98 protein-coding genes, 3 tRNA genes, 5 pseudogenes and 1 riboswitch are annotated in these 114,191 nt (G+C 62.6%); of the genes and pseudogenes, 35 read left to right on the top strand and 71 right to left on the bottom strand.

What is annotated here, in order from left to right; translation table 11 throughout:
- Positions 1-130: 130 nt before the first annotated feature.
- On the bottom strand, positions 131-856 hold the full coding sequence (locus tag AC07YR_RS04945; RefSeq protein WP_494733249.1) for a GntR family transcriptional regulator: 726 nt from the start codon (positions 854-856) through the stop codon (positions 131-133).
- 387 nt (positions 857-1,243) lie between these two features.
- Here AC07YR_RS04945 and AC07YR_RS04940 point away from each other — a divergent pair, with 387 nt between their 5' ends.
- The gene (locus AC07YR_RS04940; protein WP_494733248.1) at positions 1,244-2,629 is read left to right on the top strand and encodes an FAD-binding oxidoreductase; all 1,386 of its coding nucleotides are present in this window, start codon (positions 1,244-1,246) and stop codon (positions 2,627-2,629) included.
- Between the two features lie 453 nt (positions 2,630-3,082).
- On the opposite strand, the gene AC07YR_RS04935 is transcribed toward AC07YR_RS04940, so the two are convergent.
- Positions 3,083-4,237: an RsbRD N-terminal domain-containing protein gene (locus AC07YR_RS04935; protein WP_494733247.1), complete on the bottom strand. Its 1,155-nt coding sequence runs from the start codon at positions 4,235-4,237 to the stop codon at positions 3,083-3,085.
- A 187-nt stretch (positions 4,238-4,424) separates the two neighbouring features.
- Here AC07YR_RS04935 and AC07YR_RS04930 point away from each other — a divergent pair, with 187 nt between their 5' ends.
- From AC07YR_RS04930 to AC07YR_RS04915, 4 genes are read left to right on the top strand one after another with little or no spacing between them, the layout of a single operon-like run.
- Positions 4,425-5,924: an amino acid permease gene (locus AC07YR_RS04930; RefSeq protein WP_494733246.1), complete on the top strand. Its 1,500-nt coding sequence runs from the start codon at positions 4,425-4,427 to the stop codon at positions 5,922-5,924.
- Positions 5,921-7,306, top strand: a complete 1,386-nt coding sequence (locus AC07YR_RS04925) for a M20 family metallo-hydrolase (RefSeq protein ID WP_494733245.1) — start codon at positions 5,921-5,923, stop codon at positions 7,304-7,306. Before AC07YR_RS04930 ends, AC07YR_RS04925 begins: the two co-directional genes overlap by 4 nt.
- A complete protein-coding gene (locus AC07YR_RS04920) occupies positions 7,303-8,133 on the top strand; it encodes a nitrilase-related carbon-nitrogen hydrolase (RefSeq protein ID WP_494733244.1) in 831 nt (276 codons plus the stop codon). The genes AC07YR_RS04925 and AC07YR_RS04920 overlap by 4 nt, the downstream gene beginning before the upstream one ends.
- A gap of 50 nt (positions 8,134-8,183) precedes the next feature.
- Positions 8,184-9,854, top strand: a complete 1,671-nt coding sequence (locus AC07YR_RS04915; RefSeq protein ID WP_494733387.1) for a flavin monoamine oxidase family protein — start codon at positions 8,184-8,186, stop codon at positions 9,852-9,854.
- Between the two features lie 481 nt (positions 9,855-10,335).
- Here AC07YR_RS04915 and AC07YR_RS04910 read toward each other — a convergent pair whose 3' ends face one another.
- Positions 10,336-11,661 carry an MFS transporter gene (locus AC07YR_RS04910; protein ID WP_494733243.1) on the bottom strand — a complete coding sequence of 442 codons (1,326 nt, stop codon included), beginning with the start codon at positions 11,659-11,661 and terminating at the stop codon, positions 10,336-10,338.
- A 416-nt stretch (positions 11,662-12,077) separates the two neighbouring features.
- Between AC07YR_RS04910 and AC07YR_RS04905 the strand changes: the two genes are divergently transcribed.
- Together AC07YR_RS04905 and AC07YR_RS04900 are read left to right on the top strand one after the other, a co-directional pair.
- Positions 12,078-12,872 carry an SDR family NAD(P)-dependent oxidoreductase gene (locus AC07YR_RS04905; RefSeq protein ID WP_494733242.1) on the top strand — a complete coding sequence of 265 codons (795 nt, stop codon included), beginning with the start codon at positions 12,078-12,080 and terminating at the stop codon, positions 12,870-12,872.
- 116 nt (positions 12,873-12,988) lie between these two features.
- A pseudogene (locus AC07YR_RS04900) lies at positions 12,989-13,333 on the top strand (FAD-dependent oxidoreductase); the annotation flags it as partial.
- Positions 13,334-13,471: 138 nt separating this feature from the next.
- On the opposite strand, the gene AC07YR_RS04895 reads toward AC07YR_RS04900, so the two are convergent.
- The 7 genes from AC07YR_RS04895 to AC07YR_RS04865 all read right to left on the bottom strand — a co-directional run bounded on the left by AC07YR_RS04895 (position 13,472) and on the right by AC07YR_RS04865 (position 21,519).
- Positions 13,472-13,948 carry a heme-degrading domain-containing protein gene (locus AC07YR_RS04895; RefSeq protein WP_494733241.1) on the bottom strand — a complete coding sequence of 159 codons (477 nt, stop codon included), beginning with the start codon at positions 13,946-13,948 and terminating at the stop codon, positions 13,472-13,474.
- Entirely contained in the window at positions 13,945-15,015 is a 1,071-nt protein-coding gene (locus AC07YR_RS04890) for an NAD-dependent epimerase/dehydratase family protein (RefSeq protein WP_494733240.1), read from the bottom strand. Before AC07YR_RS04890 ends, AC07YR_RS04895 begins: the two co-directional genes overlap by 4 nt.
- On the bottom strand, positions 15,012-16,055 hold the full coding sequence (locus tag AC07YR_RS04885; RefSeq protein WP_494733239.1) for a Gfo/Idh/MocA family protein: 1,044 nt from the start codon (positions 16,053-16,055) through the stop codon (positions 15,012-15,014). Before AC07YR_RS04885 ends, AC07YR_RS04890 begins: the two co-directional genes overlap by 4 nt.
- Positions 16,056-16,098: 43 nt before the next feature.
- Positions 16,099-18,072, bottom strand: a complete 1,974-nt coding sequence (locus tag AC07YR_RS04880) for a right-handed parallel beta-helix repeat-containing protein (protein ID WP_494733238.1) — start codon at positions 18,070-18,072, stop codon at positions 16,099-16,101.
- Positions 18,073-18,368: 296 nt separating this feature from the next.
- Positions 18,369-19,259 (bottom strand): carbohydrate ABC transporter permease, encoded by an 891-nt coding sequence (locus tag AC07YR_RS04875; RefSeq protein WP_494733237.1) that lies wholly within the window; start codon positions 19,257-19,259, stop codon positions 18,369-18,371.
- Positions 19,259-20,209 carry a carbohydrate ABC transporter permease gene (locus tag AC07YR_RS04870; protein WP_494733236.1) on the bottom strand — a complete coding sequence of 317 codons (951 nt, stop codon included), beginning with the start codon at positions 20,207-20,209 and terminating at the stop codon, positions 19,259-19,261. Before AC07YR_RS04870 ends, AC07YR_RS04875 begins: the two co-directional genes overlap by 1 nt.
- 17 nt (positions 20,210-20,226) lie before the next feature.
- Entirely contained in the window at positions 20,227-21,519 is a 1,293-nt protein-coding gene (locus tag AC07YR_RS04865; RefSeq protein WP_494733235.1) for an extracellular solute-binding protein, read from the bottom strand.
- A gap of 198 nt (positions 21,520-21,717) precedes the next feature.
- Between AC07YR_RS04865 and AC07YR_RS04860 the strand changes: the two genes are divergently transcribed.
- The 6 genes from AC07YR_RS04860 to AC07YR_RS04835 all read left to right on the top strand — a co-directional run bounded on the left by AC07YR_RS04860 (position 21,718) and on the right by AC07YR_RS04835 (position 28,727).
- Positions 21,718-22,776, top strand: coding sequence for a LacI family DNA-binding transcriptional regulator (locus tag AC07YR_RS04860; RefSeq protein WP_494733234.1), 1,059 nt, complete (start codon positions 21,718-21,720; stop codon positions 22,774-22,776).
- Positions 22,777-22,899: 123 nt separating this feature from the next.
- On the top strand, positions 22,900-23,919 hold the full coding sequence (locus AC07YR_RS04855) for a LacI family DNA-binding transcriptional regulator (RefSeq protein ID WP_494733233.1): 1,020 nt from the start codon (positions 22,900-22,902) through the stop codon (positions 23,917-23,919).
- Positions 23,920-24,726: 807 nt separating this feature from the next.
- Positions 24,727-25,914 (top strand): xylose isomerase, encoded by a 1,188-nt coding sequence (gene xylA / locus AC07YR_RS04850; RefSeq protein ID WP_494733232.1) that lies wholly within the window; start codon positions 24,727-24,729, stop codon positions 25,912-25,914.
- A gap of 86 nt (positions 25,915-26,000) precedes the next feature.
- On the top strand, positions 26,001-27,422 hold the full coding sequence (gene xylB / locus AC07YR_RS04845) for a xylulokinase (protein WP_494733231.1): 1,422 nt from the start codon (positions 26,001-26,003) through the stop codon (positions 27,420-27,422).
- A 2-nt stretch (positions 27,423-27,424) separates the two neighbouring features.
- Positions 27,425-28,321: an aldose 1-epimerase family protein gene (locus tag AC07YR_RS04840; RefSeq protein ID WP_494733230.1), complete on the top strand. Its 897-nt coding sequence runs from the start codon at positions 27,425-27,427 to the stop codon at positions 28,319-28,321.
- A 109-nt stretch (positions 28,322-28,430) separates the two neighbouring features.
- Positions 28,431-28,727, top strand: coding sequence for a Dabb family protein (locus AC07YR_RS04835; protein WP_494733229.1), 297 nt, complete (start codon positions 28,431-28,433; stop codon positions 28,725-28,727).
- 116 nt (positions 28,728-28,843) lie between these two features.
- Here AC07YR_RS04835 and AC07YR_RS04830 read toward each other — a convergent pair whose 3' ends face one another.
- From AC07YR_RS04830 to AC07YR_RS04815, 4 genes are all read right to left on the bottom strand, one after another.
- Positions 28,844-29,239 carry a nuclear transport factor 2 family protein gene (locus tag AC07YR_RS04830; RefSeq protein ID WP_494733228.1) on the bottom strand — a complete coding sequence of 132 codons (396 nt, stop codon included), beginning with the start codon at positions 29,237-29,239 and terminating at the stop codon, positions 28,844-28,846.
- A 299-nt stretch (positions 29,240-29,538) separates the two neighbouring features.
- Complete coding sequence (locus AC07YR_RS04825) at positions 29,539-29,955, bottom strand: DUF6069 family protein (RefSeq protein ID WP_494733227.1); 417 nt, start codon at positions 29,953-29,955, stop codon at positions 29,539-29,541.
- Between the two features lie 373 nt (positions 29,956-30,328).
- The gene (locus AC07YR_RS04820) at positions 30,329-31,225 is read right to left on the bottom strand and encodes an SDR family oxidoreductase (protein ID WP_494733226.1); all 897 of its coding nucleotides are present in this window, start codon (positions 31,223-31,225) and stop codon (positions 30,329-30,331) included.
- A gap of 337 nt (positions 31,226-31,562) precedes the next feature.
- Positions 31,563-32,633, bottom strand: a complete 1,071-nt coding sequence (locus tag AC07YR_RS04815) for an alkene reductase (RefSeq protein ID WP_494733225.1) — start codon at positions 32,631-32,633, stop codon at positions 31,563-31,565.
- 193 nt (positions 32,634-32,826) lie between these two features.
- Between AC07YR_RS04815 and AC07YR_RS04810 the strand changes: the two genes are divergently transcribed.
- From AC07YR_RS04810 to AC07YR_RS04800, 3 genes and pseudogenes are all read left to right on the top strand, one after another.
- Entirely contained in the window at positions 32,827-33,279 is a 453-nt protein-coding gene (locus tag AC07YR_RS04810; RefSeq protein ID WP_494733224.1) for a MarR family winged helix-turn-helix transcriptional regulator, read from the top strand.
- A gap of 66 nt (positions 33,280-33,345) precedes the next feature.
- Positions 33,346-34,626: a sensor histidine kinase gene (locus AC07YR_RS04805; protein ID WP_494733223.1), complete on the top strand. Its 1,281-nt coding sequence runs from the start codon at positions 33,346-33,348 to the stop codon at positions 34,624-34,626.
- Between the two features lie 437 nt (positions 34,627-35,063).
- Positions 35,064-35,323 (top strand): annotated as a pseudogene (locus tag AC07YR_RS04800) (AAA family ATPase); the annotation flags it as partial.
- A 784-nt stretch (positions 35,324-36,107) separates the two neighbouring features.
- On the opposite strand, the gene AC07YR_RS04795 reads toward AC07YR_RS04800, so the two are convergent.
- Complete coding sequence (locus tag AC07YR_RS04795) at positions 36,108-36,983, bottom strand: hypothetical protein (RefSeq protein ID WP_494733222.1); 876 nt, start codon at positions 36,981-36,983, stop codon at positions 36,108-36,110.
- Between the two features lie 1,543 nt (positions 36,984-38,526).
- On the opposite strand from AC07YR_RS04795, the gene AC07YR_RS04790 reads away from it, so the two are divergent.
- Complete coding sequence (locus tag AC07YR_RS04790) at positions 38,527-39,558, top strand: DUF4192 domain-containing protein (protein WP_494733221.1); 1,032 nt, start codon at positions 38,527-38,529, stop codon at positions 39,556-39,558.
- A gap of 8 nt (positions 39,559-39,566) precedes the next feature.
- Here AC07YR_RS04790 and AC07YR_RS04785 read toward each other — a convergent pair whose 3' ends face one another.
- The 5 genes from AC07YR_RS04785 to AC07YR_RS04765 all read right to left on the bottom strand — a co-directional run bounded on the left by AC07YR_RS04785 (position 39,567) and on the right by AC07YR_RS04765 (position 44,138).
- Positions 39,567-40,751: an alpha/beta hydrolase gene (locus AC07YR_RS04785; protein ID WP_494733220.1), complete on the bottom strand. Its 1,185-nt coding sequence runs from the start codon at positions 40,749-40,751 to the stop codon at positions 39,567-39,569.
- On the bottom strand, positions 40,744-41,193 hold the full coding sequence (locus AC07YR_RS04780; protein WP_494733219.1) for a hypothetical protein: 450 nt from the start codon (positions 41,191-41,193) through the stop codon (positions 40,744-40,746). Before AC07YR_RS04780 ends, AC07YR_RS04785 begins: the two co-directional genes overlap by 8 nt.
- Positions 41,190-42,215, bottom strand: coding sequence for a hypothetical protein (locus tag AC07YR_RS04775; protein WP_494733218.1), 1,026 nt, complete (start codon positions 42,213-42,215; stop codon positions 41,190-41,192). The genes AC07YR_RS04780 and AC07YR_RS04775 overlap by 4 nt, the downstream gene beginning before the upstream one ends.
- Positions 42,212-42,700, bottom strand: a complete 489-nt coding sequence (locus AC07YR_RS04770) for a hypothetical protein (RefSeq protein WP_494733217.1) — start codon at positions 42,698-42,700, stop codon at positions 42,212-42,214. Before AC07YR_RS04770 ends, AC07YR_RS04775 begins: the two co-directional genes overlap by 4 nt.
- Positions 42,701-43,010: 310 nt before the next feature.
- On the bottom strand, positions 43,011-44,138 hold the full coding sequence (locus AC07YR_RS04765; RefSeq protein ID WP_494733216.1) for a vanadium-dependent haloperoxidase: 1,128 nt from the start codon (positions 44,136-44,138) through the stop codon (positions 43,011-43,013).
- A gap of 37 nt (positions 44,139-44,175) precedes the next feature.
- Between AC07YR_RS04765 and AC07YR_RS04760 the strand changes: the two genes are divergently transcribed.
- Both AC07YR_RS04760 and AC07YR_RS04755 read left to right on the top strand, forming a co-directional pair.
- Positions 44,176-44,367, top strand: coding sequence for a hypothetical protein (locus tag AC07YR_RS04760; RefSeq protein WP_494733215.1), 192 nt, complete (start codon positions 44,176-44,178; stop codon positions 44,365-44,367).
- Entirely contained in the window at positions 44,367-45,011 is a 645-nt protein-coding gene (locus AC07YR_RS04755) for a recombinase family protein (protein ID WP_494733386.1), read from the top strand. Before AC07YR_RS04760 ends, AC07YR_RS04755 begins: the two co-directional genes overlap by 1 nt.
- A gap of 779 nt (positions 45,012-45,790) precedes the next feature.
- Here the strand turns inward: AC07YR_RS04755 and AC07YR_RS04750 are convergent.
- On the bottom strand, positions 45,791-45,967 hold the full coding sequence (locus AC07YR_RS04750; RefSeq protein WP_494733214.1) for a hypothetical protein: 177 nt from the start codon (positions 45,965-45,967) through the stop codon (positions 45,791-45,793).
- A 134-nt stretch (positions 45,968-46,101) separates the two neighbouring features.
- Here AC07YR_RS04750 and mobF point away from each other — a divergent pair, with 134 nt between their 5' ends.
- From mobF to AC07YR_RS04735, 3 genes are all read left to right on the top strand, one after another.
- Entirely contained in the window at positions 46,102-49,674 is a 3,573-nt protein-coding gene (mobF, locus tag AC07YR_RS04745; RefSeq protein WP_494733213.1) for a MobF family relaxase, read from the top strand.
- Positions 49,675-50,334: 660 nt separating this feature from the next.
- On the top strand, positions 50,335-50,928 hold the full coding sequence (locus AC07YR_RS04740; RefSeq protein ID WP_494733212.1) for a hypothetical protein: 594 nt from the start codon (positions 50,335-50,337) through the stop codon (positions 50,926-50,928).
- Between the two features lie 265 nt (positions 50,929-51,193).
- Positions 51,194-53,638, top strand: a complete 2,445-nt coding sequence (locus AC07YR_RS04735; protein ID WP_494733211.1) for an FAD-dependent oxidoreductase — start codon at positions 51,194-51,196, stop codon at positions 53,636-53,638.
- A gap of 208 nt (positions 53,639-53,846) precedes the next feature.
- On the opposite strand, the gene AC07YR_RS04730 is transcribed toward AC07YR_RS04735, so the two are convergent.
- Positions 53,847-54,077 carry a hypothetical protein gene (locus tag AC07YR_RS04730; protein WP_494733391.1) on the bottom strand — a complete coding sequence of 77 codons (231 nt, stop codon included), beginning with the start codon at positions 54,075-54,077 and terminating at the stop codon, positions 53,847-53,849.
- Here AC07YR_RS04730 and AC07YR_RS04725 point away from each other — a divergent pair.
- Positions 54,069-55,379, top strand: a complete 1,311-nt coding sequence (locus AC07YR_RS04725) for a hypothetical protein (RefSeq protein WP_494733385.1) — start codon at positions 54,069-54,071, stop codon at positions 55,377-55,379. The genes AC07YR_RS04730 and AC07YR_RS04725 overlap by 9 nt on opposite strands.
- A gap of 606 nt (positions 55,380-55,985) precedes the next feature.
- On the top strand, positions 55,986-57,839 hold the full coding sequence (locus AC07YR_RS04720; RefSeq protein WP_494733210.1) for a hypothetical protein: 1,854 nt from the start codon (positions 55,986-55,988) through the stop codon (positions 57,837-57,839).
- A gap of 417 nt (positions 57,840-58,256) precedes the next feature.
- Here the strand turns inward: AC07YR_RS04720 and AC07YR_RS04715 are convergent, their stop codons facing one another.
- Together AC07YR_RS04715 and AC07YR_RS04710 are read right to left on the bottom strand one after the other, a co-directional pair.
- Complete coding sequence (locus tag AC07YR_RS04715) at positions 58,257-58,769, bottom strand: single-stranded DNA-binding protein (protein ID WP_494733209.1); 513 nt, start codon at positions 58,767-58,769, stop codon at positions 58,257-58,259.
- 62 nt (positions 58,770-58,831) lie between these two features.
- A complete protein-coding gene (locus AC07YR_RS04710; RefSeq protein ID WP_494733208.1) occupies positions 58,832-59,995 on the bottom strand; it encodes an ArdC-like ssDNA-binding domain-containing protein in 1,164 nt (387 codons plus the stop codon).
- 524 nt (positions 59,996-60,519) lie between these two features.
- Here AC07YR_RS04710 and AC07YR_RS04705 point away from each other — a divergent pair.
- Positions 60,520-60,672: pseudogene (locus AC07YR_RS04705) on the top strand (recombinase family protein); the annotation flags it as partial.
- Between the two features lie 324 nt (positions 60,673-60,996).
- Positions 60,997-61,404, top strand: coding sequence for a hypothetical protein (locus AC07YR_RS04700; RefSeq protein WP_494733207.1), 408 nt, complete (start codon positions 60,997-60,999; stop codon positions 61,402-61,404).
- 67 nt (positions 61,405-61,471) lie between these two features.
- Here the strand turns inward: AC07YR_RS04700 and AC07YR_RS04695 are convergent, their stop codons facing one another.
- The 9 genes from AC07YR_RS04695 to AC07YR_RS04655 all read right to left on the bottom strand — a co-directional run bounded on the left by AC07YR_RS04695 (position 61,472) and on the right by AC07YR_RS04655 (position 71,204).
- Positions 61,472-62,107: a hypothetical protein gene (locus AC07YR_RS04695; RefSeq protein WP_494733206.1), complete on the bottom strand. Its 636-nt coding sequence runs from the start codon at positions 62,105-62,107 to the stop codon at positions 61,472-61,474.
- A gap of 20 nt (positions 62,108-62,127) precedes the next feature.
- Complete coding sequence (locus tag AC07YR_RS04690; protein WP_494733205.1) at positions 62,128-62,577, bottom strand: hypothetical protein; 450 nt, start codon at positions 62,575-62,577, stop codon at positions 62,128-62,130.
- The gene (locus AC07YR_RS04685) at positions 62,574-63,944 is read right to left on the bottom strand and encodes a hypothetical protein (protein ID WP_494733204.1); all 1,371 of its coding nucleotides are present in this window, start codon (positions 63,942-63,944) and stop codon (positions 62,574-62,576) included. The genes AC07YR_RS04690 and AC07YR_RS04685 overlap by 4 nt, the downstream gene beginning before the upstream one ends.
- 323 nt (positions 63,945-64,267) lie before the next feature.
- Positions 64,268-64,777, bottom strand: coding sequence for a hypothetical protein (locus AC07YR_RS04680; protein WP_494733203.1), 510 nt, complete (start codon positions 64,775-64,777; stop codon positions 64,268-64,270).
- Positions 64,764-66,575 (bottom strand): type IV secretory system conjugative DNA transfer family protein, encoded by a 1,812-nt coding sequence (locus tag AC07YR_RS04675; RefSeq protein ID WP_494733202.1) that lies wholly within the window; start codon positions 66,573-66,575, stop codon positions 64,764-64,766. The genes AC07YR_RS04680 and AC07YR_RS04675 overlap by 14 nt, the downstream gene beginning before the upstream one ends.
- A 9-nt stretch (positions 66,576-66,584) precedes the next feature.
- Positions 66,585-68,045 carry a putative type IV secretion/conjugal transfer ATPase gene (locus AC07YR_RS04670; protein ID WP_494733201.1) on the bottom strand — a complete coding sequence of 487 codons (1,461 nt, stop codon included), beginning with the start codon at positions 68,043-68,045 and terminating at the stop codon, positions 66,585-66,587.
- Positions 68,042-69,532, bottom strand: coding sequence for an SCO6880 family protein (locus AC07YR_RS04665; protein ID WP_494733200.1), 1,491 nt, complete (start codon positions 69,530-69,532; stop codon positions 68,042-68,044). Before AC07YR_RS04665 ends, AC07YR_RS04670 begins: the two co-directional genes overlap by 4 nt.
- On the bottom strand, positions 69,525-70,904 hold the full coding sequence (locus tag AC07YR_RS04660) for a type IV secretion system protein (protein WP_494733199.1): 1,380 nt from the start codon (positions 70,902-70,904) through the stop codon (positions 69,525-69,527). Before AC07YR_RS04660 ends, AC07YR_RS04665 begins: the two co-directional genes overlap by 8 nt.
- Positions 70,905-70,916: 12 nt before the next feature.
- Complete coding sequence (locus tag AC07YR_RS04655) at positions 70,917-71,204, bottom strand: hypothetical protein (RefSeq protein ID WP_043480665.1); 288 nt, start codon at positions 71,202-71,204, stop codon at positions 70,917-70,919.
- Positions 71,205-71,472: 268 nt separating this feature from the next.
- Here AC07YR_RS04655 and AC07YR_RS04650 point away from each other — a divergent pair, with 268 nt between their 5' ends.
- Together AC07YR_RS04650 and AC07YR_RS04645 are read left to right on the top strand one after the other, a co-directional pair.
- On the top strand, positions 71,473-71,775 hold the full coding sequence (locus AC07YR_RS04650) for a hypothetical protein (RefSeq protein ID WP_494733198.1): 303 nt from the start codon (positions 71,473-71,475) through the stop codon (positions 71,773-71,775).
- 179 nt (positions 71,776-71,954) lie between these two features.
- Positions 71,955-72,385 (top strand): annotated as a pseudogene (locus tag AC07YR_RS04645) (IS1380 family transposase); the annotation flags it as partial.
- 53 nt (positions 72,386-72,438) lie between these two features.
- On the opposite strand, the gene AC07YR_RS04640 reads toward AC07YR_RS04645, so the two are convergent.
- From AC07YR_RS04640 to AC07YR_RS04630, 3 genes are all read right to left on the bottom strand, one after another.
- Positions 72,439-72,567 carry a hypothetical protein gene (locus AC07YR_RS04640; RefSeq protein WP_494733197.1) on the bottom strand — a complete coding sequence of 43 codons (129 nt, stop codon included), beginning with the start codon at positions 72,565-72,567 and terminating at the stop codon, positions 72,439-72,441.
- Between the two features lie 316 nt (positions 72,568-72,883).
- Entirely contained in the window at positions 72,884-73,540 is a 657-nt protein-coding gene (locus tag AC07YR_RS04635) for a hypothetical protein (RefSeq protein ID WP_494733196.1), read from the bottom strand.
- A gap of 346 nt (positions 73,541-73,886) precedes the next feature.
- A complete protein-coding gene (locus AC07YR_RS04630) occupies positions 73,887-74,219 on the bottom strand; it encodes a PDDEXK nuclease domain-containing protein (RefSeq protein ID WP_494733195.1) in 333 nt (110 codons plus the stop codon).
- A gap of 50 nt (positions 74,220-74,269) precedes the next feature.
- Here AC07YR_RS04630 and AC07YR_RS04625 point away from each other — a divergent pair, with 50 nt between their 5' ends.
- On the top strand, positions 74,270-74,632 hold the full coding sequence (locus tag AC07YR_RS04625; protein ID WP_494733194.1) for a hypothetical protein: 363 nt from the start codon (positions 74,270-74,272) through the stop codon (positions 74,630-74,632).
- A gap of 472 nt (positions 74,633-75,104) precedes the next feature.
- Here the strand turns inward: AC07YR_RS04625 and AC07YR_RS04620 are convergent, their stop codons facing one another.
- From AC07YR_RS04620 to AC07YR_RS04590, 7 genes and pseudogenes are all read right to left on the bottom strand, one after another.
- Entirely contained in the window at positions 75,105-76,004 is a 900-nt protein-coding gene (locus AC07YR_RS04620) for a pentapeptide repeat-containing protein (RefSeq protein WP_494733193.1), read from the bottom strand.
- A gap of 203 nt (positions 76,005-76,207) precedes the next feature.
- Positions 76,208-76,432, bottom strand: a pseudogene (locus AC07YR_RS04615) (PDDEXK nuclease domain-containing protein); the annotation flags it as partial.
- Between the two features lie 141 nt (positions 76,433-76,573).
- Positions 76,574-78,976, bottom strand: coding sequence for an AAA family ATPase (locus AC07YR_RS04610; protein ID WP_494733192.1), 2,403 nt, complete (start codon positions 78,974-78,976; stop codon positions 76,574-76,576).
- Between the two features lie 102 nt (positions 78,977-79,078).
- Positions 79,079-79,471: a hypothetical protein gene (locus tag AC07YR_RS04605; protein WP_494733191.1), complete on the bottom strand. Its 393-nt coding sequence runs from the start codon at positions 79,469-79,471 to the stop codon at positions 79,079-79,081.
- A 190-nt stretch (positions 79,472-79,661) separates the two neighbouring features.
- The gene (locus AC07YR_RS04600) at positions 79,662-80,783 is read right to left on the bottom strand and encodes a C40 family peptidase (protein WP_494733190.1); all 1,122 of its coding nucleotides are present in this window, start codon (positions 80,781-80,783) and stop codon (positions 79,662-79,664) included.
- Complete coding sequence (locus tag AC07YR_RS04595; protein ID WP_494733189.1) at positions 80,783-81,511, bottom strand: hypothetical protein; 729 nt, start codon at positions 81,509-81,511, stop codon at positions 80,783-80,785. Before AC07YR_RS04595 ends, AC07YR_RS04600 begins: the two co-directional genes overlap by 1 nt.
- Before the next feature lie 50 nt (positions 81,512-81,561).
- Positions 81,562-82,344, bottom strand: coding sequence for an RNA polymerase sigma factor (locus AC07YR_RS04590; RefSeq protein ID WP_494733188.1), 783 nt, complete (start codon positions 82,342-82,344; stop codon positions 81,562-81,564).
- Positions 82,345-82,655: 311 nt separating this feature from the next.
- Here AC07YR_RS04590 and AC07YR_RS04585 point away from each other — a divergent pair, with 311 nt between their 5' ends.
- Positions 82,656-82,979 carry an ArsR/SmtB family transcription factor gene (locus AC07YR_RS04585; protein ID WP_494733187.1) on the top strand — a complete coding sequence of 108 codons (324 nt, stop codon included), beginning with the start codon at positions 82,656-82,658 and terminating at the stop codon, positions 82,977-82,979.
- Here the strand turns inward: AC07YR_RS04585 and AC07YR_RS04580 are convergent.
- Positions 82,933-83,436: a hypothetical protein gene (locus AC07YR_RS04580; protein ID WP_494733186.1), complete on the bottom strand. Its 504-nt coding sequence runs from the start codon at positions 83,434-83,436 to the stop codon at positions 82,933-82,935. The genes AC07YR_RS04585 and AC07YR_RS04580 overlap by 47 nt on opposite strands.
- A gap of 231 nt (positions 83,437-83,667) precedes the next feature.
- Here AC07YR_RS04580 and AC07YR_RS04575 point away from each other — a divergent pair, with 231 nt between their 5' ends.
- Both AC07YR_RS04575 and AC07YR_RS04570 read left to right on the top strand, forming a co-directional pair.
- Positions 83,668-83,943 (top strand): winged helix-turn-helix domain-containing protein, encoded by a 276-nt coding sequence (locus tag AC07YR_RS04575; RefSeq protein ID WP_494733185.1) that lies wholly within the window; start codon positions 83,668-83,670, stop codon positions 83,941-83,943.
- Positions 83,944-84,001: 58 nt separating this feature from the next.
- On the top strand, positions 84,002-84,247 hold the full coding sequence (locus tag AC07YR_RS04570; RefSeq protein ID WP_494733184.1) for a hypothetical protein: 246 nt from the start codon (positions 84,002-84,004) through the stop codon (positions 84,245-84,247).
- Between the two features lie 18 nt (positions 84,248-84,265).
- On the opposite strand, the gene AC07YR_RS04565 is transcribed toward AC07YR_RS04570, so the two are convergent.
- A complete protein-coding gene (locus AC07YR_RS04565) occupies positions 84,266-85,396 on the bottom strand; it encodes a tyrosine-type recombinase/integrase (protein ID WP_347895117.1) in 1,131 nt (376 codons plus the stop codon).
- Between the two features lie 88 nt (positions 85,397-85,484).
- Positions 85,485-85,566, bottom strand: a tRNA-Leu gene (locus AC07YR_RS04560).
- Between the two features lie 207 nt (positions 85,567-85,773).
- Between AC07YR_RS04560 and AC07YR_RS04555 the strand changes: the two genes are divergently transcribed.
- Positions 85,774-86,379, top strand: a complete 606-nt coding sequence (locus AC07YR_RS04555; protein ID WP_028270772.1) for an ANTAR domain-containing response regulator — start codon at positions 85,774-85,776, stop codon at positions 86,377-86,379.
- A gap of 136 nt (positions 86,380-86,515) precedes the next feature.
- Here AC07YR_RS04555 and pyk read toward each other — a convergent pair whose 3' ends face one another.
- From pyk to hisI, 11 genes are all read right to left on the bottom strand, one after another.
- Positions 86,516-88,006 carry a pyruvate kinase gene (pyk, locus tag AC07YR_RS04550; RefSeq protein WP_055802306.1) on the bottom strand — a complete coding sequence of 497 codons (1,491 nt, stop codon included), beginning with the start codon at positions 88,004-88,006 and terminating at the stop codon, positions 86,516-86,518.
- An 87-nt stretch (positions 88,007-88,093) separates the two neighbouring features.
- Positions 88,094-89,551, bottom strand: a complete 1,458-nt coding sequence (locus tag AC07YR_RS04545; protein WP_028270774.1) for a glutamate synthase subunit beta — start codon at positions 89,549-89,551, stop codon at positions 88,094-88,096.
- A complete protein-coding gene (gene gltB / locus AC07YR_RS04540) occupies positions 89,544-94,160 on the bottom strand; it encodes a glutamate synthase large subunit (RefSeq protein WP_055802304.1) in 4,617 nt (1,538 codons plus the stop codon). Before gltB ends, AC07YR_RS04545 begins: the two co-directional genes overlap by 8 nt.
- Before the next feature lie 262 nt (positions 94,161-94,422).
- The gene (lgt, locus tag AC07YR_RS04535) at positions 94,423-95,601 is read right to left on the bottom strand and encodes a prolipoprotein diacylglyceryl transferase (protein WP_494733183.1); all 1,179 of its coding nucleotides are present in this window, start codon (positions 95,599-95,601) and stop codon (positions 94,423-94,425) included.
- A 3-nt stretch (positions 95,602-95,604) separates the two neighbouring features.
- On the bottom strand, positions 95,605-96,423 hold the full coding sequence (trpA, locus tag AC07YR_RS04530) for a tryptophan synthase subunit alpha (RefSeq protein ID WP_055802299.1): 819 nt from the start codon (positions 96,421-96,423) through the stop codon (positions 95,605-95,607).
- Complete coding sequence (gene trpB, locus AC07YR_RS04525; protein WP_055802298.1) at positions 96,420-97,751, bottom strand: tryptophan synthase subunit beta; 1,332 nt, start codon at positions 97,749-97,751, stop codon at positions 96,420-96,422. Before trpB ends, trpA begins: the two co-directional genes overlap by 4 nt.
- A gap of 85 nt (positions 97,752-97,836) precedes the next feature.
- Entirely contained in the window at positions 97,837-98,655 is an 819-nt protein-coding gene (gene trpC, locus AC07YR_RS04520; RefSeq protein ID WP_436057347.1) for an indole-3-glycerol phosphate synthase TrpC, read from the bottom strand.
- Positions 98,656-98,657: 2 nt separating this feature from the next.
- Entirely contained in the window at positions 98,658-98,945 is a 288-nt protein-coding gene (locus AC07YR_RS04515; RefSeq protein WP_055802295.1) for an HGxxPAAW family protein, read from the bottom strand.
- Between the two features lie 88 nt (positions 98,946-99,033).
- The gene (locus AC07YR_RS04510; protein WP_494733182.1) at positions 99,034-99,702 is read right to left on the bottom strand and encodes a Trp biosynthesis-associated membrane protein; all 669 of its coding nucleotides are present in this window, start codon (positions 99,700-99,702) and stop codon (positions 99,034-99,036) included.
- Positions 99,702-101,315 carry an anthranilate synthase component I gene (locus AC07YR_RS04505; RefSeq protein ID WP_436057345.1) on the bottom strand — a complete coding sequence of 538 codons (1,614 nt, stop codon included), beginning with the start codon at positions 101,313-101,315 and terminating at the stop codon, positions 99,702-99,704. The genes AC07YR_RS04510 and AC07YR_RS04505 overlap by 1 nt, the downstream gene beginning before the upstream one ends.
- An 88-nt stretch (positions 101,316-101,403) precedes the next feature.
- On the bottom strand, positions 101,404-101,808 hold the full coding sequence (gene hisI, locus AC07YR_RS04500; RefSeq protein ID WP_436057344.1) for a phosphoribosyl-AMP cyclohydrolase: 405 nt from the start codon (positions 101,806-101,808) through the stop codon (positions 101,404-101,406).
- A gap of 101 nt (positions 101,809-101,909) precedes the next feature.
- Here hisI and AC07YR_RS04495 point away from each other — a divergent pair, with 101 nt between their 5' ends.
- The gene (locus AC07YR_RS04495) at positions 101,910-102,554 is read left to right on the top strand and encodes a TIGR03085 family metal-binding protein (RefSeq protein WP_436057343.1); all 645 of its coding nucleotides are present in this window, start codon (positions 101,910-101,912) and stop codon (positions 102,552-102,554) included.
- Positions 102,555-102,638: 84 nt separating this feature from the next.
- On the opposite strand, the gene hisF is transcribed toward AC07YR_RS04495, so the two are convergent.
- The 14 genes from hisF to AC07YR_RS04425 form a co-directional block, all read right to left on the bottom strand.
- A complete protein-coding gene (hisF, locus tag AC07YR_RS04490) occupies positions 102,639-103,415 on the bottom strand; it encodes an imidazole glycerol phosphate synthase subunit HisF (protein WP_055802288.1) in 777 nt (258 codons plus the stop codon).
- Between the two features lie 76 nt (positions 103,416-103,491).
- Entirely contained in the window at positions 103,492-104,352 is an 861-nt protein-coding gene (gene hisG, locus AC07YR_RS04485) for an ATP phosphoribosyltransferase (protein ID WP_028270785.1), read from the bottom strand.
- Between the two features lie 58 nt (positions 104,353-104,410).
- On the bottom strand, positions 104,411-104,674 hold the full coding sequence (locus AC07YR_RS04480) for a phosphoribosyl-ATP diphosphatase (RefSeq protein WP_028270786.1): 264 nt from the start codon (positions 104,672-104,674) through the stop codon (positions 104,411-104,413).
- A 99-nt stretch (positions 104,675-104,773) separates the two neighbouring features.
- Complete coding sequence (ribH, locus tag AC07YR_RS04475; RefSeq protein ID WP_011691538.1) at positions 104,774-105,259, bottom strand: 6,7-dimethyl-8-ribityllumazine synthase; 486 nt, start codon at positions 105,257-105,259, stop codon at positions 104,774-104,776.
- Positions 105,260-105,325: 66 nt separating this feature from the next.
- Positions 105,326-106,039 carry a GTP cyclohydrolase II gene (ribA, locus tag AC07YR_RS04470; RefSeq protein WP_436057342.1) on the bottom strand — a complete coding sequence of 238 codons (714 nt, stop codon included), beginning with the start codon at positions 106,037-106,039 and terminating at the stop codon, positions 105,326-105,328.
- Entirely contained in the window at positions 106,036-106,704 is a 669-nt protein-coding gene (gene ribB / locus AC07YR_RS04465; RefSeq protein WP_436059299.1) for a 3,4-dihydroxy-2-butanone-4-phosphate synthase, read from the bottom strand. Before ribB ends, ribA begins: the two co-directional genes overlap by 4 nt.
- A 44-nt stretch (positions 106,705-106,748) precedes the next feature.
- Positions 106,749-107,417: a riboflavin synthase gene (locus AC07YR_RS04460; protein ID WP_436057341.1), complete on the bottom strand. Its 669-nt coding sequence runs from the start codon at positions 107,415-107,417 to the stop codon at positions 106,749-106,751.
- Positions 107,417-108,568: a bifunctional diaminohydroxyphosphoribosylaminopyrimidine deaminase/5-amino-6-(5-phosphoribosylamino)uracil reductase RibD gene (ribD, locus tag AC07YR_RS04455; RefSeq protein ID WP_494733384.1), complete on the bottom strand. Its 1,152-nt coding sequence runs from the start codon at positions 108,566-108,568 to the stop codon at positions 107,417-107,419. Before ribD ends, AC07YR_RS04460 begins: the two co-directional genes overlap by 1 nt.
- Before the next feature lie 143 nt (positions 108,569-108,711).
- A riboswitch (FMN riboswitch) is annotated at positions 108,712-108,864 on the bottom strand.
- Positions 108,865-108,924: 60 nt separating this feature from the next.
- Entirely contained in the window at positions 108,925-109,617 is a 693-nt protein-coding gene (rpe, locus tag AC07YR_RS04450) for a ribulose-phosphate 3-epimerase (protein WP_055802280.1), read from the bottom strand.
- 29 nt (positions 109,618-109,646) lie between these two features.
- A complete protein-coding gene (locus AC07YR_RS04445) occupies positions 109,647-111,248 on the bottom strand; it encodes an RsmB/NOP family class I SAM-dependent RNA methyltransferase (RefSeq protein WP_436057340.1) in 1,602 nt (533 codons plus the stop codon).
- Positions 111,245-112,165, bottom strand: coding sequence for a methionyl-tRNA formyltransferase (fmt, locus tag AC07YR_RS04440; RefSeq protein WP_436057339.1), 921 nt, complete (start codon positions 112,163-112,165; stop codon positions 111,245-111,247). The genes AC07YR_RS04445 and fmt overlap by 4 nt, the downstream gene beginning before the upstream one ends.
- A complete protein-coding gene (gene def, locus AC07YR_RS04435) occupies positions 112,162-112,749 on the bottom strand; it encodes a peptide deformylase (protein ID WP_055802274.1) in 588 nt (195 codons plus the stop codon). Before def ends, fmt begins: the two co-directional genes overlap by 4 nt.
- A gap of 66 nt (positions 112,750-112,815) precedes the next feature.
- Entirely contained in the window at positions 112,816-113,697 is an 882-nt protein-coding gene (locus tag AC07YR_RS04430) for a cytochrome (protein ID WP_436057338.1), read from the bottom strand.
- A 105-nt stretch (positions 113,698-113,802) separates the two neighbouring features.
- Positions 113,803-113,877, bottom strand: a tRNA-Val gene (locus AC07YR_RS04425).
- 239 nt (positions 113,878-114,116) lie between these two features.
- On the opposite strand from AC07YR_RS04425, the gene AC07YR_RS04420 reads away from it, so the two are divergent.
- Positions 114,117-114,189: transfer RNA gene (locus tag AC07YR_RS04420), tRNA-Gly, on the top strand.
- Positions 114,190-114,191 lie beyond the last annotated feature (2 nt).

The raw sequence follows: 114,191 nt of genomic DNA, 5'->3' as shown, positions 1-114,191 counted from the left end.
TCTTGTGAACGCTGACCCCACTTCACGCCGATCGGGTCATCCGCCTCCGCTGCGGGTGGGCTTAGAGGACGCGAATGCGTACACAGGCTCGGCCATCGTGAAGTCGGGCCGGCCCATCCTCACGCGCCATTTAGACGGCCGGCACCAGCCCAGCCGCTTGCGATTCAGCTACCGTGCCGTGGCTGAGCCCGCCGGTAATCATGCCAACGGCAGATTGAACCGCGCTCGGCTGGAAACCGGGATTCAGGCCCGCCAATACTGCGAGGGCGGTGGCCGACAGGTGTTGAGCCATCAACTCGGCCGCACGTTCCCGGTTACCGTCGGTAACGGCCTGAAGGAGCTGCTCGTGCTCCTGGTGACGTTCTGCCAACGAACCGGGATTGGCAGCCCTGAAGACACGCCAGTAGCGCTCACTGTGGGCGGCATAAGAGGCAATAGTCCGGCCGACGAACGCGCCGGACCTGGCGATCAGCACTGCATGGAAGCGGCGATGCAGAGTGGACCAAGATTCGAAATCCTCGCCCAGGGCGGCCCGGTTCATCGCTTTCAGAAGGCGTCGGCCTTCACGTAGCTCGTCAGCGGTCAGGCGTCCCGACGTCATATGGACACCGAGGCACTCCAGGGAAATCCGTGCCGCATAGAGTGCATCAAGCGCCTGCGGCTCAAATTTACTCACTCTAGCGCGCTGGTTGACGTCGGCCTCAATGAGGCCCTCCTCCTGCAACATGCGAAAGGCTTCACGCAGGGGTGTCCTACTGACCGCCAGCAATGTAGCTAGTTCAGACTGCTTGAGCACGGTATCCGGCGGGAGAACTCCGGCCATGATCAGTCCCCGCAGGTACGTGTGAATCGCCACGCTTGTCTGCCGAGGGTCGCTGACCATTGGCATGGGGTGCCCGGCTACCAAAGCGCTCACTGTCATGGGCTCATAGTAACTCAGTGTGTACGCAGTAGGAGGATGACCTGCCGGAGTTCATGCGCACAAATCCCTTAGAATCCGACGAATTGAGTGGCCAAGTGGGCTGCTGGAGTGCATTTGGAACCATTGACGTGTGGACACTATTGACCTAGTCTGCTTGGAAGCAACGAATTTGATTCCAAGATGCGGAAATAATATTTCACAAAACCGCCAGAGGGCGCACCTCCGGGCCATACGCAGGGCAACGGAAGCGTCGCGGGGTTTACCGTCTTGATCATGGATTATCACCCCCCTGCTGCCACCAACAACTCGGAAGGTCGCTTCATGTCCAATCTGGCCGATGTCCAATCCATCCCGTCCGCCCCCTCAACCGCGGCATTTGCGGCCCACCCGCGCTCGACAACGGATCCGATGGCTCGAAGCGCTGCGTCGACAGACCGCTCGGGGTTCATACCCACATCACTGCCGGATGCAGTTGTCCAATGCCAGTCAGGAGAGGACGTTGTAGATGCGCTCAGCCTCGCGCACGCCCACCAAGTGCCGATAGTGCCGCGAGGGGCGGGCACTGGGCTCGCGGCCGGAGCAAGCGCACACGCTGGCGAGGTCGTGGTGGACCTCTCCCGGATGAACCGTATCCTCAGCATCGACCCGGTGGAAATGATCGCCGTAGTGGAGCCCGGCGTGCTCAATGCCGAAGTAAACGCCGCCGCGGCGGAATACGGGCTCTTCTACGCCCCTGATCCCGCAAGTACTGCCATCTGCTCCATTGGAGGAAACATCGCTACAAATGCCGGCGGCATGTGGTGTGCCAAGTACGGTGTGACACGTGAATCCGTACTGGGGCTCCGCGTTGTGCTTTCCGATGGGCGGATACTCCGCACTGGTCGTAACACCATCAAGGGGGTCACTGGCTATGACTTCAATGCCCTCTTCATCGGATCCGAAGGAACCCTGGGAATCGTCGTTGAGGCGACCCTTCGTCTGCGCCCGCGCCCCGTGCGGACAGAGACCCTGGCCGCCTACTTCCCGGACATCGAGACCGCGGGGCGGGCAGCCTCAGCAATAACGGCAGCGCGTATTCAGCCCGCAATCCTGGAACTCATGGATGGGCCAACTATGGAGGCGGTCGACCAGGCCGAGGGGACACGTCATCGGGATCTAGGGGGCGCATTCCTTCTGGCGCAAACGGACGGGTACGGGGCACACCTTGAACTCGACGAGATCGTACGAGCTATAGAGCCGTTCGCCGGCTCCATTTGCCGTGCAGCGGACGCTGCGGAGGCAGCGTCACTCGTAAAGGCGAGGCGAGATGCAATCCCGGCGCTCGAAAAGCTTGGCCGTGTATCTATTGGCGACATCGCAGTACCGCGGAACAGGCTCGCAGACGCGTTTTCTGGCCTCGAAGAAATCGCGGCCCGCAATCGCGTCCGGATATTCAGCGTTGCGCACGCGGCCGACGGCAACCTGCATCCCATGATCGTCGTGGCGCCGGATGAGCCCATTACAAGCGGTCCGGCGAAAGCGGCACTGGGAGACATGTTCCACCTTGCCCAGGGATTGGGCGGTACGCTCACCGGCGAACACGGCGTAGGGCTCCTCAAACGGGAGTGGATCAGCGAAGAGCTCGGCGAAACTTCAATGAGCCTCCACCACGCCATCAAAGCCGCATTTGACCCTACCGGAATCCTGAATCCCGGAAAGGGCATCTGATAACGGCCTCTCAGGCATGGCGAATGCTGATGTGACCGCCTAGGCACAGAAGCGGCCGGGATTTTATGGCAACGAAACAGACACGTATGCATCGTTTTGGACAAGACGGACAATTACTCGAGATCGGCGACCTTTCATGAGCAATCCCAGCTCCCCGGACCAATCAGCCCATCGATCTGGCGTGGGTTCACAATCGGCGTGGCGCCGTCGAAACGTCGAGCTACTACTTGAGGACCTGAGGGTCAACGGACCGGGTACGCAATGTCAGCTGGCCACTCGAACAGGATTCTCGCCGGCAACCATTTCAAATCTGGTAGGGATTCTGCGGATTGATAGGCGAGTCCAAACACAACCCATAATCAGTTCCGGACGTCGAGCCGTAATGGTAGAAGCCACCGACAGCAATAACTTCGCGTTCATTGCACATCCGGTTGCCTGAGACGCACGGGGACACTAACGTCCTGCGATTGCAAGCAGCGCTAGCGCACTGTCGCGCGGTTTTTGGAGATCCAACCCGGTGTAGCTTTCGAATGCAGCAAGTCTGTTAACCACGGTGTTCCTGTGGCAGGCTAGCCGCTCTGCCGTCGCTACGAGGCTCCCGAGATCCAAAAAGACGCGCGCAGCCTCGAGAAGGCGTTCCCGTTCGGCGTCACTGCACCGGTCAAGCGCAGCGAGGATCAGGGTTGCCGGGTGGCAGTCCACTTGAGACAACCGGTGTGCCGTGATGGATAACCAGCGGTCCCTTAGCGTGAAGACTCCCTTGCTGCCCATTGGAAGGTCCTTCATGATTTCCCGGGCGGCGCTGACAGCCCTGCGCACCATTGCAATCCCATTAGAGGGGGGTGCCACTGCGACGGCCACGTCGTCGAACAGGGCGGCCTCCTGAAAACTGAGCTTTTCGTCGAGGGATGCCACCCGCGGCCGGATGACCAACGTGTGATGCCCTTGGTCATAGGTGAGCACAGGAAGTTCCCGGGGAGGGCGCGCACGGACCCGCCTCCTGATCAGTAGACCGTCGTTCCGGTCGATGGCCGCTACCAGGAACACCGCGTGAGGGTTGATGCGGAGGGCACCGGCTATTCGTGACAGATCTGTTGAGGACGGCTCGGCCGGCGCCAGCAATTGGGTCAGGTACTGCTGCTGCAGATCGGCGTCGGCGCCCTCAATTTCCTCCAGCTCCCTCAGATACCGCTCTTGAACGCTGGACGCGAAGCGGTCGACAGTCGCCCACACGACTTCCGCTTTCCTAACCAGCAGGGCAGGGTCTGCGCGCAGCTCCGGTGCGGATAAAGCATCCCACAGCACGGAGAAGTCGAGCCGTATCGCCCGGACCAGGCTGTCCAGCGGAACGCCCTGACGTGCCCTACGGGCGCCAAGTTCGGACGCGAAAACGGAGAGTGCGTCGATATCCGGGGCACTTCCGCCGAGTGCCGAGAGCATGGCAGAGAAGGAGTTCAGGCTGCTCCTTCGAAGGTCCTCAAGCGTCAGGCCCGAATCGGCGTAGGCGGGATCGGGAAGAATCCGGGTCAGGAAATTCTCTACGAGGTTGGGAAGCTGCCCACCCACAGCATCGACCAATTCCTGCCACTGTTCATCATCGTCCGCCATGTCTTACCTCTCGTTTGTACCTCCCACCTATCATCGCTGAACGAGACGTCAGCGGGCATGTATGTTCGTACATTTTTTGCCTGCCGTTCCGTTCTTCCCTGTCATGGGCATTCGGCCACCGCCTTGGGACGATCGAAGTCAGCTGCTCCTGTGGCAGCCCACACACTTTCACCGGCCAGGAGTTTCCATGACCACCATTGATCCAGTCGAGGAGCGGACAACGGCTGTCCGCCCCGACGAGCAATCCGGCTATAAGAAGGGCCTCTCAAACCGTCAGGTCCAGATGATCGGCATCGGCGGCGCCATCGGCACGGGCCTCTTCCTGGGCGCCGGCGGACGCCTTGCTTCAGCCGGGCCCGTCCTCCCCGTTGTCTACGCGATCTGCGGAGTGTTCGCCTTCTTCATCCTCCGCGCCCTCGGCGAGCTGGTGCTGCACCGCCCTTCATCGGGCTCGTTCGTCTCCTATGCACGGGAGTTCTACGGCGAAAAGGCCGCCTACATTTCAGGGTGGGTGTACTCGCTGTCCTGGGGGCTGACAGCGATTGTGGACATCACCGCCGTCGCGGTCTACCTGAACTACTGGACCGCCTTCAGCAGCGTTCCGCAATGGATCCTCGCGCTGGCTGCCCTGCTTGTGGTCACCGGCGTCAACCTCATCTCCGTGAAGCTGTTCGGTGAGCTGGAGTTCTGGTTCGCCATCATCAAGGTGGGCGCGCTCGTGGCGTTCCTCCTGGTGGGCGGCATCTTCCTCGCCGGCAACTTCCCGGTCGCAGGGCATCAGCCCGGGCTCTCCCTGATCGCTGACCACGGCGGCCTGCTGCCCAACGGGCTCCTGCCCGCCGTGATCATTGTGCAGGGCATTGTGTTCGCCTATGCAGGCATCGACATGATCGGCGTCGCCGCCGGCGAAACCAAGGACCCCCGGAAGATCATGCCTAAAGCGGTCAATGCGGTCATCTTCCGGATCGCCATCTTCTACGTGGGCTCCACGGCCCTGCTGGCGATGCTGCTTCCCTACAGCTCCTATAAAGCAGGCGAATCCCCGTTCGTGACCTTCTTCGCCAGCATCGGCGTTCCCGGTGCCGGCGACGTGATGAACTTCGTCGTCCTCACCGCCGCACTGTCCAGCCTCAACGCCGGGCTCTACTCCACCGGACGGATCTATCGCTCCATGGCCCAGACCGGGACAGCTCCCCGGTTCATGGAACGCATGAGCCGCGGCGGCGTCCCCTACGGCGGAATCCTCTTCACCGCTGCATTCACCCTCCTCGGAGTTGGACTCAACGCGGTGGTTCCAAAGATGGCCTTCGAAATCACCATCAACGCCACCGCCCTGGCCATCCTCTGCACGTGGGCCACCATCATTTTGTGCCAGCTCAAGCTGTACAAACTGTCCAAGGCAGGGCTCATGGCCCGGCCCGTCTTCCGGCTCTTCGGTGCGCCCTGGACCTCCTACCTCACGCTGGCCTTCCTTGCCGCGGTGCTGGTCCTGATGCTTTTCGATTTTCCGATCGGAACGTACACGGTCGCCTCCTTGGCGATCATCATCCCGGCCCTCATCGCCGGCTGGTATTCGGTGCGCAAACGCGTCAACGAGCTCGCCAGGACCCATCCGCTGACCGGTGCCATGCCAGCACTCCAGCCATCATCAACCCAGCGGTTCAACAACGAGGAGCACACATCATGACTGCCGCAGCAACGCGCCCCGCCCAGGCCCTGACCGGCAACTCCGGCGACCCCCGCCTCGGAGCGGCAGCTGACGCCGCGTCCTTCCTCCGCGACTTCCGCAGCCTCTCGGCCATCGGCGAAACGCCCGGCCACGGCGTGGACCGCCAGGCCGCCACTCCGGCGGACGCCCAGGCACGCGCGTGGTTCACCTCCCTCGCATCCCAGTACGGGTTCCGGACCGAGACGGACCGGATCGGCAACCTCTTCGCGCTGATCGAATGGAACCCCGGCGCACCCTACGTCCTCGTGGGCTCGCACCTGGACAGCCAGCCGACCGCCGGAAAGTACGACGGCGCGTACGGCGTCGCCGCTGCCCTGCACGCCGGCCGCCGGCTGGCGGACCGGGCAGCCTCCTCAGCGCCCGACGGCGGCACCGCGCCCGCCGCTCCCAAATACAACCTCGCCGTCGTTGACTGGTTCAACGAGGAAGGCTGCCGCTTCGCCCCGTCCATGATGGGAAGTTCCGTCTACACCGGAAAGCTCCCCGCCGACGTCGCCCTGTCCGTCCGTGACACCGCGGGCACTAGCGTGCGCGAAGCCCTGGCCGACATCGGACACCTCGGCAGCGGCGAGGGGCCCACGGCAGCCGCCTACGCCGAGATCCACATCGAACAGGGCCGTTCGATGGAGGACTCCGGCACCACGATCGGCCTGGTCCACGCCTGCTGGGCCGCCGCGAAATACACCGTAACCGTCCACGGCGAACAGGCGCACACCGGTTCAACCGTCATCGCCGACCGCAAGGACGCGCTGCTCGGGGCATCCCGGCTGGTGGTGCTGCTGCGCGAAATCGCGGACCACTTCAGCGGCGCCGTGCTGCACACCTCCGTGGGCCAGCTGACGGTCTACCCGAACTCGCCCGTCGTGGTGCCGTCCCGGGTGGAGCTTGTCATGGACCTGCGGACCGCCGACGAGGACATCCTGGCCTCCGCCAAGGCGCTGCTCCGCGCCGGGATCGCCGCGATTGAGACAGAGGCCAACGTCAGCATCGAGGTCGCCGAGTCCCATGCCTGGGGCATCAACCCCTATCAGCCCGCGGGTGTGGCCCTGGCCGCCGAATGCGCCGCTGAACTGGGCCTCAGCCACGGCCAGGTGTTCACGCTCGCCGGGCACGACTCCATCAACATGAAGGACGTCGTCCCCACCGTCATGCTGTTCGTCCCCAGCGTGGACGGCATCTCCCACAACGAGCGTGAGTACACGAACGACGACGACGCCTGCGCCGGCGTCGACATGCTGACCCGCGTCGTGGAACGGCTATGCAACGGCGACCTCGACGGTGCCGTCTCCCCCGGGCCCGGCACCCAGCCGGTGGCCAGCCAGCCGGAGGACACCAAGTGACCGGACGGATCAAAGTTGCCGTCATGCAGGCCACCGGCCTGGTCAACTCCCCGCAGCAGAACCTCAACAGGATCGCCGCCCGTGCGCAGGAAGCAAAGGCACTGGGTGCAAACCTTCTGGTCACCCCCGAGCTCTTCGTCAGCGGGTACGCGCCAAGCCTGGTCCACAGCACCGACGGGACGCCCCAGCGCCGGCAGCTCGCCGACATCGCCGCATCCACCGGTCTGGCGATCGTTGGCTCCACGGTCGAGCACGACCGCGAGCGGCACTACATTTCGGCGTCGTTCTTCGACCGCGACGGCACCGAACTGACCCGCTACCGCAAGCAGCACCTTTTCGGGGCCGTGGAAAAGGGCGCCTTCGACGCCGGTGAGGCGCCGCCCGCCGTCGTCCGCTTCAACGGAATCAACGTTGCCCTCGGCATCTGCTTCGACATCGAGTTTCCCGAGTTCGCGCGTGCCGCGGCCGTCGCGGGAGCGGAACTGCTGTGCATTCCGACGGCGGTCCCCCTGCGGGAAGCCGGCCAGGCCGACGCCCACCTCTTCGACACGCGGCTGATTCCGGCGATGGTGGTTCCCACCCGCGCCCTGGAAAGCCAACTGTTCATTGCGTATGCCAACCACGCCGGCCCGCATTTCGCGGGTCTCAGCACCGTTGCCGATCCGTATGGACGGCGCCTGGCGGCCGCGGGAGACGACTCGGCGCTCATCGTCGCGGACATTGCGGTGTCCACCCTTCGCCAGGCCCGGCTGGACACCGACTACCTTTCCCCCTTCATCCACAGTTCCCCGTTCATCCCCAGCGCAGTCAGCGCCCTCCCCCAGTAAGGACCCCCGTGACCATCGCAGCCACCAGCAAGCCGACTGCAAACCTGAGCATGCTCAGCCCCGATTTCCCGTTCCCCTACGACGACTACATCACCCATGAAGCGGGGATCGGCTCCGTCCCGGCAGACATGTACGGCACCGAAGTGGCCGTTGTGGGCGCCGGCATGTCGGGACTCGTCGCGGCCTACGAACTCATGAAGATGGGACTCAAGCCGGTTGTGTACGAGTCCTCCCGGATCGGCGGACGCCTTCGCGGAGGCACCCAGCCGGGCCAGGCCGGTCCGGTGGCGGATCTCGGCGGGATGCGCTTCCCGAAGACCGGCGCCTCATTCTTCCACTACGCGGACCTCGTCGGCATCGAAACCCAGCCGTTCCCCAACCCGCTGACCCCCGCCGCCGGCAGCACGGTCATCGAACTGGGCGGCAAGGCCCACTACGCCGAAACGCCCGACGATCTTCCCGGCTTCTTTCGGGACGTCTCCAACGCCTGGGACGACTGCCTGGAGGAACGCGCCCACTTCAGCGCCATGCAGGAAGCCATCCGCACCAGGGACCTTGGCACCATCAAGAGGCTCTGGAACGAGCTCGTGCCGCGCTTCGACGACACCTCCTTCTCCGGCTACCTGGCCACGTCCAAGGCCTTCTCCTCGCTGCCGTTCGAATACCGGGAGGCCTTCGGCCAGGTCGGGTTCGGCACGGGCGGCTGGGACACCAACTTCCCGGACAGCATCCTGGAGATCCTCCGCGTCGTGTACGTGGATGCCGACGCAGACCAGCACCGGATCATCGGCGGCGCCCAGCTCCTGCCGGAACGTCTCTGGAACCATGCCCCGTCCGGCCTGGCGCACTGGCCGGAAGGCACCAGCCTCGCGTCCCTGCACGGCGGGCACCCGCGGCCCGGCGTCGCCGCCATCCGGCGCGGTCCCGGCGGAGACGGCGGACCGGAAGGCAGCCCGACCGCCAGCCAGGGACCCATCGCCGTCACGGACAAGTGGGGACAATCGCGGGAGTACGCGGCGGTCATTGCGACGTGCCAGAGCTGGCTGCTCTCGGCGCGCATCGACGTCGACGAATCGCTCTTCAGCCACAAACTGTGGACGGCCATCGAGCGCAGCCACTACATGCAGTCCTCCAAGACGTTCGTCGTCGTCGACAGGCCGTTCTGGAAGGACATCGACCCGGAAACCGGCCGCCAGGTCATGAGCACCACGCTCACGGACCGGCTCACCCGCGGAACCTACCTGCTGGACAACGGCCCGGACCAGCCCGGCCTGATCTGCCTGTCCTACACCTGGAATGACGACGCCCTGAAGTGGCTGCCGCTGGATGCCGACGAACGGGTCCGGCTCATGCTGCACTCCCTGAAGCAGATCTACCCCACAGTGGACATCTCCTCGCACATCATCGGCGACCCCATCACGGTCTCCTGGGAGGACGACCCCAACTTCATGGGCGCCTTCAGCGACAACCTCCCCGGGCACTACCGCTACCAGGAACGGCTCTACACGCACTTCATGCAGGAAGGGACGGATGCGGCGCACCGCGGGATCTACCTGGCCGGCGACGGCATCTCATGGACCGGCGGCTGGGCCGACGGCGCGGTGACCACAGGCCTCAACGCCGTCTGGGGCGTCATGACACAGCTGGGCGGCAAAACCCATCCGGAGAACCCGGGTCCCGGCGACCGTTTCGACGAACTCAAACCGGTCCGACTCCCCTGACCAGATGGATGTGCCGGGCAACGGTCCAACACCGGGAGATGAACTTCGCGGCGTCGACACCGCGGCCCGCTCTGCGCCCCGGCTCAGCGACGAAGAGCCCGTAGACCCGATTCCTCTCACCGCGGATACTGAAGCCGGAAGGGCTGTGACCTGCGAGCACCACGATCTGCGATCGTCCTCAACAATGAAGAAAGGCCCTCCGACCCCGGGTATCCCGAGGTCGGAGGGCCTTCACTGTCGGCCTAAGGAGTTCCGCTGCAGCCGGACCTTCGACGAGGCCTGGCGGCAGACTGTTCGCGCGGACATCGTGCGGACGCCCCTTCGAGGACCAGCTGGCGGGTCATGGCGATGACAGCCCCTTGGCAGCTACCCGTTCCGGTGATGACTGTCACTTTGCCCGCCAGTCACCCAGCTGACGGCTCCGTTATAAGGGAGTCCTATCCAGTGGGTGGTCTTCGAATGAGCCAAACGAATGCCGGGGCTACACGTTGGCGAACTCGAGGTCCGCCTTGGCTTCGCGGGCGCGTGCCCGGTCTCCCAGACGGATGGCGCCGATGCCGCAGGCGACATAGGCGATGAAGATCCCGGCACCCAGCAGGGCTGGAGCTGTGTACGAACCTGTCGCCTCAAACAAGAAGCTGATGACGAGAGGGGTGCCGATGCTTAGGATGCCGATTAGGCCGTCCACAATTCCGAGCATCAAGGGGAACTGTTTCATTCCGAAGACTCTGGACGTCAGCAGTGTGAACATCGTGATGCTTCCGGCCTGAACTAGGCCGTAGAAAATTCCGAAGGCTACAGCCACCGGCACGGAGCCGGCGAATGGGAGAAGGAGGAAACCAACGAATCCGCAGACGCCCACCCCGACAAGGGCTACGGTTGTGCCCATCCTGTCGGCAAGGAGGCCAAGCAAAACCGCGCCGATGATATTGAAGATTGCCACGATTCCGAGGATGGTTCCTGCGAATGCCAGGTCAAAGCCCTTCACGACTAGTGCGTTGGCAACTTGCGAGCTGAATCCAGCGATGGAGTAGGCGCCGCTGAGTACCACGACAACCATGAGGACAAACGCGCGCGAGATTCGGAATTTGACTTTTGGGGCGGCGAAATCGGCGGGCCTGTAATCTTCGTGCGAGCTGCCGGGAACGAGAAGCGGATATTGCCCGATTTGGGCCGGATCGGGGCGAAGGGCGATCATGGCGGGTACACCGAGAACGACGATGATGCCGAAGGTGACTGCCACCGCATTGCGCCAGCCAATGCCGAGGATTAGGTTCGAGACAAGCGGGGCAGCGATGAGTGCCCCGATTCCCGACGCTGAGGAGGCGATTCCGAGGGCTAGTCCTCGACGATGCACGAACCACGCGGACACCACCCGGCCGAGAGCGATGAACCCACTCCAGGAGAGGCCCCCGCCAATCAAACCGCCCGCGATGTAGAGCGTCGCTATCGAAGTGGAGAAGTACAGCGCACCGTACGCGGCAAGCATCATCCCGACGCCCAGCATGATCATCCTGTGAACGCCGATGTGCCGTGAAACCGGGCCGCTGCTCATGCTGGCGCACATGGCAACGATCGAAAGCACCGAAAACATGCCGGTAATCGTTGAAAGCGATGCGTTCAAGTCTGTAATAAACACGGGAACGTACAGGCTGAGGGTGAGGAATCCAAAGCCCATGGTTGCCATCAAAACCAACATCAACAGAATGAGGTTGCGCCATCCAGAGAACTTTGTTGTGGATAATTGAGACATTGCGGTTCTACTTCCTTGTAGGCCGTCTTCGATCAGGTATTTGATCCAGGTCACACCATCAGGTTCGAGTGACTGGCTCCACAAGCTGGTGACCCACCCAGCGGCACAACGGTCACGCTTCCTCGCGGCTCACGCTGGATTTGTCCTACTGCCTCAAGCTTCCTGCCCGATCGCCGCGCTTATTGCGCAGTGACCCATATATTCCCGAGAGTCTGCTGTCGCCTGTCCGTCGCGTGTAAACGGGTTGTGGTGCCGAGCGCGGTGAATCCAAATCCCACCGCATAGATCGCGGCGAGCATGACCAGAAACCGGACCCGATAGTCGTACAAGTTCGCTGTTGTACGAGACGTTTGCATGCTTCTGCCTGTAGTTTGCAGGGAACCCTGCAGGAGTTCCACATCACCTTTGGGCCCTTCTGAAGATATTCAACAACTGTATGCACTTTGCGCAGAGTCGAGTACATTCTTCCTATGACAAATCACACCAGCGCATTCCAGCCAGCGTCAATCGACCTCCGGGGACGTACAGTGCTCGTTACCGGGGGCGGCGGTGGTATAGGGGCCGCGACGAGTCTAGTATTGGGCGCGTCTGGCGCAAACGTTGTCGTCAGCGACGTCACCGATGCCGGTGTCGAAACTGCTGATGCCATAGTCGCGGCCGGCGGCAGCGGCATCTTCGTGCGGGCGGATGTATCAGTCGAGGCGGAGGTTGAACGGCTTGTTGATACCGCCGTTGAGCGCTTCGGCCGCCTCGACGGCGCATTCAATAACGCCGGCGTCGAGCAATCAGGAACCCCCTTGCACCTGCTCACTGAAGAGACGTGGAACCGTGCAATACGAGTGGATCTCACTGGCGTATTTTTCTGTATCAAGCACGAAGTGAGGGCGATGCTGTCCACGGGAGGTGGATCCATAGTTAACACCGCGTCCTCGCTTGGGCAGACAGGGAGTCCCAACGCAAGCGAGTACGTCGCTGCCAAGCACGGAGTCGTCGGGCTGTCGCGCGCCGCCGCAGCGGATTATGGGCCAGACCAGATTCGGGTAAACGCGATCCTTCCCGGCGTAATTGAGACGCCGATGATAGCGCGGGTTACGGCGGACCCCGCTTTCGCCGACGGATTAGCGCGAGTGCGCGCCCGACACATGCTGGGGCGCTTCGGCGAGCCCGACGAGATCGGCGACACAGTCGCCTGGCTGCTGTCCGACCACTCGTCCTTCATAACCGGGACGGCGCTTGCGGTCGATGGCGGCTACCTCGCATCTTGAGGGCAGCCGGGGCAGTACTCTCTCCATGAGGTGGCAAGGCGCGGCAGCCGGCGCAGTAGGACTTGAGCTCCCCCACGCACACTTCTCCGGCTGATTAGCTAGTGGTCCGTGCATGCGACCGGCCGTTCTGGAAGGACATCGACCCGCACACCGGCCGCCAGGTCATGAGCACCACGCTCACCGACCGGCTCACCCGCGGAACCTACCTGCTGGACAACGGCCCGGACCAGCCCGCCCTCATCTGCCTGTCCTACACCTGGAACGACGACGCCCTCAAATGGCTGCCTCTGGACGCCGACGAACGCGTCCGGCTCATGCTGCACTCCCTGAAGCAGATCTACCCCACAGTGGGCATCGCCTCGCACATCATCGGCGACCCCATCACGGTCTCCCGGGAGGACGACCCCAACTTCATGGGCGCCTTCAGCGACACCGACTCCCCTAGGCATCGCCGCTATCGACTGTGCAGCCGCCACCGCCGGTGGCGGCTGGCCGCTGGCGAGGCATGAAGCACGACGGCCCGAGCCAGGACAGCCCAAGGACCGGATCAACGCTTGCCGCGCCGACCTCTGCGCCGCCGGATATTTAGTCCGTGCCGTCTATTGTGGGGCGCGAATCAGACTCCGCAGTGCTTCGGCGACAAGGGCGTGGTCCTCGTTGGAAGCCAGGCCCGACACGGTGGCCGCTGCCACAACCCCGACACCTTCGACAACAACTGGCACGGATCCGCCCGCCAGTGCGTATTCACTGGGATCGAGCCAACCTGCGGCGAACAGGTCCGGACCTCCGCTAGCGGCCCGTGCTTCTAGCAGAGCAGAGCTGGTTTCGAATCTCAATACGGTTGCGGCCTTGCGACGGATCCAATCGTCGTTATCCGGGGTCGCGCCGGGAAGAGAGACATGGAACAGGACGGCCGTTGAAGAACGGATATCAATTGCTATGGGGAGCTCAGACTTGAGTCCTTGCATGGCTAGGCTGCTCCCAAGTTGCCAAGCATCGGACCGGTCAAATCGAGGAAGGATCAATTCCCTTGATTCTGCTTCGAGTTGGGCGATCCTTTGAAAAGACTCTGTCATCGCAACCCGCCCCGATTGCCCGTCCCGGACCCGAGAGAAGCGAAGAGAGCACGGGACTCCCGGTAACCATGAGCCATGCGGTCAAGGATGTGGTCAACGGCGGAATCCGGCGCACAGTCGTCCGCGTGTTCCCGAAACTGTCCTGCCAGACGAAGCAAGGTACGTGAGAAGGTACGGGTTGCACGATATCCAGGGACGAGCTGGCGGATTTTGCTGTTGTCGAAAACTGCGCTGTGGCCGAGGTCACCCACAAGCAACTCTGACCACGTCCACTCCGGTGCTGCCAGCGGGAACATCTCTGAGGGAACGTGCACGAGCCTGGCGGGAGATCCGAATGCATTACCTACCGCGGCATAGATCTGGTCCCAGGTCCAGACGTCGTCACTCGTGATGTGGACGGCCTCGCCGATTGCACGCGGCTCGCCCAGCAGTCCGACTATCCCAACTGCAAGGTCGGCCGCGTGTGTGAGGGTCCAAAGTGATGTGCCGTCGCCGTGGACGGGAATGTCATCACCCCGTAACATCCGATGCACGACTGTCCATCCGCCCGGCAGTGGCGGCTTTCGGTCATCATAGGTGTGTGACGGCCGTACAACAGTGACTGGAAAGCCGCTCGTCACAAACGCGTCGAAGAGCCGATCCTCGCACGCGATCTTGTCGCGTGCATACTGCGTGTATCGGTTGTGGCGCTGAGTACTTTCAGTAATCGGGCTAGTAATTAGGGGCTTGCCGTACACGGAGGCGGAGCTAATATGCACGTACTGCTTGGTGCGGCCTGTAAAAAGCTCAATCATTCGGTCCGCGTCGGACGCGTCGAATGATAGAAAGTTGATCACTGCATCAAAACGACGGCCGGTCAGGACTGCTTCCAATTCGTCCGTGCCGACGTCAGCTTGCAGCCACGTCACACCGTCCTCGTTCGTTGTAGCCGATTTCGGGGTGCGCGTGACGGCTGTGACGTCTAAGCCTTGGTCGACGACTTCACGTAGAACGGCGGAACTGATGGTACCGGATCCTCCGAGGATCAGAACCCGGAGTGGTGCAAAATTGCCGCGGGTTCTGCTCATGCTGTGGGTGTGTAGTCGGTAACGCTGAGCAGGGAGCGGATCTCGTCAATGGTGGCCAAAACCGACACCGTCTCATCGAGCGGATGAAGCGGAGATTCCAAACGTCCCTCCCCCACATACCGGGCAAGTGCGTTGACCTGAAAACTCAGCGCGTCGTATCCTTCCTCGAACGTGTCATCCGTAAACGTTTCCGTCTGATCGATGCCGTTAACCTGCTTGCTGAGAACCAGCCCCGTCGGTGTAAAGAACGAGCTAGGAATGTCCACCCGCGCCTTCGAACCAATCACCGCTGCACGGGTGCCTGTCTTTGAGATCATGGAGGTCGCCGCCACCGCATCGACGCCCTCTTCAAAGCTCATCAGCGCTGTGGCCCGCAAATCGATCCCATTGGCCGTGGCTATCCCTGTCGCCTGAACTCGTCCAGGCTTGCCGAGGATAGCGGACACGAATGAGATCGGATAAACACCGAGATCCAGCAAGGCTCCGCCTGCGAGAGCAGGGTTCCACATGCGCCCGTTCGGGTCGTACGGTGAAACGACGCCGAAATCGGCGGCGACGTGGTGGATCTTACCCAGTTCTCCCGCGTCTATCAGCTGGCGCAGAATGTCCATCTGCGGCAGATAACGGGTCCACATGGCTTCCATCACAAACACCCCCGCGACCTTGGCAGCATCCGCTATTTGCTGTGCCTCAGCAGCGGAGGTTGCAATTGGCTTTTCAATCAGCAGATTCTTGCCTGCGGCGATCGCAAGGAGCGCCAGGTCGCGATGGGAGCTGTGGGGGGTGGCGATGTAGACGACGTCGATCTGTGGGTCAGCGAGCAGCGCCTCGGGCGTGGCGTACGTCCGGTCCACGCCGTAGGCAGAGGCGAAGGCTCCCGTTCGCTTGCTGTCACGGGCGGCAACGGCCACGACCTTCTGTGACGTGTGAAGGTGCGTTGCGCGCGCGAACCGCGTAGCTATCCATCCGGTGCCGATCACGCCCCATTTCAGTGCAGGGATGGACGCAGGGTCGGTCTGCCGGGCATTGGGAAGGGTCATCGTTGTTCCTTTTCAGTGTTTGGGGTGGTCAGCGTCGGAGGAGTCACCAAATTTGGGTACGGGCAAAGTCGGATGAGAGTTCAGAAAGCGGTCCCGCCGGGTAGTTCTGGTTTGCCTTTTTGAGCGTGCCAGTGAGATCGACATCCAGGACCACGGGGCTGCCGTCGGCTTCTTCGAATTCAGCGTCGACGAATCTGACCGGGGGAAGGTCGACGCTGTGTGTGACGCCAACCGTATATTCGTTGAATGTGCTTGAAAGTTGCGTCTCCAGATAGACAGATTCGCCTTCATCGATGATGCGGACGCGCGGTGGTTCGCTCAGGAATGCTGCGTTGGCTTCGCCCGCGTATGCATCTGCCCCTGGCGCGTAGACATTCTGGCGGATGTATACAGGCTGCTTCACATTCATGAATCGTTCGTGGTCCCCGCGGCTGGGATCTGCGACGAGCTCCAGATAATCCGCGAAAGTGGCCGGGTGCCCGTCATAGGCAGAAGTACCGTATCCGGCGATCTGTCCGGCGCGCTTGGTTGGTCCATAAGCCATGTCGGCGTCACCGGCAAGGAAGATATTGCCGATGTACCGGTCGTCCCCTCCGTGTATTGCGGCGTAGCCCGCCACCTGGGTGCTGTGTGGCGCATGGTACGGAGTTGGGCGCTCCACCACAGGTTCAACTGACACAGTTCCGCACACTAGGTTGTTGACGAACGCGCCGCCTTGGCTGAACACTTCGAGAGAGGCTCTCGAGCCAAGGATGTTGTGCTCGACAAGGTATGGGCCGTGGCTGACTTCGACGAAGAGATCCCGGCTGTTTCCGTAGAGCAGGTTGCGCGCGACGCGGGTTCCCTGGGTTTGCCAGTCCAGCCAGATGCCCAGCGAGCAATCGTGGATCCGGTTGTGGCGGATTGCCACGTCGATCGCGGCGTGCAGTTTAATGCCGGCGATCTCATAACCGTAGAATTCTCGCTTCACGGCGATGTTGTAGATGTGGTTGTCTTCAATCGTCGAGAATACGCAGCCCAGATGCCCGACGATTCCGTTCTGGCCGCAATCGAAGATAGTGTTCCGACGGACAATGTGGGATCCGATATAGTCTCGGTCCCAGCCAATTTGCCTCGCGGAGAAAACGGATTCCAGCTGATATTGATAACCGGGCTTGTCGCCGCGGACGGTGGCGAAGTTGTGGCCGGTGGAGCCTTCCTTGCCGAGCGAGATCGCGGAGCATTTTGCATCGTGGATGACGTTGTCCTCAATGATCCACCCCTTCGCCCAGTTCGGGCCGATCAGCCCTGGCTGGTCTGCGGTGGGCGGAGTCCAGGGGCTGGCAGCCTGCGCAAGCTCGAATCCGCGGACCGTGATGTAGTTGATGTGGTGGTCGGTCGGGAAGAAAACCGAACGGCGTACGTTGATCTCGACGAGTTCCGTCGTCGGATCAGCCCCCTGGAAGTTCGCCCAGATGGTGGTCTCGCTGTCGCTGACCTCAGCGCGCCAGGTGTAAAGCGTCTGGTCCGGGTTACGCACCTGATCGGTTGAACCGGTCCAGTTGTCGACTACGTGGGTTCGCCGCTGCGGGTTTAAGACATCCTCGAGGCTTTCAGCTTCATAGAAGCTCAACCCGTTCAGGTACACGTCACCGAGGTGCTTCTTTTCGGCGTCGGCGTCCGCGTATACGATCCAGTCACCGTCGATCTCCTCGCTGTATGGGTTGAAGCCTCCGAATAGCGAGTTGGGCACGACCGCCTTCCACACTGTTCCGGAGACATTGGTCCACTCGCGTATCTGCTCGGAACCTTTGATACGGACATGCTCGCCTGGGGCGGCTTCGAAAGTGATACGGCGTTGGTCGCTGATCCCACCGCGAACAGGGCGAACCCATTCGCGATAAGTGCCTTCATGGACAACGACCGTATCGCCGGGCTGTGCACGCGTCGCTGCGTGGTTGATTGTGCGGAACGGGTGATCCGCGGTGCCGTCGGAATGGTCGCTGCCAGTGGTGGCGACGTGGAGCACGGAGGTCATATCTAGGGGGATCCTTCAGTATCGGTGTGAATTGATTGATGTAGACCGTTTTGCATGTGCACGGGGCGGTCCAGAGCGGAGGCCGACGACAGACGCCGGGCTATCGCCACCGCACGGAGCGGCGGCCAACGCAAGAAGGCGCATTGCCCAGGGTGGTGTGTGGCCAACTGGGGCCCTAGACCTGCAGATAGGCCGAGAAGATATGGGGCGCATCGGCGACTGTATGTATACCGTCGTCCTCCCGGAACCACAGCGGCTGACATCCGCTGGCCTAGGTTCCGGGAAGACGATGGTCGTCACTTTCCTACGCCTGCGGTGAGGCCCGCGATGAGCTGGCGTCGACCGAAGATATACAGGATCACGATCGGAAGAGTCGACAGCACTACAGCGGCGAGGACCGCCGGAACATTTGTCGTGAACTCTCCCTGAAACGTCCAAAGTGCGAGCGGAAGGACGCGTTTGTCAGGGCTCTGAGTTAGCACGAGGGGGAATATGAACCCGTTCCAGACGTGGAGCCCGTTGTAGATCGCGACTGTGCTAAGCGCAGGTCGTGCCAGGGGGAGCACTAGGGTCGTCAGCGTACGCCAATCGCTAGCGCCGTCCACCCGCATCGCCTCATACAGTTCGCCCGGGATGTCACGGAGAAAGTTGACAAGAATGATGATGGTCAATGGCATGGCAAAGGCGACCGAGGGAAGGATCAACGCCAGAAGGCTGTCGTAGAGTCCGGCACGAGTGATCATCAGATAGACAGGGATGATGACCGCCTGCAGCGGGATCGCCAGGCCAAGGAGGAACATCGAGAAACTCCCGCGCAGCCACCTGTTCGTACGGGAGCCGCGGACAATCGCATATGCCGCACCCAGCGCGAAGGCAACGGTAATGACCACTGTTCCAAAAGTGACGATAAAACTGTTTCCCAGATAAGTGACGAAGTTATTGGTCAGGACGACGGCATAGTTGTCCAGCGTGGGATTTGCCGGCGGCAGAAGAGCATTCTCCTTGAAAAATCCCGTCTGGCTTTTCAGGCTTGTGATCACCACGTAGTAGAGCGGGGCAATTGCAAAGACCAGCCACATCGTTGCAGTCAGCGCACCAAGAATATTGGGTTTCTCTCCAGCCGTCCTGGGCCAGATGCTTGAACGCGTTGGCCGCTCAGTGGATGGTGTTACAGCTTCGGTAGCCATCAGACTCCCTCCAAATCGCTGCTCATTTTCGAAAATCCGGACAGTTTTGTCAGCCCAAGGGACAATGCCAGCCCAAACAGGACGAGGATCACAGCCAGAACGCTGGCGACGCCCATGTTCTGGCCTTGGAAACCGGTCAGGTACATGTCGAGCGGAAGGACTCGTGTCGCCGTACCCGGGCCACCCATGGTCAGCACATATACGAGGTCGAAGTACGTAAGCGATCCGACCAGCATGAGCGTTGAAGACGTGATGATCGTGTTACGGAGCTGAGGCAAAGTGATGTGGAAAAACTGCTGCACGCGACCTGCTCCGTCAATCCGGGCCGCCTCATACATGGAGGCGGGGATCTGCTGCACACCGCCTTGGTACAGCAGAGCGTGGAAGGGCAGGTACTGCCACGTGATGATGATGATCACCACGAGGAGGGCCGTGTCTGGGTTGCCGAGCCAATCCTTCGCTAGCCACGACAATCCACTTGATGCTCCTAGTCCGAAGTTGGGATCGAGCAGGGCACGCCAGGAAAGGGCGATCGCGGCGGAAGAGACCAGAAGGGGCACGAAGAACAGAACGGCAAAGACAGCCCGGTACTTCTGACGTCCCGCAGTGAAGACGCCAATCAGGATGGCCAGAGGTGTCTGGATCAGCCAGCTCGCGATCATCATTTGCAGGGTGAGGCCAAGCGACTCGTAAGTCTGGGGATCAGCGAGAGCCGAGATCCAGTTGTCGATGCCGGCAGGCGTGATCGGCCCAATGCCGTCCCAATTGGTGAAGCTCAATCCGAGAACAATGATCAGCGGGATGATCGCGAAACTGACAAACATCACGAGCGCGGGTGCCGCATACCAGAGGCTTGGTCCTGCGAAAAGCGACCGTTTTCCGCGCGGGGTACGGGGGCGCCCGGCGCCGACCGTTTGGGGCGGCGCCGGCGTGTTAAGTCCAGTAGTCATGAGGAGAAATTCCGTCGCTACTGGATGGTCTTGTTCATCGCGTCAGCGAACTGCTGGGCAGTCATCTGGCCGAGGAACACTTTGTCGAGGTTGGTGAGCATTGCGTCCGCAGCCGCTGGCGCAATGGCCTGGTCCCAGGACAGAGTGAAGTTGGGGGCGTCCTTTGACATCGTGTAGACATCCATGAGGAAGTCGCCGTTGGGGCTGGCAGAAATCTTGCTCTCGATACCGAGCACGGGAGGCACACCGCCGCCCTCAATCAAGTTGTCCACGTAAGCCTCAGTCATGTTGCCCTTGGCGAGGAACTGCTTAGCGGCCGTCTGCTTCGCCTCGGAGGCATCAGATGAGATGGACCAGTAGTTCGAAGCGTTGCCCACAACATTCTTGGGGTCTCCGGCGCCACCGCCAACGGTTGGGAAGGGTGCCCATCCGAGTGAGGACTTCGTAAACTCAGGGTCTGCGGTCTTCATGCTGGCATATGCCCAGGCCCCCTGCACGATCATCGCCGCCTTGCCAGTGGTCACCAACGCGGTATCGGCGTTACTGTCGGTCGCCACCGAATGGTAGCCCTCAATGAATCCGCCTGCCTCAACGAGCTGCTGGATCTTGTCGACTGACTCGGCAATTGCCGGGTCGGACCATGCATCCTTTTTGTTCTGCTGGATCGCTTCGAACACCTTGGGGCCGCCAATGCGTTCAACCAGGTATTCGAGCCACATCAGTTGTGGCCACTTGCTGGCACCACCCATGGCGAACGGAGCAATCCCGTTTGCCTTGAGCGTGCTCACATCCTGCAGCAGTTCGTCCCAGGTTGCCGGTGGCGAGTCGATACCCGCCTTCTTGAACAGGTCCTTGTTGAAGTAGAGGACCACTGGCTGCACAGTGTTATTCGGAATGGCGTACAGCGTGCCGTCAATTTTTCCGTTGTTGACGATCGAGGGGAAGAATTCCTTCGTCAGTGACTCGTCGAGTGGAATGACCTTTTTCGAGTCCACGTAGGTCTTGAAGTTGCCCGCGCCGCCCCAGGACCAGACCAGGGTCGGGGCATCCCCGGATCCGATCGCTGTACGGATTTTCTGCTTGAAAGCGTCGTTCTGGAAGAACTGAACCTTTATGCTCTCGTCGGCGTGGTCTTTGTTCCAGCTGTCGAAGCCGGCCTGCACGGTCTTCTGCTGACCCGTCAGCGCCCAAGCTGTGGCTCCTTCGGAGGCGGACGGTCCAGTTGATCCGCAACCGCTCATGGCTAGTGCCGCGGCTGCGACTGTCGCTACGACTGCCGCAAAGCGGCTTGTCTTCTGCGTGAGCTTCATCGCTCATACCTTTCTAGGTGGGTTGGGGCATTTTTCGTACGAAAGTTTCGTTTCGCTTGCGAATGCTTCATGGCTAGATTCGCCCACGCATGGCGCGCCAGTCAAGGATTAGTGCAGCGAAAAACTTTCGTTATGATGGAGTTGACCGCGCTCGCTCCCAGCGGTTAGAAATGGCACACGACCGGAACGGAATCGACAATGACTACAACAGGCCAATCCATGAGTGGCAGCCGCGTAACGCTGTCCAGGGTCGCCGAAGAAGGCGGCGTTTCAGTCTCCACCGCTTCGAAGGTGCTCAACGGTCGCAGCGGTGTCGGAACTGAGACGCGGCGTGCCATTGAGGAGGTGGCCGAGCGTTTGGGCTACATCGGTGTCGGCGAACGCGAACGACCACAGCGCGGCAGCCGTGAACCTCTCATCGAAGTTGTCGTCGACTCGCTCCGCAATCCCTACACGCTTGCGCTCCTCTGCGGTGCAGTGACGGCCGCTGAAAATGCCGAAGTGGCGATCGTTACGCGGTCGCTGGGTGCGATTGAGAAGCAGACCTCGTTGAAGTGGGCTCAGCGCCTGGCACGCGGCGGACGCATCGGAGTTATCGAGGTTACCTCGGAGTTTTCCGTCGAGCGTGTCCGTGCCTTGCAGAGCGTGGGTCTTCCGTTCGTGCTGGTTGACCCCCTCGAGGTGCCGCGGATGAGCCTGGTCAGCGTCGGCGCTACCAACTGGGCAGGCGGCATGGAAGCGACCCGGCACCTCATTGAACTGGGCCACTCGGATATCGCATACATCGGGGGCCCATCGGGTGCCGACTGCGATGTAGCTCGCACTCACGGATATCAGGCGGCGATGCAGCGGGCAGGATTGCGCATCGACCTCGCGGAAGTCGTCCACGGGCCTTTTACCTTCGAGCAGGGACTTGCCGCTGGGACCAAGGTTCTCAGCCGCCCTGTGCCTCCGACAGCAATTTTTGCGGCCAGTGATGTCACGGCAATGGGAGTGCTGGAGGCGGCACGCACCCTCGGTATCAGTGTTCCCGAACAGCTGAGCATAGTCGGGTTCGACAACACACTTCTGGCGCACACATCCTCACCAAGGCTAACGACAATCCATCAGCCGGTCGAGGAGATCGGACAGACGGCGGTCGAAACGGTGCAGAAGCTCGCTCGCGGCGAGGTTCTGCCGTCCAAGCGTGTTGAGCTTGCCACGCATCTGGTGGTTCGCGACTCAACCGCGCCGCCGGCGTCACTACGAGGGGCGTAAAGGCCACGTCGACATTCGACCTAATCACCTTCGTTAGGTGCCGGGCCCAACCGCAGTCGGCCTGGAAGCACTGTGGCACCTCATAGCGCTCTAATGCAGGCATCCCTACAGAGGTTGGTTTCCATGAACGTCGGCACAGGAAAGAAGCCTACGCTCGCACAGATTGCTAGGTCGGTTGGGGTCTCCCCCTCCACTGTGTCAAAGGTCCTAAATGGGCGCGATGATGTCTCGGCGGCGACCAGGGAAGGCGTCCTGGTTGCCCTCAGGAAGGCTGGCTACAGGTCACCCACTCGGCGACGTCCCGCGGCAGATCCTCCGGTTGTCGAGGTCGCCATCAATGGCGTCGACGCGGAATTCTTACCGCCCCTGCTGAGCGGCATCCTTGGCACCGCATCCGATGAAGGAGTCGACGTGCTACTGAGAATCGCTGGCGGATCCGGGACTGAGCGACACTCTGAACGCAAGTCGCACGTGCCACCTAGAGATACCTCGATGGTTGTAACGGCGGCGTTTTCCGACGCTGATCTGCCCCGACTTCAAGGGAAAGGCATCCCATCCGTCGTCATCAACCCATTCAACGCACAGTCCGGATCAGTCAGTATCGGAGTCACCAACTGGGCGGGAGGCCGGGCCGCCACTGAGCATCTTCTCGACCTTGGCCATCGGCGTATCGCCTATCTTGGCGGTCCGGCTGAGGCTGAATGCAATCAGGCTCGGATGCACGGCTATTGGTCGGCCCTGACGATGAGCAGAATAGACATAACGCCCGGACTCGTTATCCACGGAAGGTTTCACGCCCAGCATGGCGTTGCCGGTCTCGCCGCACTGCTCGCCTTGCCAAACCCGCCCACAGCGATCTTCGCCGCCAACGACGCCATCGCCATCGGCGTCCTGAGGGAAGCATACCGGCGAAAAATTCGTGTTCCTGAGGATCTCAGCGTTGTCGGCTTCGACGGGACAGTATTGGCAGAGAACTCCGTTCCGTCCCTTACGTCTGTGGCTCAGCCCCTCCACAACATGGGCCGAGCGGCACTGAGCACGGTCCTCCGCCTGGCCCGCGGCGAACAACTCGGAACGGACCGAATCGAGCTCACAACACGTCTCGTCATTCGCGAATCCACTGCACCGGCTCCGGCAGGTTAAGGCCCTGAGCTGTTCCCTCCGCGGCGTTTGGTGCCCCGAGACGCGAGGCGGGGCGGTGACCCCACCCGCAGCGTCACCGACCCGCCAACGCGGCCGCGACGTCGACGGCTCCGGACACTGGTACAGAACGCACTCAGGGAGCGGCCGTCCGGCACCGGCTGATCAGGCGAGCGGCACAGCGGGACTGGCGCCAGGCTCCCGTGCCCGACTTGCTGTGGTTCGAAGCGGGGCCTCCAGGAGGGACCGAACTACGCTGCCGGCGGCGCCCAGTACGGCCCAAGGCGGGCAGGCTGATGTTCTGCGGCAGGTCCGTCCCCGGGGCATATGTGGCCAGGCTGTCGGAGGGGACAGGTTGGACGCACTCCCCCAGGAATGCAAAGTGGCCGCCCCAGCACCACGGAAGAGACGTAGAACAACCTGATCGTAGATACCAGGGCAATTCCGAGGTAGTGACCTGCCGGCCTAACCGCCCTCGGGGCTTCGGCCTCACCCGCGGTCAGTGCTAACTTCAGCTGCCAACCCTGTTCCGGGATGGCCGTGGTCACCTTGGCGATTCAAGCCGATTTCCCTGATTCCATCAGATCTAAGCACGCACGCCAGATTTCCTCGTGGGACATCGCCGACACTACCCGGCGCGCGCCAGCGTCGGGGAGCAGTCCCAACCGCCGCTGAACTTATCACGGGTCTCCCTTGAAATGTCTCGGCGGTCTGCACCCCTCTATTGACCTTAGTTCACCATCACCAATATAGTTCAGAACATAAACTAATTAAGGGATGCTACGGCGCCCTCTGAACCAAGGACGCTTCATGACTCTTCAGCCCACCCCTGCAGACCGCTTCACCTTTGGCCTTTGGACCGTTGGCTGGACTGGCGCCGATCCGTTCGGTGTTGCCACTCGCCCGGCCCTGGACCCGGTCGAGGCCGTCCACAAGTTGAGCGAACTCGGCGCGTACGGCATCACCTTCCACGACAACGACCTGATCCCGTTCGACGCCACGGCCTCCGAACGGGAGCTGATCCTGAAGAATTTCAAGGCAGCCCTGGCCGAGACCGGCCTGAAGACCCCCATGGTGACCACCAACCTGTTCAGCCACCCCGTCTTCAAGGACGGTGGGTTCACCTCCAACGACCGTTCCGTCCGCCGGTTCGCCCTGAGCAAGGTCCTGCAGAACATCGACCTCGCGGCCGAGCTGGGCGCCGAGACCTTCGTGATGTGGGGCGGACGCGAAGGCAGCGAGTACGACGGCTCCAAGGACCTCTCGGCGGCCCTGGACCGAATGAAAGAGGGTGTGGACACGGCCGCGGCCTACATCAAGAACAAGGGCTACGGCCTGCGGATCGCCCTGGAACCCAAGCCCAACGAGCCCCGCGGCGACATCTTCCTGCCCACGGTCGGACACGGCCTGGCCTTCATCGCCCAGCTCGAACACGGCGACATCGTGGGCCTGAACCCGGAAACCGGTCACGAGCAGATGGCCGGCCTGAACTTCACTCACGGCATCGCCCAGGCGCTCTGGGCGGGCAAGCTCTTCCACATCGACCTCAACGGCCAGCGCGGCATCAAGTACGACCAGGACCTCGTCTTCGGCCACGGCGACCTCACCAGCGCCTTCTTCACCGTGGATCTCCTCGAGAACGGCTTCCCCAATGGCGGACCCAGGTACGACGGCCCGCGCCACTTCGACTACAAGCCCTCCCGCACCGACGGCTACGACGGCGTGTGGGAGTCGGCAAAGTCCAACATGTCCATGTACCTTCTCCTGAAGGAACGCGCCCTCGCTTTCCGCGCCGACCCGGAAGTCCAGGAAGCCCTTGCGACGTCCGGCGTCTTCGAATTGGGCGAACCCACGTTGAACGCCGGCGAGACCGCCGCCGAGCTGCTGGCTGACGCCAACGCATTTGAAACGTTCGACGCCGATGCGGCCGCCCAGCGCTCGTTCGCGTTTGTCCGGCTCAACCAGCTGGCCATCGAGCACCTGCTCGGCGCCCGCTAGGCCAGCTCCTCCCAACCAATAAATACCCATTGCCGCCGGATCCGGACTTCCCGGGTCCGGCGGCAATCTTGCAGAAAGAAACCGCCATGCCGCTGGTCGCAGGAATCGACAGCTCCACCCAGTCATGCAAAGTGGTGATCCGCGACGCCGGCACCGGTGCGCTGATCCGCCAAGGGCGCGCGGCCCACCCCGAAGGCACCGAGATCCACCCCGACCACTGGTGGACCGCCCTCCAGGAAGCCGTCGCACAGGCCGGCGGCCTCGACGACGTCGCCGCAGTTTCCGTCGGCGGCCAGCAGCACGGCATGGTGTGCCTGGACTCCTCCGGCGCCGTGATCCGTCCCGCACTGCTATGGAACGACACCCGCTCCGCCGGCGACGCGGAACAGCTCATCGCAGAAGCGGGCGACGGCGACGCTGCCGCCGGCGCCGCCTACTGGGCCAACGCCACCGGAACCGTCCCGGTCGCCTCCCTGACCATCACCAAACTGCGCTGGCTGGCGCGGGAGGAACCCGACAACGCCCGCCGCATCGCGGCCGTGTGCCTCCCACACGACTGGCTGTCCTGGCGCCTCGCCGGCCACGGCCCGGGATCGGGCCCCTCTTCCTTGCAGCTGCTCCGGACGGACAGGTCCGATGCGTCCGGCACGGGCTATTTCTCCGCTGAGTCTGGGACCTACCTTCCCGGGATCCTCGAGAAGGTCCTGGGCCACGTACCGGTACTTCCCGCCGTCGCCGGCCCCTTTGAGGCCACCGGCAAAACGCCGTCCGGCACGCTGATCGGCCCCGGTGCCGGCGACAACGCTGCCGCAGCCCTCGGCGTGGACGCCCGGCCCGGCGACGTTGTGGTGTCGCTCGGGACATCCGGGACGGTGTTCGCCGTGTCCGAGACTCCGGCTGCTGACGCGACAGGGCTCGTTGCCGGATTCGCCGACGCCACAGGCAACTTCCTCCCGCTGGCCTGCACGCTGAACGCCACCCGGATCTTCGATTCCACCGCTGCGCTCCTGGGTGTCACACTGGCAGAACTCACGGAACTGGCCCTCAGCGCCCCCGCAGGTTCCGGCGGACTCACGCTCGTGCCTTACTTCGAAGGTGAGCGCACGCCAAACCTGCCGCACGCCACCGGATCCCTGCACGGCGCCACCCTGGCCAGTTACACCCGCAGCAACCTCGCCCGGGCGGCCATCGAAGGCGTCCTCTGCTCCCTCGCCGACGGTCTGGCCGCCCTGCAGGCACAAGGCGTGCTTGCCGCCCGGATCATCCTCGTGGGAGGCGGGGCACAGTCCGCGGCGGTGCAGCAGATTGCCGCCTCCGTTTTCGGGCTCCCTGTGGTGGTGCCCGAGCCCGGGGAATACGTGGCCGACGGCGCCGCCCGCCAGGCCGCGGCCATCCTCACCGGAGACTGCCCGGCATGGGAGCTCGACGCGAGGACCATACCGACGTCGAAACCTGCACCGGAAATCCTCGAACGATACCGGCGCATTGCCGAAACCCAAGCGGTGTAGCGATGGCTGAGTTCAGCATCCTGTCGGCGCACTACACTGCAGTCGTCACCTCCCGAGGCGCTGCGCTTCGACAGTTGCGCCACAGCGGCCGGGACCTGGTCGTATCCTTTCCGGCGAATGGCCCCATCCCGGACTACCGAGGCATTATTGCCGCGCCCTGGCCCAACCGAATCGAGGACGGCAGATACATCTTCGATGGTGTCCGCTACCAACTGCCGGTCAACGAGACCGCCAGATCATCCGCCCTTCACGGCCTCGTTTTCGACGAGGAATGGTCCCTCCAAGATCAGGATGAGTCATGGGTGACCCTCGCCTGTACGCTGCAACCGACACCGGGTTACCCTTTCATGCTCAGGATCACGGCAACCTACCTAGTCAGCAATTCCGGCCTTACGATCCACATTGAAACGACCAACCTGGGCGAGCACGCGGCGCCCTATGGGCTGTGCCCTCACCCCTACCTGATCGCCGGACCGTCCCCAATGGCTGAATGGACGATGCAGTTCAAGGCAGACGAATTCCTGGAGGTGACACCCGATCGGCTGCTGCCTACCGCCACCCGCACGGTCAACGGCCACGAGTTCGACTTCAGGACACCGCACCGCATAGGGACGACAATGATCGACCACGCCTTCACGGGCGTGGATTTTGACCACCAAGGCCGCTCACAGTTGATCATTCGCGATCCGGCCGGGATCGGTGTCGGAATGGAATGGGATCGGACGTGCCCCTGGGTCCAAATCCACACCGCCGACAAAAGGCCGCCACTCCCAAACCGGATCGGCCTCGCAGTCGAACCCATGACCTGCCCACCGGACGCCTTCAACAGCGAAATAGATCTGTTCCGACTTGAGCCCTCAGCAACGCATGAGGCAATGTGGCGAATTTTTGCCCTGTGACGTTCAAGCCTGCTGTCCCGACACGATCCAGCGGCCCCTTCGCACCCTGCGGCCCCAATTCGGGGAGTCCAGCCCGTTACGTAGTTGACCTAAGGAAGGAAATGCCAAGATGGCTATTCAACACACCGTCGCCTTCACCCTCGTCCATTCGGAGGAGTCCGCAGAGGAAGCGGACTTCCTCTCCTCAAGCAAAGCTGTGCTTGCAGGCATCCCGGGGGTCTTCAATTTCCGTATAAGACGGCAAGTGAGTCCAAAAAGCAAGTTCCGTTTCCAGTTCTCCATGGAGTTCATGGACCGGACTTCATTCAGCGACTACGAGAACCACCCAGCCCATATGGACTACGTCGCAACACGCTGGGTCCAGGAAGTAGCCCACTTCCAGGAACTTGACTTCATGGACTGGTGAAATCCCCTCCTACTCCGCAGTGGGGTTCACGGCCACTCCGGCAATTCGGCTTCCCGCTGCGCAGGGATTCATGACGCAGCGCGCTGCGCGAGCTCAGCGGGATTTCGGGTTAGGCATCATCGGGGGGCCACCCGCGGGTCACCGAGCTGCAACAACTTCGACAGATCAAAGGTGACACGAACCCGGGTGATTAGTCCGTCTTCAACGTGAAGCCAGCTGGCCACTGGGAACGGCTCGCCTGCGCCATGTGGGTGAAGGTCGAACCAAGTCATAACATCGCCATCGGTAATCCACTGCTTGTGGATCACAAGTGTACGGGTCCACTCAAAGATGCGCGCGAGGGATTCTTGATATTGGTTGGCGCCCTCGATCTTTCCCAAGGAGCCGTTGATTCGGACGTCCGCAGCGAACACATCGGACAGACTCGTCAGATCGTTTCGGCGCCAGGCGTCGAAGTACGCTTCGGCGACTTCCTTGGCCCTGCCTTCGCGTTCGCGGGGTTTCATATTCATGACGTCTCTTTCAGCCTCAGAGTTCGAGTGATTGGAGGGAGCACGAGGTGCTTTCCGGGCGGCGAGATAGGACAACCCACCTCACAGTAGCGGCACGCAGTTATTGAAGACCTGGAGGGAATGGCCGGCACTGCAACTGGAAGCGCAACGGAACAATAACCGTGTAGCTGTCCGAGCGAAGCCGCCAATAACGAACGTACAGACGTTGTCGGTACCCCGATAACTCTGGGTGTACCGCTCGCCGTTCCGCTCCAGCTAGCATGATGCCTTCTTCCAGGCGACCTCGCTTAGGTGTAGCTTCAGCGCCGCGGCTTACCGGCAAGAGCCACGAACCAGGCCGTCGCCGTCGCCACGTGCATGGATCCAAGAGACAAAGCTGTGGCCAAATCGCCTGCGTTAGTCAAAGAGACCATGCTCAATACACCGAAAATGAGACCGGCCCAGGCCGCGAAGCGACGGAATCCGGCACGCCGACGACTGAACAGCGACACGACGAGTCCGCCCACCACAAACGGCGCTAGGGTGGCGGCTGCCACCGCAAAAAGTGAGATCGCATAGGGCTGCCCCACCTGCCAAGAGGCGCCGGCCAGACTCCCGGCGCCAAATGCTACGAGGTTGAACAACAGAACGGAGGCGGCTGCGGCTGCCAATCGCGACGGACGAACGATCCGTGCGGTTGAGGACGTAGATGCTCTGGTTGTGATGGGATTGGTCATAGCGATACTCGTTCCAAGTTTGTTTTGGTAAGGGGATTTGATTCTGTTGGGATTACATGAACCGGTGAAATGTTGAAGGCGGGCTTCGCCTCAACAGCGAAAGGAAATGGGCGCCGGACTCGTTCGGCTGCTTCGGCTGATCCGGCTAGCCGTTGTCTGCATTCCGATACTCTGCGGATCTCAGGGCGTCGTCAGGGAGGAAGGCCTCTCAAAGAAGAATCCGAGACCCTCGAAACCTTGAAGCGGCCGACAGCACCTTAAGGGCTTGCATGGAGATGGTCGGCGAGCTGTCTATGCTGGGTTCGACCCGGAGTTGCTAACGATTTTCGACAGCCGAAGCGCCCCAGCTCCGGAGGTACCGGACGCGTATCTGTCAGTGGCCAAGTTGCGCTGCGAAGCGCGCGATGGCGTCTTCGGGAGTTGGCGCGGGACCGAAGAGTTCCGTTTGACGTTTGGTGTTCGCGACGTACCTGCCGCTGTCGAACCAGGCTGCCATGCCTCCCATGTCGCTCATGAGCGGGGCAGACTTTCCAACAATCTTGCCTCCGGCACGTAGCAATGCAGTGGGCACCGCCATCACCCGGATCTTCTTGTCTTTCAGCTGCGAAGCAACGCCAGCCCCTTCCCGCATGCTGACCGGACGGGTCCAGCCCAGATCTATGCGCTCTCCGTCAGCGACGTCGGCGTCGACCGCTTCTGCCAGGTATGTCGCAAGGTCGCTTGTCAGCACGAACGTCAAGGGAACGTTCTTGGAGCCGAGCCAGATCATGCGCCCCTTTTCAAACGGGTCACCGGCAAGCTGGGCGATCTGGTCGAAAAATGCTCCGGGACGCAACGCAACGAACGGAACGCCGAGTTCTTCTAGCTTGTCTTCGGCGAGCTTCTTGTGCCAGAAGTGCGGCACATCTGGTGTCTGGTCACTGGTGAGGATGCTGGTGAGCACAAAGCGCTTTACACCGGCTTTGTTGGCGGCGATGGCAAGGTTGGTGTTGCCGACGGTGTCGATCTCATGGGCGTTCTTGTTGTTCCCGGTGTAACCCGCTGCTGTGGTGATTACCGCGGCTGAGCCGATCATTGCGGCGACGAGAGAATCCACGTCGAGCATGTCGCCGCGGGCTATCGCAACACCCTTGGCTTCGAGCTTGGCCGCATTCGATGTCGGGCGGACGAGCGCACGCACCTTCTTACCTCGGGCAAGGAGCCGGTCGACTACCTGGCCCCCAAGTGATCCCGTAGCACCGACAACGAGGACTGGTTCCTTTTCAGACATGTTTTTCTCCTAAGTATTTTGTTCTGTATTTTGCTTTGGCGGGGGCTCGCGCGCTGTGCCTTGCGATATGCAAACCTCCAGGAGGGTCCAAATTGACCCCGTCATGTTTGGCGCTACGACACAACGAGCGGGATGCTCGGCTGGAGGATGATCCCGCTCGTTCTGGATTCCCATGAGTTGAAGCAATGCGCGGTCCTGGCGCGACGCTCCATGCCGATGTGTGTGCTGCAAATCCGAAGCAAGGGGCCCGGTGCCCGGATCTCTGCGCCTGATTCATTGGATGGCCAAGTGAGAGACCCGGGCAGCGGTACCCCGGTATGTAGTTCAGCCGAGCGGACTAGTTAAGCGCAGGGTAGTCCGTGTATCCGCGGTGATCCCCGCCGAAGAACCCGCCGCGTTCCGGGTTGTTAAACGGACCGCCCGCCTTAAGCCGAACAGGGAGGTCGGGGTTGGCGAGGAAGAGGGCTCCGTAGGCGAGCAATTCCGTTGTGCCCTCCTCGACCAGAGCCAGTTCCTCAAGGCCTGTCGGGGCGGGATGCGTGGCTGGGTTGAGGATGAGCGCACCGGGCCACTGGCCTCGGAGGGCCTGGGTGAGCGGACGCTGCCCGGGGGATTCCAGGATGTGGACGTACGCCAGGCCAAGGTCAGCGAGGCCTGCGATGAGCGTCGTATAGGTCTCTTCGAGCTGGTCTTCCACGATGTCATGGAGAGGGTTCGCGGGAGAGAGACGGATACCGACCTTCTCAGCACCAATCGCGTCGACAACTGCCTTGGCGACCGCAAGCGGGAAGGCCACGCGGCCCGCTATATTCCCGCCCCAGGCATCGGTGCGCTGGTTGGCGTTTGATGCGATGAACTGCTGAATGAGATAGCCGTTGGCGCCGTGAATTTCGACGCCGTCGAATCCGGCCTCGATCGCGTTCCGTGCCGCCGTAGCGAAGTCGGCAACGGTCTCGAGGATCTCGTCCTCTGTGAGGGCCCGGGGCGTTGCGAATGGCTTCATCCCGGCATGGGTGTAAATCTGACCATCGGCCGCTACAGCTGATGGGCCCACGACCGTCATCTCACCAGGCAACAAATCCGGGTCCCCGACTCGGCCGGTGTGCATGAGCTGAGCGAAGATTACGCCGTCCGCGGCGTGGACAGCGTCCGTGACCTTCCTCCACGCCTGAACCTGCTCAGCTGAGTGCAGGCCTGGAGTGTCCGGATAACCTTGTCCCGCCACGGAGGGCTGGACGCCTTCGGTGATGATCAGGCCGGCGCCAGCGCGCTGAGCGTAGTAGGTGGCCATCAGGTCCGTCGGCGTTGCGCCAGCACCAAAGGCGCGGCTGCGGGTCATTGGTGCCATGACGATCCTGTTCTTAAGCTCGATGGCACCGAGGGTAAATGGATCAAAGGGCGAAGCCATGGAATCTCCTTGAAATAAGGTCTGCGGGAGCACTGCCGCTTGCGGTGTTTAGCAACGCACCGGGAGCGGAAGTCGGGTGTGAGTCCACCGGCAAATGATTTACCAGATGTATCGTTGACCAACTCACGTAATTAAGTATGGATCAAATGCGTGAGTAAGTCAACTAATGACTTCGTGATGTATTATGGTGTGCATGGCGCAGCTGCAGAACACTTATGACGAGGCGCGACGGCTGTCTCAGCTACTGGTAACCGTCGCGGAGCAATCCAAACAAAACTTCGGGGAGTCGATTGCCCCCTTTGGCATACCTGCGCACTTAGCGCGGGCGGTGCTGCTGCTCGATTCGCCGGCACCGATGCGAGAGCTTGCCGAGCGATTGGCGTGCGACAGGTCATACATCACCAGCTTGGCCGATCAGCTCGAAGATCGAGGTCTGATTGCGAGAGTCCAAGGCGACGATAGGCGGATCAAGCTCCTTGCGCTCACTCAGGCTGGCACCACGCTGCGCGACGAGATGGCTGAAGCTGTAGCACGGCACAGTCTGGTTCTGCAGCGGCTGACAGAACAGCAGCGCGCTGTACTGGCGCCAATTCTCGAGACGCTGATGGGCTCAGGATCTATGGGGACTACCCACGACTGCGGCTGATCCTTAGCCGGACGGGATTATGTCCGGAAGCTATGGCACCGCAGGACGACCAACGGGGTATGACGCATGAAACGCTTAGACACCGCCGAGGCGGGCGCCTGCAGTCCTTCGCACGACGGCGCACAACCAAGGATCGTGAACGAACTTGCCCGGGACGCCGTTCTGGCAGGTGCCGGGCTTCCCATCCCGTTGAGTCAGGACGCGTTAGTTGTGCTGCCGATTCCCTCGGAAAGGTTGCAAAACCTGGTCGAGCTGGCCCGGACGGTCTGCGGGCAACCCGTGACGGCGATCAATATCATCACCGAGGGCATGCAATATCAGGTCGCGACAGCCGGCACGGATCCGCACATGTGCGCCCGGGAAGACTCGATGTGCGCTGTTAGCTTCCTCAGCGGGGCGCCGACCGTTCTCGAAGATGCCTCACTCGACCCCCGGTACAGAAGCAACCCTTACGTTGACGGCCGCCGCGGGAGCGTCAGGTTCTACGCGTCCATACCTCTGTCAACGGAGGACGGGTTTGTCCTGGGCACGTTGTGCGCCGGATCGCGCGAAGCCGGCCAGATTAATGACGAACAGCTCCGCGGCCTCGAAATTCTCGCGTCCCAAGTGGTTGATGTCCTGCAACTGGAACACCGGGCCCGGCAGCTCGCCGCCGCGCTGTCCGAGGCCGAACGCAGCAACGGGCTTCTAGCCGAGTTCGCCGGCCGGATCAGCCACGACTTGCGCAACCCTCTGACCACCATCCTCGGATACGTGGAGTTAGCCGAGATGAACTCCGAGGACGGCCATGACGGACATTCGTCTGAGTATCTGGCCATTGTCGGCAACACCGGTCGCAGAATGCTCTCCATGGTCGAAGATGTCCTCGCATTCGCCACCATCGGCGGAGATCTGCACCCGACACATGTTTCACTTCCGGAACTTGTCGGGGACATCGTGGAAGACCTGGGCGGCATTCTGGAGGAGTCCGGAGCCTCAGTCGACTGCGGAGAACTGACATTTCACGCCGATGCGGTCCAGACGCGAGTGCTCCTGCAAAACTTGATCCACAACGCCGTTGCCTATCGCCGCCCCGGAGTTCCACCGGTCATCCACATCACCGGGCACCGCGGTCATGAAGGTGCGGTCCTCCGGGTTATCGACAACGGCAAAGGCATCGACCCGGCCGACCGGGAACGCGTTCTCGATCCCTTGGTTCGCCTGCACCGCGAGGGCGACCCGCCGGGGTCCGGGTTAGGTCTGGCAACCTGCGCCCGAATAGCCGCCGCGGCAGGCGGAAGGCTCGAGATCGGCCCGATCCCCGACGTCGGAACCATAGTTACAATCCACCTCGGACCTCGCAGCTAGCAGCATTTCGTACTAAAGACACTACCTCTACCGGATCAAACAGCCCGCGGCAGATACCGACGCCGGGTCCCACCATGCTCCCACTGGCTGGACGCGGAAAACAGTTAGGGTCGAGCCCACTGCCGGCGAACTCCTGGTCACGGCGAGTGCCCCACAGATAGACAAGAGGCACTGGGAGCCCGGGGCCTATGTGAAGCGTGTGTTGGTGCCTGGGCTGGGCACTGTGGATGGCTTCAATGAGGCCGTTTTCATAGACAACTGCGAGGTTCTGCCGCTCAATGCCCATCGCCGTTTCCCGCTCGGTTTTCCACTCCTCTAGCACATCGACTGGATGGCGCTCTGGGTGCCGCTTGTCGACCAGTTCATGGTGAGGGGCACAGAGCAAGATCAGGTTTGCAAATGATCTGCGCTGGTCATCTGTCACGCCGGGGTCGTAGCGGGCACCGTCCGGGCTCCACGCAGGCGAGGACTCCGGCAACGCACGGTTCGCGCGCACGCTGTTCGAGCAGGCAATCAACCGTCAGGCCCTGCGGCTGTCGCTCGACGAGGAACAAAGTCTCGACGCGCTCGATAGTCAGGCCGCTTTCCGCTCACCGCGGACGACATCGTCGAGGCCGCACGAGCCCTGGGCGAGGAACCGGAACCAGGCCCGACGCCAGAACCGGAGCGGTCACGCTGGTGGCGCTGGCTCGTCTGACCGGATCCGGGGCGGCTGTCAGGCCACTGCCCGTCCCGCCCCGAGCCGCAAAACATCGGCGTCTATCGACTGGGTTGGCGACCCCTCATCGTTCCAACCATCGGGAACCGGGGCTTTCCATTTACACCACTCGGCAGTTATCCGGCACAGCCTACTCCACACCCACGCCAACCTACAGCGTCATTACGTGGTGTACGAGAGCTGCCGCGACCGATAGCAAGCGGCCTTGTCACATCGTCTATTGTAGATAATGAGTGAGAAGAACGATTTACGAGGAAAGTGCAGAAAATAGTGCGTTCAAACAAACCCGTTGCTGATTGGAAAATATATTGTTCTTGCCTGGGCATGGGAGTTATATTGGGCGCCGCCTCTCAAATCGCTCTCATCTACACAACTCAAGATCCAGACAGCCCAATGCGCCTGCCCGGTTATGCGCTAGTGACGATATTCTTCGCGGCACTCATCGGTGGTCTCACAGCTTTGATTATGTCCCTGAGTGCGGTTTCCTTGAGCCGGACCTTGAATAGAAACAAGAGCGTTCATGGATTGGCCGTAATCCTACCAGTTCTATTCGCATTCATTTTCGTGTTCTTGATTCATGGCTGGGCATTTGATTTCTTCAAAACTGTAAATATACCAGGTTTGATCGTTTCGTTTACTCTAGCTGCACTCGCCAGTCTAGTCGCGAGGACTGCATTGATCCGAGTTATAAGAAATCCGTGATAGAGCAGTGTGCCAGGTGACCACAAAAGTGGTCACCTGGCACACTTTCATATCAACAGATTCAGTAACCTCCGGTTCGGAGACCCGTTGCTATCCTTGAAGCAAAGTTCACCCACGACGTTGCCGCTGCATACTGATTCACGCCGTCGACACCAGCCCCATTACTCTTGACCACATTTGCGTCGATCACTAGGTGCAACATTCCACTGGAAGTTGGGAAGAACGCAAAAAAGATCTGCGATCCGGCTCCGTCAAAGTGTCCGGCCAGTGCGGTAAACCCGAAGTTAGCCGGGCCTATGAAGTCGACACTGACGGGTGCGGGCACATTGATGAAGGTCCACGGACTGGCGTTCAGGGTGATGTCTTGTCCAAGGCTTGGAAACACAGCGGGGGCGCCATTGATCGGGAAATAGCAATTGAAACAGTTGTAAAGCAGGTTCATCGCCCCGGCCTGAAGATCGTAGCCCCGGGCAAGTGAGCCTCCATTCATGACCTCGTAATCGAGATGATAGTGCCAGGAGAACGCGGGTGACGCTAGGGGGTAAACCGCAGCGTCTGTTGCTGCGATGGACTGTTCCAGGGTCGTACCTGTCCACGTGTAGGTCGTGGGCATTTCATTGCCGGCGGCGTCGGTGGCTTGCGGCGCGACAACGGTCCCAAGCGGCTTGCCTTCAGGTGAGATAAGCTCCAGTCTGCCCTTGCCGATCTCCAAAGTTGTCGTTCCGGCCGGAACATCAAATTTGTAAGTCAGATTCGCCGATCCCGACTGAATGAGCGGCACTATGCGTACGCCATTTTCCGTGGGCTGAACAAAAATGTTGGCGTCAGCTTCTTCCGATGCGAACTCACTGATGCCGTCGTGTTTCGCGACGAACTTCCGACCAGACTCCAACGTGATTCCTACTGGAACCGAGCGAAATATATCGGCGGGCGTCATGTCAATGGACGGTCGTTGGGTGGCGTGAACTACGGTCGAACCTTGAGACGACACACCCTTTCGGGCGCTCAGATCGCGGGCCGTGGGACCGCTATCGAATTTTGCCTGAAGATTTGTTTCACCCAGAAGGTGGGAGACTTCCGGTTCATGGCCTTTTCAAAAGCCATGAACCTATCGTCTTTCATAACGATATTTGCATTGGCTACGGCACTCGTGCTAACGAGCAAAGACGCCGCAAGAAGCGAAGCGCCAAAAATCATACGTGTTTTCAATTTATTCCCCCATATAAGTTGCATTAGCGGTCTAAAAACTATGAGCGCTAAGCAGTCCGTGGCAAGCGACGCGACGACAATCTGCGATTGGGCGTTTGGCTACGCCACGATAGTAAACTTCAGACGCATCTGTCAATCCGATCTACAAACCTGTCATACACCTTGTCACACAGACATCAGTAATGACTGTGAATATTTCAAATTCTCATTCAATGAATGATGGAAAATCTCAACCCGATACGGCCGCCAGTGCACGATGCGCACACAACTATCAGGCACGACGGTGTGAAAATCTAGACGGGGGTGGCATCCACTGGTCCCCGGCCGTCAGGCCGACACCGGCCCAGAGCTGAAATCTCTACGTTCCTCCAGTTCCGGCGCCGGTCTGTCCCTCTGGGCTGGGCGACCTTAGTGCGCACGAAGGGAGATTGGAAAGGTCCCCCCACGCGGACTTTAGCCGTCATAGTTGGCTCTTCGCGCGCCCCGTGGGCATCCACCGCGGAAAGATCAGAAACTCTTCTCAAGCCCGAAGCGGTCGTAGCCGAAGAGTTCGCGGCTCGGCACAGTCCTTCCCCGTGTGGGCGCCGTCGTCCTCGCCACCCGGCGGATCACTACCAGCCCACCCCAAAGTCAAGAGCGTCCCAGGGGCGGACCTTCCTCGCCCTGACACGCGGACGCCGCGCCTTGAAGGCGAAGCCGGGATGTGCGACCGGACCGAAATATAGCCGACGATGCCCAAGGGGACCAGCACCTTACCGAACTAGCGAGATAAGGGCCGACGGCCACCACATGTCACCCCACAAGAAGGCAGCCACGCCAGCAGGAACGGTTCTTGGGCGCCCATACTCCTGTGCGCCACTCGTATCAGAACTCATTCGTAAGTCTCCAGCGAGGTTGTTTATCAGAGCGGGGGCACTAGATTCGCCGGGCGCAGAGCCGAACTGTCCGCGGCAGCCACCGGATTTGCGTGCGTCATGCCGCCCCACTCCCCCGCCTCCATGAACCACCAGAAGCAACTTCGCTGTTTGCCATTCTGATCCCCATCATCGCTGGGCAGGCCCTCCACGCAACCAGGGCGCTACGCGCCGCTCACGATCCAAAGTTTCGTTAGGCGCTCCTACCTCGCTGATTTCCTCGCGAAACTTTGAACCGCTCCCGGTTCCCCAAGTTGCACTCCGGACCCTCAAACCCAGCGGTGACTCCGCTATCAGAACGACGCCGAAATCTGACAGACACATCCGGTGCCCGCCAGTCGCTGAAGGAGAAGGACCATGGAACCGCTCACCATCAAAACCCCGGCCGACGTCCTCAGTTTCGTCGGGCACACCCTCGGGTTCTGGCCGCACGAGAGCCTCGTCTGCATCACCCTGGACGCTAACCGCGTCGGCGCCACCCTCAGGGTAGACCTCCCGGCACGCGAGGGCGGACTCGGCTACGCCCGCACGGTGGCCGACTACCTCGCCCACGACACCAGCGCCGCCAGCGTCCTCTTCGCCGTGTACACCTCCGAACCCCAAAAACCCGGGCAGCCCAAACCCCACGCCGCAACCATCGCAGCACTGACCTGCGCACTGGCCGAACGCGGAATGACCATCCGCGACGGACTCCTCGTCGGAGACAACACCGTCTCCCCGTACGACGGCGACCCCCAGGACGGACTGACACTGCCGCTGAACGCGACCCAGTGGAGCCAGATCAACGCCGAATTCGTCTACCGCGGCAGCACCATCGCGGCGACCAACCACATCACCCTGCCGGCATCCACCAAAGAAAACCGCACAGCAGACGCCGTCGACGACCGCGTGAAAGCATTACACAGGATGAACGCGGGCGAGGCCCTCGAACAGGCCAGGACACTCTGGGACAGCATGCTGGAGGCGATCTCCTACCCCAACGACGATGAGACCATCGACCTGATTGCCAACTTCCAGGCCCCGGCGATCCGCGACCAGCTCATGGCCGATATCCCGGGAATCGACGAACCGATGGACCGGGTCCTCCTGGCCCAAACGCACGGCGGGCCTCAGTGGTCCAGGGTCGAATGGGCACAGCAGCTGCTGCTCCACGCCTACACGCACAGCAGCACCAAACACTCCGCACCCATCCTCACCGCCATCGCCTTCGTCAACTGGTGGGAAGGCCGAGGCAGCAAAGCCCACCAGTTCCTGCAACTCGCCCTCGAAGCAGACCCCGCCTACCGTCTGGCCAGGCTCAGTGACCTCATGATCGGCTCCGGAATGGTAGCTGGCTGGAACATGGACAAAGACCGGGCCTTCCGGCCCTGGGGCCTCGAAGCGTCATAGGCCCGCAGTCATAGGGAATTGGACGACGACGGCGGGTCGTTCCGCAACCAGTTCTCCACCGCCGCGTCCCACCCATCCGGGTCCGAGTTCCACTCCTGCGTGTGCTCAGCGGAGGGGAAAGTGAGCAGCGTTGCCAGCTCGGGGCGCCGGGTGATGAACTCGCGGGAAATGGCAAAGGGTGTCGAGCGGTCCCCTTCATTGTGGATAACAAGGATGGGAACATGCAGTTCGTCTGCCCGGGCCAAAAAGTCCAGGGCAGGAAAGCTCAACGGAGCATCCAAGCCTGTGATCCAGCGCGTACCGGAGGAACCAAGCATCTGCAGTCCGAGCCGTGCAACCCAACTAGGAAGCCCACTGGACCGGGCATTGGCCACCAGCGTGCTGCTCCAGTCAACAACGGGGGCATTGAGAACGAGCCGGGAGATGAGGTCCCGAAACTCCGAAGATGCCGCTAGTTGAAGGGCGATCGAGGCACCGAGGGACCAGCCGAAAAGCACTATCTGGCGTGCACCTTGGCCCACGGCATACGACACCGCTGCTTCAACGTCGTGCCATTCGGTCTGCCCCAGGTGATACCTGCCGTCCGACGATATAGGCGTATCCCGGTCGTTCCGGAGTGAAACAACCAGGGATGTGTATCCCAGTCGGTCCGCAACCGGCACGCCGCGGAGTGCACCGGCTTTCGAACCGCCCAGACCATGGATATGGATGGCCCAGGTCGAAGAGTCTGCGGACGGCTGCGTCGGCGTGAACTTCCAGGCGGGAGCCATGCCGTACTCGGCTGGAATCCCAACGTTAGAGTATGGCAGCCCTAACGGTTCCGGCGTCGCATAGACGTATCCGCTCCAGATGCCGGCTCTGGCTGCCCGCAAATCGCCGGTGTCAACCCGTTCAACGCGGCGGGTTACCGTCCCCGCCGCGTCGTCAGAGGACACTACCTCTCCTATGCAGGCATGCCCTAGGCCGTTGGCAAACCATATGCTGTAGCGGCCTGGAGCAGTCGTCCGGGCTGAAGCAGGTAACTCCACCATGAGCGTTTCGTCAGCGCCGTGGAACACACGACGAATTTGCAGATCTTCCCGCCGCAGCGTCTTGGGCACCACGACCTGCCGAGCAAAATAGGCCGCCGCTAGGAAGGTGGCAACGCCGGCAATGCCACAGCCTATGGCCACGGCTGTAGCGGCCCTACGCATCGGCGTCGTCCTCGGGAGCTTTCAAGCGTTCGTCTATGACTTTGCGTAGGCGCAATAGGGTCTCAGGAGAAATCCCCTGCAATTGTCTTGCAGCGAAGTTTCTCACGCGGTTTTCCCGCAGTGTGCGCAGTAGTTCGAGCTGTGCGTCCACCAAGTCGGGCACCTCGCCGTCGTCGTCCAAAAGGTATCCGGGGTCAACGCCGAAGAATTCGGCGAGGTTCCTCAAAAGCTGCGGGTCCGTGGCCATGGAACTGTCGCCGGCACGCATGTAGGCCCAGCGGGAGCGAGACAACGGTGTTCCCCGGTCCGACATGTGCTTGCTTATCTGCGGATATGTCAGGGGCGCTGATCCCTGGGCCTCAAAAAGATCCAGGAGGAGATTCAGCTTCCGCGCGAGTTTCGCCTGCGGCTGTTCGGGGACTCCAGCGTCGTTGTCGGTCACGGAGACGTGTCCCCTTTCCGTGACAACCACGGTCCTCGATGTCCAGGTACCGCCAACCGGGCTCCGAGATGCTGCTCCGCTTCTCGGAGAACGTCCAGATCATTTTGACTCAGCAATCGGGCAAGGTGCGGATCCACGAAAAGCGCGTCCTGGATCTCCACCAACATCCTATGGAGCCGGCGCTTGGGTGCATCCTGGTGGTCGATCGCAGCATGAGACTCTAGTCGAACCTCGGATCGCTCTGACGTGATTCTGTCCCACGGTCCAGACAGTCGTTCAACGAGGACAGCCGCGGCACGGGCATCCGATCTCCGCTCCAGCCGACGTGCGACGGGCGGCAAGGCCAAGCCCACGCAGAGGAAAACCATGGCGCCCACCAACGCGACGTCATAGACGTAGGAGAGAAGCGTCATTGCATCAAGCTGCCCCAAGAGATGAAGAACGTCCATTCCCAGCACGGCCAGGACCAGCACCACAGCCAGAGCGCAGCCCACGCCGATGAGCACAAAAGCAGTGCGGAAGTATGGCCTCGCCATCTCAGCGCGGAACCGGATACAGGTAAAGCCGGTGATGGCTACCACCACGCCGATGTAGAGGAACTGAACACTTGAGTAAACGGCCGCCGGCCACTGGCTTCCAAATTCCCTCATGAAGGAGGTGGAACTCCGCGGAGCATCAACCAGGCTGAAGCTGACAATCAGGGCCACAACCACAATCCCGAGCACCAAAAGCCCAGCTCTGTTGTGGATGCGCACCGTTTCGCTGACATCGGCGGCCCTCAGGATCGCCCGGGACAGGAAGTAGATACCTACAACCATGAAGATATTGGCAACGAGATCCAACAGATTGCGGCTCCCGAGTACTTGATCCATCGCAATGTAGATCCGGTCAATGTTGAGCGTGAGTGCAGTGGCGATGGTTACGGCTGCCACCAGGATGCTCTTGTCTTTGCGCCGCTTCAGGTCCGGCAGGAGGCATAGCGCCAGACACCAGATCACGGCTGCGGAAATTTCCTGGATCATCCGAAAATCCGTTCAAACGACCGCGGCTCGAGGCTGCTGTCCCGGATCGCCGCGGCAAAGAGATCCGCCAAGGTCTCGGCAGCCGCCTCGATATGGTCCAGGAAGTCACTTCGCCCCAGGATCCTCGACACCTTCTCGCCGGACAGATTCGGAAACAGCGTCTCCGCATAGTTGGAGGACACCACCAGCTCGTCATGGCGGAGTACCATATGGCCCAGTTCGTGAAGGATGAACTGCTGGCGATGTAGTGCCGACGGCGTCGGTGCGTGCAGGATTATCTCCGTGTTATCCGTGGACAGCCACAAACCGCAGACCGATCCTCCGTTTAGGGACTCGGAAACGTCGACCTCAATCCGCCGGTGCCGAAGGATTTCAACAATAGATATCAGCCGTTCCAACGAAAGATGGCTCGGCAGATTGAGTGCGAGGAAACCTTCTGCCGCGCATCGCGCCGGCGAATATTTGGCGGAAGCTGTGCCGTCCATCGGAACCCCCATCCTGCGGCCGCCGGCGTGTGCCGCCCGGTCGCCATCTGACTCATCGGCCCCCTCTTTCCAGGACCATCAAGAGTCGCCTAAGTTCCATTGAACGCCCCTGCTCTGGACATGTCCAGAGCAGGCCAACTCCTGGCACGGGTTGAAGCGTGAGCGGAAATCCTGTGCGGCCGGGGCTCGACGACCGGATGGCCCACGTCAAGGCGGTCGCGACCGACGTCTGATTCAGATTTACCCAACCGGTCCTGACCGCACTGAACCAAATCGGTTGGGAAATGATCGTGTCAGTCGCAGGACCCTGCTACTGACATGGTGCCGGCTGGAAGTAGTGACCGCTGAGCCACAACGCCACCTCGTTGCCGATCTCGGCGCCCTGTACGTCGGCGGTGCGGAAGTGGATGCCGCCCCAGACGCGAGCATCAACGATCTCCTGTATCGCCGCTGAGAATCCGTCGAAGTGCCGTGGCTCGCCCGGGAAGCGACCGGAGTTCACGTCGAAGGCGACCTCGTCCGTGCCGAAGAACTCCTGCGCCGCATAGAGAGCGGCGCCGCTGACGCAGCCGTGACCGGACGGGTGGTCCGGGAACGGCGGTGTGCCAAGCGGCGGGACGGTCGCTGTCGATGGATCGAAAAGCGGTGTCCATGCCGGATCGGCTGCCGTCTCCGGATTGCCGTCGGTGTCGGCTTCGCGGATCGCCGCCATCGGACGCCAGAAGTTCCAGTAGTACTTGTCGTTCCAGCAAGCGACCGCGCCGTCAGCGGCGGCGAGGTTGGTCATCGCGAAGAGCCGGGCTGCGTCGGCCAGGTCGAGTCCGTGTTCCACGGCGAGGCTGCGGAACACGCCGTTCCAGAGTGCCACCGGCGCGGCTTGCCAGAAGATGGCCGCAGTGGTCTGGTCGTCGGTTCGAGTGGTACTCACGAGCCCACCGATCTCCTTGACCTCGTTGAAGTCCGCCGTGTACTCGGCACTGCTCAGCAAGTTGGGACCCTCCGAGCGGAATTGGTCGGGACTCTCGATGATGAACGGTTGGAGATTGGCCACCCAAGCGTCCGGATCGAGCGCAGCGGGCGCGACGGGCCGCCAATCGCCGGGATCGGGTCCGATGTTGAACTCGAACGGAGCCATGAACCCGTCATCGGTGCGCGCGAGGATCATTGCCGCCGCGGCGGCCTCACCGGCGGCGACGCCTTCGTCCTTGTTCGTGCCGTCGGTGACGCCCGCGAGCGTTGCTTCGTACGCAGCGTCGAGGCCAGCTACTTGGTCCGACGGGACCAGAGTGACGAGCACGTGGTGTGCGGCGGTCGAGATCGCCGCATCAAAAGATGCCTCCGGCCCGACGCCGACCGAGTCGCCGTCGAGCAGATACGGCTGGTACCCGCGGTCGATGGCGTTCACTGCGTCGTACACCGCGCCTTGGACCATCGCCATGCCGCGGAGCTGGCCGTGAGCCGTGGGACGCAGTGGGATGACGTGGTCTTGGGCGATGGTGCTCCACTCGATGAGGACGTCCGTGTTCGCCGGCGCCGCGTTCCGAGCGTTCGAGGCGCCGGCGCTCGACGCTCCCGGTACAACGAGTGCGGCGGTCAGTGCCGGGATCAACCAGAGCGCCCACCGTCGGCGCGCACCGTTCCTCGAAGTCCGCGATGGTCGCCTGTGATGATCGTAAGCGTTGCTGTACGTCATGTCGTCAGTCCTCCAGTCGTCACGGAGACATGTTCAAGCGAACCCGACGGAGTCGACATCTCATGGCTGCCCGACACCGGCGGCACGCCACCGCCCGAGGTCAGCGCGATGCGCAGTCGGTGCGGTTACTCCAAGGGTGAGCCTCTGCCAGTGCGTTGTCCAGTGACATTTAGCGCTGCGATGAGACCGCCATTTATTGCTGACATTCACACCGCGGAATGTCGCGTAACCTGGCTGTCCCGTGAGTTATCCCAAACTCTCGCCACAATCACCTGTCACAGCTACAACATTCGGTACGGTTCCAGGGATGGACATTGGCAACGCGAGAGTACCGACGGCGAAACAATATCTGGCCCGGCAACTGAACGCCTTGGCGGCCTCCGGCATCAAGAACGAACACATCTCCGTGGACAAGTATGCGGAACCACCACCGCCCGCCCTGGACTCCAGGAAGCACTCACCCACGCGCGGGACGGTGACGTCCTGATCGTGCACACCCTAGAGCGGCTTGGCCGCACAGTCCGGGACACCCTGAATATGGTCCACGACCTCAAAGCACGCGGCGTGGGTGTCCGAACCCTGAGCTGCTCCCCTCGCCATCGACACCGCCGAACCTGACTCGCCTAGGCCCAGCTGGCATTCGTCATGCTGGCCTTGTCCGGGCAGATGGAACGCACCTACGCTCCGAAACATGCCGCTGCCGCTCCGGCGTGGCTCCAGTCCCTTCAACCCCACCATCCGTGAAGTCCTCGAAATGCAATATCCATTCGAGGAGCCATTCATCGCCGACGGCAGCACGATCACGGACAGGCTAGGACTGAGAGCAACTCCCCATCGATGAGGCCATCGCCGAACCACTCCGCTCATACAGCTCTGGCAGGTCGGCGCCGGCGCGCTTAACGCCTAAAACTCAACGCTTCGGCTTGGTGTCAGGCCCGAAACCTCGTCATATCGTCGCCTCGGATCAGGCCGATCGCAGCCACGCATGCATGGCTCTCCCTCGAGGACTCACTGCGGCCGTCGCCGACAGACGATCGGCCGTCGCCGACAGCCGATCGTCGCCCCGCGGCTAATCTGACCCCAACCTCTAGCCCTCACACCTCTGGCATCCAAGGCATTCACCGTGAGCGCGGACTCACGGCAAGTCATGTCGTAACCAGAGATCTCAAAGATGAACCAACGTGAGCGGAAAGATTTGCGGGGAATGTGGCGGGAGCTTCGCGCCGTCGCGCACGTCGCAGCGTTTCTGTTCCACGCGCTGTGCCAATCGACAACGCGATCGACGACGGCGGCAGGCGGCTGCCGTAGGGAGCCCGGCTCCCGCTGTCCCTGTTCGCCACCGGAGTTCCAATCCGGAGTTTGGCCCAATAGGGACTTACCGCAAGGCGACGGTACGGCTAGCCGCTGATCTGGCCACCAGCCGACAACACCAAGAATCCCTCCGCAACCAACTCCGAACTCAAGCTGTAGACATCGACCGGCTCGAAGCCGAGAACGCCGAGCAGCGCGAGGTCATCCGGAACCTCCGTGCCGACCTGGCACGATTCCAAAATATCCAGCAGGCCGATGCCCACGACCTGGTCCACCTCGGCGGCAAGCTGCTGGCCCTAACTCAGGACACCGGAGTCGAGCTCCACGACAGCACCAAAGAGCTCTTCCGCCGCCGAGGTTGGACGGCCACCAAACGGAACCCAGAAATCCGAAGTCAATGACCATGTCGATCGCCAGGCTCTCCGCTCAGTCGGGCCTGAAGTACTTGTTTAAGACCACCATGATGGACGATCTGACACTCGCGCCAGCGGATGCCACAACCTACTACATGAAAGCGGGAACGCCGCCGGGGCGCTGGCTCGGCTCCGGCTTGCCAGGCATCAACCGGACCACCGGAGACGTCGTCACGGAATCGGACGCCAAGGCAATCTTCGATCACGCCACCCACCCGGACTCCGGCGAAACTCTGGGCCGCCCCCACGGCCAACCCACCATCGTGCAAAACAGCCAGGGCCGCGCAGAGACTCGGCATGCCGTCGTCGGCTTTGACCTGACTTTCAGCGTCCCCAAGTCCGTCTCCGTCCTCTGGGCGCTGAGCCCCCGCATATTCCAAGACCAAATCCTCGAGACCCACCACCAGGCGGTCAACGCCACCCTTGAGTGGCTCGAAACTTACGTCATCCACACGAGGGCCGGCCGCAACGGTGTCGCCCACCTCGGCACACATGGAGCTATCGCTGCTGCCTTCGACCACTGGGAGTCGCGAGCCGGGGATCCGCAGCTCCATACGCACCTGGTCATCGCCAACCGCATCCAGCGCATCACTGATGGCGCATGGGTCACGCTCGACTCGCGGACTCTGTACAAGGCTGCGGTAGCTGCCAGCGAGCACTACAACGGTCTCCTCTTCGACGCCCTCCACCGGGACCTCGGCACCCATACGGATGTCCGCATGCCGGCCGCGAACACCCACAACCCCAGCCAGCAACTAACCGGCGTCGACGATGCGCTGATCCGCGAATTCTCCCACCGATCGCGTCTCATCGATCTCGAAACCGACCGGCTGGTGGCAGAATGGACCGCCAGTCACGGCACTCCCCCAACCGCGACAACCACCATAAAGCTCCGCCAGCAGGCAACCCTTTCCACCCGGACCGCCAAACCGGAAACAGCCATCCCGCTCCACCAACTCTCCGAGCGGTGGCGGGCACGCGCTGTGGCCAAGTACTTCGAGCCCCGAGACGTGCTCGCCAACACCATTAGGCGCTCCCGGGCAGCGCCCTTCCGAGCCGGTGACTTCGCCCCAGACTGGGTGGACACCGTGGGGACCCTGACCCGCGAGCGCGTCGCCACAAAGCGCGCCACCTGGAATCGGTGGAACCTCTTGGCGGAAGCCGAACGTGTCTGCGCCGAAATCCGCTGCCACACACCGGCGGACCGACACACCCTGATCGATGCGATCGCCAGCGCTGCCGAAGCCCAGTCCGTCCCACTAAATGAGTACCGGTACACCCTCCCTGCGAACGCCCATGCCGATCTCCGCTTCGCAGACCACAGCATCTTCGACTTCCACGGCGCCCGCCTCTACACAGACGCTGCCACCCTCGCCAATGAGGACGTCGTCCTGGGAGCAAGGAACGACGACGGCGGCCCTGCGGTAAGCGCGGCCGTCGCCATGGAATCACTGGCCTGCTACAAACACGGTGGTCGGCTCGATCTGCACTCGGACCAACGCGCGGCGGCAGCCACCGTTCTGCTCAGCGGCAACCGGCTCGACGCCGTCGTCGGTCCTGCAGGAACCGGCAAGACGACCACCCTCGGCGCGGTCAAGGCAGCGTGGGAAGCGGAGTACGGGGCCGGAACCGTGGTCGGGCTGGCACCAGCGGCTGCGAGCGCCGAAGTTCTTGGACGGGAGCTTGCACTGACTACGGAGAACGTAGCTAAGTGGCTCTACGAATCTGTCGGTCAGGGCGCCGGCAACCGGGCCACACAGTTCTTCGACACCGAGCAGCGGCTGGCCAATCACGTGGCTAACAGAGGACCACAGGCGACGCACCTCGCCCAGAAAGCCACCCGGCTTGCGGCCGAACAGGACAGGTGGCGTTTTCATCCCAACCAACTGGTCGTCGTCGACGAGGCCTCCATGGTGTCCACCCTGCAGCTGTCTGCACTCGTCCAGCAGGCGCGGGATGCCGGAGCCAAGGTGCTCTTAGTGGGCGACCCGGGGCAATTGGACGCCGTAGACGCCGGCGGTGTCCTCGGCTGGCTGGACCGGCAAGGGAAGACGGTGCGGCTGAGCACGATTTGGCGGTTTAAGGAGGCCTGGGAGCAAGACGCCTCGCTGAAGCTTCGTGCCGGTGACTTCGCCGCCACTGCTGACTACGACGGCCATGGGCGCATTCAACACGGCGTGTACCTCGACATGGTCGACCAGGCGTACCTCAGATGGCAGGCCGACATCCACGCTGGCAAGTCGTCTATTCTCATCGCAGCGGACAATGACACGGTGGGCATGCTCAACCAGCGCGCCCAGGCCGATCGCGTGGTCCAAGGCGCCGTGGACGCGGAAAACTCGGTACGGCTCAGCGACGGATTTCATGCTGGCACGGGCGACACAGTCATTGCCCGTCGGAATGACCGCGCTGTAACAGACAGCAGCGGTGACTTCATCCGGAACGGCACCATGCTCGACGTCGTCCGTACAGGCAGGCGAGACGGCTCGCTGACCGCGGTTCGCCGGGACAGCGGCGCAACGATTCGTTTGAGCCGTGACTATGTTGGGGCTTCAGTTGAGCTGGGATATGCGACGACGGCCCACCGCTCGCAGGGCATCACCGTGGACACCGGCCACACCGTAGTGACACAGGGCAGGCTGACTCGTGAGCTGTTATACGTGAGCATGACGCGGGGACGCGCAGGTAACCACGCGTACGTTAGCGAGAATGATCCCTTGGATGACGAGCCCATGGATCCCGCTATGCAAGCCTCGTGGCGACAGATCCTCGGCGAGGTCCTTGCCTCCGAAGGCGCCGAACGGACGGCTCACGAAGTCCGTGATGCCGAGCAGTCGAAAGCGGACAGCTTGGAACGCCTCAGTGCTGAGTACGACTACCTCGCACAGCTGGCAGCGGCTGAGGATCTGAGGGAGTTCCTTGAATCGCGCTCACCGGGCAGGGCCTCCGACCTTCAGCAATATCCATCGTGGGGCGCCGCTGTCGCTTCGTGGCGCAGATCAGTTGGAGTCAGCCGACCGAGCACACGGCGTGTTGTTGCTACCGCACTGGATACAAACGCATTGGCTCGAGATGCGGCGGCAGTGGTGCACTCCCGGCTCCGGCAGTTCTTGACCACGATGCCCGCCGCAGGCATTGATCCCTTGACCGAGGAACTCCGCACCGTTCGTCCCGACCTTGCCAACATGATCACTCAGGTACGGGAGCGGATGCGGCACCGGACGGACCACGTTACGAAAGCCGCGATGATGACTGACGTGGAGTGGAAACGGAGTCTCCTTGCGGCCTTGGGACCATCCGTCACTCAAGAGGAGGCAACTAGTGTGCTTCGCCGAGTTGCCATCTATAGGGACCGGTGGGGCATAGACGACTCGCCCCTTCTTCTTGGGCCAGTTCCTGCGACTTACGAGTGGGAGCAAAGGGAGCAGCGTGTAAACATCGATCGACTCGTTGAGCAAGCAGGCGTCTCCTCCCCCAGCCCTGAGGACTCTCCGAGGTGGACTGATAACCCGAGGACTTGGGAAGACCGCCTTATCAATGTCGGCTGGCAACTCTAAACTGGTCGGGAAGGTAATCCATGCATGCGAACCCAGTCCTGAAGCCGAAGCTTACAACACCTGCTTTGATTCTGAGCAGCGTGGCACTAGGCGGGTGCGTCGTCTTTCTCGTCGGGGCCGCGGCTGCCAATTGGCCGCATGACTTGTTCCCACTACTGACCGCGGCTACGTCACTCCTCGCACTCGCCGTCGTCGGCGCGTTCTGGCGGGCTCGAGCCCGCCAGCTACGTTCTTGGGTTGCAGGCGCCGCCGAAAAGTGGGCTCGCTTCGAAGACGCGAGACGAACGCATGGGACGACGACAGAGGTCACGGTTCTGAGCGTCGACGCTCTAGAACCCACAGGCTCATGGATAACTATCAAGTGGAACCGCTTCGACCACGTTCAGCCCGCATGGATCGAAGCTCTGCCGGAGCCGATCTGGCCTGGATCGGTTCTACTTATTTCGCCGGATCCGGTCCAAGTCAGGCCAGGTTCACCATGGCCGGCAACGTATTACATACGGGCTTCAGATTTCCTGGCCTGGGCACCCGGCAGCGAGGCTTGATCAAGGCCGGCGCCCGACCCTCGGAGCGCTCGAATGGCATGAGCCGTCACCATTCTCCTCGTGCTCAGGTGTGAGGTCCCAGTTTAGCCAAGCGCACTGGATGTATGGACAGGATATGGCGCGTTCACAGCGCACCCGATCGCCAGACTCCGCCAAGGAAACTTACGCCCATATCGACGAGGAAAACCCCAACCTCGACGCCGCTTCCCGCGCCAGCCTCACCGAGGCGTGCGCCCTCTTCGCCCTTGCCGACGACCTCGCCGAGCAAGTCGCGAAAGACGGCTGCGTGGTCGCTGGCTCGGCCGGTCAGCCCGCCGCTCACCCGCTCCTTGCCGAGATACGCCTCTACCGCGTGCAAGCCATGGCCGCCCTGAAGGCCCTCGGAATCGCCCAGAATCAGAGCGCCGCTTCCAAGGCTGGCGCCGCCCTCGCCATGAAGCGCCACCACGGTCGCATTCCCGGCGTGAGGAGCGTCAAGTGGGCCCGCTGGGCGCGCCGGCCCCAAATGCCACACCCGGCGCCAAACGCCCACCTACAAGAGAAGGACTCGATAGCCGGCGGTGGCGAGAACACGCTCGTCGTAGGTTCCTTCGTGCTCCTCGGCGTAGTTGAGGGCGGCTTGCCATGCGGCCGGAGGAGTCCAGCCGCCGACGGGCGCCGAAGGGCTCCACGCCGGGAGCTCGTCGCCTACTTGCCGCTGTTGGGATAGCAGCGATTAATGCAGGTGGGACGAAAATACATCCGCCTGCTGTCGCGGAGAAAATGACCACGCTCTTTCGCCGCCACACGTCATATTTGGGCCTCAACAACAAGGACGATCCGCATTAGGTTCAAGCCAGATCCGAGTGCATGTCGTCCGCATTTAGCAGCAGGATCCGATCGGCTAAGACGAGCCCCTTGGCCCGGCTGCGACGGGCCGCTACTCTTGGAAACACTCATGAGCGAACTATTTGCAGCCTGGGCGGTGACGTGGCTTGACGACAGTTGTTGTGGGCGCCGGTCCAGCTGGCCTGGCCGCCGCGCTCATACTCGTTGAGGGCGGCGAGAACGTGATCTTGGTCGAACGTTCGAGCGATCTCGGCGGCAAGGTTCGTACAATGGCCGACCAGGGCCGTTCCTACGAGCACGGCGTTCACGGCTGGTGGCCCGCGTACGTAAATTTCGACCGAATGCTGCGGGTGGCGGGGGTGGCTGTAGAAGATTCGCTTCGCCCAGGGATGGACATTCGAATCATCGTCGAAGGCGGTCAGCAACTGAAGTTGTCCCCCCTGCGCTCCCACGTACCCAGCCCATTATCGATGCTCGTGCAATCCATCCGGACGCCGCTTCTGACCACAGGGGACATGCTTCGCCTTGGCCGAATTGGAATTCACCTGCTTGCCTTCGATCCTGCTCGTGACACAGCAGCTTATGAGCGGCTCACTTTTGCTGAATTGCTCGAGTATGCGGGAGTCACGGATAACGCCAAGAGGTTGCTGTTTGCGCCGTTCGCCAAGGCCTTCGCGTATTCGACACTGGAGGGGATCAATGCTGCGGCGGCGATGGCTGCGTTGCGTTTCTATGTTTTGCCCAGCGACCGTAGGAGTGTTCCCCGCTGGCTCGTAGGTAGTAGCGAAGACCTTGTCATTGGGCCCGTCGTCAGCAAACTAACAGATCTTGGGGCCACAGTCCTTCGTGGCGTTACAGTTGAGGCGCTTAGGGTGAGACCGGAGGGCGGCGTCGAGGTCGTGGTGGATGGTATAGCGGATCTGCCCCCGGGCCTTCCCCTACGTGAGGATGCCACGACTGCGCTGGGGACCGTATCTCGGGTTAGCGTGGACACTGCGGCAGGCGGGTTGGAGACCGCTGTACAAGGCGTGCCGATCCTTGTCCGGCGCACCTCGACCCAGGCTTCTGAGCAGTCCTACGAGGCCATCGTCCGAACTTGTACTCACGCAGGCTGCGAAACTTCGCACGTGGGCACGACTTTCCTCTGTCCGTGCCACGGTGGTAGGTTCGACGATGCAGGCAACCCCGTTGGGGGGCCGCCGCAGCGTCCCCTGGGGCGCCTGACCGTGGAGGTGTCGGGTACTGAAATCGTCCTGTCACGGGAGGCGCCGCGTATCGCTTTGATCGCTGACCATGTGGTGATAGCCACTGATCCACTTGCCACGCGCGACATCTTCGCCGGAACTGACGCACCGCAAGAACTGCACCACAACCTTGGCCATCTGCAGGCAAGCTCAGTGCTCGTGATCCGCTTCTGGTTCCGTGAGATCTCAGATCAGGACAAACCTCAGGCAGCCTTGACGCCTCTTCTGCCGATGGTCGATGCATATTTCTGCATCTCTCGAATGGAACCTCTAGAAACCGGTGGACTCCACCTAGTTGAGATCCAAGTGGCAGGCATTAAGCCGCATTATCTGGACCTCTCTGACGACGCCCTGGTTGCCCTTGCCCTCGAAGACCTCAAAGTCATATCCGCAGACTACTGTGCCAACAAAGTAGTTGACACGAGGGTGCTGCGACACCTGAACGTCTTCGCAACCTTTCCGGTTCCTGAGGTACCTCCGTTGGCGGCTGAGCCGCTGTCCGGCGTGCACGTTGTCGGAGATTGGACGCGCAGGCCCGGTAACTCTTGGATGATGGAGAGGGCCGTCGTAAGCGGCGTGCACGGCGCAGCTCAGATCCTAGGCACCCAGGGAGGGTCCAAGATCAGCGCCTTGTCGCCAGAGCCAGAGGGAGCTTTCCTCCGCTGGTGTTCATTCTGTGCGTTCTTGCTTCGATCTATCGTAAGGGGGGGCTTCGACGTGCCGCCAAGCCTGACGCCAGAAGAAATGATGAATCACGACCGTGTCGACCATGTGATCAACGGCTGGGCTGCCCTTGCGATCGGAGCTGCCGCAACTCTTTCGGCCCTCTCAATGGATTTCGCGCTTCTATCCAAAGTATGGCCATTCATCCTGCTCGCCACCAACGTGTACTTCTTCCTACATGTTGAACCTTGGGTTCGCGCCACCTACGGAAGCTGGTTTCGGTCCTTGTCCGATCGGCACACATTCCAGCACCGAATTATGACATGTGGTGGTATTGCAGTTGCTGCTGTAGAGATCGCTCTGGCGCTTGAATGGATCCACGGAGACCTGTGGCGTGCACTCTTTCCCGTGGGCGTCATCGTCTTTGGCGCACTGTTCACACTCCACCACAGCGGCGAGGACCCTCTCGTCGACCGACAGCACTCCGACATTGGGTTTCTCTCGATTGCGATCGGTGTTTCAGTTGGGCTCTCTCGATTCTTCGCGGCGGCTGAGCCTTTGAACGTGGTTTGGGGTGTGCTCTTTGTGATCCAGTCATACTTCTTCATCACTTACACCGCGACTCCGCTGCATGACCACTCTGCGGGGCCCGGAGACGGTCCTGCCCATGATCACGTGCACTAGTTGAGGGATGGCCATGCCCGACTGGACCTATCATCCCGTGTGGCGCCCGATCATGTTCCGGCTTCCAGCCGAAGATGCCCGACGGATAACGATCGGCTATCTAGATCTGCAGGGCCGTACGCGACTCGGCCGATACTTATTTCGATTGCTTAGCTATGGCATTCCCGAAAGCAGCCACGCTGTTGAAGTGCTCGGGATTACGTTTCCCTCAAGATTCGGCTTCGGCCCGGGCCTCGATGCCGATGGGCGGGCGGCCCCGGTGTGCCAATTCCTGGGATGCGGGTTTCTCACCATAGGCCCGGTCACTCTCGGCGGTCGTCCACGTGTTCGTTCCCTTGATCGGCAGCGGCTCCCCGATGGGCACGCCGTCGCTTGGAGTGACCTCGGCTACGCGCCTGGAGTCGAGGAGGTAGCCGCATGTCTGAGTAAGGTGTCCCAATTGGTAAGCCTGCCAATAGGCGTCGTCGTCGATGGTGTGAACCCCGAGGGGACGATCAGAGCACTGGGCCACTTGGTGTCGTTCTTCAGTGTCCGTCTGCCGGCGTCATCCTCGGCTGATGAGACCGCTGCCGCGCTGGAACGAGTGCGGGCCGCAACTAATCTTCCAGTGCTTCTACGGCTTGATGCCCCCTCACACGGAAAGGAGAGAGCTCGTAGTGACGCCCTTGATACGGTTCTGCTAGCGACCGCGCGGGGGCTCGACGGCGTCGTCGTGGGTGACGGATACGCGTATGGGGGATTGCCCCAAGGCTGGTCGACTTCTCCAGCGACCGCATCGGCAACCCTGGGACTCGTAGACGCTATTCGGCAGCGATTCGGGCCCAATTTGCCTATCGTGGCGACGGGCGCGGTTTTGTCACCTTCGGATGCGCTGGCTTGCCTCGAAGCGGGAGCTTCGCTGGTTGAGATTACGGGTGGCTTTGTCTACAGTGGCCCTGGAATCGCAGCGCGATGCCTGTCTGCGCCTTCTATACCTGTCGCCGCCGCTGGCCGCTCCACATCAACTCGGCAGTGGTCTAGGCACGCTCGCTGGTGGGTCGCTCTGGTCGCGCTAATCGCATTCCTGGTGAGCCTCGTTCCTCGAGAGGTGCTCACCAACTACACACTGAACGGAGCGCTCTTAAGCCCGGACTCCTTAGATGCGCCAGCCGTGGTTACAGCAGCCCTCCTGGCGTGCGCAGGACTCGGACTGCTCTGTATCGAACTTCAGCGACGAGGAAGGCCTTGGGGATGGTGGCTCCTACTGCTGAATAGCGCGGTGGTTTCACTAGTAAGCCCCACGCTCGGTGCCTTGGCGGGAGCTACTCTCCTGATTGGGGGGTTCGCCGACCGTACTCTGCCGGCCAGCTTCCGGGGGCTGTTTGATCCCGCTGCGCAAGCGTGGCGTTGGAGCGCGGCCAGCCTGGGCCGGGCCGCGATAGTCGTGGGTGCGAGCTTTTCCCTTCTGGCATTGCTTTTCGCCGAACAAATTCCTTGGGTTGTTAGGACCTTCGCGCTAGCGACAGGGGTGATCGGTCTTCTTATTGTGAGGCGGTGTCTCTTTCCAGGCGCTCGATTCATGTGGTGGTCGGTTCTCGTTTGGTATATCGGACTGGGAGTGGCTGCGACTTGCACGCTCAGCGGAGCCGTTCTGGGGTGGACGGTTGTGGCAGTTGCCGTAAGCGGCCTGTCTGCCATGGCCTGGTTGTGGCGTCCGCTCGTTCTCACCGACGAGTCCGATGGCCCATTTCAGGATGTGTGAATCCCCCAGACGTTACTTGCCAATTGGCTCAGCGCCGCGCACGCCGTGAGTTCGTGTGGGGACAGGGTGCGCGAGGCGCGAGACGCCCATCCTGCCTCTGAGCCTTCCAGGACCTCGTGAAGCAGGCTGAAGCACCTGCCGACTCCAACGGACCACGCGACGCCGGTGGATGGACTGACACGTGCCGTCCGAACTTTCCGGGGTCAACCGGCCCTTCGGCAGGTTATGCGCCGCTAGGAACGTCACAGCGTCTGGGCACTTTGCTTCCAACTGCCCATTCCTGTCAGAGCGGTCCTTAGCAACACCTCAGCAGCCTGTCGCCAAATGAATTCTTCGCCCTGAAAGTTCCAACTCTGTTCCGCCAAATCATCTTCGAAGCCAATGCCAGCCCGCACTGGACGATCGTTGAGCCGCAGCTTACCCACGGGGCATTGCCTGGGGCAGTTTGTGGACATATCGTTTAGCCTGAGTGGCGTCGTGGATGTCGCGTCTCGTATGAACGCGTGTTAGAGCCAAGGGGATCTGGCCGAGAGGTCAGCGTCTTTCGGACGTTCGCTGGTGCACCAGAATCGGGCGACGCCGCTCCTCACCTCCTGAGGAGGGGTCGTGTCAGATCATGCCGACTTTGCCGCAGCTGTGACAGTCCGCGAGCACGTGCTGGACGTCGGACTGCTGGCAGCCTACGCCAACGGAACGTTCGCAAAGGTGCTAACGATGGATCCGCTGCTGGGCGGTCCGCCACATGTTAAGGCCAACGTGTTCCTGGGCCCACCGGAGATCAAGTGCGAAGGTGCTACGAATCTGCTCGTGTTGACCCTGCCGATATGGGGTCCGGTGCTCGTCACTCTTGATGGTACGGAGCACTTAGCCGAGGTGGCTGGCGAGCTGAAGGTAACGGTACAACCCGCATTCGGACTCGTACCTGGCTCGTCGAACCTGCAGTTCGAGCCGCCGCCCGGGAACTTCCTTGTGCGCAGTTGGACGGCATCCGTCACGTCAGAGGGCACACCGGCCGCTGTCGTGTCATACGTCGTTGGCGACGCGTTCAAGGATCGACTGCAGCTGGCCATTCAGACAGCCGTCGCAATCAGGTTGTTCAACCTACCCTCCATCGACGTGAGCTTCCTTGGGCCACTCGCCCGCCTGGCGACTTCGGTTGAAGCACGAGTGCGTGATGGCGCGATGCTACTGGGCCTGAACGTCGACGGCGAGAAGGGTTCCATCGTAGGTGACGCTGGGTCACTCGCTGACTTTGCTGGCGGCAATGACGTGGCCGCGGTGGTCAACACGGCTGCTATGACAATCATGTTCGACGACGTGCGCACGCGCATGGCCACCGCCGCTGAAGAATCGAACGCGACCCTCGACCGCTTCGTGGTGAACTCAGCGGCCGGCTATTTCCTCGTGAGTGGTACCGCCAGCAACCAGAAGGGCACGGTGAACTTCTCATTCCGTGTTCTTCCAAGCATGTTCCATACCCGCCAAGGTGCGGCATTTCGCTATTTACGCAAACAAGTAAATGTGTACAGCCGAACTTGGCCCGCGCTCGGGTTCCACGTCGAGGGTGTCGATGTTGATGTGGACCGGTCGTGGTGGGTCATCGTCAGCGAGGCGTTCTTTGGTGTTTTGACCCTCGGGTTCGCAGCGCTCTACGTCGAAGAGCTGGTCAGCGCGGCCGACCACAACTTTAGCGGACGCATCAAAGCGACTAATTCGGGCGCCCCAGCGGCCCGCGTCCGGCGAACGATCCCTCCCACGGGTGGCGTGAGCGTGCGGATCGGCGTCGACCAGTTCGAGATCACCACTGCGGGGAGCTATATCGGAATCTCAGTCCTGGCGACCCCAACCCCCGTTGCGCTACTCGGCCCGACATCGGTGCCGAGCACCTATTCCGGTGACGTCCTGCGCTACCTGATTCGGCTCCCTTCGGGTGTCTCAACAGATGACCCAGCGTTACGCATCCATTGGACTCTGGAGGATCGGACTAACAACGTCGTCCTGACTGACCTGGACAAATCCGCCGCCGGGCGGCTGCGGTTCGACTTCTGGCCTGCCACGTTTGATGGCGCGAAGGACTTCGGCGTCATTGCGCGGCTCTACCGCCGGCTGGGCCCGAACGTGACCGAGATCGGAACTGAATCGGTCAACGTGCACATTCGCGATCCGCTGCCTCCAGCCGCTTACATACGCTGGAGGTCACAGGTGAAGAACCCGCAGGTAGCTGTCGACGAGGCCACTGATACGTGGGTCTATCACGGCGAAAGGGAAGTGCACCGGTGGTCGGAATGGCACCGCACCGATGTGCCCTGCCGCGCTGTCAACGCACCTAACCGATACCGTGTCACGGATGAAACCGTCGACCGATTGCCGTTCCCGCTGCGGTTACTGGAGAACCATCGCAAAGGTTTGTGCCCCTATTGCTTCTTCGGGGGCCCGGCAGGAGTTAACGCGGCACTGTGACCCTGAAAACTGACACAGGTGACGCACTGAACCGCCACCAACCAGTGTAGGACGATGGAGTCACGCATGAGACGGAGGGACGAGCAGTGTGCGATGAAGACGCCGAGACGGTAGATGAGGATCAGCCGAAGGTCTACGCAAGTCCCGCCCAGGAACGCGTCATAATGGGTAAGGGAAATTGCAGGGCGTCCGATACCTGTCACATTTGGTACACCTCATGATTGCAGCACCGCGTCATCGGCGAAATTAGCGTGCACCGTATATTGCTGATGACGACAATCATGCCTCTAAACTGTACTTTCGCGAACAGAAGCGGCCAAGGCATTCCGGTTTCGTCACGCGGGAAAGCGGGTTGGTTTGCTCACCAACCCGCCTCGGCTATACCTCAAGCCCGCCATGCGGACGGCCCATACAGCTTTAGAAGCTCATCTCATTCCCGGCCGCTACCCCAAAAGGGGGCACCACCACCGGACCCTTCGAACTGACGTGGTACGCCGGCGTAGCCGGCTCTGCCGCGACGGGCGCCTCAAAGCCCGCACGCACATCAGCATCCGGCGCCGCAGCCGGCGCATGGGACATGCGCTGGTAAAGCGCCGTGCCGAAGCGGAGATCGGGCCCGATAGTGTCAGCGACAATGCGTCGGGCCTCGCGGCGTTCGCCGTCCTTCTCGTACGAGCGGAATTCCAGTTCGCCCGCCACGGTGACCGGGTCGCCCTTTCGCAGTGAACTCGCCGAGTTCTCGGCCAGCGCACGGAAAGCCGAGACATTGTGGAAGACTGGCTCTCCATCCTGCCAAGTGCCATCCGCACCCTGGATTCGCTGGTTGACGGCGACGCGGAGCTTAGCGTGAGCCACTCCGCTTTCGCCGACGCTGAGTTCGGGATCAGCAACCAGGTTGCCGGCGATGCTGATCGGGATTTTGGTGCCCATGGTTCTTGTCCTTTCCAAAGCCGGTGGGACTCTCCCGCCGGACAAATTGTTGCCAGTCGGACTCACGGCCCGGCCATTACTGGTCCGTCGACCGACCGCAAAGGTTGTTCCAGTCCCGCATAGGACGCTGCCGGCCTCAACCGTGGGTCCGCGTCGACAGCGGTGATCTTGCCGCCGAATCCCGGCGGGTGTGTGATTTCGAGAATTCCCTTGCTAGCAGCAGTGACCCGTCCCAGTACTGACTTCGCAATATCCGCACGGGACGCCGGGAGCCTACGGCCGGCGTCGTGGGTCAACGCGTCCTTCTCCGCGTCAATGACGGCGTCAGCCCATCCGGCGAGATACGTTGCGGACTGAGGTCCGCGGTCGATCCCGTGGGCCTTAAGCACTGTGTAAGCCACGGACTCGGCCTCCACCTCCGCCAGCCCCCGATGGTCTGCGCTGCAGCCATACAGCCGGCCGACCGCGTCGTCGGGACCGTGAAGCAGCACATGTCCAAGTTCGTGTGCAAGGACAGCTGCACGCTCTTCTGGGCTGAGCCAGGCGCCGACCTGGACCCGGCGGTGGGAGAAATCCGTAAAGCCGCTTGTCAGACCGTACTGGGCGTGTGTCACATCGACTTGGAAGCCGTGGCTGCCCGCCACCGCGGCAAGAGATCCGCACAGCTCAGCTACGTCCAACACAGACTCGGCACCGGCGCGGGGCACGAGCAGCGGTGTACCCTGCGTTTGCGAGACGTCAAAGACTGCCTGGCCGCGCCAGCCTGTGATGACCGTCTTCGTTCCATCGTCGACGCCGCCATGGGGCACGTGCTCACCCGCAGGGATGCGCTGCAGGGTACCGTCGGGAAGCGTGACCTGCTGGAGTCTCGCCGTGCGAGGTGCGATCACCCAGAGCGCGTGTTCACCCCGCATCACCGTACGGCCGTGGCGGGCCCATTCCTTGTACCCTGCCACCAGCGTGGGTTCGTCGGTTCCTCGCTGGGCCATCTGCATCATGAGCAGTGCAACATTGCCGCCCGAGTAACGCCACAACGTTGCCGAGGCATCCAATAGCACTTGCCACTGCGACGGAGATTCAACTGCCTTTTCCAAGATCCTGTGGAGGCCATCCGTCAAGGCAGAGATACGCTCCTCGGGCGTCATGCGGGAATTGCCCGATTCACTCCGGCCCGGCGCGGCATCTGCCGCCACGGCGCTCGATACGTCTTCAGATTCAGGGGCCACGACAGCCGCTCTCCATGCTTCTTAGAATCCCGCCGGGACCACCCCGCGGATACTTGTTCATGTCCTGAGGCGGGACAACAGCATGACTTCAGGATTCCTCCCCGACCTGGTGTGACCCGTCTGCCACTCAATGAAGTGGTCTGACCGCAGCGTCCTTGACGCGAACTCCCGGCCGTCCGGGTCCGGATCCTCAGACGCTCGACGGCGTGGGGTAGCCGTTCGTGAAACGCCAGGGGCTCGAACCGGGGATCGCCGCTGGCGTAGGAGGCGAGTTCCGCCCGCTGCAGGGCACAGAGCTTGGCGACGATCTCGGAGTGTTGCCACCAGCGATCCGGAGTTCGTTGTGGCGATTCGTCTTCAGATTGGTCATGTGGCACTTGCGGTGTCGCTGACATGCTGTGCCTGGGCCCTGAGGGCCTAGGTAGGAGTGGCGTCCCGCGTTCCACTGAGCGCGTATTTAAGTCACCATGAAAGCTATTGCCTATGCCCGGTAATCAAAACAACGTGAGGACGAATCCCAAGGCTCGCCGGAAGCCCAGCGCAAGCAGACCCGCGCCCTCATAGACTCACACGGCTGGACCTTGATCGAGCACCACGAAGACCTTGGCGCCAGCGGCTACGATCCCAAAGCCGCACGACCCGGCCTTGACGCCGCACTCGCCGCTATTGCAGAATGACGCGCCGGCGTCCAGAGCGCGCACCGCCTCGGCGCCCTCTGCGGCGACGTCGTACCGCGCCCGTCAAGCCGCCGCTGGCGTATCCGTATCCGTGGCGCTGCCGTCCACGCCCTCCTCGCCGAGGCCCTCCCGCACATGAGATCGTCCAAGCGCGAACGCGCCGAGGCAGCCCTTGCCCGCATCACTGCGAACGCCTAAATGCCCGTGGAACAAAAGGCCCCTCTCAGAACCCGCCCCCGGAACCTTCTCCTAGGCCGCGAGAGGGGCATTTCTGCTTTTCCCAGATAGGGTGCAGAAACGACTCGTTTCATTATTGGGGGAACCATGAAAAAGCTTGCCATGAGCGGTGCCGCTCTTTTATTCATCACTGTTTTGTCCGGCTGTAGCGCAGCTGCTGAAAGCGCCAACCCCGCCGCCACAACCAGCACCACACCGGCGCCAACACCGACAGTCACGATAAAGGCGACGCCCACACCGGCACCCATCAAGACGAGCGGCTCCTACAAGGCAGACCTCGCCGCCGTCGGTGTAGTGCCCGACAACGTCAAGAGCTACGCCGACTGGATGGAGGAGCAAATATGCGAGCAGACGGGAACCGGTCTCGGCGTCTCAGTGCGTTCTATCGGTGGCGATGAGGCGGGCGCCAATGACAGCGTGCGTTTAACTGTTGCCTACTTCTGCCCCGAGAAATCACAAGAGGTTGAGTCATATTTGGACTACTTCAAGAAATAGCGCGAAAGACCCCCTTTCGGACCCCAGGAACCACTTCCTGCGCCGCGAGCGGGGCCCTGCTCCTCAGTCAGGAGTTGCTGAAAATCCGATTAGTCTCAGTGTCTTCATCTTCGAGTGGCCTGAGCGCTCCCAGCGACTTACGCTGCCAACGCACTCCGGCCCCGTCAATAAATTGAACCTCACGATTTCGATCAAAGGTCCGCCCACGAACCTCTGTCAGGACTTGGCGCGTGCCTCCTGCTTCAATGACGTTCCACTGCTTCGCCATGTCCACGTCTCCTGTTGCGGCACCACCCTCCGATTCAATTTCCCTTTGAACCAAAGTAACCAGTGAGATGGGCTCGCTGCCTCCGTTGTGAACACTCCAGTGCACGGCTGGACCCTCAAAGCCGTACCTCGATGGGTTGTTCGAGTAGGATTTCTCGGCGATCAAGGTGACCTGAGCAGCCAGCCGCCGCTTGTCAGCCTCTTTTTCCTCAGCCCGATCTTTGCGATAAATCGCCCGTTCGTCGGCGGCCGCCTCTCGCTCCGTGGCCGCCGCGGCGCGGTCCTTTTTTGCTTCCTGGCGTTCCTTGTCCAAACGTTTGCCGTCGCGAAGCCCAAGGTGGAGCGCCCAGCCCACCGCGCCGATAGTTCCGATAGCCGCGAGCCAGTCGGGCACGCTGCCCCAGTCCGGCGATGTAAGAAGTTCCCCAAAACTCATTCGGCTACCCTAGTGTCCGTTCAGGCTGACTGGGATTCAATTTCGCCCCAAGCCAGCGCGTGTGCCAGCAGAAGGCCGCGCAACCGCCGTTGTTCTTTCTTGTCCACATGCTGAAAGTCGACGAAGCAGTGTCCCGGCGCGCGTTTCTCTCCAACAGGAACCGGGCATCCGCTATCATCCACAGCGCGAAGGGTGGCCTTGACCACTTCATCAACAGTTACCTTGAACACACCCATCGAGGCGGACCTCGCATTGTCGTTATGCCATGTACGGCTTTCTTCGGGTGTGACCTTAGTGGATCGCGAGTACGACGCCTTGCCCTGGTCAGCATCGCTCGGCCCAAAGGCGGCAGCCCGCGGGCGGCCTACGTTGTCGTCCCAGTGGTGCGCAGGCACCTGCCGAAACAAGTCTTCGTGTTCGTCTTCGAGCAATTCTGCCTCGCAGGACGCAAGGTCTACAAAATCTGTCACGAAAGAGCCTCCCCCACTCGCGCAATTACTTCTGATAGGTCCTCGGTATCAAACTCAGCTGCATCACCGGAGGCAACATCAAGGTGAAACAAGAAAAAATCGGGTTCGGGCGAAATTTCGAGCGTCACAACTCGTTGAGGGGAACTCCATTCAACAATTACGCCGCCGTCTTCGCCCGGGTAGATGCCCGGCGAAATCTCACTCTTCTGAGTGGCGCGCAGCACCTCCCGGGCGGCATCAATCGCAGTGAACGAGATAAGAGGGCTCTTGTCGAGCTCTGGATGCCAATTCTTAGCAAGGCTGGCGAGTTCCACTATTCGCCTCGACCAAGGCTCAGTCTCAATCTCGAGCAGTTCAACTTCATCCACATTGAGAATCTGCTTTAGACGGTCACCCAGCCAACTCATTCGTCCTGTGACACGTATTAGAGGGGCCTGAGCACTCGATTCGAGGACTGCCTTCAGATCCTCCAGCCTCTCGGCTTCCTTATAACGCCCATGCACCTGATCGTAGAGCAAGGTCTTGATCTTGAAGTTTCTGGCCTCGGCGTTGAGTGCTATCAAACGACCAGCCACTGTCGAGGTGTACTTGCTCCTTTCAAGGGCCTCTTCTTCAGGCACCTCGAGGTCAAGCGAAAGTTGTTCGAAGATTGGGCGAAAAACCCTAGGCGCGGTCTCAGACGTGATGCGGACTTCTTCGTGCGTTTCCGTACCGCTGAGTACCAGTGAGTCTTCCTCGCGGAGGCTCGAACCGAAATCTCGGAAGGCGTCGAGTGACGCGAGGCTCGATAGCAGTCGTTGCTTCGACTGATTAGACGCTTCCTCTTCATCCTCTGTTTCGGCGTCTGCCGCGTCCCCCACCTCAGCCGCGTCGTCTGAGCTGGCCTCGTCGAGTGGCGTGCCGTCCGCAGCTTCGCCCTCATCCTTATCGACTGAAGGCGATTCATGGTCCGAGTCATCATCTTGTCCGCTGTCAGGAAGAATGACTCCAAAATTCCGATTAACTATGTCGGCAAAAAGCGCTTCAACGTCGAGGCGTCCTGCATCGTAAAAACTGTCGTAGGCAGTTCGCGTTTTTTCCATCACCGGAACAGCGCTGCCATCCTCAATTTCAGTGACGGCCAGATCAAATTCACTAGAAAAGTCAGCCGGGACTTCTTCTCCAGGATTAGCCTCACGCCAAGCCTGCTTAGCTGCTTCAAGGATCAATTCCTTGTATCGCTGCAATTCGACTAATGCGTCGATCGGCAGTCTTCCCCCATTGAATCGCGCACCATCCAGTTTCAGGCTGGCGAAGAAGCCAGATTCATCCTCTGCTGGATTTGCGTCGATTTCATTTACGCCAATGGCGTCATCGTCATCGTTCACTTGCTCAACATACAGGAGCGATCTGACAAAACCGGATACGCGAGACCGAAGCGTCACCATTCGTTACCCAACCAGTCGCACGAGCAGTGTGACCACCCGCTCCCTGTCACGGTGATCCCGTCGATGACCTACACCACGGACGGATGACGGAAGGTCGGCCTCTCAGGTAACCGCTGCGAGGCTTCGGCGCACAGCTTTCGTAGCTGTTTTATCCCCACACAGGGCCACCTTCGGGCTCCCTTTACCGTCCCATACGTCTTTGAATCTGGCCGGACTACTCTGCAAACGCCGGTTCAGCCCGACTACACGTGAAGCGCCTCGCCTCAGAATGGGTCCCCGATGTGGTGGGAACCCGCCTGCCATTCAACGAACTCCGGTGCGTCTGACCGCAGCGTCCTCGACGCGGACTCCTTGTGCGCCTGCAGGCCAACACAACCGGCCGTCCTCGTGTGGATCCGCAGACGCTCGACGGCGTGCGGCAGCCGTTCGTGGAACGCCAGGGGCCCGAAGCCGGTATCGTCGCTGGCGTAGGAGGCCAACTCCGCACGCTGCAGAGCATAGAGCTCGGCCACGATCTCGGAATGCCGCCACCAGCAGTCTGGAACCACCGACGTCGTCAGCTGGTACGTGGCAACAAGCCAGCGGACCCAGACCGCCAAAGAACGCCACACACTTCCGGCCTGCTCAGCTGTCATTTCCCGCCAACGGTATGTCACGCCGGATGCCCGCCCCGGCGGCCGGAATGCAGAGCGGAAGAGCTCCGCCGTCAGCTCATCGTCGTCCGCTCCGGCTGACGGGATCTCAAAGCGTTCCACGTCGTCATGGCTGGCCATCGGCCGCCTCCTCAGTTGATGCCTGTCTCAGACGGTGCCCGTCAGCCAAGGTCCGTTCAAGCTCCAGCTTTGACCGACCGAGCTCGGCAGCGTCTTTTCGTTTGTGCCATTCGCGCAAGTCCAAGAGAATGGGCCGGGTTCGACGTCCCAGCATGAGGGCCGTGCCTGCGGGCAAGCGCCTGATCTCATGAAGCGGCAGGACCGGACTCTCCCTGATCTGTTCGCCGTCCTGCCGGCCCTGTGCAGACCAGGAGCGGGTGTTCAGGGTCAGGCTCCGCTCCCCCAGCAGCCCAGCCAGCGAGCGCAGGTCACGCTCATCGGAGCCGCCTCCGAAGATCACTTTGATGATGGCCGAGTCCCAAATAGTGGCCGCCTCATCGATGGACCAGCCAGTACGGGCCTGGGACAAGGATTGGAGAACCACCAAAGTTGAGATGCCAATGCCGCCCCCGTCCGAAAGGGTGATGGGCAGGCCCGGCCATGGGGCCAGATTCGCAATCTCGTCCAGAACCAGGGACAGCGGCGGATCCAGCCTGCCTCCCGGAGAGATAAAGGCCATTTCGCGCGCGGCGCTGTCGATGTCGTCGATCAGAGCCGACAGATATGGCCCTGCCGCAGCCGCTCCCGCACGGGTGCCGATCAAATACAGGGTCCCGCAGTCCCTGATGAACCTCTTTGGGTCAAATTCCTCAGACTCGTCCCGGGGATCAAGTGCGGCAAGCACTTTCGGCGACGACAGCGGTGCGACAGCAGCCGACACACCAATCCAGGAGTTGGACGTGTTCCTCGGGTCATCCTCCAGGATCCCCATGAGATCGGCCTGCCACCCCAGCGCCGCCGCGGGTTGGCTCAGGACCTCCAAAGCCTCACGTGCCAAGACCGGGCTCGAGGACCAGCGCCGAAACGCGCGGACTCCCTCGCCGGACAGGGCCGCAGCGTGAAGAAGGCATTGCAGGATGATCAGCGAGCGCTTTTGCCATGCAGCGTTCTCACCCTTCATCTCCGTGTCCGCAGTGATAACGAGAGCACGGCGCGTGGCGATATCCGGGTCCTCGCAGCCACGAACGGGAGACCAGCGAAGTGTCGAAGGCAGTCCGGACATGCCTTGCGGATCGAACACCGTAACCGACCTGCCGCGTGTAGCACGGGCTTTCATGGTGACCACCAAGTTGTCGGCGCGGGTGGAGGTCGTGACCACAGCGCCCGGCGCATCGAGGATGGCATTAATGACCACGTAGAGGCCCTTACCGGATCGCGGAGCACCCTGGATGACCATCGATTCCTCCGTGGAGACATGAATCGTGACACCGCGCGAACGGCCCAACGTCCACGCCACGTCCTGAATCCGCGGTTTTGCCAAGCCTGGCCGCGTGAACTTGCCGCGCTTCAGGACGGACCTCGCTCCGAAATCCTGGAGTATCTCGGTGCGGCGCGCGATGCCCTCGCGGTTCAGGATGTCCTGGCGCAGCCACGCGCCGGATTGCTTCCACCTCCGCCAGGCCAAGACAGACCCCACGGCGAGCGCAGCCGCCAGAAGGAGGACCGGGCCAACGATCCACCAGACATTGCCGGTACCGACGTCGCATCCCTGCGGATTGCGCACGATCCAGTCCATCCGGCCAATGAAAAGTCCGACGGCGGCCGCCGGGTTGAAGGGCGACGGCGGACTGCCGCCGCAGCGCCAAGCCACCACGACGTTCGCTGCGCCCTGAACAAGGAAACACAGGCAGACGTAGCCGGCCACGGCGATGAGCCCGGCAGTGACGAAGGGGCTGTCGGTGCCTCGCCGCGAAGTCATCGGTGGCATTCAGATCATCCGGTCGTCAGTGCCGAAGACTTCAAGTTCATCGGTCGTGACCCGGTTCGCGACGATAAAGGAACGGTTCCCGACTTTCCAGAGGCCAACGCCTTTGGGGAGGTTCTCTACGTGCTCGCATTCGGCCTCAGTCAGCCCCAGGGCTTCTTTCGTCAGGCGCATGGCGTCGTGCTTCTGGCGGTAGATGATCCTAGTGTCGGCTTCGGTGAGCAGGCCAAGTGCCTTCTGGCGGTGCCCGCTCGTGCTGTCGCCGATCTCGTTGAGGTCGGCCACCTTGTGCATGATGAGCAGATTCGCGATGCCGTACGTGCGCGCCAGTCTCCACTGCTCGCTCATCTTGGCGAGCATGTAGGGGTCCGCCAGCATGCGCCAGCCTTCGTCGTAGACCACCAGCCGTTTGCCGCCGTCGGGGTTGGTAACGGCTGCCTCCAACCAAGTGGCACCGCACGCGGCCGCCAGCGACAGTGCTTGCTCCGAGGCACCGATCAGCGCCGACGTGTCCATCACCATCATGGGCGCATCGGCGTCGAAGGCCACTGTCGACGGGGCGTCGAACATGCCCTCCAGGTCACCGGAGACGGTCCGCCGCAGCGAGTGGCTCACCGCCAGTCCCCCGTCCTTTCCCACCAGGCCGATCGTTTCCTTCGAGGGGTTCAACAGATGGTCCAGGACCATCGGCAGCGTCGGATTCGAGTTCTCAGCCACCGTCTCCATGAGGGCCATGTCGAGGGCAGTGTGCTCGACCGGGCGGAGCGGCATGCCCTGCCGCATCAGCGACACTAGCGCCACCAGCAGGTAGCGACGGCGCTGCCGCACCACAGCCTGCCATTGTGCCTCACTCAGGGCGCTGGACCGCGGGCCCGCGTCGAGCGGGTTGACCCGGGCAGCGCGGCCGGGTCCCACGGAAATGACCTTGCCGCCCACCGCGTTGGCGACCGCTACCCACTCACCTTTGGGGTCGGACGCGACGGCGGCCTTTCGCCCTAGCGTGATGGACCTGGCCACCAGCGATTTCCCGCACATGGATTTACCGGTCCCCACGGTGCCGATGACAACGATCGAGGGACCGCTGATGACGCCCTTGTCATACAGAATCCACGGATCGTAGGAAAACGCCCCGGAGCCGAAAACGTCGGTGCCGATGTACGTACCCTCGTGCCCGAGACCGGATTCCGTCAGGAACGGATATGCCGCAGCGAAGGTCAGAGTGGACGCGTGGTGCGGCGCCGGACGCAGCCGGTGCGGGCCGCGCAGCGAGGCGCGATCCCGGCTCCCCCAGTCGCCACCGCGATCGGCGGTGTCCAACCGGGCGCCGACCATCTCGCCCGCCCGGAGCAGAGCCGACGCCCACGGTTGACCATCAGCGGCCACCGAGCGCCGCCGTCGTTCTTTCCGCTCCTGGCGGTTCCCTCCCGACGGCACGTACTCGACCGACTTGGGCGCGTGCGTCATCGCAAACCCCGCCCGAACGGGAGGGCACCGGCCGCGAATGCCGCCCATTGCTGCCCGGCCAGGAGGCGCAGTTCGACGAAGGCGCCGGCGGCCGCCGACTCCAGTTCCTGCCTGTAGCGGGCCAGGTCCTCCGGAGTGCCTGCGGTGATGGTCACGTATGCAGCGGGCCTCACGTCCCCGTGTCCGGCGACGATCTCCTCCTCGCGCTGGGCAACCTCTTCCTCCTCAGCCCGTTGCTCGCGGGTCAGTGGTCTGTCGAAGCGGGTGTTGATGCGGCGCCTGGTTTCATGGGCCTCCTGCGCGGACCGGATGTCCCGGAGCGCCTCGGTTGTGGGCACGGCCCGAATCACCTCCGTGACCGTATGGCGGAAGTCGCCCACATAGATGAGCGGATGGAGGAAGCCCGGAAAGACTTTCTGCCGTGGCCATTCGGCGATCCAGAACGTTTGATGGAAACCGGAGTCGGTTCGAACGTATGTCCAGTGCTCTTCTACGGCCATGGGCCCTGCGTGCGGTTCTGGCGACTCTAGGGCTTGGGGCTGCATTCCCTCGTTGGCCCGTTTGCCTGCCCGGCTTGCGACGGCGGCGGGATCGAAGGCGCCCCGAACGACGTCGAGGATTCCGCCCTCGGACAACCACTTCTCCACCCTGACGCTGTGTGTCCCGAGCGCGGTGGTCATGGCCTCGACCTCCAGGCGAAGCACGCGTTCGATACCGGCCAGTCCCCCGCCGGACTCTTTGATCCGGCGTCGGGCCTTGGCGGTGTCCACGACAACAGCGATCAGGAGATCGTGGCTCATAGTCGATCCGGCCGCAGAAATCAGGTCCTCGTATGCGCGCTGACCCCAAGTGGTTTCGCTGGCATCCCCAGCCGGGCGCGGGGCCGTTTGTTCGTAGAAGTCCCGCAGGGCGGTGGACGGGTACGGCACCGTATAGTCCTGAACGGCGATCCTCGCGAGGCTCGTTCGCTGGGCCATGCCCGCCTGCACTCTGGACCAGGCCTGCACGGCCCATGCTTTGTCCTCGCTGTCCAACAAGGCAAATGACCTTGTGCTGCAGCGAAGTATTGCTATCGCCTCCCGGCCGCGGGTGTCCACGATGAAGCACTCCCCTCGCGAGGTGCGACGCAATTCCAGGTTTCCCAGCCCTCCCGGCAGCGCCAGCCGTCCGACCACTACTGGCCGCTCTGGTCTGGTGAGGAACCGTGTTTGCCCTGCTATTGATCGGTAGAAGAACAGAACGGCATGGCTGGCCCACACCGGGTACGGAATCCTTGAATACTGCAGCAGGCCAAGGAGCATCAGCGCGAGCCAGGCCGGTCCCGACGCGAACAGGCCGATCGGTCCCTGGGCCGCGGATGCCAGACTTGCCACCACGACTCCGCCTGCCAACAGCAGCAATTGGTACCACTTCAGCCCCATGAACAAGCCGCGGCGCTCGTACCGCGGGAATTTGACTGCCTCGAGGGCGCGTGACGTTTCAGACATGGAAATCACCGTCGTTTGGGGGCTGGATGACTACCGGCCGGTGGATGGGAGGCTGGGCCGTCGGGGCGGCCGGTGGCACGCCTTTCGGAAGGTTCGACGATGGCGGCCGTGGATCCTTGGCGGCATTGCCCCCGATTCTGGTTCCCGATGCGCCCGGGGCTGTTTGCGGCTGGGCCCCACCTGCCCCAGGCGACGCCGGGCTGGGAGCCGAGGTGCCGGCGTCGAGCATTAATGCACTGGCGTTGCCAGCGGGCGTCGATGCCGGGGTGGCACCCGTTGGCCTTCCGGGAAGCGGGACTCCGGCCGGCAGTGCGCGTGTGGGAAATTGACGGCTCGACGGGATCGGGCGGGTCATCGACGAACGCCCGGCCATCGCGGCAAGGGTGAAACGACCACCGGTCTGGCGGCTAATTTGGCGTGCGGTAAAGCTGGAGGTTCGGGAGAGGACGTGGCCACCGCCGGCTGTTTGCGCGGCGGCGGCCAGCTCACCTCCGGCGAAGCTCACGAGGCGCAGGGCCATGAGCGGCGCACCGCATGCAAGGGCCATGCCCACGACGCCGGCGGCTAGGCCGGCGAATGACTTCGACTCGGCGAAGAGTTTGATGGCTACGGCCAGCACTGTTGCCGCAAGCGGTTTGGCGAGCAGCAAGGCAACGACAATCTCGCACCACCGACGGGCCCAAGTTTTCGTCTTCTCCCACGGCATCAGCATGAGAGCGACTGGAGCGACAGCGGCGAGCACGATGAGCGCAAAGGATCGGAAGATCATCGAACACATCAGAATGAAGGCCAGGATCCAGACGACAATCACTGCCATCACGGTGACGACGACCGCCCCGGCCGCGCCGCCGGTAGTTCCCGGGGCCAAGGACACGACGTTCCATTCCCGGCCGGAGTCCGCAGGGGCACGCTCGAAGCCAAAGAGCCGCATGAACACGAGATAGGGATCCGTCCCCATGGATTCAAGCAGTGCTGTGGCTGCGGAATCGCCCACTTTGGTTAGCTGGCGGACGAGGTAAACGGCACCGGCCACCAGGGGAATAGCCGCGGCGCCGCCAACCAGAGCCCGAACCAGGCGGCGGGGCTGCTGGCTGATGAGACCGGACAGCAACTGGAGAATCATGGCGACGACGAGCGGCGTCATCATGATGACAACCCACCAGCTCGTCAGACCCTCGACGGCCGTCCATTGGGAGTCGTCGACGTCAGAGACACTGAACGCGCCCGTAATGAAGGACCAGATCCAGGATGCTGTGCTCTGGAGAATGTTCGCGAAGAACGACGTGATGGAACCTTGGACGCCGTCGTTCGCTTGGGAGACGAGACCGCAGCCGGGCGGCCACCATCCGTTGAGGTCGCACTCGACCGGCATGGCGGGCGGGACCTAGAAGCCGAGATTGAACGCGGACTGGGACCAGAGGATGTAGCCATTGATCCCGCCCAATATCGCGGCCACCGGCCCGGTCCAGAGCAGGATCATGCCGCCGCCCGAGGCGAGCCGCGATGACTGGCTGAGCTTGCCTGCCAGCAGCATCGCGGCCCCGACGATCGCCACAATCGCGATCACTATGAAGGCCCCGACCAGGATGCCTCCGCCGATCTGTTTGAGCGATTCGAGGAAGGGAAAGTTCGTGTTCGGGGTGATGCCAGGATCCACCGCTGCCAAAAACATCGCGCGCTCCATCTGTTGTCGTCGAGGGAATGAGGGATTGGGCTCACGACTTCATGGAGGCGGCGGGGCGGGGCTACATGACCCACGAGTTCTTTCTTGAGCCACCCAGGCAACGTGCATACTAATTCGCTGAGTGAACTAGCAGGACGCAGTTTGGCGCTTGCGGCAGTTAACTTCATTGACGAGGGCGCCGACGCCGGCGGCGAGGAACCGCCACGAGAGCCCTGTGAGGCGGTGACAGGCTCTGGGAACGGAGGCATTCGAACATATGTTCTATACTTTTGTCGTGATCAAACGTGGTACTCCCGACGACTCCGAGCGCATGTTTGCCCGGATTCACGCCGAAGAGAGCCGACCGATTGATGACCCAGCTCCCATCCGAGACTTCCCGAAGTATGGCCGGCCTCTGGTCTACGTGAGCGGGATCTACGGCAAGGCCGTGGCATGGACGCATACCTACGGCCTGATTGAATGGCTGGACTCTTCAGGAAAGTATCATCTGGGCTGGGCGCACTCATCGAGCATCAAGCGGGTGACACCGGAAGAGTGGAACGGTGACAGCCGACTATAGCGGGGCCCCTTCCATAGAAATTGAATCAAACGCGCGACTAGCCCGGGGTTTTCATGAGGCGCCGGGTGCCGTGCCGGGCGTGATAAGCAGGGAAAGGGTGCTCTGAACTAGGAAAATAGTGGTAGTCGAGACCGTTATTTGCCGAGCGAGGGGCACCCTTTCGACGTAGACGTCAACCCCTGTTTCCGTCCGTGCCGGTCAGTTTCACCGGCCAGTCGCCGATCTCCCACGCCGGGGTTTCGGTGCTTACCGCCTTCATGGATGCTCTGGGATTCGGCAGACTCTGCGAGGAGCGGCTGGGCCAGTTCGTTCTCTCCGGCGCGAAACACCGGCCCTGCAGGCTGGTCGGGTCCCTCGCGGCGATGCTCGCCGCCGACGGAGAACATGCCTCGAATCTGGATATCCTGCAGTCCTCGCCCGGGGTCTTCGGTCAGCTGCCCTCGAACGCGACCGTGTCCCGGTTCGAGCGCACCGTCACCGTCACGAATCCCGAACTGTTCAGCTACGGGTTTGAGACCCTGACAAGGGAACTGCGTGCACGGGCCTGGAACGCCGCCGGGAACCGCGACCGGCCCTGGCCGCAACAGCCTTGGAACCGCTGATCATCGACCGTCAGCCCAGCTAGCCCAATAAATGGCCGGTATCTGCTCTCGCGGTTGAGCCCTAGTTGGTGTCTTCGACCTCAGGGCCGGGTTCCGCCCATTCCAGGGCGGCCAGAATGTGTCCTTCGTCAGGGAGTACCTGCTGCTCTGCTGAACGAAGTTTGTCGTAGGTGTAGGCAGCGACGGCCATGGGCGAGGTGGAACGGCCGAGGCTGTACCGGACGCTGCGGTCGTTCTTGGTACCGCAGATGAGGATGCCGATGGTTTCGTTGTGGTGGTCGCGGCGCAGCAGGTCGTCGACGAGGGCGACCTAGAAGTTGAGTTTGCCGGCGTATTCGGGCTGGAATTTGCCGGTTTTGAGTTCGATGACGACGTAGCGGATTAACCCCACTAAGGCACGTCAGAGCTGTTAGCCTCGGACCACGACAGGAAAACCTTCATCTGTAGTGCATATCCAGCCTGAATGCATCGGCCGTGCTGTCAGGAGGTGTCTGCATCATCCCGTTTCAAATGTCCATTGCCTTACGGCGAAACTCTTTCATCGTTGCCTGAGACTCAGGATCAAGGTCCAGCGGCGCGAGATCGGCTTGCCGTTCAATGTACAGCGTGTGGAACATCCTTAGACCAGTGTGCTTCAGATCCTCAATGAACCAGGAGACGGGCAACTCACGTATTGCCCACCGCTGCAGCCTTGTATGAATCTTCCGGATCTGCGACCGCAGCTTCTGATCCTCGAATTCGTCAGCCTTGTCCCTCTGATCCAACCACTGATACAACAGCGTCAACCGGGTCCGGATCCACAGGTCGATGATCAAGCCCTCGTCCGTGGGCTGCAGAACGCCGTGCACGATCTTGCCGTCCCGACGACCAGGAACCCATGTAACCCCGGTAGTGATCTCCCACATCTTGTCGAACGTTTGGTTACTTGGATCCTCTTTGGAAGCCACGTGCCGGTCCATCGCAGAGGTCAGCAGATTTATCGCTGAGAACAGATCAACCATCGTGGAGTGGTTGGATTCATAGATGGCGTCACGTTGTTTGCGTTTCTCAGCGCCCCGGCCGATGAAGTATGCCCCCGCCACGGAGATGACAGAGACAAGTGCGCCAATCAACGGCGGGAGGATCACCTGCCACGCACTGACCGCCATGTTCCAGTCCAGCATCGGCACTCCCCTCGATCACCGCCGTTGATACTCCCGATCTTAGGGCAGAGGACGACAAGTCTTTCTAGGTCCCCTCGCGTCCTTTCGCGGGGATGGCCGATCACAGATTGGAGACTGCTGAAGCCATGTCGAATAGTCGGCCGGCGCCCCGTTGGTCTCCCGAGCTGAATTATCCAAAGTTCTCTGGACAATTCGGCTCGGGCAATCCTTCCGCCGTGTGTGAATGACAGAACTCATCCCATGCGCATGGCAAGTTTCGACGGGTTTGCCCACCCTCTAGTCGAACTTTCTATAGAGTGGTGTGGATCCCACGGCCCCGTTGAGTCGTCAGCGACTGTCTTCGCTGTCAGCGCGCGGTTCGGCCCATTCCAATGCGGCCACGAGGAGCCCTTCGTCGGGAGAGCGTTTTGCTCGGCTTGCGGGAGGTTGTCGTAGGTGTAGACCGCGACGGCCATGGGAGAGGATGAGCGACGGAGGCTGTACCGGAGGCTGGGGTCGTTTTGGTGCCGCAGACGAGGAAGCGGACGGTTTCGTTGTGATAATCACGGCGGTGCACATCATCGACCAAGGCGACGTAGAAATTAAGTTTGCCGGCGTGCTCGGGCTGAAACTCTCCCGTCTTGAGCTCGATGACAACATAGCCCGTTGACCCACTAACTGCCAGCCATTGGCACCTCACCCCGCACGGAGGGCGACGGCCGACGTGGTCAGCCTCCGTACAAGCGGACGATGGCTGATGGCGGGCATTACCGTGTGGGTATGGAACCTGATCACAAGCCCTCAGTTATCAGCCGGCTGCTGGACGAGCTGTCGTGGGAGGGGAGCAACGTGAAGCGCTACAGGGACGGCGGCCGCGGCATGGAAAACCCGCTGACTGCAGAGGTCTTTCAGGGCCTATCTAACCTCCCGCGAGACCTGTTCCTCGGGGAAGTCCTGCGTTGTGCCCATGGCGCCGACCAAACCCGACTTGCGGCCGCCAATGATGCTGAAGCTGCTGACCTCGACGTGCTGCCGGGCAGTCTCCAGCTGCCGGTCCTCAACATTGATGTCCAGCCGGACGTGTGGGTGACCGGCCCCGCGGTCAACTCTTAGTGGAGGCCAAAGGCTTTAGGAGAGGCGCGACGTTCAATGTCGAGCAGCTTCCTCGGGAGCTGCTCTGCGTGCAGGCGCACAGCGGCAACCGAACACCCTTGCTCCTGCTGGTCCTGACCACTTCCCCGCCCATCAGGCTCGCCGGAAGCGGCCGCCACGAGGTCGACGCTGGTGTTGCCGTGGGTCTTGAGTCCCTCTGCGCCCGCGCGGGAATGACTGTTGAAGACTATGAGGCTTTGCTGGCCTCAATTCCATACTGTGTCGCCTGGATAACCTGGTCGGAGATATACACCGTTGTAATGCGACAGAAAAGCGCCCTAATGGGTCTCCCCTCCAGCATCGCTGCGTCCCTCTACCGGACCGCTGACGGCGTGGCCCAAGCCATCAAATGGCACTCGGATGGCCTGGTATTGGAACCGGTGGCTGTCGTCGATTAGCTTGACTTACAAGCAGCGAACGTGTCTATCCGCAACTAGCAAGGTCGAAGTTGGGACAAAGGCGGCATTACCTGAGCGTAGCTTTCTGGAAGGACTGGAGCTGTTCCGTACAAGCAGATATCCCGGATGTTGGCTCCAGTCAGCTCAGCTCCGGTCAGGTTGGCGCCGCTGAGGTTTGCTCCAGCTAATTTGGCTCCCGTGAGATTCGCTCCGGTGAGAACCGCTCCTTCGAGATCAGCGCCTTCCAAATTGGCGTCAGTCAGATCCGCTTGCCACAGCTGGGTGCCAATCATCTTCGCCCGGGATAAATTCGAGCCCCTTAGATTGGCTTTCGATAGCTGAGCATCGGACAGGTCAGCGAATCCCAGGCTGGTGCCCGAGAGGTTACCATCAGACAGTTCTGCACCACGGAAGACGGCGTATGTTCCATGTCCTCCGGACAGGTCCGCGCGTTGGGCCGTAGCCATCGAAAAATTTGTTCCTACAAAGCTGGCATCCTTTAATGAGGCATCATTCAGGTTGCTGCTGGTTAATATGGCCTGGTCAAGAGTTGTCCCTGACAGTTTCGCTCTCGCAAATTGAGCACCAGCAAGACGTAGGCCAGGTAGTAGCTGGCCCTCTAAGTCGGTGGCGTGAAAAGGGCGCGGCTCTACCGGGTTGTCGGAGGACCGCTCCCTCACGAAATTGAGGTTCTCCAAGCGGAGTGCTTGAAGGTGCTGCGCGGCGCTGATTTCTTGGAGCGCACTTTCCCGCTTATCGTCGATGCCTGCCTGCCATTCCACTGTGACTACTGCAACCGCCAAGCCGCCTACAAGTGCGATTGCCAATGCGAGCGCAGCTTCCCCTAATCTGGCTACTCGGCCGTGGGCCTTGGGGAGAACGTTGGATTCTACGTGCTGGCGGGTTACCCCAACCTCATCTTCTGGCGTTGACATCTTTGTTCCTTCTTATTCTTTTGGGACACCGCATGCCCTTTGGCCGGCTGGTCAACTCCAATGACCACACTGGACACGTGTCACGAATCTCGACAGAGTGCGCTTCTCAGCTATCTCGCTGTGTGAGATGTTCTACATGACGGAACTCATCCCCAGCCGCGTTAGGCAACTAACAACCGGTTAGCCCCTCTTAGTCGAACTTTCTATACATCGGAGTCAGGTTCAGCCCATTCCAAGGCCTCCACGAGGTGTCCTTCCTTCGGCAGTACCCGTTGCTCAGCTGGTAGGAGTTTGTCGCAGGTGTGGGCGGCGACGGCCATGGGTGGTGAGGTGGAGCGCCCAAGGCTGTTCCGGACGCTACTGTCGTTCTTGGTTCCGCAGATGAGGATGCCGATGGTTTCGTTGTAATGGTCGCGGCGAAGGACATCGTCGACGAGGGCAACGTAGAAGTTGAGCTTGCCGGCGTGCTCGGGTTGGAATTTTCCGGTTTGAGTTCGATGACGACGTAGCCGTTGATCCTACTAACTGGGCCAAAACGGCTCGGACAACAACTACGACCCTTTCTTCACCTACTTTTTGGTCCCGCCGGACGCTGGAGCTTCAACGGAAGTCGGCTGTATGACTGCAGACGCCGGATCCTTGTTTGCATCGTCTTGGTACAAGATGCGTTCGCTGGAGCTGAGCGCTTTAACGTCTTCTCGGAAGCTATCAAAGCGAGGCACGTTATATGTGCTGAGGTCCCCGAGTTCATAATCACGGGCCATGTTCGACAGCCGAGGCCGGATAGCGTCGCCAACAGGTGAGGCGTCAAGAGCGGAGTCGAGTTCCCGCATTAATTTCTTGGCGTCATGCTTCCTTATACCTTGCGGATGGTTCCGCAGGAAGTTGTTCACTGCCCGCTTCATACGATCATCGCTGCGGTTTCTTTCTTCTTCTGCCGACGCGTCGTCCAAACGCTCAGCCAGGAAGCTTAGGAGGGCCGCAAATCGCTTTCGCAGCATCCCGGCGCCGGGAGTTTCAGGTGAAACGGCGAGCAGGGAAACAACTTCTCGCGCTAGCCCAGCTTTCTCTATATGTTCCTCAGGGAAGGCAAACGTGTAGGCCTCTTCTAAAGCGTCCCAAAGCCGGCCGCCCGACTCGACGAGGTTCTTTCCTATGCTCTCAGGGGTAAATGACTCCGCGTCCTGCTCTTGCAGATCCTCGAAACGCGCCAGGTAATTCAATGCAGCTCGGTGTGCGATGTCAACCGGGAGCAGATCTTCGATCTCTAGCACGCTAACCCCTTTGTCGACTACCAAGCCAGACTGCGCGGCCCACGTATCAAGACGAATAATGTATTCATCGCCTAACACGCGCTTTCGTCGTGCTTCTCCCCGTTGAAGCACTTTCTCTGCTATCAGGCCCGATTTGTCGCCGTCTAGAAGCGCGACACAGGGAGGCTTGATAACATCTCGCCCCCTCGCCAAGTAGGCCATGTAGGGAATACTGTCTGCACCCCCACACGCAACGACTGTGACCTCATTCAGGTCCAGGACCCCTGCTGTGCTCTGTTCTCGCTTCGCGATGTGAGCTGAAATACCTGCCAGCAGTATTTGATCTCCCTGTCCTTCGACAAAGAGATTCTTACCACCGATGAAGGTTGTTTCGGCAAGATTGGCGCCGATTGAAGAACGTAACGGTTCGTATCGGTTGTTGGCTGCATCGCGGACTACACGGGTTCCTTCGTCTTCGGAACCTTTGTCTAACACCCGGATCCTGTGAGGCGCATTCTTGTCGATCAAGAAGGGTGAATGCGTCACATACACGACCTGACTTTGTTGTCCATCGTCCTCGGGCAGGGCGTAGTCGTGCAGCACCCGCATTAGGTCTTGCTGTCCCACGCTTGATAGGAATGCATCCGGCTCGTCTAAGAGCAGTATGTCCGGCTTGCGGTTCTTCAGTCGGTGGGCAGTGAGTTGTACAAGGTAGCTCAGAAAGAAGCGAAGCCCTTGGCTCCTTTCTCCGAAGGAATACTTCGACCCGGTCCGGTCCAGGATTGTGAACGCCAACTCGTGTTCACGCGCCTCCACTAGAAGCTCGAAGTCTCGGTCCTGCGACCACCACCGCTGGACATTTAGGTTCTCCTTGATAGCGGAGTTCATGGCCCCAATGATTGCCTCAACCTGGCCTTCGCGCCCAGATCTAATCGCGTCTTGCAACTCCACGAATGCTTGTTGATCTATACCGGCGGCATCGATGAGTAGCTGGCGGGCAAGCTCGAACTCCGCCCTGCGTCTTGCTTCAGCATCGACACTGGCGGGATCCGTACCTTCAGCAAGCGCCGGCAGAACCGCTTCTCCGGCTGTCTCGGCGGTCGGAGAAGCGAGGTCCCCCAACCGATCCAGTATGTCGATACGGGTTTTTCTGAGGTGTAACTGATTGTGAGGTTGTCCGGCGAGTTCGGCAATGGAGACGCTGTCCGGCACGGCGAGGTCAGTCTTCAGCTCGTGATACGAAGGGAGAATTGCTTCCAGGATTGAGAGTTCATCGCTGGTCAGCGGAGTCCTCTCGCCGTTGACTAGCAGGAAGGGGTCTCCGCCTCCCGGACGGTAAAGGCTGAACTCTTCCGCGCTCTCAAGAGCGGGGATAACTGCTCGATCATCCGTCGAATCAAGTTTGAATGTGCAGCCGAACTCAGGCAACCTGAGCTCGTTGGTCTTGACTGAATACAACTCGCTGTACCGGCAAAAGTCTGCGCGGTTGACGGGGGTTCCCGTCAGAGAAGCCTTAATGGCAGTCAGCAACTGACTTTTGCCAGATTCATTGGCTCCAACAATGGCCGTGATTTCTGGATCCAGAGGTATACGGACAAAGGGGTACCATGCAGGATCAGTATCCTCCCAAGGGGCTGGCTGATTCGCGATTCGCGACTTTAGTTCATAGTCGTAATTAAATGAGCGAAAGAACCTGACATCTAGCCTCTTAAACTTCATGATCTCCCCCGAGCGGCGCATATTTTCGAGCCAATGCTTCTGATGTGAGCTTAGGTCATGACGCAGACAACGCTTGGCCGGCAGGCCGCTCGTGTCCCCGCCCTAACGAAGACGCCGCGAATCCCGCCTCTCCTTGGCGGCCACATAGAAGCGTAAAGCCGTTTCGATTACGTGTGTCATCAGGGCATAGGACTCAACCGATACAAGTGTCATCTGATCAAGGGTTCCGCAGGGTGCAGCGTTGAACTCCGCGTCTTTCCCATAGATCGTCCGGAACTGGTTATCAGCGGAGGACTCGTCGCTTGTTCTCCAAGGATCGACCAAGGTGTCGTCCAAATGAGCAGCTGCCATGATGGCCCACATCCGCCGCTCAAAGTACTCGGCAGGATCGACTTGGAAGTAGTAGTCGGTGAGATCTACCTCCATCGCTTCTTCGGGGTCGACATCGGGCTGAGAATCTCGGAGACCTTGGAAGAGGTGGAGCGGTTCGATCATTCAATGAACCTAACCAATTTCGTCCCGAATCGGCTCGCGAACTGCCATGGAATGCTCCAGACGTGACGCCTCGTCAACGCGTTGTTGTCGTGCGAGATCTCTGAATACGGGCACCGCGTCCCATGCGCATTGATACCGGCCCTCAGCCGGCCAGAGAACTGGAGATCGTGGGCGCCGGCGGACGCAACGTCTACCGGTACGTTACAAGGTCAAAGTAGGCAGTATCTGAATTCCAGGCGATCGGATGCAGCAGCGTCCCCACAGAGGGGTTGAGCGCGCTGTACATCATCCCGTCGCCAGCGTAGATTCCAACGTGGCCCCAGTTGTCCGGCCCCTGCGCGTTCTGCACCACCAAGTCTCCTGGCTGCGGATTGTCCGTCCGCTTACCAACTCTCCATTGCTCGACTCTCGGGAGGTTGATTCCGGCTTGCCGGTATATCCATTGGACAAAGCCCGAGCAGTCCCACGCCTTGAAGGCTGTCCCTCCCCACATATAGGACCCACCGACTCCGGCTTGTGTAAACCGCAGGATGTCCTTTCGGATCTGGCTCAGGTCTGCCGACATTGCGGTGGGCGCTGGGACGGGCGGCGCATCGACGCAGGGAGTAGGTGCCCTCCCATCGTCGAGCGCTTTAACGATAGCCGCCGCTTCCGGCTCCCATCGCGCATACAGCTCAGGAAACGCCGAAACTTGGACTGCCTGCGCTGCCTGCCCTTTGCTCATGGATTGCCACCCCGGGATGTCCAGCAACCCGCGCGGAGTGCCATGGTTGGGACCAGCCGGTCCGCCATAGAACGCCCGGACGTTGTAGGTAGGGTCCATCAGCTCTGAAACACTCCCCCAGCCAGCAGCCGGCCGTTGTTGGGCGGTGCCAAGAGAGTCGTGGTCGCTGCCGACCCCGTCATGCGGATAGTTGAGAGACTCGGGGACGTTCACGTTGGCCAGCAGTCTAAGGGTGGATTCCTGTAGAGCCATCATGATTGCGATGATCTGCCCATCTCGCGGCACGCCCAACTGCTTGCCCACTGAAATGTAGTCCCCCGCGAGGCTCAATTGCCGGGCCGTCAGGTTGACCGGCGCCTGGCTGCTATTGCCAATGTCTAAGGCACCACCCATGTCGGTGCCTCGCTGACCACTCAACCCTGCTGAAGAGCAGATCGAGCCGGTGCTCGTCGCGTTGGCGCCGAGCACTGCAACGGCCGCGCAGTGCGCAAATGCGCCCGCCAGGAGCACTGTCGTGGCGGCTGCCACCAAAACCCGCAGGATGGTCCGGCGCCTTGCAAAGGCCGCGAGTATCGCCGGAGCCGGCATTAGTAGACGACCCTGTTCGGTGCGGCATAGAAGCCGACCATGACGCAACGATCCGCCGGCGCGGTATCGGCCGGCGGACAGTTCACCATCACGCTCACCGGCGCCGAATACGTGTTGCGGGCAGAAACCGACTGATCCAGGACGCGAAGCGAGACCGTACACACGTGCAGCCCCGCCCAGGGCGCGGGCCGCTCTCGCACCTTGGCCAGCGCACCGTCGCACATCATGGACTCCACCGTTGCCGAGCGGTACGCTTGCTGCCCGGCCAGATACGGATACGTTCCTGCGTTGATCCCCGTCGCTTCGAATTCCTGCACAAAGACACTCAGAGGATTGGAACCGTCAGGCAGCACGTGCCACCAGCTGCGGAGCCTGGAGTAGACCTCGGAGTATGACGTCGTACGCGTGTCCCAGGTGTAAATCGCTGTCGCCGCCGCTGAGGCGAGCCTGCGGAAGTCCGTTGTTCGTGGCGCGCCGCCTTCATCACCCATCCCAGCGGTTGCCGTAGCCGTCGCCGGAGCCTCTGACTGCGGCACAGTGGAAAAGTGCGCCGAGCTTCCGGGAGTTGGCGCCGTCGACGGCGTTGGAACTGGCTCAGCTGCAGGTACCTGGGTGGGCCGCGTGAGAGCGAAGAGCACCGTGGCCACACTCAAAAGCACGATCGCGGCCAACAACCACAGCCGCTGGCTGTTTGAGCCAGGCAATGCGAATCTCCGGGTCAACGACATTCCAGCCTCCTTACCTGCTCATAGCAAGATGATTGGCTGAGGACATGACCTCAGCTGCCAGGTCGCCTCCCGGCCTGAAGAATCCGCCACGAGGTCTGATAAAGCCTTCGGGCAAACCCGATCTGCACGGCGATGTAGCGTTCCGTAACCCCGAGTTCAGCGGCGAGCGCCGCCAAAGCCCTGGCACGCTCGGGCCCTCGCACGCCGGGACGAACGATGGCTACGGCGATTCGACGAAGCACTGGCGTGGGCAAGCAATCTGACGCATGGCTACAGACGTCCCCGATATTTCGGATATCTCGCGGCTCAACTCCCAGTGCCTTTTCAACAGTTCTTGCCGTTTGGCGCACCACCGTCGCCGCATGCCACCGGCGGCGGTCCTGTGTCGACGGCAGACCATACTGACGGGGCCCGGTGAGACTGTCCACGGCAAGTTCCCACACGCCTTCCGGCACGCTTGCCCGCGTCAGTTCGACAATTGTTCGCGCCCATTCCTGATCGATGAACTTCTCAGCACCCCGATCCACGCCGCCAATTCCCAGCATCGCCAGGGCTTCGAGCGACGCCGATCCTTCGGCTTCGCCCGGTTCCGTGAACAATGGGTACGTCTGATGGCTTAGCTCCCGCCGGATGTGTGCGGCGCACACGTTCGCGCATACGCCTTGGACCCAGGCGCCGAAAGGAATGCCCGGAAGCTGGCGATATTGTCCGCGGGTCACTCCGTCCCACACGGCAACCCGGATGTCCTGCATAACGTCGTCCACGTCGCAGGCCCGGCCGATCCGCGAGAGGTGCGAAACGACATATCGCCGCACACTGTCGACGGCGACCATGATCTGATCCACCGGGACCGCTGACGCAGTGGGTCCTGGTGGCCTGAGCAAGGAAACGTCAACGGCAATTGCATTTGATTCGTCATGTTGGGCCTGGTTCGCTCTGGCTTCGACTCGCATGGTCTTCACCGCTTCGACTAAACGCTTCTAATAAGTCCGGTGGCGGCACGCCCGACACCTCAAGAAATGGCCGCTAATCAAGGGCCGACCGCGAATGCACGAAAGCTATGCAAACTATTCTCAAGGATAATTAAAGTAGCGTCAAGACGACGGGTCTTACTTTTCTTCGAACTGTAGATAAGAATGGTTCCATGCCAAGGATTACCCAGCCTCACGACGACGCCTGGTCAGCCGACGTCGAGGCCGCCGTCGCGACTTTTGGCAACCGTTCACGGAATGAGATCCTCCGCTACCTTTCGGCGCACGGCCCCGCCTCCCGCGGGGACATCGCGGCATCAGTAAGCGCCGGAGAACCTAGCGTGGCCAAACATCTGCTCGCACTGGAGGAAACTGGCGCCATCGTAGTCGACGTGGAGCCGGGCCGTCGCCACGGCCGCTCGCCGCGCTATTCAGTCAACCCGGCACGGATCAAGGAGCTGCTGGCGGCTCATCTTGAATATCTTCTGGAGGGCTAGCCGCCGCCCGCTCCCCTCCAGGGTGCCGGCCAATATCCTTGTTGAGATATTCAGAGATGGCCTGCAAAGTCTCTGGTGATACATCGCCAAGGGTTCGTGCGGCAAAGGTCTTCACGCGGGCCGCGCGAAGGGACTTGACGAACTCAAGCTGCGAATCGATGCGCTCAGGCAGGGCAGCATCATCGCCAACCAGATAGGACGGGTCAACCTTGAAGATTTCGCAGAGGCCAGCGAGCAGCGCCGGATCGCTGACCAGGCGGCCAGTCCCCTCTTTCATGTAGAACCATCGCGCGCGCGACAGCTTTATGCCTCTGCCGGCGAGGTCCGCTTGAACTTCCCTAAACGTGACGGGTTTCCCGCGCTCGGCGACGACTACGTCGAGCAGGAGATTCAGTCGACGGGCAAGCTGGGCCTGAGGCGACAGCCCCTCACCATGCCCTGCCTCGTCAATCCGCATAACCGCCCCTCGATCAGCCACGTCAACAACGGCAGCCCCGCAAGCCGCCCCGGGCGACATCCTATGGCCCAGTATTCCGCGAGTCCTACCGCTCGGCAATCAGGGGCCCGGCGCCTTGGAAGATTCATGGGCAGAAACAAGCCCTTCCATCATGACCACGGGAGGGGTAACCTGCTGCTGTAGACCCGTCTACAGCAGCGCAGTCCTTTCATTCCTTAGGTTCCGGTCTCCATGTCGAACATCCTGATGAACCGAACGCGAAGCCAAATAGTCCGCTTCTTACTCAAGAACGGCCCATCAACGTGCAGTGAAATCGGAGCCGGGCTGCAGGCATCGCCGTCGACCATCCGCCGGCAGCTCAACTTCCTTGGAAACGCCGGTCTCGTCCAACGAGCCTCTAGCCAATTCACGGCTTCTCCCGAACAAGTGCAGCGCCAGACCGATGACTTTGCAGCGACTTTCCACCGCCCGGTCATGCAGCCGGATGGCCTTGCTCCAATGAACTAGGGCAGGACTCAGCGTCAAGTCCATGTCGCAGCAAAATCACGAAAGGACCGAAGTAGGCATGAAACTCGAATTCTTCGAACCGGCCGAGGCCGCCTCGGTCCTCAAGTGCTCAGAAGCCTGGCTGCGCGACGGGGCCGCCAAGGGAGAGTTTCCGCATTCCGTCTGGGGCAAGGGAAAGATCGTCTTTACGTCTGTCCACTTGAAGGAGATTGCCCTGCTGCGTGAAGTCCGGTCAACGAGTTCAACCCCAGCCTCCGTCCGAATGATCGGCACCCGGGCCCAGGCGCGACAGAAATACTCATGATTTGAGCGACTGCCGCCGCTAACCACGCCACACGACGGCGGACCGTTCCACGGCGTCCGCGGCATCTTGAAGAGCTTGAGGCATCAAGTGGCCATACACTTCCTCCGTTGTACGGGTGGACGCGTGCCCCAGTCGCCTGGACACCGTGAACAAGGAAACTCCGTCCTGGATCAGCCAGGATGCGTGGGTGTGGCGCAAATCGTGAATCCGGGGAGACTTCGTCAGCCCACGAGCTTGGGCGGCCTTGACTGCTGGAACCCAATAGTGATGCCAATACAGCTTGTGAATGATCCGCTCACCCTTAGGGGTGGTAAACAAGAGATCCGAACCGGGCCTGCTGGCCACCAAGGGAATGAGAACCTCCACCAAATGAGGGTTCAGGGAAACCGTCCTCTTGCCGGCACCTGTCTTGGTAGCACCAATGTAGTACTCGGAATCAGTACCGCGCTTCCATGCCTTATTGATCCGAATTGTTGCGGGCTTGGACATCAGATCCACATCTGCGACGGTCACGGCAGTTGCCTCGCCAAAGCGCGTGCCGGTCATGACCAGGAACTCGGTGAAAGCCCTGTACCGGTCCCCCATCGACTCAAGGATCATTCCAAATTCGGCGTGCGTCAGGAACCGGGCTTCATCCTCTGCCTTCTCACCTGACGGGAGCTTTACGCCACGGCAAGGATTGTCCTTCCGGTAGCGGAGCATAACCGCTGTCTCCATGGCCGCAAAGATCAGGCCATGGTTGTTCTTGATGGTCTTCGGAGATCGACCCTTCTTCTGCATCGTCTTGATCCAGTAGGTCAGGTGACGGTAGTCGAGCTTGTCGACAGGTATGTGACCGATGACGTCAGCGATGTGCAGCTTCAACATCGTCTGGTACGTGTGGACAGTCCCGACGGACGGGCGGACCAGAAGGTCGATGTGTTCCTGGATCACCGCAGCAACCGTGGGCTTCTTGGTCTGGTTCTTGACCATCGCATGCTGTGCGATTTCGAAGGACTGATTGTTCGCGTCTAGGAGGCGTTTCAGCGTCTGGGCTTCGGCTGACGTGGCGAGGGTGATCCCCTCTTGCTTCTTCGTTTCGGGGTTACGCCAGCGGACCGTGAACGACGTGGATCCGTCCGATTTTTTCCGTTCCCAAATGCTGGCCATGCCTAAAATTCTAGGCTTCGTGTGCACAAAAAACGAGATTTTGTGCACACTCCGGGGGTCAAAACCCCGCTGACCTGCGGAAACACTGTGCCCGAGGTGGGACTCGAACCCACACACCTTTCGATACCGCATTTTGAGTGCGGCGCGTCTGCCAATTCCGCCACTCGGGCGCGGATTACACGGAAGTAACAATCTTAGGCCCACAGCAGAGTTGTGAGCAACGCGATCGCTTCCAGTGCGCGAAATTACTCTACATGCAGATAGGCTGAATTCCAGAATCGCGCCAGCGCAGCCGCAACGAAACCAAGCAGTTCCAAGTACCTCGGCGGGCACAACTAAGATGGACTAGTTCCCGCCGTACCTTTCAAGGAGTTCCCGTGTCAGAACAGACGGAGTCAAACCCCAACAGCCAGCCGGCGCGCCGCGTTATTGTCGCCGAGGACGAGACCCTTATCCGCCTGGACATCATCGAAATCCTCCGGGGCGAGGGCTATGACGTCATCGGCGAAGCGGACAACGGCGAGAAGGCCGTGCAGCTCGCCGAGGAACTCAAGCCCGACCTCGTCCTGATGGACGTCAAGATGCCGGTCATGGACGGCATCTCAGCCGCCGAGAAAATCGTGAAGGCCCGCATTGCCCCGGTAGTGCTCCTCACTGCCTTCAGCCAGAAGGAACTCGTGGAGCGCGCCCGTGACGCCGGCGCCATGGCCTACGTGGTCAAGCCCTTCACCCCCGCGGACCTGATCCCGGCCCTGGAGATCGCACTCTCCCGCCATGAGGAGATCAAGGCCCTCGAAAACGAGGTCTCCGACCTCCAGGAGCAGTTCGCCACCCGCAAGCTCGTAGAACGCGCCAAGAGCCTGCTCACCACCAAGATGGGCCTCACCGAGCCCGAGGCCTTCCGCTGGATCCAGAAGACCTCGATGGACCGTCGCCTCAGCATGCGCGAGGTCGCCGAAACCATCATCAACCAGGTCAACTAACCGCTTCTGATTGAGCTTGTCGATTTCGACAAGCTCAATCACCGGGAGACAAAGACAAAAAAGGGAGGATCCCCGCCAACCGGCGGGGATCCTCCCTTTTGTTCTGCGTGCGACTCCCGCCGCACGCAGGGGAAGCCTAGGCCTTCTTCTTCTTTTCCGGCCAGGGTCCGAGCTTTTCCTTGTTGCTGGATGCTTCGCCCGCGAAAGTGGAGTCGGCGAGGTCGCCCACCTTGTGCACCTTCAGCGAGTTGGTCGAACCGGCCTTCCCGGGAGGGGAACCGGCAGCGATGACCACCAGGTCACCGTCCTCCACCAGGTTCAGTTCCAGCAGGCTGCGGTCAACCTGGGCCGTCATTTCGTCGGTGTGGTCCACCATGGGAACCAGGACCGGCTGGATGCCCCAGGTCAGCGCAAGCTGGTTCCACACGTGCTCCACCGGAGTGAACGCGAAGACCGGCTTGACCGGACGCAGGCGGGACAGGCGGCGTGCGGAGTCGCCGGACTGGGTGAAAGCACAGATGTACTTTGCGTCCAGCTGGTCGGCGATTTCGACGGCGGCACGGGTGATGGCGCCGCCACGGGTCTTGGGCTTGGTGCCCAGCGGGGGGACGCGCTCGAGGCCGTGGACCTCGGTGGATTCGATGATCCGGGCCATGACCTTGACGGTTTCGATCGGGTACTTGCCCACGCTCGTCTCGCCGGAGAGCATGACTGCATCGGCGCCGTCGAGCACTGCGTTGGCGCAGTCCGAAGCCTCTGCACGGGTGGGGCGCGGGTTGTCGATCATGGACTCGAGCACCTGGGTGGCCACGATGACCGGCTTGGCCCAGCGGCGGGCCAGTTCAATGGCGCGCTTCTGGACGATCGGCACCTCTTCGAGCGGGAGCTCCACGCCGAGGTCGCCACGGGCCACCATGATGGCGTCGAACGCGTCGATGATCTCGTGCAGCTGGTCAACAGCCTGCGGCTTCTCGATCTTGGCGATGACCGGAACGCGGCGTCCCTCTTCGTCCATGATTTCGTGGACGCGCTTGATGTCCGAGGCGTCACGGACGAAGGACAGGGCTACCATGTCCACACCGCGGCGCATGGCCCAGCGCAGATCGTCCTCGTCCTTCTCGCTCAGGGCGGGAACGTTGACGGCAACACCGGGAAGGTTGATGCCCTTGTTATTGGACACGAAGCCGCCGACGGTCACCTGGGCGACCACCTTGACGTCGTCGACCTCGATGGCCCGCAGGGCCACCTTGCCGTCGTCGATCAGCAGCGCGTCACCGACGTTGACGTCGTCGGTCAGGCTCTTGAGAGTGGTGGAGCAAATTTCCTTGGTGCCGGGAACGTCTTCGGTGGTGATGGTGAAGATGTCGCCAACGGCCAGTTCGTGCGGACCGTCAACAAATCGGCCCAGACGGATCTTGGGGCCCTGGAGGTCGGCCATGATGGCAACGGGTTTGCCGAGCTGCTTCGATGCCTTGCGGACGTTCTCATACGTCACGTCGTGCACCGAGTAGTCGCCGTGGCTCATGTTCATGCGGGCAACATCCACGCCGGCTTCAACAACTGCGAGGGTGTTCTCGAAGCTGGAAATAGCCGGTCCGAACGTTGCCACGATTTTTGCGCGTCTCATATACCTACCCTATTGGTGTGTTTCTGGATTGGAGTTATACCGCAGGTGAACTTCCGTGGTCCCCCGATTGTGACTGCAGAGTTGTGACTAGAGAACGGCGATCGCCCGGTCGGTTGGGGCAACCGGGGCAGGCAGGATCGTGGTTCCCATCAGGAACTTGTCTACCGCTGCCGCGCAGGCGCGGCCTTCGGCGATGGCCCACACAATGAGCGACTGGCCGCGGCCGGCGTCGCCGGCAACGAACACACCCTCGGTGTTGGTCATGTAGTAGCCGTCACGGGCCACGTTGCCGCGGCCGTCGAATTCGGCGTGGACCTGCTCGGTAATGCCGGCAGGCTCCGCACCGGTGAAGCCCAGGGACAGGAACACCAGGTCCGCGGGAATGATCCGCTCGGTGCCGGCCTTGGGGAGGCGCTTGCCGTCCACAAACTCGGTCTCGGCAACCTTGACGCCGGTGAGCTTGCCATTTTCGCCAACGAACTCCACGGTGGAGGCGAGGTACGTACGCTCGCCGCCCTCTTCATGCGCACTCGCAACCTCAAAGAGGGTGGGGAACGTGGGCCAGGGCTGGTTCGGCATACGCTCCACGGACGGCTGCTTACCGATCGCCAGCGTAGTCACCGAAGCGGCACCGTGGCGGTGGGCGGTACCAAGGCAGTCGGCACCGGTGTCGCCGCCGCCGAGGATCACCACGTGCTTGCCCTTGGCGTGGATCTGGTTTTCCACCTGCTCCCCCGCCACCACGCGGTTGGCCGGAACAAGGTAATCCATGGCGTAGTGCACGCCCTCAAGCTCGCGGCCCGGGATGGGCAGGTTACGCGGCACGGTGGCGCCGGTGGCAACCACCACGGCGTCGTACCGGCGGCGAAGCTGCTCCCAGGTCACGTCAGTACCGACGGCGACTCCGGTCCGGAAGCGGGTGCCTTCGGCCTTCATCTGCTCCAGTCTGCGGTCGACCTGTTCCTTCTCCATCTTGAAGTCGGGGATGCCGTAGCGCAGGAGGCCGCCGATTTTGTCGTCGCGCTCGTACACGGCAACGGTGTGGCCCACACGGGTCAGCTGCTGCGCGACGGCGAGTCCGGCGGGGCCGGAACCGACGACGGCGACCGTCTTGCCCGTCAGGCGGGTCGGCGGCAGCGGGTTGACCCAGCCGTTGTCAAAGGCTTCATCGATGATGGAGACCTCGACCTGCTTGATGGTCACCGCGGGCTGGTTGATGCCCAGCACGCAGGACGCTTCGCAGGGAGCCGGGCACAGGCGGCCGGTGAATTCGGGGAAGTTGTTGGTGGCGTGCAGCCGCTCAATCGCTTCCTCGCCCTTATCCCGCCATACGAGGTCGTTCCACTCGGGAATCAGGTTGCCCAGCGGGCAGCCCTGGTGGCAGAACGGCACGCCGCAGTCCATGCAGCGGCCGGCCTGGCTTTTCAGGACACCCTTTTCCTGGGCCTCGTAAACTTCCTTCCAGTCCATGATGCGGACGGGAACGGGACGGCGCGGCTGGGTTTCACGCTGACGTACTTTCAGAAATCCGCGTGGATCAGCCACCGGTCACCTCCAGGATTCGAGACCATACTTCTTCGCCATCGGGGTCCAGGCCCTCTTCGATCGCGTCGAGACGTGTCTGCAATACGGCCGCGTAGTCGCGCGGCAGGACTTTGGTAATGCGGGCTGCGGTGTCGTCGAAGTTTTCCAGCAACCGCTGCGCGTGCAGGGATTCGGTTTCCTCGACGTGCTTGACCAGCAGGCCGTGGACAATGTCGCGGTCCTCGGCGTCCAGTTCGCGCAGCTGCAGTTCGCCGGACTCCAGCGCCTGCTTGTTCACCCGGGTGGTCCGCAGGTCCAGCACGTAGGCCGTTCCGCCGGACATGCCCGCACCGAAGTTGCGGCCCGTACGTCCGATGATGAGCGTCTGGCCGCCGGTCATGTACTCGCAGCCGTGGTCGCCGATGCCTTCGACAACCGCGGTGGCGCCGGAGTTACGGACCAGGAAGCGTTCGCCCACCTGGCCGCGCAGGAACATCTCGCCGCTGGTGGCACCGTAACCGATCACGTTGCCGGCGATCACGTTGCTCTCGGCCTGGAACACGTTGGTGCGGTCCGGCCGGACGATGATGCGGCCGCCGGAAAGGCCCTTGCCCACGTAGTCGTTCGAGTCGCCAAACATGCGCAGGGTGATGCCGGCAGGCAGGAAGGCACCCAGCGACTGGCCTGCGGTGCCGGTCAGCGTGATGTCGATCGTATCCGTCGCCAGGACGTCCGTGCTGAACGTCTTGGTGACGACGTGGCCCAGCATGGTGCCCACGGAGCGGTCCGTGTTGATGACGTCCACGGCGATCTTCACCGGGCTGCGGTCGGTCAGCGCCTCAGCGGCCATGGTGATGAGCCGCTGGTCGAAGTGCTTGTCCAGCTCGTGGTTCTGGCCGGTCAGGTTGCGCAGCGGGGCGTCGTCGTCGAACTCGAGTCCGTGCAGGATCGGGTCCAGGTCCAGCCCTTCGGCCTTCCAGTGGTTGATCGCCTCACGGGTGTCCAGCATTTCGGCGTGGCCGATGGCCTCTTCGATGCTGCGGAACCCGAGCTCCGAGAGGATTTCGCGGACTTCTTCGGCCAGGAACTCGAAGAAGTTCACCACGAACTCCGGCTTGCCGCTGAAGCGGGCGCGCAGTTCAGGGTTCTGCGTCGCAACGCCCACGGGGCAGGTGTCCAGGTGGCAGACGCGCATCATGATGCAGCCCTCCACCACCAGCGGTGCCGTGGCGAAGCCGAATTCCTCGCCGCCAAGCAGCGCGGCGATCACGACGTCGCGGCCGGTCTTCAGCTGACCGTCCACCTGCACCACCACGCGGTCGCGCAGGCCGTTGAGCATCAGGGTCTGCTGGGTCTCTGCGAGACCCAGTTCCCACGGAACACCGGCGTGCTTGAGCGAGTTCAGCGGCGAGGCGCCGGTACCGCCGTCGTGACCGGAAACCAGTACGACGTCGGCCTTCGCCTTGGTGACACCGGCGGCAACTGTGCCGATGCCCACCTCGGAAACGAGCTTGACGTGCACCCGCGCCGAAGGATTGGCGCGCTTCGCGTCATAGATCAGCTGGGCGAGGTCTTCGATCGAGTAGATGTCGTGGTGCGGGGGCGGGGAAATGAGTCCGACGCCGGGGGTCGAGTGGCGCGTCCGGGCAACCCAGGGGTACACCTTCTGCGCCATCAGCTGGCCGCCTTCGCCGGGCTTGGCACCCTGCGCCATCTTGATCTGGATGTCGTCGGCGTTGCTCAGGTACAGGCTCGTGACGCCGAAGCGGCCCGAGGCGATCTGCTTGACGGCCGAGCGGCGCTCGGGGTCCAGCAGGCGGTCCACGTCCTCGCCGCCTTCACCGGTGTTGGACTTGCCACCGAGCCGGTTCATGGCAATCGCCAGGGTCTCGTGGGCTTCCTTGGAGATGGACCCGTAGCTCATCGCACCGGTGGAGAAGCGCTTGACGATGCTGGAGACGGGCTCCACTTCCTCGAGCGGCACCACGGGACGGGCACCGTTCTTGAACTTCAGCAGGCCGCGGAGGGTCATGAGGTTCTCGGACTGGTCGTCCACGCCGCGGGTGTACTGCTTGAAGATGTCATAGCGGCGTTCACGCGTGGCGTGCTGCAGCCGGAAGACCGTCTCCGGGTTGAACAGGTGCGGTTCGCCGTCGCGGCGCCACTGGTACTCGCCGCCGCCGAGCAGCGGACGGTGCGGCTGCTCGATGCCGCCTTCCGGGTAGGCCATCTGGTGCCGGGCGGACACTTCAGCCGCGATGACGTCGAGTCCGACGCCGCCGAGCTGGGAGTGGGTTCCGGCAAAGAATTCGTCCACCAGTTCCTGGCCGAGGCCAAGGGCTTCGAACGTCTGCGCACCGGTGTAGGAGGCAACCGTGGAGATGCCCATCTTGGACATGATCTTCAGGACGCCCTTGCCGAGGCCCTTGATCAGGTTGTAGACACCGTCCTGCGGAGTGACGCCAACAACGTCGCCGGTGCTGATGAGCTGTTCCACGGATTCCATGGCCAAGTACGGGTTCACGGCGGAGGCGCCGTAGCCGATCAGGACTGCCACGTGGTGCGTCTCGCGGACGTCGCCGGCCTCGACCACCAGGGCAGTCTTGGTCCGGTTGGCGCTGCGCAGCAGGTGGTGGTGCACGGCGCTGACCAGCAGCAGCGACGGAATCGGTGCCCACTGGGCGTTCGAGTCGCGGTCCGAGAGCACCACGTACTGCACGCCGCGGTTGATGGCACCGGAAACCTGCTCGCAGATCTCCGTCAGGCGGGCACGCAGCGCGTTTTCGCCGCCTTCGGGGCGGTACAGGCCGCGGACCTTCATGGCGATCCTGTCGCCGTCCGGGCTTTCGATATTGGCGATCTTGGCGAGCTGGTCGTTGTTGATCACCGGGAACGGCAGTGAAACCTGCGGCTGCCGGACCTGCTTGGTGTCCAGCAGGTTGCCGTTCGGGCCGATGGCGCACATCAGCGACGTAACCAGTTCTTCGCGGATGGCGTCCAGCGGCGGGTTGGTCACCTGCGCGAAGGACTGCACGAAGTAGTCGAAGAGGAGCCGCGGACGCTTGGACAGCACGGCCACCGGAGTGTCGGAACCCATGGCGCCCAGTGGCTCGGCACCGGTGCGGGCCATCGGGCCCAGCAGGATCTTCAGTTCCTCGGTGGTGTAGCCGAAGGTCCGCTGGCGGATGTTCACGGACGCGGCCGTGTGCACCACGTGCTCGCGTTCCGGCAGCTCGTCCAGGTCGATCAGGTTGTCCTTGACCCACTCCGCCCACGGGTTGGCGGCGGCGACTTCGGCCTTGACCTCTTCGTCGTCGATGATCCGGCCGGCCTCAGTGTCCACCAGGAACATCTTGCCCGGGGAAACCCGGCCCTTTTTGACCACCTTGGAAGGTTCGACGTCGATGACGCCCACCTCGGAGGCGAACACCACCAGTCCGTCTTCGGTGATCCAGTAGCGGCCGGGGCGCAGGCCGTTGCGGTCCAGCGTTGCACCCACCAGGCTGCCGTCGGTGAACGAGACAGCGGCGGGGCCGTCCCACGGTTCCATCAGCAGGGAGTGGTACTCGTAGAACGCCTTGCGGGCAGGATCCATCGTGGCGTGGTTTTCCCAGGCCTCGGGGATCATCATCATGATCGAGTGCGTGATGGGGCGCCCGGAGAGCCAGAGCAGCTCGGCCACTTCATCGAACGACGCCGAATCGGAGGCGCCCGGGGTGCAGATGGGGTACAGCTCCTCGGGGGAATCCCCCAAAAGCGGGTTGGCCAGCTGGGACTGGCGCGCACGCATCCAGTTCCGGTTGCCCTTGACGGTGTTGATTTCACCGTTGTGGGCGATGGTGCGGAACGGCTGGGCCAGCGGCCAGGAGGGGAACGTGTTGGTGGAGAAGCGCGAGTGGACGATCGCGAGCTTGGTCTTGAAGCGCTTGTCCGAGAGGTCCGGGTAGAACGGCTCCAGCTGCGCGGTGGTCAGCATGCCCTTGTAGACGATGGTCCGGGAGGACAGCGACGGGAAGTACACACCGAACTTGTTCTGGGCACGCTTGCGGATGCGCCAGGCACGGGAGTCCAGTTCGTTGCGCTCCAGCACTTCCCCGGTGCTGGAGGCAAAGAACGGCTGGGAGAAGTACGGCATGCAGGCCCGGGCCATGGCACCGACAAGGTCGGCCACGATCGGGACCTCGCGCCAGCCCAGGACGGTGAGGCCTTCATCGGCCGCGAGGCCTTCGATGCCTGCCTTGGCGGCGTCGGCTTCACGCTGCTCGGCCGGCAGGAATGCCGTACCTGCGACGTATTGCCCGGGTGCCGGAAGCTCGAACTCGGTGACGGCGCGGAAGAACTCGTCCGGGATCTGCATGAGCAGCCCGGCGCCGTCGCCCGTTCCTTCGTCGGCGCCCACGGCACCGCGGTGCTCGAGGTTGCGCAACGCAGTCAGGGCGGCATCGACGATGTCGTAGCCCGGCTCACCGCGGAGTGTGGCGATGATGGCCAGGCCGCAGGCGTCCTTCTCCTGCTCCGGGTTGTAGAGACCGCTGGCCTCCGGCAGCGCCGCGAACCGTTTGAACGGCGACATGGCGGCGGCCGGCTGGTCCGGCTCGGACCAACTGGGGCTGTGAAGAGTTTGGGTCATGGGAGACGTCCTTCCTCCTGATCGTGCGTATGGAAGGGACAACGTTGGCCCCACTCGCGGTGCCTGTGTGATGGGCACAACAAAGTGTTACTTACTGGAAATTGTAGGTCAGCCCGGCCTGCTGAACTAACAGTTACGCAGGCCCTGACCTGGGCTTGACCCGGCAGCAGCTCTGTGCTGACGGGAAGGGGCCCTGGTGCCACGACGCTGTGGGAACGGGCGGTGCGGGCGGTAGCCCTGCTGCCCGGTTTGCCGGCCCTGACTACTTGGTGCGGTCAGTGTCCGGCGCGGATCCGGAGTCCTGGTGAACGGAGTTTTCAGCTGCCTGCCCGCCCTTTGCGGACGTGGTGCCGACAGCTGGTTCCTTCACCGCTTCAGTTGGGGCGGAAGTGTGCCCCGGACCGCTTTGGTTATCAGGGAGATTACCACGGGACTCACTATCTGAGACACTCTTGTCCGCATGCCGGATGGTTTTGCCGTCCGCCGGAACAGCCGCCAACTCGCCGTCCTTGTCAGGAGTGTCACCGTCCTTGTCGGCTGGAACGTGCCCGTCCAGGTACGCGGTATCCGGCTCATCGCGCTTGCGGAGCCCCAGCACCACGAACAGGAGCAGTGCCACGAGGAACACGACGATGCTGGTCCACACGTTGAGGCGCGTGGTGATGCCGAACAGGCTGATCTGTTCTGCGTCGTCGATCCGCATGGCTTCGATCCAGACCCGGCCCAGCGTGTAGTACATGGCATAGAGCCAGAACAGCCGCCCGCGGCGGAAGTTGAACTTCCGGTCAAGGGCCAGCAGGATCACCACGCCCGCGATGTTCCAGAGGGACTCATAGAGGAACGTCGGGTGGAAGAGGGTGTCCGCCGGCATCCCCGCCGGGAAGTTGGCGTTGTCGGCATCGATCTGGAGGCCCCAGGGAAGCGTGGTGGGTGCACCGAACAGTTCCTGGTTGAAGTAGTTTCCCCAGCGCCCCACGGCCTGGGCAAGCAACAGCCCGGGGGCGGCGGCGTCCAGGAACGCAGTGAGCTTGACACCTGCCCGGCGGCAGCCGATCCACGCGCCCACGGCGCCGAGCAGGACAGCACCCCAGATCCCCAGGCCGCCGCGCTGGATCTGCGGGATCAGGGAAAGGTCACCGGTGCCGTCGAAGCCCGGGCCGAAGTAGGCGTCCGGGGAGGAGAACACGTGGTAGAGACGGCCGCCGATGATGCCGAACGGGATGGCCCAGATGGCGATGTCCCACAGGCTGCCCTCCGGAGTGCCGCGCTTGGTCCAGCGGACCGACGTCAGCCAGAGGCCAACAACGATTCCGGCCAGGATGCACAGCGCGTACGCATGGATGCGCAGCGACCCCCACGGCAGCGGGATGTCGAACCCGGACCAGTCCGGGCTCGGAATGCTGGCGGGGAGCATGGCCGCCGCGTGGAGGACAGTCTGCATTGTTTAGGCTTCTTCCCTGGTCAGGCCGGTGCTGAGGTCTTTGGTCAGGGCGGCGACTGCGTCCACGCCGCCGTCGCGGATGGCGGCGACGAGCGCCGTACCCACGATCACGCCGTCGGCGTAGGCCGCGATCTCGCGGACCTGGCCGGCGTTGGAGACGCCAAGGCCTACACACACCCGCTCGGCCCCGGCAGCATGCGCGGCGGCCACGACGCCTTCCGCGGCATCGCTGACGGACGACCGGGCTCCGGTGACGCCCATGATGGACACGGCATACACGAAACCGCGGCTGGCATCCACCGTGCGCTTCATGCGCTCCGGCGACGACGACGGTGCCACGAGGAACACCCGGTCCAGGCCGTACTTGTCCGAGGCGGCCATCCACTCGGAGGCTTCGTCGGGAATCAGGTCAGGGGTGATCAGCCCTGCTCCCCCGGCTTCGGCCAGCCGGCGGGAGAATTCGTCCACGCCCATCCGGACCACCGGGTTCCAGTAGGTCATCACCAGGACGGCGGCATCGGTCTTGCTGGTGATGCCGCGGACCACGTCAAAGACCTCGCGGACGTGGAAGCCCTTGGCGAGGGCCTCGGTGGTGGCAGCCTGGATGACCTGACCGTCCATGACGGGGTCGGAGTACGGGATCCCGATCTCGATCAGGTCGGCCCCGTTCTCGGCCAGCGCGATGCCGGCGGCGATGGTCTGCTCCACGCTGGGGTAGCCGGCGGGAAGGTAGCCGATGAGGGCGGCCCGCCCTTCAGCGCGTGCCTTGTCAATGGCTGCTGCTGACTTGCTGGTGCTGGTGATGTCCTGAACGCCGGTCACAGCTGTTCCCCTTCTTTGCCGATCTCGGCCTCTACGGAATCCTTGTCCAGCAGGTCAAACCATTCAGCGGCCGTGGCCACGTCCTTGTCGCCTCGGCCGGAGAGGTTCACGATGACAATTTTGCTGTCCGCGGCCTTCCCCTCGGCTGCAGCTTCGGCGGCGAGGCGCTGGCCCACCTTGATGGCGCCGGCCAGGGCGTGCGCGGATTCGATCGCGGGGATGATGCCTTCGGTCCGGCACAGAACCCGGAAGGCATCCATGGCTTCGGCGTCCGTAATGGGCTCGTAGCTGACGCGGCCGATGTCCGCCAGGTAGGCGTGCTCCGGTCCGACGCCCGGGTAATCGAGGCCTGCCGAGATGGAGTGCGACTCGATGGTCTGCCCGTCGTCGTCCTGCATCAGGTAGGAGCGCGCGCCGTGGAGCACACCGGGCTTGCCCAGGGTGATGGTGGCCGCGTGGCGTCCGGTGTCCACGCCGTCGCCGCCGGCCTCGAAGCCGTAGATCCTGACGGAAGGATCATCCAGGAAGCCGTGGAAGATGCCGATCGCGTTGGAGCCGCCGCCGATGCAGGCGCAGACCGCGTCCGGAAGACGTCCGGCCTGTTCCAGGATCTGGGCGCGAGCTTCCTCGCCGATGACCTCGTGGAAGTACCGCACCATCGCGGGGAACGGGTGGGCTCCGGCGGCAGTGCCGAGCAGGTAGTGGGTGTGGTCAACGTTGGCCACCCAGTCGCGGAGTGCCTCGTTGATGGCGTCCTTGAGGGTCTGCGAGCCGCTGGTCACCGGAATGACCGTGGCGCCCAGCAGCTCCATGCGCGCAACGTTCAACGCCTGGCGCCGGCAGTCCTCGGCGCCCATGTAAACCACGCACTCGAGTCCCAGCAAAGCAGCTGCCGTGGCACTGGCCACGCCGTGCTGGCCGGCGCCGGTCTCGGCGATCACGCGGGTCTTGCCCATGCGCTTGGCCAGCAGGGCCTGGCCCAGCACGTTGTTGATCTTGTGCGAACCGGTGTGGTTGAGGTCCTCGCGCTTGAGGAACACGCGCACTCCCCCGGCGTGCTCGGCGAAGCGTTTGGCCTCGGTGAGCAGGGACGGACGGCCGGAGTAGTTCTTGTTCAGGTCCTTGATCTGGGCGACGAAGTCCGGGTCGGCCTTGGCCTTCTCGAAGGTGTCTTCCAGCTCATCCAGGGCCGCGATGAGGGATTCGGGCATCCAGCGCCCGCCGTAGGAGCCGAAATACGGGCCCGGCGCGTGGCGCAGGGACCGGTCTCCTTGCAGAAATGCGTCCGCGGTGCCCTCATCAGAGCCGGTTGTTGGCGCGTCGACCATCGGTCTCACCATCCTGTTCCACTGTTCATAAAGAAATTTCGGGTGGCGCACGGCTTTAGCAGGCTGCCGCCGGGCGCCCCGGTCATCAGACCCGTGCTGCGATGGCTTCCGCCCCTGCAGCGGTAAATTCGGCGATCCGCTCACGAGGTGTCGCGTCGCTGACGAGCGCTTCGCCCACCAGCACGGCATTGGCGCCGCTCGCGGCGTAATGCCTGACGTCGTCCACGCCGCGGACTCCGGACTCGGCAACAATGACCGCTTCCGGAGGGATGCCGCCGGCGAGGGAGGCAAAGACGGAACGGTCGACGTCGAGCGTCTTAAGGTTGCGGACGTTGACGCCGATGATCCGGGCGTCCGCCGCGACGGCGCGCTCGATCTCCTCCGCGGTGTGCGTCTCGACCAGCGCGTTCATGCCCAGTTCGCGGGTGAGCTGGCTGAAGTCGCGCAGCTCGGCGTCGCTCAGCGAAGCAACGATCAGCAGGACCAGGTCCGCACCGTGCGCACGCGCTTCCCAGATCTGGTATTCGTCAACCGTGAAGTCCTTGCGCAGCAGCGGAACATCCACGGCTTTCCGGACGGCGTCAAGGTCGGCGAGCGACCCGCTGAACCGGCGCTGTTCGGTGAGCACGCTGATGACGGAAGCTCCGCCGTCGGCGTACTGGACCGCGAGGTCCGCAGGATCGGCGATGCTCGCCAGATCGCCCTTGGACGGGCTGCGCCGCTTGATTTCCGCGATGACCTTCAGCTGGCTCCGTGGCGAGGAATCCCCGCCGAGGGCAGCCCACGCATCACGCGCGGGAGCCGCCGCTGCGGCGCGGTCCTTCAGTTCGGCGAGGGACACCAGGCGCCGGCGGGCCTCCATGTCCTCACGCGCACCGGCATTGATGTCGTCGAGAACAGTCACTGCTAGTGGCCGGAGTTCTTCAGCTTGCTGCCGTCCACGCCGTAACCGGCCTTCCGCATGATCCAGCCGAGCAGCAGGCCGATGACCATGACAGCTGCGCCGGCAATGAAGATGGGGGTGCTGGCAATGACAAAGGCGATGGCCGCGATGAGCGCGCCCACCAGCATAACGATCACGCACGTCCATGCCGCCGGGCTGTTGCCGTGGCCGAGGTCTGCGCTGTGGTCGACGCCGGTGTAGACGCTTTCGGCAGCAGCGGCTTTGGATGCGGAAACAGTGGCTTTGCTCATGGAAATCTCCTCAGGATGAATACTGCTTACATTCTGCCATTTTTTGGCGGCGCCTTGGACATCGGCGGCTGGGACGGCGGTGGGCCGCCTACGTGGGATCGTCGCCCCGGGACAGCCTGTCCCAGCTGTCGATCTCGTCCGCGGAACCTTCCGCGGTACCGGCGGTGCCAGCCGCTGCGGTGTCATATTTCGTCCGCGACTTCCAGTGGCGTCCGGCTGGAATGATGAGCAGGGCTCCCAGCCCCAGCAGGACACCGGCGGCGACGGCGAGTGCGGGGAACGCCGAGGCGCTCACCTGGACGCTGCTCCCGGTGATGCCGGTGGCGGCTGCGATGGACCCCTGGGCAGCTGCGAGGGGGTCTGCCATCACCGTGACAGCGGCGGTCACGATGCCAACGGACGCGAGGAGGATGATCGCGGTAATGATCCAGCGCGCAATCCGGCCCGCGATCGAGGCGGCAAGGCCCCCCGCCAATGCCACGAGTGCCAATGCGGTGACGGTGGTGGCTGCTTTGCTGCCCTGCACCTGGAGGCCGTCCTGGCTGTTGACGGCCTGGCCCAGCTGGGCAGGGTCGAGATGGACGGTCAGCCACGTCTGGGTGGTGGTGCCGAAGACCGCCAGTGCCATTGCGGCAATGATCAGCACCAGCGTGGACTTCCGCGCCCACACCGGAGCGCCTGGCCGCTTGGTTGCCGGCCGGCCGGTCTTGCCCGCCGTGACGCCGTCTTCGGTGATGCCGTCTTCCATGACACCCATCAGCTGCCCGCCGCGGCGGGACCCGCGGCGCGGCCGGAAGCATCGGGGCCGGAAGCGTCCGCCGGGTCCGGCACGGAGTCGGCCGTGATGTTGTGCAGGGACCCGGCCGTATGGACGGCGCGCAGCGGTGCGGCAGCCTTATTTACCGTCTCCAAGGCTTCGGTCGGGTTGACCGAGTCGGCAACGATTCCGCCGCCGGCCTGGACGTAGGCCCGGCCTTCACGGAGCAGGGCCGAACGGATGGCGATGGCCATGTCCATGTCTCCGGCGAAGTCGAGGTAGCCCACTACGCCGCCGTAGATGCCGCGCCGGTGCGGTTCCAGCTCGTCCAGGAGCCGAAGCGCACGCGGCTTGGGGGCTCCGGAGAGCGTCCCGGCGGGGAACGTTGCTTTCAGCACGTCGTACGCCTTGGCGGCGGGGGCGAGCTTGCCCACGACGGTGGAGACCAGGTGCATGATGTGGCTGAAGCGCTCCACCTCCATGAACTGCGTGACGTCCACCGTGCCGGCGACGCAGACCTTGGAGAGGTCGTTGCGGGAGAGGTCCACCAGCATGAGGTGTTCGGCGCGTTCCTTCTGGTCGGCCAGGAGCTCCTCGGCGAAGGCCTTATCCGCTTCCACGGTCTTGCCCCGGGGACGCGAGCCGGCAATGGGGTGGGTGATGACTTCCTCGCCCGTGACCGTCACGAGGGCTTCCGGGGAGGAGCCCACAATGGAATACTGCCGGCCGGCGGCGTCCTCGAGGCTGAAGATGTACATGTACGGGCTGGGATTGGTGTTCCGAAGCACCCGGTAGACATCCAGCGGGTCGGCGCCGCACTCCATCTCGAAGCGGCGGGAAATGACCACCTGGAACACTTCGCCGTCGACGATTGCTTCCTTGCCGCGGTCCAGGGCGGCGAGGTAGTCGGGCTCGTTCCAACGTTCCTGGACGCTGGAGGCAAAGTCCAGTGCCGCGGGTTCCAGCACGGAAATCGGCTGTTCCACAGGCGTGCTGACCTTGGCAAGGAGTGCCTTGACCCGGGCCACGGCGTCGTGCCATGCCTCGTCCACACGCTCCGAGCTGTTGTCGAAGTTGATGGCGTTGGCGATGAGCAGTACGGTGCCGTCCATGTTGTCGTGCACTGCCATGTCGGTGACCAGGTTCAGGGCCAGTTCCGGCAGTTCCAGGTCGTCTTCGGGCGGGCTGGTGAGTTTCTCCCAGTGCCGCACGGTTTCCCAGCCGAGGAAACCGACCAGGCCCGAGGTGAAGGGCGGCAGGCCGTCGAAGCGCTCGGTACGCAGGGCTTCGACGGTATCCCTGATGGCATCCACCGGGTTCCCGTCCACGGGAACCCCGGCGGGCGGCTCGCCCAGCCAGTGCGCCTGTCCGTCCTTGGTGGTCAGGGTGGCGCGTGACTTGGCGCCGATGAAGGAATAGCGCGACCACGAACCGCCGACGGCAGCGGACTCCATCAGGAACGTGCCGGGCTGGCCGTTCGCCAGCTTGCGGTAGAGCCCGATGGGCGTCTCGGCGTCGGCCAGTACCTTCAGCCGGACCGGGATGACACGGCTGTGGCTGGCGAGCTCCCGGAATTCCTCGAGGCCCGGGCTGATGATTCCAAGGTCCTGCATGGCTATGGTGTTCCGCCTGTTCTTAAGTGGTGCCTGAATCGTGTGGTGAGGTGTCCGGCGCCGGCGCCGGCGCCCTGCCTTGTCGGAGCTAGCTGACGGTCCCTGCGCCGCTGGCGTCGCCAGCTACAACGGAAAGCCCGCGGCCATCGAAGCAGGTCCGCGTGCCCGTGTGGCAGGCCGCGCCCACCTGATCGACGCGGACCAGCAGGGCGTCGCCGTCGCAATCCAGCGCAACGGACTTCACCCATTGCACGTGGCCGGAGGTGTCGCCCTTGCGCCAGTACTCCTGGCGGGAGCGGGAGTAGAACGTCACCCTCCCTGTGGTCATGGTCCGGCGCAGCGCCTCGTCGTCCATCCAGCCCAGCATGAGCACTTCGTTGGTGTCGAACTGCTGCACGACGGCGGCCACGAGGCCGGCGCTGTCGCGCTTGAGGGCGTCCGCCACTTCAGCGGGAAGGGCGGGTACGGGTGCGGGGGCGGGCTGCTCAGACATCAGACCAAGTCTAGTGCCTCACCGCAGTGTGACGATCAGGGTCAAAATCGGCAGTGCTTCCACTGCGCAACTCGCGGCCTCTCGTGCTAGTTTCACAAGTGATGCATTTCGTCGACCCGTCCCGAGAAGTCCTGGCCGAAACCCTGCTGGCGGCCGGTCCTGACTCCCCCACGCTCTGCAAGGGCTGGCGCACACGCGACCTCGCCGCGCACCTCTACCTGCGCGAACGCAAGGCCGGCGTGGGGCTTGGCCTGATTATCAAGAGCCTTGCAAAAGCCTCTGACGAGGCCACCGCGAAGCTGGCCGCCAAACTCAAGACCGCCGAGGACTACACCCGACTGGTCAACGCCTTCCGTGCCGGTCCCCCGGCCCTGTCGCCGCTGAGGATCAGGGCCCTGGCCGAGAGCTCCAACCTGATCGAGTACTTCGTGCACACCGAGGACGTCCGGCGCGCCGTGGACCGGTGGGCTCCCCGGGCACTGGACGAGGAATACTCCGATGCCCTGTGGGATGAACTCGTCAAGCGGGCAGCCATCCTGTACCGCGGCGTGGACCTGGGCATCGTGCTGGTGCGTCCTTCCGGTCCGCGGCACGTGGCCAAACGTGCTCCCGTATCGGTGGCCATCGTGGGTGAACCGGGCGAACTGCTCATGCACGCCCACGGCCGTACCCGCCATGCGCTGGTGACGTTCGAAGGCCAGCCGGACGCCGTCGCGCTCCTGCAGTCAGCCGAAGTCGGACTTTAACTGCCTCTGCTGGTGGGAGCCTGTCGATGGTATCGACAAGCTCCACCACCGGCGATCCCCGAGGCCAACCACCGGAGTTTCCGCCTAGCGGACTTCGAAACCTGCCTCGCGGATCGCCGTCTTGACCTGCGAAATCATGTCCACCGGACCAAAGTGGAAGATCGACGCCGCCAGGACGGCGTCCGCGCCGGCCGCGACGGCGGGCGGGAAGTGATCGGGCCGGCCGGCCCCGCCGGACGCGATGATGGGCACCTTGACCGCGGCACGCACCAGGCGGATGAGTTCGATGTCGAAGCCGTCCTTGGTGCCGTCGGCATCGATGGAGTTGAGCAGGATTTCGCCCACACCGCGGTCCGCGGCTTCGCGTGCCCACTCGATGGCGTCGATCCCGGTCCCCTGCCGGCCGCCGTGCGTGGTGACTTCAAAGCCGGACGCGGTGGGCTCGGAACCGGGGCGGGTGCGCCGGGCATCCAGGGACAGCACCAGGACCTGGGACCCGAAGTGCCGGGTGATTTCGTCGATGACGTCCGGCCGGGCGACGGCGGCCGTGTTGATGGAGGCTTTGTCCGCCCCGTAACGCAGGAGCTTGTCCACCTCGGCCACGCCGCGGACGCCGCCGCCGACGGTGAGCGGAATGAAGACTTCCTCGGCGGTGCGGCGGACCACGTCGAAGGTGGTCTCGCGGTTGCCCGAGGAGGCGGTCACATCCAGGAACGTCAGTTCGTCGGCCCCGCCGTTGTCATAGCGGTGCGCAAGCTCCACGGGATCGCCGGCGTCCCGGAGGCCCTCGAAGTTGATGCCCTTGACCACGCGGCCGGCGTCAACGTCCAGGCACGGAATAACGCGCACTGCTACAGCCATGATTTCTCCTGGGGATTCGCTGGTGGGAGATGCGGTGTGGTCCCGTTGGACACGGACCGCGCTGGGACGGGCCGGCTCAGATCCGGCAGGCGTGGATGCTGCTGACCAGGATGGCCCGCGCACCGAGGTCGTAGAGCTCGTCCATGATCCTGTTGGTTTCCTTCTTGGGAACCATCGAGCGGACGGCAACCCACTCCGAGTCACGCAGCGGCGAGACGGTGGGCGATTCCAGGCCGGGCGTGAGCGCTGCGGCCTGCTCCACCAGTTCCTTGCGGATGTCGTAGTCCATCAGGACGTACTGCCGGGCAACGAGCACACCCTGCAGGCGGCGGATCAGGACTTCGATTTCCTTGGCCGTGCCGTTCGCGGAGCCTTCCTGGCCGGTGCGGCGGATCAGCACGGCCTCGGACTTCAGGATCGGTTCGCCGAAGATTTCCATTCCGGCGGCCTTGAGCGTGTTCCCGGTTTCGACGACGTCGGCAATCGCGTCCGCGACGCCGAGCCGCACGGATGACTCGACGGCACCGTCCAGGCGGACCACCTTGGCGTTGACGCCGCGTTCGGCGAGGTAGCCGCGCAGGAGGCCGTCATAGCTTGTGGCCAAGCGCTTGCCTTCGAGCTCCTCGACCTTGCTGAAGTCGCCCACCGGGCCGGCGAAGCGGAACGTTGAGGCGGCAAAGCCCAGCGGCAGCAGTTCCTCAGCCTCCACCTCGGCGTCCAGGAGCAGGTCGCGGCCGGTGATGCCGACGTCGAGCGTTCCCCGGCCGACGTAAACGGCGATGTCCCGCGGGCGGAGGAAGAAGAATTCAATGTCGTTGTCCGGGTCTACCATGACCAGCTCGCGGGTATCGCGGCGCTGGCGGTAGCCGGCTTCGGACAGCATGGCCGAAGCCGCTTCGGACAGGGATCCCTTGTTGGGGACGGCAACACGCAGCATGGGGGTCTTTCTGGGTTAGGAAGTCTTGGTTACAGGCAATCGGCCACGCTCAGCATGGCTACAGATGCTTGTAAACGTCTTCCAGGGTCAGGCCTTTGGCGAGCATCAGAACCTGCAGGTGGTACAGGAGCTGGGAGATTTCCTCGGCGGCGGCCTCATCGGATTCGTATTCGGCAGCCATCCACACTTCGGCGGCTTCCTCCACGACCTTCTTGCCGATGCCGTGGACTCCGGACTCCAATTCTGCGACGGTGCGGGAGCCTGCCGGACGGGTGGCTGCCTTCTCACTCAGTTCTGCGAACAGCGTCTCGAAATTCTTCACGCCCTCCAGCCTACTTGCTCCGGGCCTGACCCCGCCTGTCGGGCCGTTCCATGACGGCGCCGATGTGAGGTAATGCACAGGTCCGGAGCAGGCAGCGGATCAGCTGTACTGCTTGAGGGTCACCGCAGTGGCCAGCGCCGCGGTGACAGCCTCGTGGCCCTTGTCTTCCTTGGACCCGGGCAGGCCCGCGCGGTCCAGGCCCTGCTGTTCGGTGTCGCAGGTGAGCACGCCGAAGCCAACGGGGACGCCGGTGTTGACGCTGACGTCGGTCAGTCCCATCGTGGCCGCCTCGCAGACGTACTCGAAGTGCGGTGTTCCGCCGCGGATCACGACGCCCAGCGCCACCACTGCGTCGAAGTGCTTGGCGAGCCGGGCTGCGGCCACGGGGAGCTCGAAGCTGCCCGGCACCCGCAGGACGGTGGGCTCGCTGATTCCGGCGTCCTTGGCGGCGCGGAGCGCGCCGTCCAGCAGCCCGTCCATGATCTGGGTGTGCCAGCTCGCGGCCACAATGGCCAGCTTCAGCTGCGACGTCTCCGCCGGGTTAAGGGTCGTGAGGTCAATCTCCGGTGCGCCGTGTCCACTCATCTAAAGTCTCCTGGTTCGTTCTTTTTGGGTCAGTCTTGGTGCTGAAATCAGTCTTGGGTACTTGAGTCAGTCTTGTTCGTGCTGGAAAGGCGCCGGTCCGGCCGACGGTGACGCGGCCACCGGCTCAGCCTCCTGGCTGTCGAGGACGAGCCGGTGGTCCATCCGGTCCTTCTTGGTCTGCAGGTAACGGATGTTCTGTTCGCGCGAGGGCACCTCGGTGGGAACCATCTCGACGACGGTGACGCCGGCGTCCGCCAGCCGGTTCTGCTTGTCCGGGTTGTTGCTCAGCAGGCGCACTTCGTGCAGTCCAAGCTCGGCCAGGATCTGCGCGGCGGCGTTGTAGCAGCGCGCATCCACGGGCAGGCCCAGCTGCTCGTTGGCTTCAACGGTGTCGAAGCCGGCTTCCTGCAGGGCGTACGCCTTGATCTTGTTGGCCAGGCCGATGCCGCGGCCCTCCTGTCCGCGCAGGTACAGCAGCGTGCCGCCTTCCTCGCTGATCTTCTCAAGGGCGTAGGCCAGCTGCTCGCCGCAGTCGCAGCGGTACGAACCGAAAACATCGCCGGTGAGGCATTCCGAGTGCAGCCGCACCAGCGGCGCCTTGCCGTCCACGGGCGGAATCGGTGAACTGACGGCGAGGTGCTCGATTCCTGTCACCAGGTCGGTCCAGGCCTGGGCCACGAAGACCCCGAATTCGCTGGGCAGCTGGACCACGGGTCCGCCGCTGACCGGGTGCGGCCGGCGCCCCGCCGTAACGTCTTTTCGTGCCTCTGAAGCCGTCATCGCATCTCCTTGTTCCCTGCCGGCGCTGCCGTCCGTCCGCCTGGCTGTGCTGTCTCCAGGTATGCCACCAGATCCTCGATCGAGATCAGCGGGCACCCGTGCTCAGCAGCGAAGCCGCGAAGTCCGTCCAGGCGCATCATTTCTCCGTTGTCGTACACCACCTCGGCGATCACGCCCACCGGTTCCAGTCCGGCAAGCCTGCACAGGTCCACGGCCGCTTCGGTGTGGCCCGGACGTTCACGCACTCCACCGTTAACGGCCCGCAGCGGGAAAACATGCCCGGGACGGGTGATCGATTCCGGGCGGCTGCCGGGATCTGCCAGCACGCGGGCCGTGAGTGCACGGTCCGTCGCGGAAATTCCCGTGCTGACGCCAATGGCGGCATCGCAGGACACCGTGTAGGCAGTGCCCTTGGAGTCTTCATTGACCTCGACCATGGGCGGCAGGAGCAGGGCATCAGCCCGGGCTCCGTCGAGCGGTACGCAGATGACCCCGGAGCTGTAGCGGACGGTCCAGCCCATCAGCTCGGGAGTGGCGTGCTGGGCAGCGAAAATGATGTCGCCTTCATTTTCGCGGTCCTCGTTGTCCACCACCAGCACCGGAAGTCCGGCCGCCATGGCGCGGACGGCGTCCTCGATCGGGTCAAGGAGCGTGTTGCCTGACAGGACATCCGCAGTGGCACCGGGTCGGGGCGTGTTCTTGAGCTGGCTCACTTGGATTCCCCCGCTCCGGCAGCAGCAGTGGCGGTGTGAGCGCCGGTGGCTGCGCCTCCGGCGAAGGCGAGCAGCCGTTCCGTGTACTTGGCCAGGACATCGACTTCGAGGTTTACCTTGCTGCCGGGCTTCTTCGCGCCCAGGCCCGTATCGGCCAGGGTAGTGGGAATGAGGCCCACTTCGAACCACGGGGCAGGTTCCGGCGCCTCGCTGACGGCAGTGACCGTGAGGGAGACGCCGTCGACGGCGATGGAGCCCTTTTCGGCGATGTAGCGGGCAAGGCGCACGGGTACGCCGAACCTCAGGCGGTCCCAGTTGCCCAGTGCTTCGCGCTCGAGGAGCTCGCCGACCCCGTCCACGTGGCCCTGGACAACGTGTCCGTCCAGGCGCCCGCCAGCAGGAACGCAGCGTTCCAGGTTGACGGTGTCGCCCGTGTTCAGCTCGCCGATGGTGCTGCGGACCAGGGTCTCACCCATGACGTCGACGCTGAAGTCCTTGCCGTCGATGTCCGTGGCGGTCAGGCATACTCCGTTGACGGCCACCGAGCCGCCCAGGGTCAGTCCTTCGGTGCTGGTTGGCGCATGGAGGCGCACCGTGGCACTGACGGCGCCGTTGCGTTCTACGGACAGGACCCTGCCCTGTTCGGCAATTATTCCGGTAAACATCAGTTGCCTCCTGTGGCGGTGCCCGCGCCGGTGCGGTGCGGTAAGGATTCGGGTGAGCTGGTGAGGGATGAAATGAGTTCTGAGGCGGCTGCCGGTTCGGCGTGCGCGGGTTCGGCCTGCACGGGTTCGGTGTGCGCGGGTTCGGCGTGGCCCGGAAAGAGGTGGAGCCGCAGGTCCCGGCCGAGGGTCTGCACCGCTCCCCCGGATGCCTGGTCCCAATCCCAGGCCTGGGCCTCCGCGAGGGTGGTGATGCCGAGGTCGCCGAGGGCTGCCGTGCCGGACCCGAGAAGGGTGGGCGCGAGGTAGACGATCAATTCATCCACGAGTCCGGCGGCGAGGAAGGCGCTCAGGATGCTGGACCCGCCTTCCACCATGACGTGGCGCACGCCGGCCGCGAACAGCCGTTCCAGGGCCTCGTGCGGATCCCGGGTGGGCAGGTGCAGCACCCGGCCGTCGTCCCCGTGGATGGCGGCGTCGTCGGGAATTCCCCGGAGGCCCATGACGGCGCGCAGCGGCTGGCTGCCTGCCGCATGGCCCGACGAATCCCGGGCGGTGAGCCGCGGGTTGTCCACCAGGAGCGTCTGCGTGCCCACCAGGATGGCATCAACCCGGCTGCGGAGTCCGTGGTTGTCGGCGAGGGATTCCGGGCTGGAGATCCACTGGCTGGTGCCATCAGCTGCAGCGATGCGGCTGTCCAGGGTCTGGGCAATGTGCAGGGTGACAAAGGGGCGCTGGCCGAACACGGCCTCAAACCAACGGCGGTTCAGCTCGTAAGCGGCGCGCGCGGACAGGCCGGAACGAACGCTGACACCCGCGGCCCGCAGCGTTGCGGCTCCGCCGGCGGCAGGGTCGTGGGGGTCGTCCACCGCGTACACCACCGAAGCGATGCCGGCATCGATGATTGCCTGGGCACATGGCCCGGTCCGTCCGCAGTGGTTGCAGGGCTCCAGGGTGACCACCATGGTGGATCCGGCCAGGTCGATGCCCTTCATGCCGGCCTGGGCAATGGCATCGGCCTCTGCGTGCGCCGTGCCGGCGCCGCGGTGGTAACCGGTCACCAGTTGCCGGCCATCGGATCCGATGACGACGGCGCCCACGAGAGGGTTTGCCCCGCGGGGACCGTGGAGCGCGGCGGCGAGGGCAGCCTCCATGGCGTCGATCTCGGCAGCACTGAACTGGTCCGTAGTCTGCGGCGTCAAAGCGTTCGTCGTTCCTTCCCTCGAAACCGAGTAGGCTCCGGGGGTATACGACAGCGCAATACCACACCGCCGAAAGGGCAGTGCAGTAACAGCTGTACGTGCTTCTCTCATCCAGACTTTAACTGTCGGTACCGGAATTTCACCGGTTCAACCGTCCGCCGGAACAGTTCCCCAAAAGGATCTGTGCCGGCTCGCGGGTCGCGGACTGTCACCGCCGGTTCGGACTTACACCGACCCCGGAGCACGTAGTGTGTGTTGTTATTCTGTCACAACTGAGTGACTGGTCCGTCTATTCCCGTCAGACTCCGTCATGATTGCGAAACAGGGCCGGACCCGGCCGAGACCGGGCGGGAGCCGGCCGCCCGGAGGCGGTCAATCGCCGTCGCAGGGTCCTCCGCGCCGTACACCGCGGAGCCTGCAACAAACACATTGGCGCCGGCTTCGGCCGCCCGGACAATGGTCTCCTCGGTGATGCCTCCATCCACCTGCAGCGCCACCCCGGTGCCGGAGCCGTCGATCGCTGCCCGGGCCCGCCTGATCTTGGGGAGCGTCAGGTCCAGGAAGGACTGGCCGCCGAAACCGGGTTCCACAGTCATGATCAGCAGCAGATCCAGTTCCGACAACATGTCCAGGTAGGGCTCCACCGGCGTGCCGGGGCGCAGGGCCATACCTGCCTTGGCACCTCGAGCGCGAAGCTCCCGGGCCAGTTTGATGGGCGCGATCGAGGCTTCAACGTGGAACGTCACTGACGCGAGTCCCGCGTCCGCATAAGCGGGCGCCCAGCGGTCGGCGTCGGCGATCATCAGGTGCGCATCCAACGGCACCGGGCTCACGGCCTGGATGCGCTGCACCACGGGCAGGCCAAGGGTCAGGTTCGGCACAAAATGGTTGTCCATGACGTCAACGTGGACGGCGTCTGCATTGCTGATTCTGCGCAGCTCTGCCTCCAGGTTGACGAAGTCGGCGGAGAGAATGCTGGGGTTGATGCAGCACTGAGCCATGTCGGCTCCTTTCACTGAAGGCTGAGGGATCAGGGTTTCTTGTGGATGAGTGCCAGGAACATTGCGTCCGTCCGGTGTACATGCGGCCACAGCTGGGCGGTCAGTTCATGGCCGGCCTCCAGGTGCCCGGGCAGGCTCACCTTGTCCAGGGCAGCGCCGGCATCGAGCAGTTCCAGGTCGTCGCGCTTGCGCAGCGCATCGGTCACGACGGCGGTGGTCTCGGCAGGGTGCGGCGAGCAGGTCACGTACGCGACCACGCCGCCGGGCCGGACAGCGTCGAGTGCCGACTTCAGCAGTTCCCGCTGCAGCGGGCCAAGATCCGCGAGGTCCTTGGGGGTGCGCCGCCACCTTGATTCGGGCCTGCGCCGGAGGGCGCCCAGTCCACTGCAGGGAACATCGACGAGGACGCGGTCGAATGTTTCCGCCATCTCAGTACCTACGTCGCGGCCATCGCCGGTCCGGACATGCCACACCTCGTGCGGGACCGCGGCCAGGGCCTGCCTCACCAGCTTGGCGCGGTGCGGGGCGGGTTCGTTGGCCAGCAGGGTGGCACCCTGCTGCCGGGCGAGGGCACCCAGCAGCGCCGCCTTGCCGCCCGGTCCGGCGCAGAGATCCAGCCACTTTTCGCCGCTTTGGCCGGCGGACTGCGCCTCCGGCTTCCCCGGATCCGCAGGTGTCAGGTCGACGGCGGCCATGGCGCGGGCAACCAGCTGCGAGCCTACGTCCTGGACCCTGGTGCTGCCTTCCCTTACCGATGCGAGCCGGCCGAGGTCGCCGCCGCTGGAGAGGGCCGAGCCTTCCACCAGCTCGCCGGCAGTGGCTCCGCCTTCCAGGGCTTCGTCGAGGCTTCCCAGCCCGGGCAGAGCAACGAGGTTGACCACCGGGGCGGCGTTGTCCGCCTCAAGGAGTTCGTTGATCTCGGTGACCGGGCGCCCGTGCGCCACCAGGGACTGCCGCAGGGCGCGGACAATCCACTCGGGGTGGGCGTAACGGACGGACGCCACCCGGGTTTCGTCCTGCTCGTCGCTGAGCAGCAGCTCGAGCCACTCGTCCAGGGTGTGGGCGGAGACCTTGCGCAGGACGGCGTTGATCAGGGCCGACGGGCCGGCTCCGATGACCGCCCGGGCGAGTCCCACGGTCTGGTCCAGGGCAGCGTGGGCGGGTACGCGCATGGCCAGCAGCTGGTGGGCGCCGATCCGAAGGGCGTCCAGGATGGCCGGATCCAGCTGGTCCAGCGGCCGGTCGACGCAGCGGGCCAGTACGGCGTCATAGGTTCCCTGGCCGCGCAGCGCCCCGTAGCTCAGCTCGGTGGCGAACCCGGCGTCCCGCTTGTCCAGGCCATGGTGGCGGATTCGCGCCGGCAGGACCAGGTTTGCGTAGGCGTCTTCCGACGCGACCGCACGCAGCACTTCAAACGCCACCAGCCGGGCCGGGTCGGCACGCCGTGTGCGCTGCGAAGGGGCATTCTCGGTGAAGTTCCGCTTGGGTCCGCGGTTGCGCTCCCGACCCTGGGCGTCCCGCTGGCTTCCGCTGCGGCTGCCGCCGGATCCGCCGGACGGCCCGCCGCCGCTTGTTCTCCCCTGACGGGGGGCCCTGCCGCGGCCGCTGCCGCCCGTTCCGGACTCACTCATTCGAATACCACGCCTTCCAGTGCTGCCTGTCCGCGCGCCCAGTCGGCGGCGGCCATCATCTTTTTGCCCGAAGGCTGGATCCGCGTCAGCTCAACGGGATGGGAACCTGTCCCCACCAAAACGCTTTTGCCGTCGGGAAGCACCTGCCCCGGCTTCTGCGGCGGCGCCTCGGTCCTGAGTACAACCGGGTCGAGTTTGACCCGCTGCCCCTCCAGCGTGGTCCACGCGCCGGGTTCGGGCGTGACGCCGCGCGCCCGGCGCCCGATGGCAAGGGCGGGCTGGTGCCAGTCGATCCGGCCGTCGTCGATGCCCAGTTTGGGCGCCAAGGACACATCCCCCGACTGCGGAACCGCGACGGCCCGTCCTGCCTCGATGGCCGAAAGCGTCTGGGCGAGCAACACGGCGCCACTGTGGGAGAGCCGTTCCAGGAGTGCCCCGGAGGTGTCGTCAGGACGGACGGCCTCGGTCAGGGTGCCGAAGACGGGGCCAGTGTCCAGCCCCTCCTCAAGCAGGAACGTAACGGCGCCGGTGATGTCGTCGCCGGCAATGACCGCGCGCTGCACGGGCGCGGCGCCGCGCCAGGCGGGGAGGAGGGAGAAGTGCAGGTTGATCCAGCCGTGCCGCGGAACGTCCAGCGCGGCGCGCGGAATGAGGCCGCCATAGGCGACGATGGCGGCGGCATCCGGTGCCGCGGCGGCGATCCTTGCCGTCACGTCCGCGTCCACCTTCGCGGCATGGATCACTTCGATGCCGAGTTCGGCGGCGCGGGCGGCAACGGGCGACGGCGTGAGCACGCGCTTGCGTCCGATCGGCGCGTCCGGCCGGGTCAGGACGGCGACGACGTCAAAGCCGGCCTGCACCAAAGCGTCCAGGGACGGGACCGCGACAGCCGGCGTACCGGCGAAGAGGACCCTCACTCGGCGGCGCCGAAACTGCCGCCGCTGAAGCTTCCGCCACCAAAACTGGAGCCAACAGTCTTGGCCCGCTTCGACGTCGTCCGCTCGGTGATGGCGTCGTAGTTGGCGTTGCGGATGGAACGCAGGGCGGCCTTGCGGTCTTCACCCTCGAGCCTGTCCGTGAACAGGATGCCGTCCAAGTGGTCCGTTTCATGCTGGAAGCAGCGGGCCAGCATGCCCTCGCCGTCCACCGTGACGGGGTTTCCGTGCAGGTCGACGCCGGTGACCCGGGTGGCACGTCGCCTCCGGACCGGGAAGCCGAGGCCAGGGATGGACAGGCAGCCTTCCACTTCGTCGGGCTGGAAGTCGTCGCTGTTTTCCAGCACCGGGTTGATGATGTGGCCTTCCACTCCGCCGATGCGGTAGGTGAACACGCGCTTGCTGACGCCGACCTGGGGCGCGGCCAGTCCTGCACCGTCCACGTCCTCCATGGTTTCGGTCATGTCGGCGACTAGTTTTGCGAGTTCCGGCCCGAATTCCGTCACGGGATCGGCAACTGTGCGCAGCACAGGGTCGCCGATGATGCGGATACTCAAAATGGCCATGTGCAATCTGTCCTTCGGTGGTGCTGGGTAAGCGGGTACGGGATCCAGTCCAGTTTAGTTGGCCGGCTACCTGCCGGGCACAGCCTGCAGTGTCGGCGGTGCCACGGGCAGCGGCGGCGGCGCCAGCGGGAGCAGGGCTGTTCCGGCGCTGACGGTGTCGGCCGACATCTCCCAGACGCGCCGCAGGGCGCAGAACTTCCACCAGTGGTGCTTGAGCACCTCCGGGTTGGCACGCATTGGCCGGACCTCCGTCTCCCCGATGGCGACCGCCAGCAGGATCGGGGACTCGCCGTGCCGCCAGGGCTCCCACTCCCCTGCGACAGGATCAACCAGGCTTTCCTCGGCCTTCATTCCCGCCACCAGCTGCATCACCACTTTGTCGTCCAGCGGCTTGACCGTGCCGTCCCGGGTGGTGCCCTTGGTCTTGTAATCGATAATGCAGGTCCTGCCGTTGATCCTGGCGACCAGGTCCAGCGTGCCTGCGTACCCGACTGTCTTATTCCAGACGGTGACTTCGGGCGCGACCGGCTCCACAGCAAACAGTTCCCACCACTCGTCGAATCGCGCCGCAAAGGCTTCCTCGCCGTTTGCTGCCAGCGCCTCCCGCATTTCCTTCATCTGATGTGGCCGGCCCAGGGCCCTGAGTGCAACCTGTTCGCAGTAGTTGTGCACGCGGTCGCCTCGCCGGGCAGCGTCGTCGCGGTAGGTTTCCGCTGCTTTGGCAGCCCGGCTGACCGCCTGGCGGACCTTTGCGGGGCTTCCCAGGATCCCGGGGAGCAGCGGATCGCTGGCCAGGCTGTTTGCCCCCATGTACCCGAACCAGCCGTCGAGGCCGTGCGGCTGCTGGCCGATCACGGTGGTGATGGACGGGACGGAAAACGATTCGGAGGTGGAGCGTGCATACATCCGCCCGTATTCCGTGGCGTGGGCAAGGAGTGGATCAGTCATGCAAACACTCTTTCATGAAGGGCTGACAGGATTGCCGGGCGGCAAGGGACGCGGCCGGAAAGCGAAATGGCCCGTCCCGCTGATTCAGCGGAACGGGCCATTCATTGGTGGGCGATACTGGGTTCGAACCAGTGACCTCTTCGGTGTGAACGAAGCGCGCTACCACTGCGCCAATCGCCCCAATGCCATTGAATGCTAGCCCACCCCGGCGGCTTTTGGAAATCGAGCCCTTCGACGCCGAAACGAACCATCGAATTACACGGCTGTCATTAGCTTTATCCCCTAGATTTCAAGGAAGTAAGGGCCTAGGGCGCCGATGACGAGGGGCCGATTTGTAAGTTCCCCGAACCTCCTATAGAGTTCTTACTCGTTGGAACGCGAGGAAATGCCGAATGCGGCACGGAAATGCTGACAATAATGCGGACGTAGCTCAGCTGGTAGAGCACCACCTTGCCAAGGTGGATGTCGCGAGTTCGAATCTCGTCGTCCGCTCG

This window comes from Arthrobacter sp. GW460-12-1-14-TSB2, assembly GCF_059423525.1.
This window is presented reverse-complemented; position numbering and strand designations above follow the sequence as displayed.

Excerpts from the sequence above, each read along its gene's own strand:
- AC07YR_RS04885 (WP_494733239.1), bottom strand. The coding sequence starts at position 16,055 with ATGACCCTTCCCAATGCCCGGCAGACCGACCCTGCGTCCATCCCTGCA.
- AC07YR_RS04760 (WP_494733215.1), top strand. The coding sequence starts at position 44,176 with ATGACGTGGTCTTGGGCGATGGTGCTCCACTCGATGAGGACGTCCGTG.
- AC07YR_RS04765 (WP_494733216.1), bottom strand. The coding sequence starts at position 44,138 with ATGGCGATGGTCCAAGGCGCGGTGTACGACGCAGTGAACGCCATCGAC.
- AC07YR_RS04445 (WP_436057340.1), bottom strand. The coding sequence starts at position 111,248 with ATGAGTGAGTCCGGAACGGGCGGCAGCGGCCGCGGCAGGGCCCCCCGT.
- AC07YR_RS04865 (WP_494733235.1), bottom strand. The coding sequence starts at position 21,519 with ATGAAGCTCACGCAGAAGACAAGCCGCTTTGCGGCAGTCGTAGCGACA.
- AC07YR_RS04810 (WP_494733224.1), top strand. The coding sequence starts at position 32,827 with ATGGCGCAGCTGCAGAACACTTATGACGAGGCGCGACGGCTGTCTCAG.
- AC07YR_RS04915 (WP_494733387.1), top strand. The coding sequence starts at position 8,184 with ATGCTCAGCCCCGATTTCCCGTTCCCCTACGACGACTACATCACCCAT.
- AC07YR_RS04715 (WP_494733209.1), bottom strand. The coding sequence starts at position 58,769 with ATGGGCACCAAAATCCCGATCAGCATCGCCGGCAACCTGGTTGCTGAT.
- ribD (WP_494733384.1), bottom strand. The coding sequence starts at position 108,568 with ATGGAGGCTGCCCTCGCCGCCGCGCTCCACGGTCCCCGCGGGGCAAAC.
- AC07YR_RS04655 (WP_043480665.1), bottom strand. The coding sequence starts at position 71,204 with ATGTTTTTGGCAGCGGTGGATCCTGGCATCACCCCGAACACGAACTTT.
- trpB (WP_055802298.1), bottom strand. The coding sequence starts at position 97,751 with ATGGTCGACGCGCCAACAACCGGCTCTGATGAGGGCACCGCGGACGCA.
- AC07YR_RS04565 (WP_347895117.1), bottom strand. The coding sequence starts at position 85,396 with ATGGCCAGCATTTGGGAACGGAAAAAATCGGACGGATCCACGTCGTTC.
- AC07YR_RS04430 (WP_436057338.1), bottom strand. The coding sequence starts at position 113,697 with ATGACTGATCCACTCCTTGCCCACGCCACGGAATACGGGCGGATGTAT.
- AC07YR_RS04675 (WP_494733202.1), bottom strand. The coding sequence starts at position 66,575 with ATGACTTCGCGGCGAGGCACCGACAGCCCCTTCGTCACTGCCGGGCTC.
- AC07YR_RS04875 (WP_494733237.1), bottom strand. The coding sequence starts at position 19,259 with ATGGCTACCGAAGCTGTAACACCATCCACTGAGCGGCCAACGCGTTCA.
- AC07YR_RS04930 (WP_494733246.1), top strand. The coding sequence starts at position 4,425 with ATGACCACCATTGATCCAGTCGAGGAGCGGACAACGGCTGTCCGCCCC.
- AC07YR_RS04460 (WP_436057341.1), bottom strand. The coding sequence starts at position 107,417 with ATGTTTACCGGAATAATTGCCGAACAGGGCAGGGTCCTGTCCGTAGAA.
- AC07YR_RS04830 (WP_494733228.1), bottom strand. The coding sequence starts at position 29,239 with ATGAATATGAAACCCCGCGAACGCGAAGGCAGGGCCAAGGAAGTCGCC.
- AC07YR_RS04610 (WP_494733192.1), bottom strand. The coding sequence starts at position 78,976 with ATGAAGTTTAAGAGGCTAGATGTCAGGTTCTTTCGCTCATTTAATTAC.
- hisG (WP_028270785.1), bottom strand. The coding sequence starts at position 104,352 with ATGCTGCGTGTTGCCGTCCCCAACAAGGGATCCCTGTCCGAAGCGGCT.
- AC07YR_RS04805 (WP_494733223.1), top strand. The coding sequence starts at position 33,346 with ATGAAACGCTTAGACACCGCCGAGGCGGGCGCCTGCAGTCCTTCGCAC.
- AC07YR_RS04670 (WP_494733201.1), bottom strand. The coding sequence starts at position 68,045 with ATGACGCACGCGCCCAAGTCGGTCGAGTACGTGCCGTCGGGAGGGAAC.
- AC07YR_RS04855 (WP_494733233.1), top strand. The coding sequence starts at position 22,900 with ATGAACGTCGGCACAGGAAAGAAGCCTACGCTCGCACAGATTGCTAGG.
- AC07YR_RS04935 (WP_494733247.1), bottom strand. The coding sequence starts at position 4,237 with ATGGCGGACGATGATGAACAGTGGCAGGAATTGGTCGATGCTGTGGGT.
- AC07YR_RS04870 (WP_494733236.1), bottom strand. The coding sequence starts at position 20,209 with ATGACTACTGGACTTAACACGCCGGCGCCGCCCCAAACGGTCGGCGCC.
- AC07YR_RS04595 (WP_494733189.1), bottom strand. The coding sequence starts at position 81,511 with ATGTCGTTGACCCGGAGATTCGCATTGCCTGGCTCAAACAGCCAGCGG.
- AC07YR_RS04940 (WP_494733248.1), top strand. The coding sequence starts at position 1,244 with ATGTCCAATCTGGCCGATGTCCAATCCATCCCGTCCGCCCCCTCAACC.
- AC07YR_RS04700 (WP_494733207.1), top strand. The coding sequence starts at position 60,997 with ATGAAAAAGCTTGCCATGAGCGGTGCCGCTCTTTTATTCATCACTGTT.
- AC07YR_RS04620 (WP_494733193.1), bottom strand. The coding sequence starts at position 76,004 with ATGTCAACGCCAGAAGATGAGGTTGGGGTAACCCGCCAGCACGTAGAA.
- mobF (WP_494733213.1), top strand. The coding sequence starts at position 46,102 with ATGACCATGTCGATCGCCAGGCTCTCCGCTCAGTCGGGCCTGAAGTAC.
- ribA (WP_436057342.1), bottom strand. The coding sequence starts at position 106,039 with ATGACGGCTTCAGAGGCACGAAAAGACGTTACGGCGGGGCGCCGGCCG.
- AC07YR_RS04585 (WP_494733187.1), top strand. The coding sequence starts at position 82,656 with ATGCCAAGGATTACCCAGCCTCACGACGACGCCTGGTCAGCCGACGTC.
- AC07YR_RS04770 (WP_494733217.1), bottom strand. The coding sequence starts at position 42,700 with ATGGACGGCACAGCTTCCGCCAAATATTCGCCGGCGCGATGCGCGGCA.
- rpe (WP_055802280.1), bottom strand. The coding sequence starts at position 109,617 with ATGGCTCAGTGCTGCATCAACCCCAGCATTCTCTCCGCCGACTTCGTC.
- AC07YR_RS04790 (WP_494733221.1), top strand. The coding sequence starts at position 38,527 with ATGGAACCGCTCACCATCAAAACCCCGGCCGACGTCCTCAGTTTCGTC.
- AC07YR_RS04680 (WP_494733203.1), bottom strand. The coding sequence starts at position 64,777 with ATGGCCAGCCATGACGACGTGGAACGCTTTGAGATCCCGTCAGCCGGA.
- AC07YR_RS04755 (WP_494733386.1), top strand. The coding sequence starts at position 44,367 with ATGATCGTAAGCGTTGCTGTACGTCATGTCGTCAGTCCTCCAGTCGTC.
- AC07YR_RS04570 (WP_494733184.1), top strand. The coding sequence starts at position 84,002 with ATGAAACTCGAATTCTTCGAACCGGCCGAGGCCGCCTCGGTCCTCAAG.
- AC07YR_RS04905 (WP_494733242.1), top strand. The coding sequence starts at position 12,078 with ATGACAAATCACACCAGCGCATTCCAGCCAGCGTCAATCGACCTCCGG.
- AC07YR_RS04925 (WP_494733245.1), top strand. The coding sequence starts at position 5,921 with ATGACTGCCGCAGCAACGCGCCCCGCCCAGGCCCTGACCGGCAACTCC.
- ribH (WP_011691538.1), bottom strand. The coding sequence starts at position 105,259 with ATGAGTGGACACGGCGCACCGGAGATTGACCTCACGACCCTTAACCCG.
- AC07YR_RS04590 (WP_494733188.1), bottom strand. The coding sequence starts at position 82,344 with ATGGTCGCCGTCGACAGTGTGCGGCGATATGTCGTTTCGCACCTCTCG.
- AC07YR_RS04785 (WP_494733220.1), bottom strand. The coding sequence starts at position 40,751 with ATGCGTAGGGCCGCTACAGCCGTGGCCATAGGCTGTGGCATTGCCGGC.
- xylA (WP_494733232.1), top strand. The coding sequence starts at position 24,727 with ATGACTCTTCAGCCCACCCCTGCAGACCGCTTCACCTTTGGCCTTTGG.
- AC07YR_RS04605 (WP_494733191.1), bottom strand. The coding sequence starts at position 79,471 with ATGATCGAACCGCTCCACCTCTTCCAAGGTCTCCGAGATTCTCAGCCC.
- xylB (WP_494733231.1), top strand. The coding sequence starts at position 26,001 with ATGCCGCTGGTCGCAGGAATCGACAGCTCCACCCAGTCATGCAAAGTG.
- AC07YR_RS04510 (WP_494733182.1), bottom strand. The coding sequence starts at position 99,702 with ATGGGTGTCATGGAAGACGGCATCACCGAAGACGGCGTCACGGCGGGC.
- AC07YR_RS04635 (WP_494733196.1), bottom strand. The coding sequence starts at position 73,540 with ATGCTGGACTGGAACATGGCGGTCAGTGCGTGGCAGGTGATCCTCCCG.
- AC07YR_RS04625 (WP_494733194.1), top strand. The coding sequence starts at position 74,270 with ATGGCTGATGGCGGGCATTACCGTGTGGGTATGGAACCTGATCACAAG.
- AC07YR_RS04575 (WP_494733185.1), top strand. The coding sequence starts at position 83,668 with ATGTCGAACATCCTGATGAACCGAACGCGAAGCCAAATAGTCCGCTTC.
- AC07YR_RS04840 (WP_494733230.1), top strand. The coding sequence starts at position 27,425 with ATGGCTGAGTTCAGCATCCTGTCGGCGCACTACACTGCAGTCGTCACC.
- AC07YR_RS04795 (WP_494733222.1), bottom strand. The coding sequence starts at position 36,983 with ATGACGCCCGCCGATATATTTCGCTCGGTTCCAGTAGGAATCACGTTG.
- AC07YR_RS04640 (WP_494733197.1), bottom strand. The coding sequence starts at position 72,567 with ATGGCCGTCGCTGCCTACACCTACGACAAACTTCGTTCAGCAGAGCAG.
- AC07YR_RS04600 (WP_494733190.1), bottom strand. The coding sequence starts at position 80,783 with ATGCCGGCTCCGGCGATACTCGCGGCCTTTGCAAGGCGCCGGACCATC.
- AC07YR_RS04775 (WP_494733218.1), bottom strand. The coding sequence starts at position 42,215 with ATGATCCAGGAAATTTCCGCAGCCGTGATCTGGTGTCTGGCGCTATGC.
- AC07YR_RS04695 (WP_494733206.1), bottom strand. The coding sequence starts at position 62,107 with ATGAGTTTTGGGGAACTTCTTACATCGCCGGACTGGGGCAGCGTGCCC.
- AC07YR_RS04835 (WP_494733229.1), top strand. The coding sequence starts at position 28,431 with ATGGCTATTCAACACACCGTCGCCTTCACCCTCGTCCATTCGGAGGAG.
- lgt (WP_494733183.1), bottom strand. The coding sequence starts at position 95,601 with ATGCAGACTGTCCTCCACGCGGCGGCCATGCTCCCCGCCAGCATTCCG.
- hisI (WP_436057344.1), bottom strand. The coding sequence starts at position 101,808 with ATGTCTGAGCAGCCCGCCCCCGCACCCGTACCCGCCCTTCCCGCTGAA.
- AC07YR_RS04825 (WP_494733227.1), bottom strand. The coding sequence starts at position 29,955 with ATGACCAATCCCATCACAACCAGAGCATCTACGTCCTCAACCGCACGG.
- def (WP_055802274.1), bottom strand. The coding sequence starts at position 112,749 with ATGGCCATTTTGAGTATCCGCATCATCGGCGACCCTGTGCTGCGCACA.
- AC07YR_RS04650 (WP_494733198.1), top strand. The coding sequence starts at position 71,473 with ATGTTCTATACTTTTGTCGTGATCAAACGTGGTACTCCCGACGACTCC.
- AC07YR_RS04665 (WP_494733200.1), bottom strand. The coding sequence starts at position 69,532 with ATGTCTGAAACGTCACGCGCCCTCGAGGCAGTCAAATTCCCGCGGTAC.
- AC07YR_RS04890 (WP_494733240.1), bottom strand. The coding sequence starts at position 15,015 with ATGAGCAGAACCCGCGGCAATTTTGCACCACTCCGGGTTCTGATCCTC.
- AC07YR_RS04580 (WP_494733186.1), bottom strand. The coding sequence starts at position 83,436 with ATGCGGATTGACGAGGCAGGGCATGGTGAGGGGCTGTCGCCTCAGGCC.
- AC07YR_RS04740 (WP_494733212.1), top strand. The coding sequence starts at position 50,335 with ATGGCGCGTTCACAGCGCACCCGATCGCCAGACTCCGCCAAGGAAACT.
- AC07YR_RS04860 (WP_494733234.1), top strand. The coding sequence starts at position 21,718 with ATGACTACAACAGGCCAATCCATGAGTGGCAGCCGCGTAACGCTGTCC.
- pyk (WP_055802306.1), bottom strand. The coding sequence starts at position 88,006 with ATGAGACGCGCAAAAATCGTGGCAACGTTCGGACCGGCTATTTCCAGC.
- AC07YR_RS04495 (WP_436057343.1), top strand. The coding sequence starts at position 101,910 with ATGCATTTCGTCGACCCGTCCCGAGAAGTCCTGGCCGAAACCCTGCTG.
- AC07YR_RS04895 (WP_494733241.1), bottom strand. The coding sequence starts at position 13,948 with ATGACAGAGTCTTTTCAAAGGATCGCCCAACTCGAAGCAGAATCAAGG.
- AC07YR_RS04820 (WP_494733226.1), bottom strand. The coding sequence starts at position 31,225 with ATGTCTGAAAAGGAACCAGTCCTCGTTGTCGGTGCTACGGGATCACTT.
- AC07YR_RS04515 (WP_055802295.1), bottom strand. The coding sequence starts at position 98,945 with ATGAGCAAAGCCACTGTTTCCGCATCCAAAGCCGCTGCTGCCGAAAGC.
- gltB (WP_055802304.1), bottom strand. The coding sequence starts at position 94,160 with ATGACCCAAACTCTTCACAGCCCCAGTTGGTCCGAGCCGGACCAGCCG.
- hisF (WP_055802288.1), bottom strand. The coding sequence starts at position 103,415 with ATGGCTGTAGCAGTGCGCGTTATTCCGTGCCTGGACGTTGACGCCGGC.
- AC07YR_RS04660 (WP_494733199.1), bottom strand. The coding sequence starts at position 70,904 with ATGCCGGTCGAGTGCGACCTCAACGGATGGTGGCCGCCCGGCTGCGGT.
- AC07YR_RS04880 (WP_494733238.1), bottom strand. The coding sequence starts at position 18,072 with ATGACCTCCGTGCTCCACGTCGCCACCACTGGCAGCGACCATTCCGAC.
- AC07YR_RS04505 (WP_436057345.1), bottom strand. The coding sequence starts at position 101,315 with ATGCAGGACCTTGGAATCATCAGCCCGGGCCTCGAGGAATTCCGGGAG.
- AC07YR_RS04815 (WP_494733225.1), bottom strand. The coding sequence starts at position 32,633 with ATGGCTTCGCCCTTTGATCCATTTACCCTCGGTGCCATCGAGCTTAAG.